This is a genomic window from Pseudomonas sp. MPB03 (genome assembly GCF_046605385.1).
Lineage (GTDB): Bacteria > Pseudomonadota > Gammaproteobacteria > Pseudomonadales > Pseudomonadaceae > Aquipseudomonas > Aquipseudomonas zanjanensis.
Genome location: NZ_CP176770.1, coordinates 1029752 through 1145094, shown reverse-complemented (window position 1 = coordinate 1145094; position 115343 = coordinate 1029752). Strand labels below are relative to the sequence as shown.

The window sequence follows — 115343 nt, the reverse complement described above, 5'->3', positions numbered from 1 at the left end:
CAACATTGCTGAAATTGATCAAGGGATGACGGAAAGCGTTTGGGTTTCGAAGCAGATCGGGCGACCTGTCATCAAGGCCTTCAACAATATTCTGGCCTATACCTTGGCGGAGTTGGGCAGCGCCCAAGGCACGCCAGGTCGCTTGGCCGCAGCAGTGGCCGGCGACGATGCCAAGGCTAAGGAAACGGTGATGTCCCTGGTCAACCAAGCGGGCTTTGATCCGGTCGACGGAGGTTCCCTGGAAGAGTCCTGGAGACAACAACCGTGTACGCCAGGCTATTGCTGTGACTACGACGCCGAGACTCTGCGCGACGCACTATTGGCCGCGTCCAAAGGGCAAGCCGCTGCGAAGCGAGAAGAGTTTCCTAAACACTTTGAGCGGCTCGGGCCCAACCCTAGCCATGCCGATATTGTCGCGATGAACCGCTCCTTCAACGCACTGGATTGACGCAGACTCAGGCTAATGCCTGTCAGTTAAGTGGATACCACGGGGCAAACACACAAACCGTGGCGAGGGAGTCCCCGCCGCGTCGCCGACGCTGCGCTGTCGCGCAGCAAACAAGTGCTCGGCTTAAGATTGGGTGCGCGCGGGGAAAGAGGCCGTAGCTATCACTGGTGTGTCCGCACCCGCGAGGGAGAGTGGCCGGCACGGTATCGGCGTGGAGTCGTTGTAGGCACAGCAAGCTGTGACCACGTATGAGAGAGTGAATCCGTTCGCCACCGTGTTCCCCGCGCGCCATTCAATCCTGCGAGGAATTGTCATGGCGCGCAAGAAGCAGCAGAAACGATTTGAAGTGATTCACCCTCATTGTGCCGGTATCGATATCGGCAGCCGCGAGCACTGGGTTGGCGTCAATCCCGATCAAAGCGACAAGCCTGTTCGCTGTTTTCCGGCCTTCACTGAGGATTTGGTGAGGCTGGCCGAATGGCTGGAATCGCTGAAAATCAAGGTCGTGGCGATGGAGGCCACTGGCGTTTACTGGATACCCCTGTTCGAGCTTCTCGATTCAAGGGGCTTTGAGGTGTACCTGGTCAACTCCCGTGCAACTCGTCAGATAAGCGGGCGTAAATCCGATGTTCTGGATTGCCAGTGGATCTGGCAACTCATGACCCATGGCTTACTCAGAGGTGCTTTCCGACCCGCTGATGATATTTGCTCGATGCGATCATTGGTTCGCCAGCGGGCCATGAAGGTTCGTGATCAAGCCAAGACCATCAACCGCATGCAAAAAGCCCTGACGCAGATGAATATTCAGTTAGCCAATGTCATCAGCAATATTGCTGGCGTGACAGGGATGAAAATCATCAAGGCCATCATCGATGGCGAGCGTGACCCTCAAGTCTTGGCCAACTTCCGAGACGGCCGTATCAAGGCCGATCACCAAACCATTGCCCGCAGCCTGCACGGTAACTGGCGAGTCGAGCATCTGCATGCTTTGGCTCAGGAGGTGGCTGCTCATGATTTCCTTGAGAAGCAGATTGCCGAATGTGATCAGGCCATCACTCAGGCACTTGATCGACTCCCAGTGCTGAACCATGAGCCCCCGCAACCCACCAAGCCACTGCGTAGCCCGCATCGCTCGGCAGATGAACAGGCCAGCTTGCACCAGGCACTTGTGAGAATCATGGGCGTGGACCTGACCGCGATTCCCACCATCGGAATCGAATCTGCCTTGGTTCTGGCGAGCGAAGTCGGACCTGATTTGTCGCGTTTTCCGACTGAGCAACATTTCAGTTCTTGGTTGGGGGTAGCGCCCTCAACCCGAATATCGGGGGGAAAACCCTTGCCCGGTCATGTCCCCAAGGTATTTAACCGGGCGGCACAAGCGTTGAAGCAGGCGGCCTCTAGCGCCCGCACCGATAAAAGTTTTATCGGTGCCAGTCACCGCGCCCGATTGGCTCGCATGGATACGGCCTGCGCCATTAAGGCTACGGCTCACCAGCTGGCCCGCCTGATCTACGCCATGCTGACCAAGGGACAGCCTTACGTGGCGCAGGATATGGACGAGTACGAGGCCAAAAGTCGTGATCGTCAGCTTAGAGCCTTACAGCGTAAGGCTACAAAGCTGGGTGTTCGATTGGTCGCGGCTTAAAAAGCTTTGGAGAACAAGGGGATGGATTTTGTTTGATGAGAGCTTGCTCCCGCTGGGCCGGTCCGACGCTTCGGGAGAAGCGGCTCCAAGATTTTGCGGTCGCTGCGCAACCGAGCGGGAGCAAGCTCCCTCGCCACAGTTCTCTCTCTAGCCATGACAATGCGTCGAATGGACGGCTGGCTCAAACTCGTTGATATCTGTAAACCAAATGTAGGGAAATGCAGCCGCAGAAAGGGCCAAAGCTCCTACATGAAGCTCGGAAAGCGGCGTCTTGTGGTGCTTGAGCGGAGCGGCCTATAGTTCCTCGTCGCCCCAATGGCGACTCGGGTTTGGCGACCCGGCAACGAGGTAGCTCCTTTCAACTGAATGAGGTCCTACCAATGAATCGATACATGCCCATCACCGGCATCGACTGCACCCCCGCTACCCTGCTGATCGACACCGAAGCCCCGCTTGATGTCCTCTTCGAAACCGCCGACTACCGCATCCGCACCGTGACCCAACTGCTGGAAAACATCGCGTTCCGCTCAGAGGTCAGTTCCGACACGCTGGTGCTTTCCGATTTTTGCAAAATGCTAACGATCGCGTTGCGCGACGGGTGTGATGTGATGGATGTGATTGGCAGACGATTGCGGGCGCAGGCGGCGGAGTAAGTGATGACGGGCGCCTATGGCCATAACGTAGCCCCCACCGTCGGGAGCGACTACATCTATCTACTCCGATGAGCTGTGGCGCAGTTCGTCAAGAACTGCGCCACAATCGCGCCAAAATCTTCTCAAACAGCGCCAACACACTCATGCCTTCGACCACCGACATATAACAGTATCCTGGCATCCAGGAGTGGGCGAGCCTCTCAGAGCTCTTGGCCTGGCACCCTGAAATTTTCCGGCGAACGGCGCAGCGCATCCTTGCAAACCTGGCCGAAAGCAGCCAAATCACTGCACAGGGAGAAGGCAGGGCACGGCGTTATTTCGCAATAGGACACCCGGCTGAGCCCCACACCCTGCCCTATTTTCAGCCTTTTGCCGACATCAATAAACGCTCCTCTCGACTGGCAGCGAATCTCCCCTTGCTCCGAGCCAACCTTTGTCCGCTGACCTTTCTGTATGTACCGGAGCAGGCCTACAGCCGAGCCACATTGGGTGTGTACGAAATGACCCGTGTAGAGCTGCTTCGCGACCTGTATATCTGGGCCCACGAACGCTCAACACAGGAATATCTGGCAATCAAGCAAGACCTTGCGGAACCGGACCTTTCACGCCTGGCATGGCGAGACCTCATCAAGAAGACCATTCGGGAAATCGTCACTCACCCAGAGCTTGACCCGTTGTTCTGTATTCAACACTCGGTAGCGGAATATGTTTCAGAAAGGGAGCAGCCGGAAGTGCAAGCACTGATCGTCGAAGAACTCCGTCGACTGCACGAAGGGGTGCTCGCACGCTATGGATTACGGCCGTCAGAGTTCAAGTCCTGGAAGTCGCTCCATGGCCACTGATGGGAGATCACTGAGGTGATATTTGCCCTCTGCGTCGTCGCGTTGAACGCCACCATCGGTGTACTCATCAAAGTGTTGATGAACACCTTCACGATAGACAAGCTGACGGCCCTTGGGCCAGTCACTTATCCAGCCACACGGCCATCCACCTCTTAAATAGATGGCAAATATCCCCTTTTTCAGATGGAGCATGAGTTTTGTACAAGAAATTTACAGGGATCGTTTTTCTGCTATTGAGCGGCTGCTCACTGCATCCGTATACCAAGGACGAGCTGCTGAACACTGGCGTAACCAGCCCCGAGTACTGCCTGACGCAAGAGCGGGCGGTGGTCGAAGAGCGGGTGCAAGGCTACCTGAACCACTGCTTTCACCCACAAGTGACCGAGCTCACGACGGGTGGGAGACTCGTCAATACCATCCAATTGAAAGTCGACAGCAATGCCGACAGAAGCGACATGGTGCTATGGGCACCAACGATCTACGGCAGCCAGTTCTATATGAACGTGATCGTCTCGGAAAAGAACCCCGCTTGCAAAACCACCATGACTGCCGTGGCCTCAGGCTGGGGATTTGGACGAAATTTTCCGAAGATCCTGGAAAGCGCGAATGGGGGAGACCCGTGGTGTCCGCTGTAACCACAAAAGAAGGGGATAGCAAAATAAAACTGCGCCATGGGCGAGCGATCAACAATCCGGCTTCTGTGGCGAGGGAGCTTGCTCCCGCTGGGCTGCGAAGCAACCCTCGCTATTCATCGCCAACCGACAGAGAGCAAACGCCCTTTCCACGATAAAACTATTGGACCGCCTGCCCGGCTGATCCAGAAGGCGTCGTTGTGACGGCCGGCTCTATAACTTTCGCCGAAAGACCTGTCTCGACATCACGAACTTCGTAATACCACCATTTCATCGACGAAATGCCATAAAGCCCATAGGTACGGCCACCGACCAAATCCACGGTCATTTCAATTGGACGTGAGTATCCAGTTCCAATAGCGTACTTAACGGAAAGTTTATGCTTTCCTGCGCCGAGTCGATACTCGGTTTGGCGGGCTAGCCAATATAGCGACGTATCGTCATCGATCTTGTCTATCGACAAATGCTTGTCGAACTGCCGAATTGTCGCAACCTCGGCCCAGGGTTTTCCTTCTGCGCTTTTATGTTCGTAATGAATGCATCCGGTCAGGGTGAAGCAGAATAAAGTCATCGCTACAAAGCGTAAAACAACGTCGTGTCGCATCAATGGCCCTCCAAGGCGCTTTTTTCATCTCGACTCAGCAAAACAATGGGAAAAGCGGACAGCTTATTTATAAACAGAGCAAAACCAACAAGCTAACCCCTCTGCGCTCACAAAATAAATCCACCCCTTTTCACCACACCTCTTTCACCAAGCAGTTCGTTCGCTTTCTGACCCACAGTAATTACAAGGAACCGTTTTAATGCAACAACACACTTATTTGCTCCAGCAAACCAACAGATATGAATCCCCGCTCACCGTCATCAAACTCACCTACTTTTTTAAACAGCAAACCTTGCTTTTCAGAGAGCAAATAATGAAAACTCAAATCTTCCTCTACATCCCCCGACCACCCCTTATCAAGAGCAATTTGAACATCAAAACCCTTAGGGAGCGCAGCCACATATGAACAACGCTCTGCCTCAAGTACACTGGCGACGGTTTCAATAGACAGTTTCGACAGGCGCAATGCACCAAAAAACTTGATTTTTCCTTCCGCCTCGACAATGTACTCTTGCGAATGACTGCCGCCTACAACCTCATACCCCCTAGACTTCAATGCTCCCCACAACTTCCGATGGCGCACAATCCGAGTATCTGGCTGCCAAGCCGAACTACCCATAAAAAACCACAGATCGTAATCAGGAAACTTTTTTTCAATCAACCCATATAAATAATTCAATACTAAGGATACGGAATCGCTTGACGCCCCCGCAGTCAAAAAGCTTGCCACCGAGAGCAACCCGCCTTCCCGCTTCCTCGCACAGCGAGTGTTAAACACCTCATTACTTACTAACAAGTCAGGTGCAATCGTAACTTTAATATCAGCAGTCATAATGATTCCCGATTTCATCATTAAAGTGGGAGCCGCGAGTCGGGGATTTCCAACACTAAAAGGAAAGGGGATAGATCTATTTATAAACCGAGCAAAATCAATAAGCCCGCTCCCTCTGCGCCTCACAAAATAGATCTGCGCCCTTTTTTCACGAAGGATGGAGATCTATTTGCAAATTAAACCACTACAACATCACCAGAATCCAAATAAATTGAATAGGCCTCATACCCACCTTCGCTATCAGCCTCAACGACGATCGTGTCGCCAGAATGGAATGTTATCTCCAACCCCGCGCCTTCAGTCCCTTTAACCGACACGACGTCTTGCAGTAAAAAGTCCAATAAAGGCGCACTCGTATACGAGTCAGAAAACTCTCGCCGCCCTAAGGTGCCGCCGACCTTATACGTCAACCCTCCCTCTATACAGAAAGAGACTTTATAAGGAGATACACCAGGGGCCGCTTGCGGACGTGCAAAGTCCAACTTGGTGATTGCCACCCCAAAACTTACCATTTCCAAGTAGCATTCGGTCAATAGAAAAAAATCAAAATCATCTGGCAATGCGTACATACGCCACCTAGAAACATAGGACAGTTTTATTTACGAACCAAGCAAGACCAATAAGCCTGCCCCGCTATATTGTTACAAACCAAATCCGCCCTCTTATAGAGTTGTCAGGTGGACGTCAGTCTAGAAGGGAATGACCCGCCTCACTCATGCCCCTCCATCTTCGTAGGCCTCAAACTCCCAAAAGCCCAATCTTGATACTTTTTTTGAAACCTCGTTCCAGTTCGCACCTGAACAACTCAGCAAAAATTTCTCAATAGCGAGAACGATTTTTTGATAATTGTACTCACGAACGACAAGGTGATGCACTCCTATAAGAACCTCATCTACTCCAAGATTTTTTTCAATCCACTTCGGAGTGCAAACCTCAATATCAAATGATTCCTCACCATCCCCACCTGCTGGGCCAATCATCGCTTGAAGGAGGAAACCAAAACAATCCGCAGGAAAGGGGACAGATCTATTTATAAACCAAGAAAAGCAATGAGCCCGACCCTCTGCGCCTCACAAAATAAACCTGCCTCCCTTTTTTCTTCTTTCGCTACTTTTCGCCACATACAAACCAGTCAAAAAGCAGCTCCTTAGACTTGTAGTCTTGGGCAGAATCAACCAACAAAATCGACTCCTCATACTTCTCAAGATCACTTCCAACCCAAGACTCGCCATCTCGCAAAAAATGAAATTTTACAACCGATCCAAATTCATCACTTGAGATTATCGATTGAAAAACCCCGCCATACCTCCTGCGCGCCCACTCCCCGAACACCGAACGAACGAAAAGGATCGCATTAAAGAGATAATCTGATTCCGCAAAGTCATCTATATGAATTGAATTTACAAAACACTCCCATCCAGTGCGGTCCAAAAAATCAGACTCGGCCGCATTGGTGCTTTTACTAGCTAGAGCAGAGAGAAGAAAGCACCCACCATTTTCAATAATGCCCGCTGCAGCAATATCAGCCAAAGAAGAAGGAAGTTGGCGTTCAACCCGATCAACTCCCTCCAGTTCCTTTTTCATTTTCCCATTCATCTTAATCATGACTCCCCCCCAAATATTTTGACATACCTTTTTCGATAGCTTGCGAAAATCTTGAGCTTTTCAAAAGTTGGTTTACTGATTTTGGCGCATCGGGAAATGACTTGGCTTGAGGATCATAAAGATATTTATTCCCTTTATTATCCTGATAGTGGAGCTGGCCTGGACGCTGGCCAGGATTAGGGTTCTCTACATCCAAACGCTCTTTGCCATCACCCTTCCAGATTGTCTTACTTGCAGTTTGAACACCTTGGGCGCCCAGCATCCCATTTTTGTTATCGTTTCCTACAACCCCAACCTTAACCCCGGTTGTACCACCCTTACCCCCAGCCGTCGACGAGAACAGCCCCCGATCCGGACTCAATCCATCCGCCGCAAGCTCCGTCAGTAACGCAGCACCATCGCCTTTATCGGTACGCGTCTTCTCGATGATGCCGGTATTGATGGCCCGCTCGTTACTTCGAGTAATTTCCCAAAGCGCTGCCGAACGATCGAGCCCGGCGCTCCTGCCGTCATGCAGCATCTCCTCATTGGCTGGAATCTCATCCGCCAGCTGTCATGTTACTTACAACAACCTGTTGGGTTGTTCCGTCAATACTGTCCGAACTCTTTGCTCCGAGCTGTATCGAGGTTGGTGTAATAGTCCCTGAGGGATAGGCAATCCGCTAGGGTGGCATTCAAATCCTTCCCTTTTGAGTCGATTTTCAATTCTATTCAGCCCCTTTCACCCCACTTCTAACAATTAATCTTCAACACTGAATTTAATCTGAGCACCATCTGGCAGGTCTCTGATTTGACTAGCTATATCAGCTCTAAGCTTCATCCCTTCCACAGCATCAGCCAAATACAAATTATCCAGCACGAACTCACCGCCAAGCACAAAAGGCACTTTTGGCAACAGACGCTTCCCCGCAGGAATTTGACCATTCTGCTTTTGCCATTGATTCGCCAGCGGATGCCCTGTAAGCACATCAAAATCCACGAGAATACTTTTTGCCCAGCTTTCAACATCGTCAGCCAAGTACTCTAGCGAACCTGTTTCCGGGTCAAAAATATAGATTTTGCCATCTTTAAAACAGAACTGCCCACCAAAAACATCCTCAGCAAAAAAAAGACATCCATCGGCCATACCTTTGTAGCCGCTGCGCCACAGAGCATCCGAATTCCAGTCATAAACTCCTATTTCTTGCTGATTAGAGTGTGTTGGAAATACGTGCAAAGCGCTTTCGAAAGCATAAAAACCGTTACGCCTGCGCAGCATTCCAAAAAACTGATCAGCTAATGTACCTAGCAACCCATGCGATAGATCTAATATTTTTGGTTCATGCTCGCTCAAAGATGAACTTGCGTTCGATAGTAAGGTATCCAAGCTAGTCATATTTTAATCCACCACATCTATTCGAATCTTCGTTCCGTTTGGCAGCTCTCTGCATTGAGCACCAATACAAGCGCCAGCCCCACGATTATCGCTAGGGTTGATATGTTTCACTGAAGAGCCTTGACCACCTTCTTGAAACATTGCAGGCGGATATTCATCACGATCAAGGCCTGGTTTGGTTTCAACACCCCGCAAAGAGTCACGTCTACGTGATGCTGCATTCGCGCGATCTATGGTCAGACTACCAGGCTTACCCGCCTCAATAGCATCCTCGATGTGTTGCGCTGACTCAGGAAAGCGGCTTTTACTGACTGTCACAGTCTTTTCAGCATCGCTCCCAGCGGCACCGACACCTTTTGTTCCATCCTTTCCTACAACCCCAACCTTAACCCCGGTTGTACCACCCTTACCCCCAGCCGTCGACGAGAACAGCCCCCGGTCCTGACTCAATCCATCCGCCGCAAGCTCCGTCAGAAAGGCAGCCCCATCGCCTTTATCGGTACGCGTCTTCTCGATGATGCCGGTATTGATGGCCCGCTCGTTACTTCGAGTAATTTCCCAAAGCGCTGCCGAACGATCGAGCCCGGCGCTCCTGCCGTCATGCAGCATCTTCTCATTGGCTGGAATCTCATCCACCAACTGCTTCGTCACCTGCAAACAGCTAGCCGGGTTATTCCGGCAGTACTGTCCGAACTCTTTGTTCCGAGTCGTATCAAGGTTGTTGTAATAGTCCCTGACGGATTGGCAATCCGCCGGGGAGGCGCACGTATTGAGCTTCTGTTCTCTTTCGACCAGTTCGGCATGGAACAGATAGTTGAATTCCGTCGCTTTCTTGGCGATCGTCGAACCTGTATTCAGGTCGCCATCGACCGCAGCCGCTGCCAGAAGCCCCGTCAGTTGCGACAGCATTAGCTGCAGATCTTTGTTTTCACCCGCCACCTTGGCCATGCCAGGAATCAGCGCTTCATTCAAACCGGCGGCAACCGCACCGGTCTTGAAGTCGCTGCCCGTCAGCTCAGCCAGCAGGCCACCCATGATCGCGTGGGCAACAATTTTCTGTGGGCCGCCATCGGGGAACTTGATGGTATCGCCCACCCAGTTGAAGCCGGTCGCCATCGCCACATTGCCGGCCTCTCCCAGCAGGGCAGCATTGAAGTTGCTGCCAAAGCTGCCACCACCGATCGCGGTGGAGATACTGCTGGAGATCACTGCTTGCCCGGTTGTGCGGATTGCAGTGTCAGTCGCGGTGTTCCAACGGAAGATATCCTTGGAGGAGTTACTCGCGCTCGATGCCGAACCTGCCGACCCCGCCGAGCCCGTCGACGGCTCGACGCCTTGAGTGGTCGTGCTGGAGCTGTCGGTACTACTAAACCATTCTTGGTCCGCGTATGCGGATGCATAGGCGGTAAAACCGGCAATCGCCGCACTCTTCAAACTATCGGCGCTGACTGTTTCCTTCAGCGCAAGTCCCAGGTTGCCTTTGTTCTCAATGGTGCTTGTAACCGCCGTGGTGCTCAGGCTGGTGGCGACCGCGAGATTGGTGCCCGACAGTCCGAAACCTGCCGGCCCCATGATGAACGACATCAAAATCGCGATGGCGATCTTGGCCCCGGCTCCCAGACCGGAGTTGTCATACTTGAAGCTGTCGTGGATTTCCTTCACCTGGCGCCAGTCAATGTCGCCACGCGCCTGGGCCTCTTTCATCCAGGCCAGTTCCGGTTCAGCCTTCACCATTGCATCGATGGTTTGGCTGACGCTCTGCTGATCCACTTGTTTGACATCGATGCGTAGCCCATCGACGGCCTTGATCACCAACTTTCCTTGGGCAACCAGAGCACTCTGGCGCAAGGTTTCGTCGGTTCGCCCCTCGCCTTTCATCTTGTACCAGGCCAGGTCGCTTTTACTCTTGGTATGGCTCTCGTCGTTAAAAAAAGGGGACAGATCTATTTATAAACCGAGCAAAACCAACAAATCTGCCCTCTGCGTTTCATAAAATAAACCTGCCCCCTTTTTGCTGAGTTAGTTCTCATCAACTGCAGTGTCTTAAAAAATTATTCATATTAGCCGATTCCCCAGCCTGCCCATTTAGGTATCGGATAATCCCATTTTGATTAACCACGTTGAATACATGGCCTGGCTGACCTGGACCATAGGAACCAACACAACCCCGCGCGCGCCGTCCCCGCCGCCGATCATGTGTTGGGTGATAGAGAAAATGGGGGCAGATTAATTATAATGGGGCAAAGGCAATAGGCTTGCCTCTCTACACGCCACACAATAAATCTGTCACCTTTTCGAAAAACAGCTCAACTCCCATTTTTCTCAATCCCTGCCAACTAGCCAACTACTGTTAACGCAGTAATTATCTGATCCGGCCTATCATCCAGATCACAGCAATAACCTGCCACCTCCAACCCTCCATATTCTTTGCTTGTACAAAACCACTCTTCTGCGCTATCGAACTCAAGATTTGCGTACGGCAATAGCTCTCTCACAAAGCTTCCTAACCCAATACCTTCTGGCAACTTACCTTGATATGAGTTTATCGGCTTACCACCGTCAGCAAGGCTCTCATACATCCACGCTTTAACAGCATAAATCTTCCAGTTGCGAGCAAGCACATGAAGAGCCCTTGTCTCAACACCTGGATGATCTGAGCTATCATAATACAGACGCCAATTAGTCAACTCCAAATCAACAATATGAAACCCATACCCACCATCCCCCATCGAATCAAAATAATTTTCCATCCTTAGAACTGGGGATCCTACAAACCTATACGCACCCTCCATATTTTCTAAAGCATATTCATCAAGAACCCTTTCAAAATCTTTGATATGAACTCCTAACGGAATCCCCGCAAGCGAATAAGACGGTCTGATTGGAGCCGTCCACGAGATGCTAAAATCGCTCATTTCGGTTCCCATAAAACCAACAAATCTGCCCTCTGCGCTTCATAAAACAAACCTGCCCCCTTTTTTGTCTTAAGGCTAGTTCACCGAAATCAAATCAAGCCCTTCACTACGTATTATCTCAACTGGAATTTCGTCATAAACAAAAAGCTCATCTCCTAAATTCAATACGGATAGACAAGAGTCGCCATCAAACGAAAGAGCAACGCCTATTACCGCCTCGGCCACTGAAGACTGCACCAGCGAAGCTGAAAGCAATTTTTTCTCCACAACATTAAGAAAATAGGGCTCGCCAGAGACACAAAAGACGTCTTGCCTGCCGTACTCACCTAAGTCGCAACCGACAATTGGACCGAGAGAAAACAATAGCGATGAGCCGTCACCACCACCATAGAACTTCCCGGCCTCAGAACCATAGAATTGAAAGCTGACTTCTTGAGGAAAAGGGTCCCTTCTAGAAGCAAAAACATGAAAAATAGCATTTACTGACAATAGTTTCTTCCCAAGCACAGCCAGCAACCAAGCGGTCATAAGATCAGGGCGCCTCATTACCTTACATCTCCTTTTAATGCGCTTAGCACAGAGGGATTCTGAATTGCTCCGTCCTTCAGGATAGTCACAAACTCTCCATTAGGCTTAGTAACAACCACATCATTACCTTTTATTCTAAAAAATACATCACCACGTGCGCCATTCGCTCCCTGTCCGGCGAAAGTCCCAGGAATCACCTTCTCAGGATGATTCCCAATGTCATTAATCCGATCAAGCACAACTTTGCGATCTGCAGGATTGGCTGCATCACCGCCATAATCTTTAACATGCTTACCCAGTTTCTTACCTATTTGGTTGGAATCCACCTTAAAGATGGCACCCGCACCTACACCACTCACCGGTACAGATGTGTTACCGGGTTTAGGTAGTAAACCAGAAACGTTCCCTTTTGCACCCGTTCCGTCCACTACCGAAACGGACTTAGGCTCTTTCGCTCCTCTGCCTTTCGAAAGCACACCTGTCAACACCGATGCCATGAACTGACCGCCGCCGATCAGGTACTTGTCCGTTTCGAATTTTGAATCGAGCTTTGTACCTTCAATCTCGTTGGCGATTTTTTCCCCTACGGCTTGACTGAATTGCTCGGTTTTCTCAAGCAGCGCTTTGCCCGGCTCGGTTTCAGAGGCTGCGTTGATGACAGCCAGTTGCACGAGCCCTTTGGGGCCTTGTGCCATGGCAATGACTACCGAGATCGCTTGCTGCTCATCTTGATGCGCGGCGGCGTACTCATTGATCCCCGAAAATGTCCGTAAGGTATCTTGGGCAAGGCTCAGCCTCTCGACATCGTCTTCAGTAACATAAGAGGCATCTAGCTCCAAAGCCGGTGGGCGCCCAGTGTCAGACGAGGTCACCTGGACTTCCTTGCTGATAGCCTCGACCTGCTTCACATCCACACCTGCGAGCCGACCTACCTCAGCCAGCACCCGCTCTTGAAACTCTGGATCCCCCATGGTCTTCATGGCCTGGGCACGCGTGAGGCCGCCGATGATCAGCGCCTCCATGGTCTCTTCGGCAAAATCGACGCCTACCATCGCCGAGGCATTTGCATCCATTTCTCGCCCCAACCCCGCCTCGATCTTGTTGACCGCCGCGTTGAAGTCGTAACCGGCTTGCTGGAAGTTCTGCTTGGCCGTTTCGTCGTAATTGCGAAGCTGTTTGGTCCACTCCTTGGCGGTCTCATACGGATTGAGGGCCGCCGTCACGGAGGACTTGGTCACGTACAAGTCTGTACGGTGCTCATCGTCCCGGGTGATTTCGTAGGCCTTGTCGACATCGCGGTTCAAGCCTTTCGCCGAGTCGGCTCCGGTCCCGGCGTCATTGCGAACCACAACGTCGCCAGCACCCACGGTGGCCCGTACGATCTGCTGGCGGTCCTTCTCGTAGTTCCAGCCTTCAACACTCCAACCGTTCTTGTCCTTTTCGCCTTTGCCGACCTGGCTACTGTCCTGGGTTCCGCCGCCGCCCTTGGAGTAGCTGCCACCGACGTTCAGGTAATAGCCATGCTCCTTGTCCTTGCCAGCGATGTCGCGGAAGCCCAGCGTGCCAGTGTCGAGTTTTAGCTTGCCGGTGTCCGAGGCGATCAAGGCGCCGTCCAGCTGAGTATGGTTTTCGGTACGAATGTCGACCTTGTCTTGCCCGGTGATACGGGTCTGTTGCCCGACCCATTCTGTCGAGCCGGTGGTCTGGCCATAACCGACCGAGCCACTCACGCCCGCACCCGGCCCCACGGTCACCGTCACACTGAGGTCGAACTCTTTGCCTTCGACCTTGCCCGTATCAGGCACCGACGAAACATTAAGGTCGCGGCCTACGCGACCGATGACTTCATTACCGCGCAGGTCTGCACCGGCAATATTCGTGTCCTTGCCGCTGGTGAAGCCCAAGCGATTGCCCGCATACAGATAGGCTTGTTGTTGACGCTGGGCCTCACGCTCCAGATTACCTCTGCCCAGGTTGACGCTGGCGTAGATGCCGACACCTTCAGAGCCGACGCTGAGGCCGACTTCCCCGCCGCCACTCTTGCGGATGTTGTCGCTGGCGCTGTCGTTCTGAGCGGCACGGATGTTCAGGTTGTTTGCAGCGCGCAGGTCGATGTCACGCTGAGCCTTGACCTGAGTACCTATCAGGTTCAGGTCATTGCTTGCACGCAGATTGACGTCTCGCCCCGCATCAAGGGATGTGACGGTCGAGGTTTGCTGTTCGCTGTCGCCGCTGGCAATGCCATTGCTACCGCCAACACCAATCTTGAAGCCGCCACTGGTACCACCGTGGATCCCGCCCCAACTTTGCCGTTCACGTGTTTCTTCGGCATAGCTGCCTTTGGCGGCATCAAGGGTGATATCGCGGCCTTTGATATTGATATCGCGCCCAGCGGTCAACTGGCTGCCACTCGCCCGGACATCATTGTTGGCAATCATATTCAGATCGTTGCCCGCGTCCAGCGTCGACGCACGGCGAGTCTGTTCAACGATCTGCTCGCTGGTACTCTGTTTGCTGTTACCGATCTTCGCGTCGAACGTGGGGCCTGAAGCGAATTGGGAAACGCTGTCCACAGCCCTCAGCGTGCTGGAAGCCTTACTGACATTGTCTTCACCCTGGCCGGCCCCTTTGACGGCATCGCGAGTGCGACCGTAGTTATGGTTCATGCTCAGGCTGGCGCCGTTTCGCTCGCTCTCGCGCTCATGCTCGATCAGCAGCCTTTCACGGGCTGCGTCGATCTTGATGTCCCGACCTGCCGTCAAGTCGATATCGTTGAACGCCTCAAGGTCCGAGCCTGTCTGGGCGATATCGCGCTTGGCGTTGACGACCAGGTTTTGACCGGCACTGATCTGGCTGGCGGCAGCGGTTTGCTGTTCAAGCCGGTTTTTCTCTTTGGTGCGATCCACGCCAGCGAAGAAATTGATGCCATTAGCATCCGAAGAAACACCGATCCCAGCCTGCTTGTTCTTTTCCCAATCCCGCTCGGAACGACTGTTTTGCGCGGCCAGAACATTCACATCACGCCCGGCATTCAGACTGACATTACGCCCAGCTTCAATCCCGCTGCCCACCAGGTTGATATCGCGCTCTGCCTGTAAAGTCGCATCGCGTTCCGCCGTCACCTGACTGCCCACGCTGGTGCTGCTCTGCGCGATCCGACCCGACTCTTTGGCCGAGGAGAACGACAGGAAGCCACCCGAGACCGAGAGCCCGGTTTTCTTCTTGTATTGCTCGCTATGGCTGTAAGCGGCGTCATTGGCCGCGACGAGGTTGATGTCACCGCTGTCCTTGACCAGGCCTGCACGCAGTTCCACGTCATTACCGGCAGTGGTTTCGCTAGCGCGCAAACGCAAGTCGTTGCCCGCGACCAGCACCACATCGTTGCCTGCTTCCAGCTCGCTGGCCACTTGGGAGGCCGTGGTTTTCAGCTCGCTTTTGCCGCTCTTGGACAAGCCGAGGAAACCCGATTTGGTTTTCTTGCTATAGGAGCCGTGTTCTTCGATACCCGAGAGCACCGCCACATCACCAGTGGCACCCACCACCAAATCATTGCCGGCGTTCAACTGGCTGCCGATCACCGTGACGTTGCGGCCGCCATCCAGCGTGACACCGCCACCGGCGGCCTGGCTGGTATTGACCGTCAGGTCTTGCCCCGCCTCAACCACCGACGCGACGTTGGTGCTGTCATAACTTTCCCGTTGTTCGCTTTTACTGCGGCCAAAGGAGCCTTTGCTTTTCTTCGAGTAGAACTCTGCGGTTTCGTCCGTTGCGGACAGCAGACTGATGTCGCGCGTGGCGTCGAGCGCAACGTTCTTGGCCCCTTTCAGTTGACTGGCGACGAGACTCAGGTCTTGCCCTGCCTTGGCGCTGAGGTCCCCACCCGACTGGATAACCGAAGACTGCTGACGCACCAGGTCGCTGCTGCTTTTGACTTTTTTGCTCTGGGACGAGCGATGGCTTTCGTTGGCGGCAGACGTGATCGCGATATCGCGCCCGGCAGTCAGCGCCAGGGTGCTCTGGGCGATGACGTTGCTGGCAACGACCCGCAGGTCCTGCCCGGCCGTCACCTTCATCTCCCGGCCCGCAGTAGCGCTGGAACCATTTTGGGTAATGGTTTGGTCCCGGTGCCTGCTCCCCATCGTGTTGCTGTCCACCTGCTCGGCGGAGGTGATGTTTACATCACGCACCGCCTGCAAGCCCATGTCATTGCCGCTCTTGAGCACGCCCCCCTTGTTGGCGATATCCCGTCCTGCACCCATCGTCAGGTCATGACTCGCCTCAATCCGCGCCGCGTTGTCAGCAAATTCGCGTTGCTCAGTCTTGTAGCCAGTGCTGCTGGCATGCCGGGTAATGGTTCGCTCATTGGTCAAATCACCAGCGACGGCAACAACACTGACATCCCGCCCAGCAATAACCCCACCCGCCCTGTTAGTCAGGTTATTACTCGCCAACGCATCCAGCCGACCACCCGCTTCCATCAACCCACTGTTGACCAGACTGTCGCCCGCCGTCGCCCTCAGGTTGCTGGACGCACGCAAGGTGCCCGCATTGTTCAGGTTCTTACCCGCAATCAGGCTGACGTCTGAACCCTGAATCAGCGCACCATTCGGCGCCAGACGATGGTTGGCCTGGGCCAGATAAAGCACCGGCACCAGCACCTGTTGATTATTCACCGTCCGGTTTTCCATCCAGACGATGTCATGGGTCAGGGCCGCAACCTGTTCGGCGGTCAGGCTGACGCCCAGGGACAGGTTGAGGCTGTCCTTGCTGGCGATGGCGTTGTTCATCAGGTACTTGAACATGCCGTCGTCGGAGTTCTGGCCGTCGAGGAAGCGTTGGCCGGTGCGGGCGATCACCGCCTGTTGGATCAGGCGTTGTTCGTAGAAGCCGTCGCCCAAACGCTTGGCGGCGGTGTCCGGGTCGTAGCCGAGGTTTGTCAGCAGGTAGTCCGAGCTCATGAACCGGCGCATGTCGGTCAGCGCCGGGTTGGTCTCGATCAGGTATTTTTGCGGGTTGGCCTGGAACGAACGGTCCGGCAGGCCACGCACTTGCGTCAGGCCCGTGCTCTGGGTCGGCGTGGTGGAGCCGTCGCCGCTCATGCGGAACAGGCCGTTTTGCCCGGTGGGCAAGTCAAAACCCGGCAAGGCCAGTGGATCAACTTGTTGCTGGGTCAGGTTCGGAGGTAGCTGCCGATTGACGCTGATGCGGGTCGAGAAGGCGTTGTCGGCCTGGGTGTCGGTGCGTGGGCCGGCGCCAACGTAGTTGTAGCCGCCACGCACGACGCCGCTGTTGAGGTCGCCCTGGGTAGGAATGTCGACGGCACCACCGGCCTGGATAATCGCGGCATAGGTTTGGCTGTCGGTGGTGGTTGTCTGAGTACGGAACTGCGTCAGCTCACGTTCGGTTCTGCCGATAAAATGGCTCATCGCCGCTTCAAGACCGCTCAGGTCATTGGCGTTGTAGCCTGGGCTCTGCAACCAGTATTTGTTGGTGAAGTCATTGGCCTCTGCGCGCCAGCTACCCGGGCGGCGCGTGCGTTGGGACCTGAAGGTGCGCGAGGTTTCAATCTCGCCGGTCTCGATGCCGATGTTGTTCAGGCTGACGAGGTTGGCGGTCAATGCACCGCCGACGCCGATGCTGCTGCTTCGGTTGGTCAGGGTGTCGCCCTGGATATTCAGGTTGCCGCCGGTGGTGATGCTGGAGGCGGCGCTGGCCGCGGTGACTTCGAACTTATCGCGCTGGACGATCTGCCAGACGTGGTTTTGCTTGGGGCCGTCGCAATCACCTGGTACGCAGGCCACTTCCCTGATCGAGGCGGTGTAGATGCCAGCATCGTTGGTGGCCAAGACCTCACGGACGTTGTCGATGGTGCTGGCCGCCAAGCGCATGTTGCCGTCGCTTTGCAGCGTGCCGGAGCTGTTGAGAATGCGGTTGGCACGGGTGCCGAGGCCGTCGCGATCGATGCTCAGATCACCCAGGCTGTAGATGTCGGCATAGCGGTTGGTCAGGTTGTTTACGCGCAGGCTGGTGTTGCCGCCGCTGAAGATCAATCCGTGCTCGTTGAGCAGGTCGCCGGTCGATACGCCAAGCGCTGCGGCACTGCCCAGCGTGCCGTAGTTGTTGAGCGTGGCGGCCGTGACGCTCAGGTCCGCCGCCGAGGTCAGCCGACCGTAGCTGTTGAGGACGCCATCGACTACGACGGTTGTGTTGCCACCGCCAGCGATACTGCCGTTTTGCTCCAGATTGATCAGTGCCGCCTTGAGGCCCAGGGTACCGAGACTGCTCAAGCGACCGTTGCCGGTATAGGCGCCGGTCAGTTGCAGGTCGATGGCTCCATCACTGCCGATCAGGCCGTCGACGCGCCAGTTGCTGCCTCGGCCCACCATACTATTGGTGCTGAGCAACTGGCCGGTGGCGGTCTGGGTCAACTGGTCGACATCCACGACCAGGTGCCCGGCCTGGATCGCCGTGTTGTTGGTCCAGCGATCAGCCGTCACCGTCAGGTTGCCGTAGGTCACCAGCTGACCGCCAGCCTGCCCCAGGTTGGCCTGGCTGATGCCGAACACGCCCAGGCCGGTGTGCAACAGCTTGCCGCCCACGTTCTGAACGCTGCCGGTGTTGAAGCCCACATCAATACTGGAGGTTTCCAGGGTGCCGTCGTTGTTATCGAACAGGCCACCGATCTTGAACACCGTGGTGCTGTTCTGGCCCAGGGTGCGCAGTTGGCCTTTCTGGTTGCTCAAACTGGCGGCCAGAATATCCAGGCTGTCCTGGCTTTCAATAATGCCGGCGTTGTTGTTCAGCGCACCCGAAAGGTCAAAGTCGATGCGACTGGCACTGACCTGCCCGCCGCCGCTGTTGTCCATTCCCCGGCCAGTGACCCAGACCTTGCCCGTGGCGTATATCCCACCGTTGCGATTGTTGATATCCGCAGCTGCGTTGGTGATCACGACATCCCCGGCTTGCGCAGCGATGCGACCGCCGTCGTTGAACAGCCCAGCCAAGGCTTGGATGCTGAGTCCTTGGGCCTGGATCGTGCCGCCCTGGCGGTTCACGTCGTAGCCGTTTTTCAGCACGCCGGTGGTGCGTGCTTCCAGCGCGGCCTTGACGCTGGACAGCACGCCGCCACGGTTGTCCAGGTTGGCCGCTTCGATGTTCAGGTCGGCGTCTTGAGCGATGATCGTGCCGCCCTGGTTATCAATATCGCCCGTCACAACCACGGTCACCGGGCCCTTGCCTTGCAGCGTGCCCTTGGCGTTGTCCAGGCGGGCGGCCTTGAGCTCGACGCCGGCACTGCGGCTGGCGATCAGGCCTTGATCAGCGTTGTTGACCTGGCCGGTCGCCGTGACCAGCAGCTTGCCATTGGCGGCCACGGTGCCTTTGTTGCGGTTGTCCAGGCTGGCGGTGCGCACGGTCACGCTGCCTTGGCTGGACAGTTCGCCGCCCTGGTTGTTGATCGCGCCCGCGTTGGTGATGTCGAGGTTCTTGCCGGCCATGACCAGGCCGGTCAGGTTGTCCAGGCTGCCGAGGACCAGGGTCGCGCTGTTCAGACTGGACAGTTCGCCTGCGCTGTTGTCCAGATAGCCCAGGTTGGCAGTCAAAATGCCTTGGCTATTGATCAGGCCGCCCTGTGCGTTCAGCACCTGACTGGCCTTCAGGTGCAGTTCGCTGTTGCCAAGGATTCGGCCTTTGTTGCGGTTATCCACAGTATCGGCTGTGACCGTGGTCTTGCGCTGCCCGCTGAGCGTACCGCCCTGGTTGTTCAGCGCTGCGGTGGTCGTGACATTCAGGTCGCGACTGGCAATGACGGTTTTGCCGCCATTGTTCAGCTGTTTTGCCGTGAGGGTGACATCGCCCGCCGTGTTGCGGCTGTTGTCTGGATTGACCCCGGCTTCGATGATCGCGTTGTTGCTCAGCGTACCGCCGCTGTCGAGATGAATGCTGTCGCGCGCCACCAGGTTTTTCTGGTTGCTCAGGTCGCCCTGGGTCTTCACGTCCAGACGGCTACCGGCGTACACCTGGCCACGGGTTTCCAGACTTTTGGCTTCGATGTCGATGGCTCCGGCGGCGACCGTCTGCGCCAAACTCAAATGCCCATTGGCATCGAGCTGAATATCCCCGCCACTGGCAACCATCTTGCCATCCAGCTTCACCCCGACACCCGCTTCGGTGCCCACCAACTTGATCGCCCCGGCATACATGCCGCCCAACGCAGAGGAGTCGATCGCCAGTTCGGGCTTGGCGCTGCCGTCATCGGCGCGGGCAGTGGCATTCAGGGTGTTGGCATTAACATCATTGCGCCCGGCCACGATGGTCAGGTTCTTCGCCTGTATCTCGGCGTTGATCTTGGCGCTGCGAGTAATGATTTCGAAGCGGTCAACGTTGTTCGCGTTCAGGCCCGCCCCTTCAATGGCGACGCTGCCCTGGTCCACCTGATAGCGACCCACCTGGCCGTTTTCGATGATCGGCTTGCCCGTGGTCAGGGTCGCCTTGGGCGTATTGATAAACCCGCAACCGTTACAGGTAATGCCATAGGGGTTGGCGACGATGACATGGGCCGACTGCCCCGCCACTTCGGTGTAGCCACGCAGCTGGCTCGGGTTGCCACCGTTGACTTCGTTGAGGATGACCTTCGCGGCCGAACCCTTGAGGTTCGGGTTGCCAAGGATAATCCCGCCCAGTTGCGTGGACTGGGCGGGATTGGTGGCGTTGTTGAGGATCACGCCGTTGCTGCCGACGTTGTAGTCCTTGAATTGGTTGTGGGACAGACCGCTGCCGTTGGGCTTGGCGATGTTGACCACCGGCACGCCGTTGCCGGCCTGGCCGAGACTGGTGCCCGGCGCGCTGACCACAATGCCGCCCGCCTGGGCCCACATCGGTTGCCAGAACATGACGTTGACCAGCAGGAACGCCAGGCCACGCTTGGGCATGCCCCAGAAGGTGTCGCGGGTTTTCAGGGCAGCAGAAGGCTGGCGGGCCAGGAAGGCGTATTGGCGGTCGTCCATGATCAGGTCTCGTTGCAGCAAAAATTAGATGGATACATCCAAGCGGAAATAGATCGGCGCTTCGCGCTCGGTCAGGGCATCCGGACGTTCCAGGGAATGGGCGAAGGTGACGCTGGCGTTCAGGTGTTCACCACGGGCGAACAACTCCAGCGAATTGCTCGACATGCGCCCGTGCTCGTCGCCGTTGTAGCGATTACCGCGAATCACGCCCTGGTCATAACCGAGGCTGGTGCCGTATTCAGCGAACACCGGGCGCATCCACTCCAACGTCACCGGGCGGCTCCAACGCAAGTCGTTGCGCCAGTAGCCGCCGCTGTCGCCGGACAATGTCTGGTCCTTGTAGCCACGAACCGACGACAGGCCGCCCAGGCTCATGCGCTGCGGGCTGAACAGCACGTCTTCGCTGCGCTGGCCGGTCATCAGGCTGCTGAAGCTGAAGGATTCGCCACCCAGCTCAAAAGGTTGCAGGTAGCTGAGGGTGGCGGTGTATTTGCGATAGCGTGCATCCGGCACGCCAGGACCCGGCTCGTGATCGCCCTGGGCATCGAGGGCGCCAATACCTTGTTGCAGGCCCAGGTCGAGGTTGACGAAGGCATTGCCAATCCGCCGTCCATGGTTGATGCCGAACTGCGCCTCGCTGATGCGATTGCTGCTCTCGGCGAGCTTGCTGTCTTCAATGAAGTTGTTGGTACGCAGGTACGAAAGGCCCGTGTTGAGGGAGGTCTTGCTCACCGCGTCGCGATGGACCACCCGCTCCAGGCGCACCTGATGGTTCTGGCTGTCGCCGCTCTGCTTGAAGTTGAAGCCGTTGGCCTGGCCCACGGCGCGGTACTCGCTCTGGCTGTAGGTGTAGCTCAGGTTCCACCAGCCAAACGGCAGGTTGTAATAGAGCATGCCGTTGCGCGAGGTTTTCTGGTGATCGCTGACGGCATCGTGGCCGCCGCGCAAGGCCAGTTGGTCAGCCAGGCCCAGGGGACTGTCCCAGTCCAGGGAGGCGCCCCATTGCTGCTCGCCGGTGCTTTTCTGCCCATCGTTATGCCGTGACAGGCCGGCGCGCCAAGGTTTTTGCGGGGTGTTATTGACCCGCACTTCGCTGCCGCCGATGTTCTGCCCCGGCGTCAGTTCCATTTGTGCACGGTTGGACGGCAAGCGGTTCAGTTGATCGACCATCTGCTCCATCTCACGCAGGTTGAGCAGTTCGCCGGTTTTGCCGGGAAACGCCATCGCCAACTCGCGCTCCGACAGCTTACTGTTCTCGGCACCTTTCAATCCTTCCAGGCGCCCCTCGACCACCAGCACTTGCAGGTGACCGCTTGACAGGTCCTGTTGCGGCAAGTAGGCGCGACTGGTGACCAGGCCTTTTTCCAGGTAATGATCGGTGATGACTTTGAGCAACTGGTTAAGCTGCGGCACGCCCAGGCACTGGTTGAGAAAGGGCTTGAGCAGGCGCTGGCGCTCGCTTTCGGACAGGGCGTCGGCGCCCTTGAGCTCTATGGTCTTGATCGGGAAACAACGGGTATCGACAGGTGCCGTGGGCTGGGCCGGCTTCGCCTCCTTGCCAGGCAGGTCCTTGAGTTCTTCAAGACGTCGGCGCTGCTCTTCGAGCAGCCGGTCCTGACGCTCACGGATCAGGTCCGTATCGCCGGGGGTTGGCGCGGCGACGGCAATGTTCATCGCTAGAAAACACAGCGACGCGACGACTAGCCTCGTCCCTAAGGCAAATACGGACATGTTCGATCCCTCGATACAGAAATGACAGCAGGCATGCACAGCCATGCGCGCACACCAGACCCTGCATATCGCCTTCGGTTCAAGAGAGCGGAAACTTTCTACGCAAAAAAGAGACGCGTCTCACAGACAGCGTCGACAATTACAGCGAAAAAAACGTTTGTAAGGCCCGTGCAGGTCGGCGCCTGCGGCTTCCCGATTGCGAATCAAGGCCGTTAACCCATTGCCAAGCAGGGGCGACTCCCGCCGGGGCCGATAAAGACTATCGCTATCGACCGCTAATACTGCGCCTATTAGCTATCTGGCAAAGGGGAACTAGCCTGAATTCAGGCTGGTGCAATCCGGCCCGTGAAACCTGACAAAGAGATACGAAACGCTCAGAAACGTATTGGGCTTGCCGTGGGCCATTGCACTGGCAACTAGCGCACGTAGCCGTGTCGCCACACACGATCAGTTGAGCGAACTGTGAGCCCTGCGCCCTGTGTCATTTATTTCGCCTGTCGCTATCCGAAGCCCGGCCGGGCTGGATAGCTGGATGAATACGACCAAAGGTAGCTTCCCATGGCAAACGAATCGAAATGCCCGTTCAATCACGCCGCTGGCGGTGGCACGACGAACCGCGACTGGTGGCCGAACCAACTGAATCTGAAGATCCTGCACCAGCATTCCTCGCTGTCCGCCCCCATGGGCGAGGATTTCAACTATGCCCAAGCGTTCAAGCGCCTGGACTTCCAGGCCTTGAAACAAGACCTCAATGCACTGATGACCGACTCCCAAGACTGGTGGCCGGCGGACTTCGGCCACTATGGGCCGCTGTTTGTCCGCATGGCCTGGCACAGTGCAGGCACCTACCGCACCGGTGACGGACGCGGTGGGGCGGGTTCCGGCCAGCAGCGGTTTGCGCCGCTCAACAGCTGGCCCGACAACGTCAGCCTCGACAAGGCACGCCGGCTGCTGTGGCCGATCAAGCAGAAGTATGGTCGCAATATTTCCTGGGCCGACCTGATCGTCCTCACCGGTAACGTCGCGCTGGAGTCCATGGGCTTCAAGACCTTCGGTTTTTCCGGTGGCCGCGCCGATGTCTGGGAGCCGGATGAAGACGTCTACTGGGGCTCCGAAAACAAATGGCTGGGGGGCGATGTTCGCTACGGCAAGCCCGACAAAGCCGCCATGCAGGATCCCGGCGAAGGCCAATTGGTCGCCGAGCCTGGCAACGAAGAAAGCCGCACTGACGACGGACGCAATCTGGAGAACCCGCTGGCCGCCGTGCAGATGGGGCTGATCTACGTCAACCCGGAGGGCCCCGAGGGCCAGCCGGACCCGGTCGCCGCCGGGCTGGACATTCGCGAAACCTTCGGCCGCATGGCGATGAACGACGAAGAAACCGTGGCACTGATTGCCGGCGGCCACGCCTTCGGCAAGACCCACGGCGCGGGACCTGCGGACAATGTCGGTGCCGAGCCCGAAGCCGCCGGCCTGGAGCTGCAAGGCCTGGGCTGGAAGAGCACCTTCGGCACCGGCAAGGGCGCCGACACCATCACCAGTGGCCTGGAAGTCACCTGGACCACCACGCCTACCCGCTGGAGCAACAACTACCTGGAGAACCTGTTCGGCTTCGAGTGGGAACTGACCAAGAGCCCGGCCGGCGCGCACCAATGGACGCCAAAAAACGGTGCGGGCGCGGGGATCATTCCCGATGCCCACGACCCGGCCAAACGGCGCAACCCAACGATGCTGACCACCGACCTGGCACTGCGCTTCGACCCGATCTACGAAAAAATCTCCCGGCGCTTCCTGGAAAACCCGGAGCAACTGTCCGACGCCTTTGCCCGCGCCTGGTTCAAGCTGATCCACCGCGACATGGGCCCGCTCTCACGCTACCTCGGCCCGGAACTGCCCAACGAAGAACTGCTGTGGCAAGACCCTATTCCAGCGGTCAACCATCCGCTGGTCGACGACAGCGACGTCGCCGCCCTGAAAGGCAAGCTGTTGGCCTCGGGTCTCACGGTTTCACAGCTGGTGTCTACGGCATGGGCCGCGGCTTCCAGCTTCCGCGGCTCCGACAAACGCGGCGGCGCCAATGGAGGCCGCCTACGCCTGGCCCCGCAGAAGGATTGGCCAGTCAACCAGCCTGAGCAACTGGCCCAGGTGCTGGCGATCCTCGACAAGGTCCGGAGCGCGTTCAACGCCGCGCAATCCGACGGCAAGAAAATCTCCCTGGCGGACCTGATCGTGCTGGCCGGCAGCGCCGGTATTGAACAGGCGGCGAAAAATGCCGGGCTCAGCGTGACGGTTCCGTTCGCACCGGGACGCATGGACGCGAGCCAAGAGCAGACGGACGTCGAATCGTTCGGTTTTCTCGAGCCCATCGCCGATGGTTTTCGCAACTACCTCAAGGGGCGGTACCGCGTGTCTGCCGAGGCGCTGCTGATCGACAAGGCACAACTGCTGACCCTCAGCGCCCCGCAGATGACGGCGCTGATCGGCGGTCTGCGGGTACTGGATACTAACGTCGGCCATACGGCGCACGGTGTCTTTACCCAACGGCCAGGGACGTTGAGCAATGACTTTTTCGTCAACCTGCTGGACATGGGGGTGGAATGGAAACCACTCTCTGACACTCAGGAAACCTTTGAGGCCCGCGACCGCGAGACCGGCCAGGTCAAATGGACCGGCACCCGTGTCGACCTGGTCTTCGGCTCCAACGCCCAGCTACGGGCCTTGGCCGAAGTCTATGCCAGCGCGGATGCGCAAGAGCTGTTCGTCAACGACTTCATCGCGGCGTGGGTCAAGGTGATGAACCTGGATCGGTTTGATCTCAGGTGAAAAGTGTCGGAGGACATGAGGTCGTGCAAGGCGCCGGCCCCATGAACTTTTCTTCACCCTACGCCCCCGCGTGATTCGGTAAAGTCCCCTCGCTCATTCAAGAAACTAAGGTTTTAGCCCGCGCTCCCAGCGGGCTTTTTTTTGCCTGGCGTTCAGGCTGACGAAGGGTGTTGCCCGACACCGGTTGTTCCAAGGCCGCTCGCCCATAAAACAGCAACGCCATCAGCCAACAGCTCAACCAGACAAAGATCCCCGCCCAGAAGGTGTGGGACATGTAGTGCCAGCCCTGTAGGACTCGCGTCGTGCCATAGACAAACCCCAAGGCCAGCGCCCCATACATCACGGCTTTGGAGTGACGCCAGCGGTAGCGCCGGGCGATGAAATACAGCGCCAACATCGTGAAGCCGCCGGATGCATGACCGCCGGGCCAGCAGCGGCCGTCGCCGGCGACCTTTAGCAGGTCAAAATTCTGGAACCATTCCCTGTGCTCGATCTTGCCGGCGTATTGGGTGGTTTCCACCGGGCAATACACGCTGGTGTGGCCCTTGAGGTAATGGATGACGCCGGTGCTGAGGGAAAAGGCGAAGACCACATAGAGAAAATCGCGACGGTGCCTGTGGGCAACACGCAGCGGTTTGGTCAACCTGGCCTTGTCCAGCACACGAAGCAATGCGGGGTGTTTCTCAGGCTTGAACAGCGGCCAGATAAACGACAGCAGTGCACCGACAATCGCCGCCTCGCCCGTCCAGTTCGGAATGACCCTCGCCCATTTGTGGGTGATTTGCTCGAACAGGCGCTCGTGCTGCAACGCAAAGACTCGGTGCAACGGGTCGTAGAAAAGATCGCTGATGGCGATGTCGATACGGGTCAGATCGAACAGCAGGAACACCACGGCGGCACAGGCCAGGGGAATTCCGAGGTTGAGCCCGTAGAAACGGGCGCGAGCAGACGTCAGCATGAGCGGTCCTGATCGAGGGGAAAGTTATTGGAATGTCACCGAGCGCCAATCGGAGGCTTCGATAAAACCGAGCAATCGTGGCGCTTGTGGCTGGGCGCTGGAAACGAACAACGAAGCCCCATAGCCGAACGAGGAAGTCGGGCGCTGGAGCGCGGTTTCCATCGCCTGCATGCATTCGCTGTGGGTGACCAGGATCAGGTTGCGCCCGGCCACCTTGTGGGCCAAGGCATTGCGCAGCAGATCGTGTCGGCAGTTGAACAGCCAATCGTCACCGGCACTCACCTTGTTGAACATGTACCCCGCCGTCTGTGCCGTGCGCACCCGTGGGCTGTTGTAGAGGTCGACATTGTCCAGGCCCAGTTGTTCGAACCGGGCACCGAGGCCCACCGCAACGGCACGGGCGCGGTCGGTGATGCCTTCGCGGTCATTCAGGCACGCAGCCTTGGCGTGGTCGCAGCGCTCGACATGGCGCACCAGCACAATCATCTCGCCCTTGGCCCAGCCCTCGGCCAAGGCCCGGGCGCCAGCGACGTTGCCATGGGCCAGGTCCGGCACCGCCGCCGGGCTGAGCAGCCAGAAGACCAGCGGGATGACCAGCAGCGCCGAAGCCAGCACGACCATCGTGTTTTGGTAACGGGCGAAGCGACTCGTATCGATCGAGCGCGCCAGGCCGAAAAAACTCAGTCTCAGTTCCACATCAAGCCGCCCCGACGGCATCCACCCTGTGATTCGATGGCGCGACAGTAGAGAGGCCGACGTAGGCAGGCAGTGAAAGCGATGTGAAAAAAAACTTCAGATCCGGAGGCCGTCGCCGATACAGCCCTGTTACATGTTCTTGCTGGCTCTTAACAACAACAATCTTCCAGCGTACCGACGATCAAGCAGCACAACGTTCCTGGAGGAATTGATGAACAGCTGGTTTGGCAACATTAGCGTCAACATGAAATTGGGCCTGGGCTTTGGCCTGGTGCTGGTACTGACCTGCCTGCTGGCCCTGACCAGCTGGACCAGCCTCGGCGGGCTGATCGATCGCAGTAACTGGATGAGCGACATCACCCAGCTCAACGCCGGCCTGACCAAGCTGCGCGTCGTTCGCCTGCAATACATGCTGGCCAACGGTGACGAGACCGTCGCACAAAATGTGCAGACCACCCTCGATGGTTTCGTGGCGCAACAGAACGCCTTGCTCAGCAGCTTCAAGAGCCCGGCAAACGTCAAGCTGCTCAAGGAGCAGAGCGCAGTCATCGGCGCCTATCAGGTGTCCCTGAATAAGATGCGCAGCGCCTACCGCACCGGCAACAGCGCCCGCGATGTCATGGGCACCAACGCAGAGGTCGCCCACAAGCTGATCGAGACCATCGACGCCGACGTGCGCCAGATGGCCCTCAGCGATGAGCGTTTCGCCCAGTTCCAGGCCATCACCGAGGCCAAGCAGGCCTTCATGCTGGCCCGCTATGAAGTACGCGGCTACACCGCCAACAGCAACGCCGACACTGAACGCAAGGCCGTCGCCCAACTGGACGCCGCCATCGCTTCGCTCAAGCCACTGAATGAACTTTTCTCCAGCACCCGCCAGGATGAACTGCGCCAGCTGGAAAACGCCCTGACCCAGTACCGCAGCGCTGTGCAGGCTTTCAAGCTGGCCACCGCCGACGTGGTGCAGGCACGCAAGGAAATGACCGACCAGGGTGCGACCATCGTGGCCCTGAGCGAACAGCTGTACCAGATCCAACTCGACCGCCGCGACGCCGAAAGCGCCGAGGCCCGCACCCTGCAATTGATCAGCACCCTCCTGGCGTTGCTGGTCGGCGTCATTGCCGCCGTGATCATTACGCGTCAGATCACCGGCCCACTGCGCGAAACCCTGGCCGTGGTTGAACGCATTGCCAGCGGCGACCTGTCGCAGAACGTTATCGTCACCCGCCGCGATGAATTGGGTGTGCTGCAACAAGGCATCGCCCGCATGGGCGTGACCCTGCGTGACCTGATCAGCGGCATCCGCGACGGCGTGACCCAGATCGCCAGCGCCGCCGAAGAACTGTCCGCCGTGACCGAGCAGACCAGCGCCGGGGTCAACAGCCAAAAAGTCGAGACCGACCAGGTCGCGACCGCCATGCACGAGATGACCGCTACCGTCCAGGAAGTGGCGCGCAACGCCGAGGAAGCCTCCCAAGCCGCGGCCGCCGCCGACGGTGAAGCCCGCGCCGGCGATCAGGTGGTCAGCGAAGCCATCGCCCAGATCGAGCGCCTGGCCAGCGAGGTGGTGCGCTCTACCGATGCGATGACCGTGTTGCAACAGGAAAGCGACAAAATCGGCGCGGTGATGGACGTGATCAAGGCCGTGGCCGAACAGACCAACCTGCTGGCGCTCAATGCCGCCATCGAAGCCGCCCGCGCCGGTGAAGCAGGCCGTGGCTTCGCGGTCGTCGCCGACGAAGTCCGTGGCCTGGCCCAGCGCACGCAGAAATCCACCGAGGAAATCGAAGGCCTGGTGGCCGGCCTGCAGAACGGCACCCAGCAAGTGGCTGCGGTGATGAACAACAGCCGCAACCTCACCGACAGCAGCGTGGCGCTGACCCGCAAGGCCGGTGTGTCACTGGAGAACATCACCCGCACGGTGTCGAACATCCAGTCGATGAACCAGCAGATCGCGGCCGCCGCCGAGCAGCAAAGCGCCGTGGCTGAAGAGATCAGCCGCAGCATCATCAACGTGCGCGACGTCTCCGAACAGACCGCCGCCGCCAGCGAAGAGACCGCTGCGTCCAGTGTGGAACTGGCGCGGTTGGGCAATCAGTTGCAGATGATGGTGAGCCACTTCCGCGTCTAATACCCGCCTCGATATCTGCATGCCCCACTGTGGGAGCGAGCTTGCTCGCGAAGGCGTCAGATCAGCCAGCATTGAAGTTGACTGAGCCACCGCCTTCGCGAGCAAGCCCGCTCCCACAGGGTTTGCCTCAGCGCACCCCACAAATCGCTCTTTCGTACAAATCTCCCGCCTCTCGTCCTACCGCCTTTCTTGGCCCACTCCTGTACGGTTTTCGCTTGGACAAGCACATTCCGTTCGCACAGGAGAGGCCCCCACATGGACGTAAGCAACAACTTACTGTTGCACAGGCTCGTTGGCTCCCACGACGGCGAGGACGCCACAAAAACCGCTTTGACAACCGCCCTGGAACAAATGGGCGTGACATCGGTGTTCGACATTGTGCGCATGAGCAAGGCGCAGTTCGCCCGGGAAATCGCCAGGTACTGCAATGCAAGTGCCGAGCAGGCCTACGACAACGCGCAGGGCCATGCCCGAAGGATCAGTCGCTTGTACTTGGAGCATCAACTCTCCTCCAGCAATACCCGCCGTGTTCGACGCAGTCTTGATTCAGACCCAACATCCGGGCCGATCAGCTATCAAGCGCTGTTCCAGGAAAACTGGGATCAATTCTGCAAAGACGGTGACATCGCCGCGATCGACTCGCCCGTGGCCTACCTGCGTGCGCTGTACCGGTTCGCCAGGCGGCTGGAAGACAGCTCCACGGATAGCCGCAAGATATCCCTGGCATCACGTCGACCGGATCTCGACACACTGATGCTCGATCCACAGAGTGCCTTGGTTCCCCGCCCGATGCTCAACATCGTCAACGACACGTTACGCAGCCATATCGAGGCCAGTCTCAAGGAGGGCACAACGGTCCATCAGGCCTTGGCCAGCGCACACTATCCCTTTTCACTGCCCTATGACCTTCATCATCAGCAATGCCTGCTTGGGTTGGGCTCAGGCAAACCAACCTTGGGCGAAGTGAATTACCGGATCAGTCTCAAGCTTCCGTTTTGCCAGGACGGCTCACCGTACGGATACGTTTCGCAACCACCCAGCGAGGCGCAGAAGCTGCTTTCAGGGCTCAGTCCGCTGCAGCAGAAAATCTTGCTCGCTTCGCAAACCGATTTCGAGGTCCTGAAAAAATCCTACGGCACTGAAGAAGTCGGGCGCCTGGGCGATCTCGAATTCTTCAAGGAACGCACCGGGCTTACGACGGAACAGGTCGAACAGCTACTGAGGCATGGCAGATATAGCCCTCGTGTATCGTCCAATAACCCACCCTCGACTCGTAACCGCCAGGACGCTACTTACATCAATGGCCCCTACGCGTCCCCGGCCCTCCAGCTTGAAACCCAAGCGACCCGACAAGGGTTCAGTCACAAGTCCTTCGAACGTTTCGACCGTTTGCAGCGAATGATCCGACTGCAGCGATGGACGGGCATTCCCTTTGCCGAACTGGATACCTTGCTCATCAATATCATGCATTCGGAAGGCAACACCGAAATGACACTCAGCGCCAATACCTTGCGGGCGCTTGGGGTCTATCAGTACATGACGCGGCGCCATGGCATCACACCAGACGAGTTTGCCTCGCTCATCAGCGAAATGCCGACTCGCGCCAGCGCAGAGCGTGTTTCGTTGTTTGACCAGGTATTCAATCGCACCCGTCTGCTCGAAAGCCCTGCGTGGGAAGGGCAGGCGACGGATCTCGAAATCACCGACCTGAAGACGCTCAGCTACCTCGGCGCGGGCCTGGGACTTGCCATCACTGAAGATGCGTTGTTGCTGCTTGTGAAACAGACTGAAAAATACCTGCCATTGAAACAGGATTTGCCGACGATCTCCTCGCTCTACCGTCAGGCCCGTATCGCGCGGATGTTCGGGCTGTCGCCTCTTGAGTGCACGGAACTGGCTCGGTTACTCGGTGGGGATAAGTTCTGTCGGGCGTTGGTGACGGGGGCACTGGACACTACGTCCCCCGACATTCTCGATGTACTGATGGCGATGGATTGGGCAGTGGACTGGCTCAAGCAAAACCATCTCGATGTGCTGGCGTGGTGTCGCCTGTTCGACACTTCCAGAGATGACTTACCGTTGAATCAAACTCTGGAAAACCGACTGGCCGCACTTCGAGAGCACGCCAAGCTCACCAGAGACGACCAACGCCTGGTAGAAACACTGCTGCACGATATCGCTGACTTGCCCGCCGAGTATTCCCCCTGTGTGATGAAAATGGCCGAGACGAATGCCAAGGAAATTGTCGAGGCCATCATCGCACCTGACGGCGAAGTCTCCCCGTTGCTGGCACGCGTGCTTCGCACCGCGCAAGCCTGCCAGAACTTACATCTGAGCAGCAGCACGCTACAGACATTGATGGACCACCCCACGTGGTTAGCCTCGAACAGTTCGGGAACGCTTAAGCCTCAAACGCTGTATTTACTCGAACGGTTCAGTCATTGCGCAAGACATCAGGCGCAGTCAGAAGAGAACCTGTTGCACTACTTCCAACTCACCAATCAAGACCTGTCGCAACATTCAGCAGAGACAGCCAACGAACTGTTGGCCCATCTGCTGGGCTGGAACGTTGAGCAAGTGAGTTGCCTGACAGCGCAACTGCCTTCAGGACGCGCCACCACGATGCAAGACGTAGATTGGGTCATGCGCTGCCAGGCGTGTTGCATCAGTACTGGCCTGTCGGCAAGCCTGCTGCTCAAGGCCGCCGCACTTAATGGCGACAGCCCGACCGAGGAGTGGAAAAACGTCGGTGAAGGGCTGATTGCTGCGTGCCATTGATGCGTACATTTTTATTCAAGGATTGAATATGACCGTTGCCATGAAAAAGCAGCTGGATGAAAGCCTGCGCGATGCGCAGTTGGCGTTCTACCTACACAAGATCGCGCCGGGCAAAAGCTTGCCAGGAACAGTGCGACTCCAGACTGCCCGAGACCTTTATGAATATTGGCTGCTGGACGTACTGGTCAGTCAGGATGTGCCCACCACGCCCGTGGCGTGCGCCATTGCCAGCCTTCAGCAATACATCAACCGCATCCTGATGAATATGGAGCCCGGTTACGACCGGGCAAGCATCACGCCCGAGCCTATGCAAACGTGGCGCAACGAGATGCATCAATACCCCATCTGGGCGGCCCATCAAAAGCTGCTTTATTTCCCGGCAAGTTATCTGGACCCCACTCTGAGGAACAACAAGAGCGACAACTTCCAGCAGCTGGAAAACGCCCTCAACCAGAACCGAATCCAGGCAGATGCGGTTCAGTCGGCGGTCATGGCCTACCTGACCCGATTCGAAGAAATCGCCAACCTGAATATTCTCAATGGCTACATCGACGGCGAAGACTTTGCCAACAGCACCTACTATTTCATCGCCAAGTCACGCACCGAAAATACCTATTTCTGGCGTTCGCTGAACATGGCGCAACGCCCGCTGAACGGTCCGCCACCACAGAGCCCTGCCATCGCCCACAAAGTGGATCAGCCGGATCCGTATGCCTGGTCGGATTGGGAAAAAGCCGATGTGCCGATTCCCGAAAGTGCGGTTGAACACTCGATCCGTCCTGTCTGGTTCAACAACCGTCTGTTCGTTGTCTGGGCCGAATGCATCCATCAGGACTCGTCGGCCTCCACAGCCCCATCGAGCGACGACGCCGTGAAGACGAAGACAAGTCATCCACTGCTGCGCTTGAGCTATTGCTTCAAAAAACAAGATGGCATTTGGAGTACCCCGCGAGTTGGCCTGCAGGGTTATTGCGAGGAAAAAATGCTGTGTGGCAGGGACCTTGATGCCATTAAATCATCCATCGGTACTGTAGCTGAGCAACACAATAAAGGCGCCCACGGTGCATTGTTTCTCACTCTGTACGCAGCAGGGCCCAAAACCGACGCCCCCCATAAAGCCGACAACGAATTTGCCTTCAATAGAACGATTTGTATCGACAGTAATCTCGCCACTACTAGCCCAACCTTCACCGAGAAAGAGCACATAGGGGCGGTCAACCAACGCATTCAAACAAGAATACTTTCAGAAATCGAAATCGCTAAAGCGTCTCTCCCAACGGACATGACCGCTCTCATGTCGAATTTCGAAAGCCAACAACAATGGATAAGCATCAAACCGGAAAAAAACCGGTCCGCCCAAGCGGTGACGCTACGCATGACCTCAAGCAGCGTCCTCAACGGAGCGGGTTTAGATACACCCCCTGAAACAATCAAATTGAGACTTGCAACCCGGCCCAATCGATCCCCGAGACTTCAACTTCACTTAGTACTTCCTGCCCGCAGCCTGCCAGACGCAGACTACGTGGTGCTTGAGCCGGGTTCAGAACTCACCATCAGCAGCTACACCCCGCTATCGCACCCGTACAAGCTATCGATCGACGGCTTGGCTGATGTGCTCAGAGACGCTGAACGTTCGCTCGGTATCACCCTGGGCGCAAATTCAGATCTTCGGGGAAAAGTTGTTTCTACAGCGGCAGTACGGCATCTGATTAAAGAAAGTAGACGCGGGAATGACAGCTCAATTTCCGGAACGGTAAAAAACGTAACGATGCAAGCCAACGGCACAGATCTCAACTTTGGTCAGGCAACCGTCAATCTTGATGAACCACTTTACCTTCAATATGTAATTTTCCGTCAGCCAACCACCTTGGCAACTCAACCGCCGTCATATAAAGACCTGACGGTGGTAGCGGAGTCCAAGCCCGCGTCTAAGCTGGTGGAGTCCTTCGAGTTCGCTTGGCACAGCAAGGATCTCAGCGGTGACGGCGATACTTTTTTTTGTGGGGTGGCCTTTGTCTACCCCAATGAACCGGAAACGAAGCGCTATTCCGCCCTTAAAGGCATCAAGCTGAACCGCATCCTTACGCGCCTCCAGGCCCCAGGCATTACCCCCTCATCGGCAGCCGGACTGGGCACCACCCAATTTATCGATTTCACCCATAGCGACGTCAAAACCAGCGATGCCGGAGGCCTACTCCGCCAGCCGATCAGGTTGAACACCACGTTCGCCGCAGAACTGATCCGTCGTACAGAGAACGGCCTGGATGAGTTGTTCGACTGGACGACACAACATTTGCCAGAACCGACCCTACCCGACGGCGTCAACAACGGGATGGACTTCCACGGCCCTTACGGCCGCTACTTCACCGAACTGTTCCTCTACTTGCCATGGCTGGTCGCCCATCGTTTGAACGCCGAACAGCGCTATGACGAGGCCGAACGCTGGCTGCGCCGCGTCTTCGATCCAAGTCGCGGCAAAGAAGACTGCTGGAGGGCCGTTCCGTTAATCGATAGCAGCACGCCTTCGTATGCCGACCAGGCGCCCCACGACCCTCATCAGATCGCGCTCAGTCATCCAGCTCACTTTCGCAAGGCGCTCTACTTCCTGTACCTCGACATCCTGATCAATCGAGGCGACGCCGCGTACCGCGAACTGACCCCTGACGGCCTCAGTGAGGCAAAGCTTTGGTACGTGCGGGTGCTGGATCTGTTGGGACCACGCCCGACCGTTCAACTCATCGATGATTGGGCGAGCATCAGCCTGCAAACGCTGAGCGAAGCGACCAATAAGAACTTGCGCGAATATGAACGATCGGAGCCCCACTCCCAGGCCTTATCGCCAGTCCGCGAGGGCACTTCGCACGCGTCATTGCCAGCCATCGATAGCCCGTATTTACGCCTACCGTTCCACCCGCAGTTGCTCCAGTGCTGGGACATTGCAGAAAGCCGTCTGTACAACCTGCGACACAACCTCGATATGGCCGGCAAGCCGCTGCATCTGCCGATATTTGCAGCGCCGCTGGACCCTCGCGTATTGCTCAGCCCCGCTGTCTTGAATACTTCGGACAATACGATTGAACGGGTGCCGCCCACAGCTATCCCGCACTATCGGTTCTCGGTCATGCACAGCCAGGCCTTGGGCGCGGTGGAAAGCCTCAGCCAATTTGGCGCCGTGCTGCTGTCGCTGATCGAGCGCAAGGAACAGGCACAGTTGCAAGAACTACAGCAGCAGCAAGCCTGGAACCTGGCGAAAATCTCCGTCGACCTGCAGCGCCAGTTCCTGAGCATCGACCGCCAACAACACCAGGCCTTGCTGGCCAGCAAGGCAATTGTCCAAGGTAGAATCGACCACTACAAAGGTTTGCTGGAAAGAGACATCAGCCAAAACGAGACACATGCCACCCAGTTCTACGTGGCCAGCGGCGGGCTTGAGATCGCGGCGGCGTCTTGTCAGGTCGCTGCGGGGGGACTGATGCTGGTTCCGAACATTGCAGGTTTCTGCTTTGGCGGCAGCCGTTGGGAAGGCCCGATGATCGCTGCCGGCGCAGCAGCCCACTCCGGCGCGCTTATGTCTCGTATGGCCGCAGAGCAGCTGGACCGTATGGAATCGTTCAATCGCCGCCGGGATGAATGGGTGCAGGGACACGATCAGGCACAACTCGAACTTGCCCAGGTGGATGCTCAACTGGCGCACTTCAACGAGCAGCAAACCGCCACGCGCCTGCAACTACGCCTGACTGAAACCGCCCTGAGCCAAACCAAGACCCATTATGACTTTCTCAGCAAACGCTTCACAACGACACAACTGTACCAATGGCTGAACAGCCGGTTTGCGCTGTTTTACCGCCAGGCCTACGACACGGCACTGGGCCTGTGCCTGGCCGCAGAAGCTTGCTGGCGATACGAAATCGCCGATTTCGACACGCAATTCATTCAGCCCGGCACTTGGAATACCACCTATCGAGGACTTGGCGCAGGCGAGCAATTGAAACTCAGCCTGTTGAACATGCAGGCCGAATATCTGCGCCGTAACCAGCGAGAGCTGGAGATCCGCAAGACGATTTCACTGCGCCAATTGAAAGACCAGACCAAGACTTCAACGATCAACAAGCCATGGCTGGACATGCATGCCGAACTGAAGAAAGGCCAATGCGAATTCGAGCTGTCCCAAGAACTGTTCGAGAGTGATTACAAAGATCAGAAGCACTACTTGCGGCGGATCAAAACCATCAGTGTTTCCTTGCCGACCGTTGTGGGTCCTTACGAAAACATCCGCGCCATACTGACCCAGACCTCTAGCAAAGTGTTCATGTCGCCTGATGCCAATGCACAAGCCATGGAGGGCCGGCGCGCCAACCAACAGATCGCCCTTTCCACCGGCGTCGACGACAACGGCCTGTTCACTTTGAACTTCAACGATGAACGCTACCTGCCGTTTGAATACACCGGCGCGGTCTCCCAATGGCAACTGACGTTCCCGAACCCCGAAGCGCAAAAAGACCTGCTCGACTCGCTCACCGACGTCATCGTGCATGTGAGCTACACGGCCAGGGTCGGCGGAGGTGTGCCATGAATGAACAAACCGCACTGCCGATCACCGCGCCGTCACTGCCCAAGGGGGGCGGCGCCATCCACAGTATCGGCAAAGGGTGGGGCGAAATAGGCGCCCACGGCACGGCTTCCTATGAGGTTGGATTGCCGATTTCTCCCGGGCGTGGCTTTGCTCCGTCCTTGACCCTGAATTACAGCAGTTCGGCCGGCAACGGTGTGTTCGGCACGGGCTGGGGATTGTCGTTGCCCAGCGTGGCGCGACGCACCAGCAAGGGCGTGCCGGCCTATAACGACGATGACGAGATCGTCGGCCCCGGCGGTGTGGTCTGGTTGCCCGAACATGGCATCAGTCCAACTCGAATCAATCGCTACAACGACCTGGACCTGGGCACGACCTACACAGTGACGCGTCACCTGCCAAGAATAGAAAGCAGCTTCGACCGGATTGAACATTGGTCGTCGGATGGGGATACACCGGGTTTCTGGCTCGTGCACGGGGCCGATGGCAGTCTGCATGTCTACGGAAAAAATCCCGAGTCGCGACGAACAGATCCAAAAGACGCAAGCCGAGTAGGTGAGTGGCTGTTGGAGGAAAGCCTGAATGCGCATGGCGAGCACATTCAATATGTGTACGCGGGAAATGGCGGAGCCCAACGCTATTTGAGCCATGTGCGCTACGGCAATGTGAAGGCCGACACCAGCCTTTACGCTTGGAAAACAGATCCGCCCACACAGGACCAATGGCACTTCGAGTTGGTGTTCGACTATGGGGAGCGAAGTACCGGGTATGAGGAGAAGCCGCCCTACGCAGGCCTGCAATCGCAAATACGTAGCGATGCGTTTTCCACCTTTGCCTACGGTTTCGAACTACGTACCGATCGCCTATGTCGCCAGGTATTGATGTTTCATCGCTTCCCCGAGTTGAGCGCCGATCCTGTTCTCGTACGGCGTGTGCTGCTTGAGTACCGCGAGACCTCCCTGGGATATAACCTCCTGAGTGCAGCGCACGACCAAGCGTTCGGCGACGGAGCAGTGCCTCAAAGTCGTCCTCCCATGGAATTTCGCTACAGCGAGTTCAACGGCCTGACCGATGTTGGCGCCTGGAAACGTTTTGAGGGCGTGCTCGACGGCAAACAGGGTTTTCAACTGGTGGATTTGTACGGTGAAGGGTTGCCCGGCGTGCTCCATCGACGCGACGCAGGCTGGTATTACCGTGAACCCATGCGCGCTAAAGCCAAGACTGATGAAGTGGCTTACGGTCAGTGGCAAGAGCTGCCCAAGACGCCTGTCACCGACACAGCGAAAACGCTGCGCCAAACATTGAGTGACCTCACAGGCGATGGTCGCCTGGACTGGATCATTGCCCAACCGGGGCTCAGCGGTTTCTTTTCGCTCGGAGCGGATCGCAAGTGGTCGAACTTCGCGACCTTCCAGGCATTTCCTAGCGAACTCTTCAGTCCGAAAGGGAATCTGGCCGACCTGATGGGTGAAGGGCTCAGCGACCTTGCCCTGATAGGCCCACGCAGCGTTCGCTTGTATGCCAACCAGCGCGAGGATGGTTTCGCCGCGGCGCGGGAGGTTTCTCGCGACGACGATGACGATGCCCTGCCGGTATTCGACGGGTCGCCTTGCGAGCTGGTGGCGTTCAGTGATCTGCTCGGCAGTGGCCAGCAACACTTGGTGCGCATTCGCCACGACGAAGTGAAGTGTTGGCCGAACCTGGGCCACGGGCGATTCGGCAAAGGCATCGTGTTGGATTTTCCGGGCCTCGCCTACCCCACCTTCGATGCCTCGCGCATCCGTCTCGCGGACCTGGATGGTTCCGGTGCCGCCGACCTGATCTATCTGCAAGCGGATCGAATGCTGATCTTCATGAACCGCGGTGGCAATGGCTTCGCTCCCGCAGTTGAGCTGCCCTGGCCGGCCGGTCTGCGCTACGACAATTTATGCCAGGTAAGCGTCGTCGACCTGCAAGGGCTGGGTTGCTCCAGCTTGGTGTTGAGCATGCCGCATCTGCCCCCTGCGCAACATTGGCACTACGATTTTGTCGACGAAAAACCCTATCTGTTGACCGTCACTTACAACAACATGGGCGCCGCCAACCGCATCACTTATCGCAGCTCGGCCCAGGAATGGCTGGACGAGAAAGCCTCGAGGGTCATAGCCAAAGAGTCCCTGGCCTGCCATGTACCGATGCCCCTGCACCTGGTATCGCGCCTGGTCCAGAGGGACGAGATCACCGGTAATCGCCTGACCCAGCGGTTTACCTATCGCCAAGGTTATTACGATGGCGTCGAACGGGAGTTCCGTGGCTTCGGCTTGCTGATCCAAACCGACAATGAAACCAATCCCAACGATGCCGATTCGCCAGGTTTCACAGAGCCTTGCTTGAAAAAAAGCTGGTTTCATACCGGCCAGGCAATGGACATGGACCGACGCGACTATCACGGTGCCGATTCGCAAGCCAAGGCGTTGGGTAAAGCCTTACTGTGCCGATACGACGAAAATAATAGTGAGGACGAACGGGTTGTTGCGACAGACGAAGCGACCAGACTTGAAATCTGCCGCGCCCTGAGCGGTCATTTACTGCGCAGCGAGACATACGCTGGGGGCAAAAACGAGACGCTGTATTCGGTCCAGGAAAACCGTTATCGGGTCCGTCTGCTGCAGGCACCCCAAGGCCCGCGGCGCTATGCTTCCCTGTTGCCACTGCTGCTGGAATCCATCAGCTATCAATACGAAGGCCAGAGCGACGACCCGCAGTGTCAGCACCTGATCAACCTGCAGCATGATCCATACGGTGCAGTCATTCACAGTGTGAACGTCCACTACGCCCGACGCAAAACGGCTGCCGACACCCCACCGTTCAGCGACCCAGACCCGCAACAATGGTGGCGGGATGCTCATGATCCGGCGCAACAGTTTTACTACCTGACACAAACTCGCGCCGAATTCATCAACCTGCAAACGCCTCAGGAATGGCGCCTGTGCTTACCTTATCGCCAGCGGATCAACGCGCTGGAACTGCCCAAGGCGACTGAAGCCGAAGGGCTGGCACCGGAGGATATTTCTTTTGAGAAGATTTCCGAACTCGTCGCAAGGCCAAGCTGGACGACCCAGGCCGTTCTCACCAGCCTGTCCGTAACACGCTACAAGGAGGCTTCGGCAAACAAAACCTTGCCTGACGGCAAAGCCAGCTTCGAAGCCCTGGTCGACCATTTGGAAACCGCCGAGCTGGACGAAAACGCTCTGCAAGCCTTCGACCTGTTACCGGAAGGATCTCGTCCTGAGGGAGCGCTGCTGAAAAAAATCGGCTATGAACCCATGACCGATTTCCTTCCCGCCAGCACCTCATCCAAGACGCTCTGGTCAGTCAAAAGTGGCTTCACGACCTACGCCGGTTTGGAAGGCTTCTACAAAACCAAGACCGTGCAGCCGAGCAACAGCCACGGCGTGACCCAGATCAGCTACGACCCATACACTTGCTTTGTAACCGGGTTCGAACTGCCCGATGGCTGCACCACCAAGGCGCGATACGATTACCGTACCTCCCTGCCCCAGCGCGTCGAAGACTCCAACGGTAACGTACAGGAAGCCCTTGCCGATGCCTTCGGCCAGGTACTGGCCAGCACCTTTTACGGCGACGAGAACAACAACGCTGTTGGCTTCAGACCGGTCGCAGCGTTCAAGCAATCGTCCAGGAGCGCGGCAGAAGCGATCACGCAAAGCCAGGACGCTTTGCAGGACGCCGCCACCGCCATCTATTACGTACCATTCAGTTGGATGGGAAAGGTATCGGCGTCAGCCCTGAACGACACCGACTGGCTAGCGCGCTGTGTGAGCAACGGTGATGTACTGCCGACCGGGCATATTCGCGCCTCGGCTCGCGCCCGGCTGTCGAAACTCGAGGTAATTTCTGCCGACGATAGAAAACTGAAACGCGAAATTCGTACCTCGAAACGCGAGCCGATACACGTCGCCACACTGGTCGCCGATCGTTACCCCAATGACGACCAGAAACAAATCCGCATCGCCATGACGTGCTTCGATGGCTTTGGTCGCCTGCTGCAAAGTAAGCAGCGGGTCGAATCAGGCATCGCTTACGTCGTGGATGCCAAGGGCGAACTGACACTCAACGAGGACGGCAAACCGCTGGAACAGATCACCGCAACGCGCTGGCTCGTCAGCGAACGGGTGGAATACAACAGCAAGGGCTTGGCGATCCGGATCTACCGTCCCTGTTTTGCTGACCAGCATCGCTACATCAATGATAAATCCTTTCGGCAGTTCGGCCATTGCGACCAGCAGTTCTACGATGCATTGGGTCGCCCTACCCATACCCGTCTCGCCAGACAGAATGGACTTTCCTGGATGCGCCGGCAGACCCGTCATCCGTGGTACACCGTGGACGAGGACGAAAACGACACGCTGGAAGAAGTAATGACAGCAGGGGGTGAGGCATGAGCGCACGACTTCATCGCAAGACTCCCGCCATCAACGTCGTCGATGGTCGCGGCCTGCCGGTGCGCCAGGTGGCTTATTGTCGAGGCAAGGAAGACGAAACACCTCAGATGCGCTCCAGCCGACAAGAGTACGACGTCGCCGGGCGGCTGGTTGCCCAGCGCGACCCTCGGCTTGCCAACGCAACTGACGCCAATCTTGCGACCGTCTACAGCCTGTCCGGCAAACCATTGCGAGTAAACAGCGTCGACGCCGGATGGCGCCTGAACCTGCCCGGCGACGCCGGACAGATTTTGCGCAGTTGGGATCAGCGAGGAAACCACTGGCAATCGACTTACGACAACCAACTGAGACTGATCACAGTCGAGGAGCAAGCTGCGGGAAAAGAGCTGCGTAACGTAGAGTGCTTGAGCTATGGCGACAGCTCGCAGGAGTCGGCGGCGCTCAATCAATGCGGCGCGCTCATTCGCCACGACGACAGCGCGGGCACGTTGATCGTCGACGAATATGCGTTATGCGGTAAACCGCTTGGCCAGACAAGGCACATGCTGATCGAGGCTGCACAACCTGACTGGCCAACCGACTTGAAAGACCGTGATGGTCTTCTTGAAAAGAGCGAAGGCTACAAAACGAGTTGGTCCTACGACGCACTGGGGCAAGTTATCCAGCAGACCGATGCCGCCCGACACGAACAGCACTACACCTTCGATGTCGCGGGCCAACTCAAATCCGCGAGCCTGAAAATAAAAGGCACCGAGGCCAAAAAAACGATTGTCGAAGACCTCGTCTACAACGCATTCGGCCAAGTCGAATCGCAAACCGCCGGCAACGGCGTGACGAGTCGCGCGATATTCGATCCAGCCAATGGGCGACTGACGTCGCTCAGCGCATCGGCGCCTGGCAAAACCTTGCAAGACCTCCGCTACACCTACGACGCCGTGGGGAACGTGTTGCAAATTACCGACAACGTCCAACCGGAGCGTTTCAACAGCAACCAACGGGTAAAACCCGTCAGCACCTTCACCTACGACAGCCTCTACCAGTTGACCAGCGCCACGGGGCGTGAGGCCGCCGGACTGACTCACCCTCCCGCCCTTCCTACCGCCGGTACGATTCCATTCGACCCCACGCAACTGTTCAACTTTGCCGAGCGATACACGTACGACGATGGCGGCAACCTGACCGAACTGCGTCATGTTCGCGAGGGGAATAACTACACCCGCACATTGAACGTGGCCACCGCCAGCAATCGCCTCATGTCTTGGAGCCAGGGCGAAGACGCAACCCAAACAACGATGGACTTCGATGACAACGGCAACCTGCAGGCCCTATGTCCGGGCCAGGCACTGGCGTGGAATAGTCGCAACCAACTCGACAGTGTGGTGCTGGTCAAGCGCGAAAACGGTGTCGACGACACCGAGCACTATGCCTACGACAGCAGTGGCCAACGCGCGCGCAAGATCAAGACAACCCATGCCGCTGCAATGATCCACACTGAGGAAGTCCGCTACTTGCCGGGCCTCGAAATCCGCACCCGTCATAACGAACGCCTGGAGGTCATCACCCTGCAAGCCGGACGCTGCAACGTGCGTTACCTGCATTGGACCGAAGGCCGACCGTCCAGGATCGCGGCCAATCAACTGCGCTATAGCCTTGATGACCACCTGGGCTCCAGCTCACTGGAACTCGACGACAAGGCCGACCTGATCAGCCAGGAAAGTTACCTGCCCTATGGAGGAACCGCTTGGGTGGCATCCCGCTCCGCCGTGGAGGCCGATTACCGGACCATTCGTTACTCCGGCAAGGAACGCGATGCCAGCGGGTTGTATTACTACGGGCATCGGTACTACGCGCCGTGGTTGCAACGCTGGGTCAGTCCCGACCCGGCGGGGGCGGTTGATGGGTTGAACTTGTATTGCATGGTGGGAAACAACCCGGTGAGGTTTGTCGATCCATCTGGGTTGATGAGGGCGGAGGAGCTTCGAGAGTTCGAAAGATGGGGACGAAGCAGGTCGCAGGAAATTATGAACTCCGCAATAGGTAACTTCTCCGATCCACTGATGCCGGATAACTACGATAAGTCGTCCGATCAGAAACTTAATACCGGGCTACTGAGTAAAGAGTTTCTCGCTCACTCCTATGGCTATGTAGAGGCTACAGAGGTTGGGTTCAGCGATTACTTCAACCTTCCCAAGCCTAAAGGCGGTATGACGAACTACAGAGGCGTGGACCGGTCCTACGATGGCCGTGCCAAGACCCCTACCCCCTCCAACTATTATTTGAATTACGGTACCTACCGGATCAGCAACATCCCTGACTATCTGAGCGACTTGTCCGAGCGATATGTTTCGGCCCGAAACAACCTGTTCCATTCCACTACCATAGAGGCAGATGTCCTGAGGGACGCTCCGACGCTAAGCAGGACGACCGAACAGGTCCATGAATTGCAACAACCGACCCGAGACTGGATCGCAAAACATATTGAGAAGATGGATGGGATAATGCCGACTCGTGCCGGTGGCCCTGGAACTCATGCGGAAGTCCGGCTGGCCAATGCAGTGGTAGCGCTCTATCCGGACAGAGCGGAAAGAATGCTGTCCAACACGACAATATTCACGGACACACTATTTCGGGGAAACACGCCCCAGTCTTTCCCCGCCTGCATCAACTGCAGCGGCATTCTTCCGACGCCGATCACCATACCCACCGGACGTACCCCCATCGATTATGCGGGATACCACTCTACCGTTCAGCGAATACAAAACGCATCAGGGTCACGACCTGAACGAGGGAACTCGCGCTATCAACCTAGAGGAGGAGGATCACGGCCTCGTCCCGGAGGGAGTAGAAGCGGCAGAAGGTGATGCTGTTCAGATACTAATGGCGCTGGTAAACACCAACCGATTCCCGAACGGATCACTGATCGCCATGTCCTGGCTGCCCCAGGGCATGGCCTGGATTTGTGGGTGGGCGTAGCGGTATTGCTTGGCAAGCAATTGCTGCTGGAAGGCTTCCAGCTCATCGGTTTCGATCCGCAGCGCCGAGCCCGGCGTGCAATCGCCATGGTGCTCGGACAGGTGCAGCACGCAGTCCCCGCGGGAGACTTGGAGGTAGAGGGGAAAGTTGTCACCGAAGCGGTGTTGCCAGTCAACGGTAAAGCCCAGGAAGTCGACATAGAACGCCAACGCCTTGGCTTCATCGAAGATCCGCAGGATCGGGGTGGTTTTACCGAAGCTCATGGGTTGCTCCCTGGCTGAAAAGACCCAGTGTAGATGGGTTGACTCCAATGCTTCGGCTTTAAACCCGGCTTCTTTAGTGTCGCAATGCCATTATTGTGACGCCAATTAACACCCCATTAGCCATTTACACGCCATTCGATGGACCAAAGCCTCGACGCAGATCGCCTTCGCGTGCCAGGAAGCGCCCCTCCCGGCGCCCATTCGCCTGGCCGTCGCGATAGCTCAGGACACCGTTGACCCACACACCGTCAATGCCTTCGGCTGCCCGCTGAGGTTCATTGAAATCGGCGACGTCCCGAATGGTGTGGGGATTGAACAACACCAGGTCCGCCCAATGGCCTTCACGGATTTCACCCCGGTGCTTGAGGCCGAAACGTGCTGCGGAAAGGCCAGTCATCTTGTGCACGGCGGTGTGCAACGGAAAAAGCCCGACGTCACGACTGAAATGTCCCAGGACCCGTGGAAAAGCGCCCCACAAACGCGGATGGGGAAACGGGTCTTCGGGCAAACCGTCAGAGCCGACCATGGACAACGGGTGGGCGAGGATCCGTCGTACGTCGCCTTCATCCATGCCGTAGTACACCGCGCCTGCCGGTTGCAGGCGCCGCGCCGCCTCCAACAGCGACACCTCCCAATCGCGGGCGATGTCGATAAGGTCGCGTCCGCCCACCGACGGGTGAGGTGTCGACCAGGTGATGGTGATGCGATGGGCATCGGTCACTTGCTTGAGGTCCAAGGTCGAGGAGCTGGCCGCGTAGGGGTAGCAGTCGCAACCGACCGGATGGGTTTTCGCCGCGTTTTCCAATGCCGCGAGCACCTGCGGGCTTCGTCCCCAATTACCGGCGCCGGCGCATTTGAGGTGGGAAATGATCACCGGACTCTGCGCATGACGGCCAATCTGGAACGCCTCGTCCATGGCCTCGAGCACCGGTTCGAATTCGCTGCGCAGGTGGGTGGTGTAGACGGCGCCGAATGCGCTCAATTCTTCGGTCAGTTGCATGACCTCGTCAGTGGACGCTGCAAAGGCGTTGGCGTAGGCGAGGCCGGTGGACAACCCCAAGGCACCGGCCTCCAGACTTTCGCGCAATTGCCGACGCATGGCGGTGATTTCTCCTACCGAGGCCGTGCGCAACAAATCGTCCATATGATTACTGCGCAACGCCGTGTGCCCGACCAACGCAGCCACGTTGACCGCTGGCGTCGCCGCTTTCACCGCTGCGCGATAATCGGCAAAGCGTGGGTAGGCGAACGCCTGGGCCGTGCCAAGCAGGTTCATTGGGTCTGGCGGATCGCCCCGCAGGCTCACCGGCGCGGCGCTGATGCCGCAGTTGCCGACGATCACCGTGGTCACGCCCTGGCTGAGCTTGGGCAGCATCTGCGGTTGGCGAATGACCACCGTGTCGTCGTGGGTGTGCACATCGATGAAGCCTGGCGCCAGCACGCGGCCGGCGGCGTCGATGTCTTCCACGGCCTGGGCATCGCGCAGCTCGCCGATGCGTTGGATGCGACCGCCGTGGATCGCTACGTCGGAGTGGTAGCCGGGCGTGTCGCTGCCGTCGATGACCAGCGCATTGCGGATAAGCGTGTCGTACAGCATGTCAGTCTCCCAGCGGCAAATGATCGTCGCCGCCGCGGTAATCGTCCAGGGCGAGCTTGACTCGCCGCAGGCGCTCTTGATTGTCTTCGGGATGGGCCAACGCCAGCTCGGTGGCGAGCACGTCGATGGCCAGCAGCATGCCGTAGCGCGCCGCCGTGGGTTTGTAGATAAAGGAAGTCTCGGCGCTTTGCAGGGGCAGCACGCAATCGGCCACTTGGGCCAGTGGCGAGTCGGCGCGGGTGATGGCCAGGATCGCCGCACCGTAGCTGCGGGCCAGTTCAACCGCACTCAACAGCTCCGGCGTGATACCGGTCAGTGAGCAGGCGATGACCAGATGCTGGTCGCTCAGCGAGGTGGCGGTGATGCGCATCATCACCGGGTCGCGGCAGGCGGCAATCGGGTAGCCAAAGCGCACCAGCCGCACTTGCAACTCCTCGCCGCACAGCGCCGACCAGCCACCCAGGCCGAACGCATGGATCATCCGTGCCTTGCCGATCATCCTCACGGCATCGCCGAATCGCGACTCTTCGAACCCTGACAGATGTTGGCGCAGTGTCGCTGCGATATCGCCGACGATCTGTCCATAAAACGCCGACTGCTCCGGCGCACCGGCCGGGTCGAGGAAACGGCTGCCGACGCCGCTGGCCTGGGCCAGTTGCAGGCGTAGGTCTCGCAGGTCGCGGCAACCGACGGTACGGGCGAAGCGCGACAGGGTGGCGCTGCTGACTTCCGCCCGTTGGGCCAGTTCATCGAGGCTGGCGGAGGCTGCGAAGCCTACGTCTTCGAGCATCAGCCGGGCGATTCTTCCTTCGCCGGCGCTGAAGGAATCCTGACGGGCACGGATCTGGTAGAGGATGTCCATGACGACTCCTTGCAGTGGCGGTCAAAGCACGCGCGCAAGCCCGAGGGTCAGGGCGAACGCGACCAGGGATATCAGTGTTTCAAGCACCGTCCAGGTCTTGAAGGTCTGCGTGACGGTCATATTGAAGTATTCCTTGATCAGCCAGAAGCCGCCGTCGTTGACGTGGGAAAAGATAACCGACCCGGCGCCGGTCGCCAGCACCAGCAGCTCGGGATGGGGATAACCCAGGCCAATCGCCACCGGCGCGACGATGCCCGAGGCCGTGGTCATCGCCACCGTGGCCGAACCCGTGGCAACCCGCATCAGCGCGGCGAACAGCCAGCCCATGACCAGCGGTGACAACTGGAATTCCTCGGCCAGGCCGACGATCTGCTGCGTGACCCCGGCGTCCACCAGGATCCGGTTCAAACCACCACCGGCGCCCACCAGCAAAGTGATGCTGGCAGTCGGCGCCAGGCATTCGTTGGTGAACTTGAGGATCGATTCGCGGTTGAATCCCTGGGCCAGGCCGAGGGTCCAGAAACTGAGGATGGTCGCCAGCAGCAGAGCGATCACCGAGTTGCCGATGAACAGCAGGAACTGGTTGAAACCGCTGCCCGGCGTGGAGATGAGGTTGGCCCAGCCGCCGATCAGCATCAGGATCACCGGCAGCAGGATGGTCCCCAGGGTCACGCCGAAACCCGGCAGGTTGGCTCGCGGTTCACGGTCGAGAAATTGTCGCTCCAGCGGGTTCTCGGCCGGTAGCTGGATGCGCGGCACGATGAACTTGGCGTACAGCGGGCCGGCGATGATCGCAGTGGGAATGCCGATCAGGATCGCGTACAACAAGGTCTGCCCCACCGAGGCCTGGAACGCCTGCACCGCCAGCATCGCCGCCGGATGCGGCGGCACCAGCGCATGGACCACCGAAAGCCCGGCGACCATCGGCAGCCCCACCATCAGGATCGACACGCCCACACGCCGGGCGATAGTGAACGCGATGGGCACCAGCAGCACAAAACCGACCTCGAAGAACAACGGCAACCCCACGAGGAAGGCAATGCACACCATCGCCCAGTGGGCGTTGCGCTCGCCGAAACGTTCGATCAGCGTCTGCGCCATACGCTCGGCCCCGCCGGACTCGGCCATCATCTTGCCGAGCATCGTGCCCAGGGCCACCACCAGCGCAATGTGCCCCAGCGTCTTGCCGACACCCGCCTCGTACGCCCCCACCACACCCGACGGCGGCATCCCGGCCAGCAACGCCAGGCCAATGGAGACCAGGGTAATCACGATGAACGGATTGAGCCGGTAGCGCGCGATCAGGACGATCAGCGCGATGATAGCGATGGTCGCATAGACCAATAGCCAATAACCGAAAGCAGGTGCCATGCGTTACTCCTCGAATGGGGTCACGTCGATGTGTTGTGAAACTCTTAAATCATTTCGACGAAGAATCTTCAAACCCGTTGAAAGTAATTTTCGCGCAGAGGTAAAACTTGTCGCTGACGGACAACGCGACACGGCGTTGATGAAAATTCAGCGCAAGATTTTCATCGCTTTTGTGGCGAGGGAGCTTGCTCCCGCTGGGCTGCGAAGCGGCCCCAAATTCACCAGCACAATCGACCAACGGCTGGCCGCCCCGCACTCAATTCCGTACCATCCGCACCTGTTTTTGCACCACTCCCCGGCAGCCGACGGTCCACCGGCGCCCAGTCAGGTAAATCATGAAACCAGCACGTCTTCGCGCCGACGCCCTCGCCGGCCTCACCACCTCTTTCGCCTTGCTCCCCGAGTGCATCGCCTTCGCCCTGGTGGCCCACCTCAACCCGCTGATGGGGCTGTACGGTGCGTTCATCCTCTGTACGCTGACCGCCTTGTTCGGCGGTCGCCCCGGGATGGTCTCAGGCGCCGCGGGGTCGATGGCCGTGGTGATCGTCGCGCTGGTGGTGCAGCACGGGGTGCAGTACCTGCTGGCGACCGTGCTGCTGGGCGGATTGATCATGATGGCGTTCGGGCTGTTGCGGCTGGGCAAGCTGGTGCGCATGGTGCCGCACCCGGTGATGCTTGGTTTCGTCAATGGCTTGGCCATTGTGATTGCGCTGGCGCAACTGGAGCATTTCAAGAAGGACGGCGTCTGGCTGAGCGGCACCCCGCTCTACCTGATGGCCGGGCTGGTGGCGCTGACCATGGCCATCGTCTACCTGTTGCCGCGCCTGACCCGCAGCGTACCGCCGGCCTTGGTGGCGATCCTCGGCGTTGGCCTGGCGGTTTATCTGCTCGGTCTGCCGACCCGGACCCTGGGTGACATGGCCCACATTGCCGGCGGCTTGCCGACGCTTGCCCTGCCGGACATTCCCTGGAACCTGGAAACCCTGCAAATCGTCGCGCCCTATGCGGTGATCATGGCGATGGTCGGCTTGCTGGAAACCCTGCTGACCCTGAACCTGACCGATGAAATCACCGAGAGCCGTGGGTATCCGGACCGTGAGTGCGTGGCATTGGGCGCGGCCAACATGGCCTCTGGATTGCTGGGCGGCATGGGCGGTTGCGCGATGATCGGCCAGACGATGATCAACCTCAGCTCCGGCGGGCGCGGGCGGTTATCGGGCGTGGTGGCCGGGGTGATGGTGTTGCTGTTCGTGTTGTTCCTGTCGCCGTTGATCGAGCGCATTCCGCTGGCGGCACTGGTGGGCGTGATGTTCGTGGTGGCGCAGCAGACGTTCGCCTGGGCCTCGTTGCGGGTGGTCAACAAAGTGCCGGCCAACGATGTGCTGGTCATCATCGCAGTGACGGTCATCACGGTGTTCACCGACCTGGCAGTGGCCGTGCTCTGCGGGATTATCATCGCGGCGCTCAACTTCGCCTGGCAACAAGCCCGGGAGCTGTATGCCGACACCCATGAGGAAGCCGATGGCAGCAAGCTGTATCGCCTGCACGGCACGCTGTTTTTCGCCTCGTCGACGCCGTTTCTCAACCAGTTCGACCCGGCCAACGACCCGGCCCTGGTGACCCTCGATTGCCGTCACTTGCGCTTCGTCGACTACTCGGCCGTCGCCGCGCTCAAGACCTTGCGTGAGCGCTACAGCAAAGCGGGCAAGCACCTGCGCGTGTATCACCTGTCCGAGCGCTGCAAACAAATGCTCAAGCGCGCGGGCGTGCAACACGACTGAAGCAACACCCACAGGGGGTTATAGGACTGATGAAGATAGAGTGGTCACTGGCGATCAAATGTGGGAGCGGGCTTGCTCGCGAATGCGGTGTGTCAGTCTGCGCCAATGTTGCCTGACACACCGCTTTCGCGAGCAAGCCCGCTCCCACAGGTCCTATGTTTTACTGACGGATCACACCATTTCTTCAAGAATCCATTCCACCACCGACGTCCGCTTCGGTGCCCACCCCAGCAGCTCACGGACATTGTTGCCGCGCACACTCATTGCCCAAATCACTCTTGCCTTGACGCTTCGAATCACCCCTTGAACTCCCGCGAGGCGTAGTCGGCGAGCTTGCCCTGGATGAAGTCCAGGAAACACTGGATCCGCAGGGCCAGTTGCGAATTGCGGTAGTACACCGCGTTGATCGGCTGGCGGTAGCCGCTGTTGGCATCGGCCAGCAGCACCATCAGCCGGCCGGCCTGAATGTCGTCGCGGGTCATGAAGTCTGACAGGCAGGCAACGCCCTGCCCTTGCAGCGCCAAGTGACGCACGGTCTCGCCGCTGGACGCGCTGATGGCCGGCTGGATCGCCCAGCGATCACCGTGCGGGTGACGCAGCGGCCACTGGTTGAGGCCTTCGTTCTGGGCAAACCCCAGCAGCGCATGCTCCGACAGTTCGGCGACGCTTGTGGGAGTGCCGTGCTGCTTCAAATAGGCCGGGCTGGCGAGGATGTGCAACGGGCTGCAGCCCAGGGAGCGGGCGTGGAGCGTCGAGTCGATAAGGGTGCCGATGCGGATGGCGATGTCAGTGCTTTGCTCCAACAGGTCGATGATCAGGTCGTTGCTGTTGAGTTCGAGTTGGATGTCCGGGTAAAGCCGGCGGAATTCTTCGATGTGCGGCACGATGGCGTGCAGCATGAACGGCGAGGCCGCGTTGATCCGCAAGCGTCCTGAAGGATTTTTCTGGCGAGACGACAGGCGCTCTTCCAGCTCATCCATCTGGTCGAGGATGCCTTTGGCCTGTTCGAAGAAATACTTGCCCTCTTCGGTCAGGTCCATGCGCCGCGTGGTGCGGTTGATCAGCGTGGTATCGAGCTTGGCCTCCAGCCGCGACAACGTGCGGCTGACTGCCGACGGCGTCTGCCCGACTTGCTCGGCGGCGGCGGTGATGGATCCGCATTCGATCACGCAGACGAAAATCTGCAACTCGTCGGATCTGGCTTTCACAGACAGCCTCTCGTGGAATGCACATCCAGTGTGAAGGATGCTTTTGTGGCGAGGGAGCTTGCTCCTGCTCGGCCGGGCTGGCGCTCCAGCGCGCAGCGGCCGCTTTTTGGGGGGCTGCTACGCAGCCCAGCGGGAGCAAGCTCCCTCGCCACAGAAGCCCGCTCGCCTTGGGTGCAGGATTGCGTTCGGGTAAGTCCCGATAGTAGCTGGATTACCGCGAAAGGCCGAACACCTCGCGCAAATGCCGCTCATACCGCGCCACATCTTCTTCGATGTTCGGGCGCTTCATCACATCCACGCACAGGAAGGTCGGCAGGCCGGTCATGCCGAGGAATTGATTGGCCTTGTGGAACGGGAAGTACACCGCGTCCACACCCTTGGCTTCGAAGAAATCGCTCGGGTCGTCGAAGGCTTGCTGCGGGGCGTTCCAGGTCAGGGACAACATGTACTGCTTGCCTTGGATCAGGCCGCCACTGCCGTATTTCTGCGAGGCATCGGAACGGGTCCGACCGTCACTGGCGTAGAGGCTGCCGTGGCCTTCGGTGAAGACTTCGTCGATGTACTTCTTCACGGTCCACGGCGCGCCCATCCACCAACCTGGCATCTGGTAAATGATCACGTCGGCCCAGAGGAACTTGGCGACTTCCTCCTGGAGGTCGTAGCCGCCATCGATGAAAGTGGTTTTCACATCAAACCCGCCACGGTCCAGCACGCTGAGCGCCGTCTCGTGGAGGGTGGCGTTGTAGCGACCGTCGGAATGGGCGAATTGTTTGCCGCCGTTGAGCAACAGGACTTTTTTCATGGGGAGCCTCATCGGGTTCCACAGCGTGGGCCGTTGGCTGGCCGCCGCATGGAAAGATTGAAATTGATGGCGGCAGAGTACCGACGAGCTTCGCGCGGAATAAGCACCGCAACGACAAAAGTGATTTGACCTATACGCAAGAATGGATAACCGATTGTTGCCGTAAGCTTCGGCACCTCTTTTAATTCAGGAGCCCTCTCCATGAGCGAACTGCACGGTTTCATCCTGCACGCCAAGACCCGTCCGGAAAAAGCCGAGGCCTTCGAGGCGCTGTTCCGCGCCTACGTCGAACCAAGCCGTGCCGAGCCTGGCTGCATCGAATATCACATGCTGCGGGACCAACAGGATCCAACGCTGTTTATCTTCTATGAGATCTGGGCATCCCAGGCACACCTGGAGGTGCATTCGAACCTGCCGCACATGAAGCAATTTTCCGAACAACGCATGGATTATCTGGAGCGCGACTTCGACATCCGCCGCGTCGACATGCTCAGCCCGTCCTCGGCTAGCCGCTGACCAGCAGATGGCCGCCGAGCGCACCGAGGCCGATGAAAAATACCCGTTTGAACAACACGGCGCTGATCCGCTGGCGCAGCCATTGCCCCAGCCACATCCCCAGCAGCGCCGGGGCCAGCGCCAACAACGAAGCACTCAATTCGCCCCCGCCCAGCGCGCCGCGCCACAACAGGCCGGCGGCCAGGGCCAGGGTCGAAACGGTGAATGACAGGCCCAGGGCCTGCACCAGTTCATCCTTGCTCAAGCCCAGCGCTTGCAGATAAGGCACTGCCGGAATGACGAACACACCGGTAGCGGAAGTGACGAGGCCGGTCAGCAACCCGCAGAGCGGAGCGATCCACGGCTCGGCATCGGGACCGACCCGCAGCGTCGGCAGCAACAGGCCACTCAGCGCATACAGCAACAACGCCCCGCCCAAGGCCCGCACCACCCAGGCCCCGCCTGTCATGCCGATCCACAGCGTACCGAGCCCGGTGCCAATAAAAATCGCGAGTAACAGCGGCCACAAGCGCCGGATCAAGTTTTGCAGATGGCCGCCGAACGCCAGTTGCCAAAGATTGGTCAGGGTCGCCGGGATGATCAGCAGCGCCGCAGCCTGCGCCGGAGCCATAGCCAGACCGAGCAAACCCATGGAGATGGTCGGCAGGCCGAGGCCGATCACGCCCTTGATGGTACCGGCCAGCAGGAAGGTGCCGATGACCAGTAAGGAAAGGGCCAGGCCGAGATTCTGATAGAAAGCGATGAGTGTGTTCATGGGGCTATCGTGCGCCCCGGGGCTTGGCTTGAAAATCTGCCATATACTGAGGGTGCCTCTCTTTCAGCAAGAGGCTGGAAATTTTTGTGGATGCTACTGGCGCCATCGCGAGCAAGCTCGCTCCCACAGGGGATTGCATTTCAAACTGTGGGAGCGAGCTTGCTCGCGATGACGATAAACCAAGCACCACAGCCCTTGAGACAGGATTCCCGCCCATGCACTTCGACCTCACCGACCTGCGCCTCTACCTGAACATCCTCGACACCGGCAACATCACCGCCGGTGCGGCTTGCAGCCATTTGTCCCTGGCTGCGGCCAGTGCGCGAGTGCGGGCCATGGAAGGGTCCCTGGGCATCGACCTGCTTGAACGCGGACGACGTGGCGTAACCCCAACGCCGGCTGGCAGGGCCCTGGCCGAGCACGCCCGGCTCCTGCTGCAACAGGCCGAACGCCTGCAACAGGACCTGGCCGAATACGCCAAGGGCGTCAAAGGCCGGGTGCGGCTGCTGTGCAACACCAGCGCCATGACCGAATACCTGCCCGAACTGCTGGCGGGCTTTCTCAAGACCCATCCCAACCTCGACATCGACTTGCAGGAGTTGCCCAGCTCACGGATCACCCATGCGCTGCGCGAGGGCGCGGCGGACTTGGGGATCGTTTCCGACGCGGTGGACACCGATGGCCTTCAGGCCTGGCCGTTTCGCGACGATCCGCTGGTATTGATCCTACCGAACGGACATCCCCTGGCTGACGGTCGAACCGTGCGTTTCAGCGAAACCCTCAGCCACGACTATGTCGGCCTGAACGCCGCCAGTGCCCTGGCGATCCACCTGGAAGAACAGGCCCTGCACATCGGCTCGCGCATGCAAATCCGCATTCGCGCCGAGGGTTTCGACGGGATGATTCGCATGGTGACCCATGGCGCAGGCATTGCCATCGTGCCGAAGGCGGCCGTCGATCGGCGACCGACCGAGCTGTCGTATCAATGCGTCCCACTGCACGAGGCCTGGACCCACCGGGCGCTGCTGCTGTGCGCCCGCAACTTCGAAGGTTTGCCCACCTACGCCAAGGCCCTGGCTCGGCATCTGGCCGATTGATGCGCGTTTCTGGATAGCCCGGTGTCGACTACAGACATCTACCCACCCCTGCCGCGCGTTAGGGTGCCTGTCCTCTTCCGCCCTTTCGGAGCTCACATGACCGCCCCCATCACCGTCCTGCGCGACACCCATCCGCTGCCCGTACTCGATGCCTGCAAATGGGAAAAACTCGAAGGCGACCCGCACACCGTCAACCTCAACGCCTACACCAGCGAAGACGGCAGCAAGATCATGGGCACCTGGATCTGCACACCGGGCAAATGGTATGTGGAATACATGAAGTGGGAGTACTGCCATTTCCAGGAAGGCTACTGCATCATCACCCCAGAGGGCCTGGAGCCGATCCATCTGCGCGCCGGTGATATTTTCGTCATCGAACCCGGCATGAAAGGCACCTGGGAAGTGGTCGAGACCGTGCGTAAATATTTCGTCTTCGCCTGAAACAAAAAACCGAGAGACCACCCGACGTGGTCTCTCGGAAAACAACCGTGAAAGCTTCACCGCTTCAGCACTGCCCTTTGGCGAGGGAGCTTGCTCCCGCTCGGTTGCGCAGCAACCGCCAACAAACAGGGCTGCTACGCAGCCCAGCGGGAGCAAGCTCCCTCGCCACAAAAGCCTCTCGATATCACAGGTTTACTGCGGCTTGCGATAGCTGTTCACAATCGCCGAAAAGTCCTTGCCGCCCTCGCCCCGCTGGCTCATCGCCTGGTACAACTGTTGCGCCACAGCCCCCAGCACCACCGGCTGATGGGCCTGCCGCGCGGCTTCGGTCGCCAGGCCCAGGTCCTTGAGCATCAGGTCGGCGCCAAAGCCACCCGTATAGCCACGGGACGCCGGGGCCGTTTCGATCACGCCCGGCCACGGGTTGTAGGTATCCGAACTCCAGCAGCGGCCCGTTGAGCTATTGATGATGCCGGCCAGCACTTGGGTGTCGATCCCCAAGGCATCGCCCAGGGCCATGGCTTCGCTGACGCCCACCATGGAAATTCCCAGCAGCAGGTTGTTGCAGATCTTGGCGATCTGCCCGGTACCGACTTCACCACAATGCACAATGTTACGACCCATTTGCGCCAGCACCGGTTGCAAGGTGGCAAACAACTCAGCCGTGGCGCCGACCATGAAGGTCAACGTGCCCGCCGCCGCGCCGCCAGTGCCGCCCGAGACCGGCGCATCGGCCATCGCCACGCCTTGTTTCGCCGCGGCAGCCGCTACGTCACGGGCGGTTTGCGGATCGATGGTGCTGCAATCCACTGCCGGCGTGCCAGCGGCGATACCGGCCAGCACACCGTCTTCACCCAGCCAGACACTGCGCACATGGGCGGCGGCCGGCAGCATGGTGATGACCATTGCCGCGCCCTGGGCTGCGTCGCGCGGCGAGGCGCTGATGGTACCGCCCAATGCTGCCAGTTCGGCCAGTACCGTCTGGTTCAGGTCGAACAGGTTCAGCGAATGGCCGGCCTTGAGCAGGTTGCGCGCCATCGGGGCGCCCATGTTGCCCAGGCCGATAAATGCGATGTTCATGTCCGGCTCCTTAACGCAAATTGATGGTGGTGTTCACACCGTCATTGACGCTGTCGTCATCGAACCAGCGCGCGGTCACGGTCTTGGTCTGAGTGTAGAACTGCACCACTTGTTTGCCGTACGGGCCGAGGTCGCCGAGTTTCGAACCGCGGGAACCAGTGAAGCTGAAGAACGGCACCGGCACCGGAATCGGGATGTTGATGCCCACCTGACCGACGTCGATTTCGCTCTGGAATTTGCGCGCCGCCGCACCGCTCTGGGTGAACAGGCCCGTGCCGTTGCCGAATGGGTTGGCGTTGACCAGGGCAATCGCCTGGTCGAGGGTGTCGACTTCCAACACCACCAGCACCGGCCCGAAGATTTCTTCGGTGTAGATGCGCATGTCGGTGGTCACGCCGGAAAACAGGGTCGGGCCGACAAAGTTGCCTTGCTCGAAGCCCGGCACGCTGATGCCTCGGCCATCGAGTTCCAGCTTCGCGCCTTGCTTCACGCCATTCTCGATCAACTCGAGGATCCGCGCCTTGGCCCGCTTGGAAATCACCGGGCCGACATCCGTGCCCGGCTCGCTGCCGGCGTTGACCTTGAGCTTCTGCGCCAAGGCCTTGAGTTCCGGCAACCACTGCTTGGCCGCGCCCACCATCACCACCACGGAGGTGGCCATGCAGCGCTGGCCCGCCGCGCCGAAACCGGCACCGACCAGGGCGTTGAGGGTTTGTTCACGATTGGCATCAGGCAACACCACCGCGTGGTTCTTGGCGCCCATCATCGATTGCACGCGCTTGCCATGGCGACCCGCCAGGTCATAGACATGGGTGCCGACCGCAGTCGAACCGACAAAGGAAACGGCCTTGATGTCCTTGTGGGTGCAGAGTGCATCCACCACGTCCTTGCCGCCGTGCACCACATTGAGCACACCCGCCGGTACGCCGGCCTCGATGGCCAGCTCAACCAGCAGCATGGTCGACAGCGGATCCTGTTCCGACGGCTTGAGCACGAACGTGTTGCCGCAGGCGATGGCCATCGGGAACATCCACAGCGGAATCATCGCCGGGAAGTTGAACGGCGTAATACCCGCGCACACGCCGATCGGCTGGCGCAGCGTGTAGGTGTCCACGCCACCGGCGACGTTCTCGGCGAACTCGCCCATTTGCAGGGTACCGATGGAGCAAGCGTGCTCGACCACTTCCAGGCCACGGAAAATATCACCCTCGGCGTCAGCGATGGTCTTGCCCTGCTCGGCGCTGAGCACCGCGGCGATGCGCTTGGAATGCTCGCGGATCAATGCCTGGAGCTTGAGCATGATGCGCATCCGCGCGCCGATGGGCGTCAATTTCCAGGTCTGGAACGCACGCTGGGCAGCGGCAATGGCGGCATCGACTTCCGCGGCCGTGGCGAACGGAACCTTCGCCAACACCTGCTGGGTGGCCGGGTTGACGATGTCGTGCCATTCGCTGGATTGGGATTCGACCCACTCGCCATCGATCAGCAGTCTGACGGTTTGCAGGGTGGTATCGCTGGGCGTAAGGGAAACGTTCATGCTGGCCTCCGGGATTGTTCTTATGAGAGAGCGCTGGTTCAGCAAAGACCAAGGTGCGCGAGCACGGTTGGTGATGAGACGGTTTTTGGAGTATAGATGTGCAAACTTCTAATAAGAATGCACATAAAAGCCGGTCCATCATGCAAAAAAACATCACCTCCCTGGGGTCGCTGAATTGGGACGACCTCAAGTTTTTCCTCGAAGTGGCCCGCACCCGCAAGGCCAGCACGGCCGCCAAGCGCCTGGCCGTCGACTACACCACGGTGTCGCGACGCATCAGCTCGCTGGAAGCCTCGTTGGGCACGCTGCTGTTCGAGAAATCCCGGACCAACGGGTTTGTCCTGACGGCCGAAGGCCAGCGCTTGCTGGGTTATGCCGAATCGATCGAAAGCACTTTGCACATGGCCTGCGAGCAGGTCTCGGGCTCTGGCGTCGCGTTGTCCGGCCACGTGCGCATGGGCTGCACCGAAGGCTTCGGCAGCTTCTTCATCACCCCGCAGTTGAGCCACTTCGTCGACGCCTACCCAGCCATCTCGGTGGACATCCTGCCGCTGCCACACTTCATCAGCCTGTCCAAGCGCGAGGCCGACATCGTCATCGCCCTCGAACGCCCCGAACACGGCCCGTATGTGTGCTGCAAACTGTGCGACTACCGACTGCAGCTCTACGCCACCCAGCCTTACCTGGACAATCACCCACCGATCCAGCGCCCGGCCGACCTGACCAGGCACTCATTCATCAGCTACGTGGATGACCTGGCGTTCAGTTCCGAGTTGCTCTACCTGGCCAACGTCCTGCCCGGCGCCAATGCCCACCTGCGCAGCACCAGTGTGATCGCGCAATTCGTGGCAGCGCAGCAAGGCCGTTCGCTGGCAATCCTGCCCTGCTTCCTCGCCGCCCAGGATCCACGGCTGTTGCCGGTGCTGCCGGAGGAAATCAACGTCACCCGGCAGTTCTGGATGTACTGCCGGGAGGATTTGAGGAAGTTGAAGCGGATTACGCTGTTGTGGGATTACATCCGCGAGGTGACTGAACAGAACCGGCCATTGCTGATGGGTGAGCGTCGGGAGATGGTATTCGCCGACTAGTCGGCGATGACCACGATGGCGACGCGGCGGTTTTCGGTGCGGCCCTCGACCGTATCGTTGGACGCGACCGGCTTGCTGCTACCGAGCCCGCGCAACTGAACGTTCTCTTCGCGCATGCCAACGCTGGCCAGCACCTTGCTCACGCTCGCGGCCCGACGCTTCGACAGTTGTTCGTTGTAGGCCTGGGAGCCCGATGCGTCGGTATGACCATCGACGCGTACCCGCTCGATGCCCACCCCCAGCAGCGCCTTGCCAATGCGCTCGACGATTTCGGTACTGGCCGGGTTGAGGTTTTCCACATCGCTGCCAAACAGCACCTTGCCCGACAAACCGAAGGCCCAGCCATCGTCAGTCAGTTCGAAACCTTGTTGCTTGAGTACGGCAATTTGCGCCGGGGTCAGGCCTTTCGGCGGTGCCGTCTGGCAACCGCTCAGGGCCACGACGGCAAGCAGGAAAAGCGCCGCGAACCAGCGCAGGGAAATTTGAAGGGATGAACGCACGAGTCAGCTCCTGGTTTGAAGATCAGCGACGGAGTGATCCGACCCCGCCGTATGTTGACCGCCTCGGGCGAGGCGTTTGGCTTGATACATGGCTGCATCGGCGGCGTGTAGCAGGGTGCCCGGTGTGGCACCGTGATCGGGAAAAACGGCAATGCCGATACTGAGGGAGGTCAACACGGAGGCGTTGCCGGGCAATTGAATCGGCATTTCCATACTGGCGATGATCTTTTCAGCAATCAGCTCAGCGTCCTCGGCCTTGTGCAAAGGCGCCAGCAGCACGGCGAATTCGTCGCCCCCCAAGCGCGCGACCAAGTCATCCTCGCGCAACTGCGCCCGGACCCGGGTCGCCACGGCCATCAGCACCGCGTCGCCGGCGGCGTGGCCGAAATTGTCATTGATGCCCTTGAACCGATCACTGTCCAGGTACAGCACGGCCACTTGTTCATTGAGCTTGCTGGCATTGCGCAAGGCGCGAATCAATCGACCTTCGAAAAATGCCCGGTTCGGCAAGCCGGTCAAGCTGTCGTGGCTGGCCTGGTGGGCCAAGGTTTCGTTTTCGCTTTGCAAGTGGGTCTGCCAGGATTCCAGTTCATCGAGCAGCGCGTTGAAGTCATTGGCCAGATTATCCAGTTCGGCGATGGCGGCCGGCGGCACGCGTCGGTCCAAGGCTCGTTCACTGCGGGCCGCGTGGGCCACCTCGGCCAGGCTGCGCAGCGGCCCGGTGATCGCCCGCAACTGCCGCCGCGCCAGGTAAAGCGCCACCCAGGCACTCACCGCGGTGCACAGGATGATCCCCGCCAAACCGCTGAGCAAAAAGCGCAACAGGCTACCGCCATGCCCCGCCAACACGATGCGACCAATGTTCTGCCCTTGGTGAACGATCGGCAGGCTGATGGGCTTTTCCAGGAATGCCTTGGCAATGTGCACTTCCAGTTCCGACAACAGGCCGGTTTGCGGTCGTTGCCAGCGCGCCAACAGACGGCCGTGTTCATTGAATACCTCGGCATCGGCGACCTCCTCGGTGGAGGCGATCAAGGCCAGTGCCTCGGTGGCCGCGGCCGAATCATCGAAGACCACGGCGGCCTCCACGGTGTAGTTGATCGAACGGGCGATCAAGTGCAGGTTGTGATCCGCATAGACTCGCAGCGCCAACAGCCCGAGCAAGGTCAGGGACACACTGGCCATGGTAATGGCCACCAATGCGACGATCAGATGACCGCGACCGATGACCGAGCCCAGGGTGGGACGGACCCTTGGTTTGCTCTGCTTCATGGGGTTGCGGACCTGCGGCGGGAAAGCTGCAGCACACTCGGATGGATGCGCACGCCACTACGTGCCACGGAATCGAGGTTGACCTCGAAAGACACTTGTTCATCACCTACCCGCAGGCAGAACAGGCTACCCACGGTGCACTGGTCGCCGCCCTCACTGATGCTCAACACGGGCTTGCCGATCAAGGACGCAAACAGACGGGTGTGCTCATCGTTGGTCAGCCTGCCGACGTAGACCGCGTTGCACTCAGTGGCGATATTGGGATGATCGGCCAACAACCGCTGCACTATTACCGGCCGCCCCGTGGCCTGGGTGGTGCCCTTGACCAGATCGTCGGTGTATTGGGTCGGCCCGACGATGCAAAGTTGCAGTTGGGTGGGCTCCACCGGCCAGCGGGCATAACTGAGAATGCCCAAGACCACTTGTGTCACCGCTTCGGCCCGCTGCTCGGCCTGGGTCGTGGAGGCCTGCTCCTGGGCAACCGCGACAGGCAGCAGCAAACACAAAAGGCCGGCAAGCAGAACATGCCCCCAGCCCTTGCTGCGCACTGCCTCCCCTACAGGCACTTCCATGGAAAATCTCTTGATCCAGACGATAAGTGCCGGAACGATAGCACAGTGCCAAAAAGCCAGCGAGACAGCGTGTTACGCAGGCTTGAAAGCGAAACAGGCCAGGTTGCCAGAAGGACATGAATCCTTGAAAGCCAATGATTCAGTCAGCCTGCTCCAACGCCAGCATCAAACCGCTCAAGCGCTTGACCTTGCGCCCGACCGCCTCTTCGAAGACCCCCGCCCGCGGTTCGATCAGGCTGAACCATTGCTTGCCCCGGGTAATGGCGGTGTACACCAATTCCTTGGTCAAGACCGGGTTGAGCGCATCCGGAAGGATCAACGCGGTATGGGTGAATTCCGAGCCCTGGGATTTGTGCACCGTCATGGCATACACGGTCTCTACGTCGTTCAGGCGGCTGGGCAGGACGAAACGCACGCCGCCCTGGCCGTCATTGCGCGGGAAAGCGACCCGCAGGACCTGTTTGCCGGCATCCGGCCCGTCACGCTCGGGAAGATTGAGGGCAATGCCAATATCACCGTTCATCAACCCCAGCCCATAGTCGTTACGGGTCATCAGTACCGGACGGCCTTCGTACCACTGGTGATCGCTATCGATAAGGCGGGCCTTGAGCAATGCGGCGGTGATTCGCTGGTTCAATCCTTCGACGCCCCACGGGCCTTTGCGCACCGCGCAAAGCAATTGGAATTCGTCGAAGGCCGCCAAGACCTCACGGGCCCAATCGGCCCAGCAACGATCTTCCAATGGCTGAGAAATGGCCGGACGGCGCTGCCGCAGCAGGCTCAGGTAATGCCGATAACCCTTGGGCCCTTCTGGCTTGCCGTCGAGTAACAGTTTTTCCAGCTTCGTGTCGTGTTCACCTGCCAATTTCAAGGAAAACAAATCGACGTACTGTCCGTTATCCAATAATTGGCGGGCTTTTTCCGGCTGTTGCTGGTTGACCGAACGAGCGAGCTGACCGATCCCACTGCCTTCTCCGAAGCGCCGGGAATGCCTGAGCATGACTACTTGCTGCGCCAGGGGATGAGTGCCATTGAGGTCTTGCTGCAGGTCGCTGGCCGCCAGGTTTTCCCCACTGACCGACTCCAGCCAGGCACGGGTCTGGGGGCTGTACCAGCCGTCCTCGGCATCTCGACACAAATCCCCCAGCACCGCACCGGCTTCCACCGAGGCCAACTGGTCCTTGTCCCCCAACAACACCAACCGTGCATGGGCCGGCAGTGCGTCCAGCAGATTGGCCATCATCTCCAGGTCGATCATCGACGCTTCATCGACCACCAGCACATCCAGCGGCAAGCGATTGCCTGCATGGTGACGAAAATGCCGAGTGCCGGGACGACTGCCCAGCAATCGATGGACCGTCGTGACGTCGCAGGGGATGCACCCGCGCACAGCCTCATCCAGGGTCCGGACCTGCTGGCTGATGGACTCGGTCAGGCGCGCCGCCGCCTTGCCCGTGGGCGCAGCCAGGCGAATCCGCAGCGGCTTCCCGGCCTCGACGGCCGGAGCTTGCAACAGGGCCAGCAGACGCACAACGGTGGTGGTCTTGCCGGTGCCCGGGCCGCCGGTCACGATGCTGAAGGCCCCACGGGTCGCTAGCGCGCAGGCCAGTTTCTGCCAATCGATCGGACCGCTGGCATTGGCCGGCCCGAACAGCCCGTCCAAACGCTCGCGCAGGTCACCGGGCGCCGCTTCCTGCTCGACCAATCGTTGGCGCAACGCCTCGTCGATCCGCCGTTCATACCCCCAGTAGCGACGCAGATAAAGACGCTTGCCAGACAGTACCAATGGACGTTGCTGCGCCTCTTCGCTCTCGTCCACAGCCAAGGCCACCAGCCGACTGGACGCCAGGGCCTTGCACCAATGGGCGCCGTCGAGCGTCTGCAATATTTGCGAGGGCAGCAGCATCGCGCCTGTCTGCGGATCACCCTCGGGGGGCAGCGACAGGGCAAAGTCCGGTTCCTTGAGGGTCTCGAATATATCCAGGCAAACGTGCCCATGACCCAGTTGATGGCTGGTCAGCGCAGCGGCGAGCAGGACCAATGGATCATCGTCGGGCGCCAGTTCATGGAGGAACGCCACGAAGGCCTTGTCCAGGGCACGCAGCCAGCCGCGCTCGACCCAGCGCGTCAGCAACAACAGCAGGTCCTGCGCACGGCTCAAAGGCGCCAGGTCAACCAGGCTTTCATCGTCGGACGCCTTGGGCAGCAGGTCGGCAAAGGAACGACTCATAGCAATTCTCCCTGTACCCACGCCGGCTCAGCCTTGGGTTCGGGCGCCCCTTGGAACAGCCGATCCAGTTGCTCGATCAAGGCCCGTGGCGGCTTGGTGAAATACACGCCCTGGCTGGTCGAGCGGGTCCCACGAAGGAACAGGTACAGCGCGCCGCCGACGTGCCGGTCGTAGTCATAATCGGGAAGCCGAGCCTTGAGCTGGCGATGCAGGGCCAACAGGTACAGCACGTATTGCAGGTCGTAGCGATGGTCCAGGATCGACTGTTCCATGGCCTGTACGGTGTAGGCCATGTCATCGACACCCAGCCAGTTGGACTTGTAATCGGCCACGTAGTACCGGCCGTCGTGCTCGAACGTCAAATCGATGAAGCCCTTGAACATGCCGTTGAGCAGCACCGGCTCCGCCGCAACGCGGGCGACACCGCCATGGGTGAACCGGCAAACCAGTTGATCGAGCTTTTGCACATCGACCTTGTGGCTGGCGAACCAGAACTCCATCTCGACCTGGAACCGGGTCAGTTGTTCGAGCACCACCGGCGCTTGGTCGCTGCCGACGGGCATGGGCATTTTGATCAAGTGCTGCAGCCAGTCGCTCAGCGTGGTGATCCAGCCTTTCCAACCTCGGCGATTGCAGCGTCGGGCAATGGCATCCTCGATATCTGCCGGCGCGGATGAAAACCCTTCCCCGGCAGCCCACTCCAGCAGGCCATGGAGAAAAGTGCCGGGACCGGGGCCGCGGGGAAAGCGGTGGATGTCGCCACCGACGGCGATCGTCTCCCTGGGCGCGTCCGGGTCAAGACGCTCATCGTCGAACAGTTTCTGGGCCTGTGGATTCTCCGGCGCGGTATCGCTGCCTTCGCTCAGGCTTTCGCCGATGCGCAAGGCGCTGTAGGAGGCGATCCACCAATTTTCGCTGGCTTTTCGCAAGGGCACCAAGGGCTCGAGCAACACGGCGTCGTTGCGTGGCGGCCGATAGTGCTCGTCAGTAGCTTCGGGCATGGGCTGGCAGTTCACCGCGACGCTGCCGTGTTGCAGGTCTTCCAGCCAACGCCTCAGCTCCACCGTATCGGTCAACGGCGCACCTCCGCCCAACAGATAACCCAGCGCGGACACATGCAGGATCGAGCTGTTGTTATTGCCCCGTTTGAGGTCCGCGACACCCAGCCAGCAGGCATGTTGTGCGCGGGTCAGTGCCACGTAGAGCAGCCGCAGATCCTCGGCCAGTCGCTCATCATCGGCCTTGGCGATCAATTCGGCGGTGGGCTTGAGACTGATCTGCGCCTTGTTGGCCTCGTCGTGGTAATGCAACGGCAATCGACTGCCATCCACCGGTTTCGTCGAACAGATGAAGGGCAGGAAAACCAACGGATATTCAAGCCCCTTGGACTTGTGGATCGTGACCACCTTGACCAACTGCTCATCGCTTTCCAGACGCAGGATCTGCTCTTCTCCCGCCTGTCCGGATAAGGCCAGGTGCTCGGACAAATGCCGGATCAAGGCTTGTTCGCCATCCAGCTCGCCGGCGGCCTGCTGCAACAGTTCGCACAGGTGCAGCAAGTTGGTCAGCACCCGCTCGCCATCGCTGCGCGTCATCAGGGCCTGGGGCAATTCGAAATCATGCAGCAGACGCCGCAACATCGGCAGCACGCCCTGGCTGCGCCAGACCGTGCGATAACCGCGAAACTGCATGACCCGGGCTTCCCAGGCCAGCTCATCCTGATTGAGACGCTCCAGCTCCGTCAGCGGCAGGTTCAACGTGATGCTGGCCAGCGCTGCCCGTAGCGGTCGCTCCACATCCGGCTCGGCGCAGGCCTTGAGCCAGGTCAGCAAATCCCGCGCCTCTTGCGAAGCAAAGACCGAATCCTTGTCGGATAGATAGACACTGCGCACGCCCCGCGTGGACAACTCGTCGCGCACGGCCTGCGCCTCTTTACCGTCGCGCACCAGGATAGCGATATCCGCCGGGCGCAACCCGCGCAGCGTTTCGCCATCGACGGTGAAGCCGTCGCGCCCCGACTGCCCACCGTTGAGCAATGCCGTGATCTCACTGGCGCAGGCGGCTGCCATGGATTGCCGATACACCGCACCGGAGAGCGGCTGGTCCGACGACAGGTGCCAGATGTTCAGCGCCGCAACGGCGTGCCCTGCCACCTGTAGGGACTCCTTGCGGCCCTGGGACTCAACGGACAGGAACGGCACCGGGTTATCACCCGAAGGCTCACGGAACAGAAAGGCCCCACGCCCCTTCGGGCGGGACTCGGCCTTCTGGAAAATATGGTTAACCGCCCCCACCATGGCATGACTGGAACGGAAGTTCGTGCCCAGCGTATGCAACCTGCCGGCCGTGGCCTCGCGAGCGCGCAGGTAGGTGTAGATGTCGGCACCGCGAAAGGCGTAGATCGCTTGCTTCGGATCGCCGATCAGGAAAAGTCCGGTCCCGGGGTCGTTGTCTTCAATACGGTAGATGCTTTCGAAGATCCGGTACTGAACCGGGTCGGTGTCCTGGAATTCATCGATCAGCGCCACCGGAAACTGCTCGCGGATCAGGCTCGCCAGGCGCTCGCCCCCGTCGGCCTGCAACGCCGCGTCGAGACGCAGCAGCATGTCGTCGAAGCCCATTTCGGCGCGGCGACGTTTCTCCGCTTCGAAACGCGTCCCGACCCATTGCGCGGCATGCTGCAGCACGGCGGCATCAGGGGTGGGCAACGCATCCAGGTTGGCCTTGAGACCGGCCATGGCCTCCAGCCCGGGATGGTTGGGCACTTCGCCTTTCCAGGCTTCGGCCATGCCCTCGGGCGTCAGGCGTGTGAACCCGGTGCCGATATCCAGCAGCTCGTGGCTTTCGTCATCGACCCAGGCGGTGATTTTCTGAAACCACGGTTCGAAGTAACGCGCCTGCATCTTGCGTCCATCAACAGACTTGCTGGCGACGCCTTGCTGGCAGATCTCCAACAGTTCCACGGCCCATTGCCGCCACGGCGCCTTGAGATCGAGCAAGGCGGCACTGCGCTCCTGCAACGAAGCGGCGATTAGCTCGGCAGGCTCAAGCCCGTCAGCGTCGCCAGGCTCGCTGGAAAACAACCCCCTCACCCGTGGCAACAGCGCCGCTGGACCTCCCCAATGGGTACGCACCCAGTTCAACGCCTCGCCTTGCATCGAATAGCAGAACAGCCGCCAGTAATCGCGCAATACCTCGCCCAGCAATTCGCTGTGGTCGGTTTCCAGGGTCTGGGTGAACAGGCTGCCGCTGTCGAAGGCATGCTCACGCAACATGCGCTGGCACCAGCTATGGATGGTCGAGACGGCCGCTTCGTCCATCCACTGCGCGGCGATGTCCAGCCGATTCGCACAACCCGGCCATTGCTCGGCACTGAATTCATCGCGCAATGCGCCGATCAGTGAATCCGGAGCTGGAATCTCATCGCGAAAGAAACGTGCGGCTTCGGCCAGACGGGTGCGAATTCGCTCACGCAACTCCTTGGTGGCGGCGTCCGTAAAGGTCACGACCAGGATTTGCGGCGGAAGCAACTCGCGGCCAAAACCGGACGCCGAACCGCCGTGCCCTAGCACCAGGCGCAGGTACAGCGCCGAAATGGTGAAGGTCTTGCCGGTACCGGCGCTGGCCTCGATCAGTTGGCTACCCCGCAGCGGGAAAGCCAGGGCCAATGGTGCCTGCTGACTCATGAACGGGCCTCCTCGCTGACCAATGAACGCCACGGGGCTTCGAGCAATGGTCGGTAAAGCGCATCGCACCAGTCGGGGAATGTTTCGTCAGCCATCAAGGCCGCGAAATCAGGAAACTGTCGAGCCAAGGCCGGGTTTTCCCGCCGCTCGCCCTCGAACGTCTGTCCGTCGCCCTCATAGGCTTTGCGCGCCGCAGCTTCGGCCTTGAGCGGATCACTCTGGCCGAGCCAGGCGAACGCCGTCTTCACCGCGATCGGTAGCGGCTGGCGCATACCGGCCTGCCAGGCCTGCAATAGGTCGCCAAGCATTTTTTTTGCGGCGGGCTCTTCAAAAGGTGGCAACAGCAAGCTGTCATCACTGGCCACCAGCGCCGTGGTCAACGACAAGCCGTTAGCGCAGGCCACGAGATGATTGACCCAGGGCCGTATCAGGCGATGCCACTTGCGGGTCTTGGTGGAGCCGATGCTGTTGGGTATGGCGGTGATGGCGAGAACCGCACCGTCGGAGCGTTGGTGTAGGCCACTGAGCCACCCTTCGACACTCACTCCTTGCAGTTGCAGGCTGACCGGCACAGCACTGGTCAGCGGTGTGGGCCACAACGCCAGAAGCTGTTGGTAGCGCTGGAGCAGATCCGGCAAGGGTTCGATCAATTCGCGCTGCATGCACTCACCGAACCCGGCCATCGGCAACAGCCCGCTGTTCTGGAGCCTCTGGGCATGGGCGGCCAAGGCCAGGTCCGCCTGGTCCAGGCGTACCAGGGCGGCCTCGAGCAGGCTGTCGCTCAGGGTGTAGCGTTGCAGTGCGTCGAGCACGAAAGGTTCGTCATCGGCCAGAGGTGCTTCGATGGCGTCGAAGAACACTTTCAGCCGCTGGCTGAAGAAATGGCGGACGGGGTTGCGCAGGAAGTCCTGCAACTGACCAAGGCCCAAGGGCTCCTCCTGGACGTAGGGTTCCAGCACCTGAGTTTTGTCAGTGTCATCGGAGATGTCGTGGAGCATTCGCCATTCGCTCGCGTAACTGAACAGCTCGTCTCCTTGATGGAAATAACGCGCGCTGAACGGTTGCAGCGGATGCTCCTGAGTCAGGGCATCGAGGAGGGACTTGCTGTCATCGGCCAACCGCCAGCCACTGGCGAGATGATCGCGCAGTTGGCCGATCAACACCGATGCCGGCCGCTCGCTGTTATCGCGGATACTGCGTCCCACCCAACTGATATAGAGCTTTTCCCGGGCCGACAGCAGCGCTTCCAACAACAGGTAACGGTCGTCCTCACGGCGAGAACGATCGCCCGGGCGATAGTCGCCGCCCATCAGATCGAAATCCAAAGGCGGTTGGGCTCTTGGGTAATCACCATCATTCATCCCCAGCAGGCACACCAACTTGAAGGGGATCGCACGCATTGGCATCAAGGTGCAGAAATTGACGGCTCCGGCCAGGAAGCGTTGGGACAGTCGCCCCTGATCCAGCCCGGCCAACCACGCTTCACGCACCACCGTCAGCGGCAGTTCATCGTGCAGCCCTACCGACTCACAGGTTTCCAGCCAGGTTTCACGCAAGTCCTCGAGTTGGGCCAGCAGATAGTCGTCATGCTCGTTACTCGCCTGGAAGAACAACCGCATCAGATCGTGCAGACGCGAACCCCATTGCTGCGGCGATGCTGGCTGGGTGAGTTCCTGGTGGGCGACTTCCAAGGCATCCAGCAAAGCAACCAGCGGACCGATCAGCGCCGCGTCCAGGCCACCGATCTCGTCATAGGGTTCGATGCCGTCATAGGCCTGCGAGCTGCCGACGGCGTACCCCAGCAACATGCGCCGCAAGCCGAAATGCCAGCTGTTCTGCTCAAGCTCCGCGGGCAAGCCCAACCCGGCGCGGTGTTCGGCACTCATTCCCCAGCGAATCCCCGCCCCTTCGATCCAACGATGCAATGTCGGCAGGTCGGCCTCATCGATACCAAACCGTTCGCGCAACGCCGGGACATCCAGCAGATCGAGGATTTCGCTGACCGGGAAACGACTGTCCGGCAGCTTGAGCAAATGCTCGACGGCGATCAGCAGTGGATCACGTCCGCGCTGGCCCTGGTCGGTCAGTGTGAATGGAATGAAACGCGGGTCGCTCCTGTCGAGCTGGCCGAACACCGCGCGAATGTGTGGCGCATAACTGTCGATGTCCGGGACCATGACGATGATATCCCGTGGGCGCAATGTCGGATCCGCACTGAAATGGGCCAGCAACTGGTCATGGAGAATTTCCACTTCACGCTGGGCGCCGTGGGCCACATGAAAACGGATCGAGCCGTCTCGTTCCGTGTCGACGACGGGCCAGTGTTCCCGGGTTTCATTCAGGGGACGGAGTTCCAGGATGTCATCCTGCAACTGGCTGAGAAGGGTCGTCGGGGTCCCATCAGTGAACAGGTCGATGCGCCCGTCGCGAAATACAGCGCGATAGCTGTTGGGGTCATCGTAGCTGTCGAGCAGGTTGATATAGTCGCGCCCCTGCTTGCCCCAGGCGGCCAATAACGGATGGGCATGTTGATGCAGGATTTGTGGATCGAGGACGGCGGGCATGCCGGTCTTGCGTGCCTGGCGCTTGTATTGATGACGTAGCAAGTCCTTGTCGGCAACGATGTCCGCCCAATGGTGGCGACACGGGTTATGCACGCAGAGTAGAACCTGGCTGAACCGGGAAAGACCGGCGAGCGCCTCGAGGACTTGGGCAGGCAACGAGGAAATACCGAACACGATGACTCGCGCGGGCAAGCCTTTCGGAGCTGCTTCCAGATTGTTGATACGTTCGATGTAGCGCTGGTGGACGCCTGCGCGGCTTTGCGCCATGCCTTGTTCCCCCACATCCAGCAACAAGGCTCGCCACAGTTCCGCTTGCCAGCAATTCGCCGGCGCGAGCGGCTTGATTTCACCTCGGACATTTCGGGTCTGGTGTCGACCCTCAGCCCAGTCCTCGAGCCAGTCGGCCCGGTACACCTGGTACTGGTCGAACAGATCGGCAAGGCGCTCGGACAGTTGATAGCGCTTGCGCAAGTCGGTGTCGTGGGTAAGGAATCGTCGTAGAGGTTCGAAATGCGGCTGCTCGATAAGCTGCGGCAACAGGCGCATCAGGCGCCAGGTTAGCGGAGCCTTGTCCAACAGCGACTTGGCCGGAATCTCATCACGCCCTAGGACCATTCGATAGAGCTGCCACATGAAGCTGCCTGGCAGTTGCACATCAATAGCCGCCGCGATACCGCAGCCGCCGGAATCATCATCTTCCGGGTCTTCAGCCAGTGCGAGCTTGAGCCATTGGGCAATACCATTGCTCTGTACCAGCGCGATTTCATTTTCAAGGGGAGCCAGCGGATAGCGCCGCATCAGGCTGATCACCAGGCTGCGCAATTCATCAAGGCGATTCCCGTGAACCACCATGAAAGCAGGGCTGAGGGACGTTGCGTCCGGCATGAAAGGCATCCTTGAAAATGCAAAAGCTAGGGCAGAACCTTAGCACTGTCGGGGGACTGTGACAGCCGGGAGCAGTCCGAGCTTGTCGTAAGAACTTTCCTGCGGGCAAAACAAAACCCCTACCTGCATCAGCAGATAGGGGTTTCGGAATTTAATCTTGACGATGACCTACTCTCACATGGGGAAACCCCACACTACCATCGGCGATGCATCGTTTCACTGCTGAGTTCGGGATGGGATCAGGTGGTTCCAATGCTCTATGGTCGTCAAGAAATTCGGGTACCGAATCGTGGCCTGGTGGCCTCGCTTCAGCAAATTGGGTATGTGACAGCTTTCGGTGTTTTGTGAGATTCGAACTTTCGGTTCGTTTCGTCTTCACACACCGCAATCTGGTGCTCTTTCGAGTCAGCAAATTGCTTGGGTGTTATATGGTCAAGCCTCACGGGCAATTAGTACAGGTTAGCTCAACGCCTCACAGCGCTTACACACCCTGCCTATCAACGTCGTAGTCTTCGACGGCCCTTCAGGGGACTCAAGGTCCCAGTGAGATCTCATCTTGAGGCAAGTTTCCCGCTTAGATGCTTTCAGCGGTTATCTTTCCCGAACATAGCTACCCGGCAATGCCACTGGCGTGACAACCGGAACACCAGAGGTTCGTCCACTCCGGTCCTCTCGTACTAGGAGCAGCCCCTCTCAAATCTCAAACGTCCACGGCAGATAGGGACCGAACTGTCTCACGACGTTCTAAACCCAGCTCGCGTACCACTTTAAATGGCGAACAGCCATACCCTTGGGACCGGCTTCAGCCCCAGGATGTGATGAGCCGACATCGAGGTGCCAAACACCGCCGTCGATATGAACTCTTGGGCGGTATCAGCCTGTTATCCCCGGAGTACCTTTTATCCGTTGAGCGATGGCCCTTCCATACAGAACCACCGGATCACTAAGACCTACTTTCGTACCTGCTCGACGTGTCTGTCTCGCAGTCAAGCGCGCTTTTGCCTTTATACTCTACGACCGATTTCCGACCGGTCTGAGCGCACCTTCGTACTCCTCCGTTACTCTTTAGGAGGAGACCGCCCCAGTCAAACTACCCACCATACACTGTCCTCGATCCGGATAACGGACCTGAGTTAGAACCTCAAAGTTGCCAGGGTGGTATTTCAAGGATGGCTCCACGCAGACTGGCGTCCACGCTTCAAAGCCTCCCACCTATCCTACACAAGCAAATTCAAAGTCCAGTGCAAAGCTATAGTAAAGGTTCACGGGGTCTTTCCGTCTAGCCGCGGATACACTGCATCTTCACAGCGATTTCAATTTCACTGAGTCTCGGGTGGAGACAGCGCCGCCATCGTTACGCCATTCGTGCAGGTCGGAACTTACCCGACAAGGAATTTCGCTACCTTAGGACCGTTATAGTTACGGCCGCCGTTTACCGGGGCTTCGATCAAGAGCTTCGCGTTAGCTAACCCCATCAATTAACCTTCCGGCACCGGGCAGGCGTCACACCCTATACGTCCACTTTCGTGTTTGCAGAGTGCTGTGTTTTTAATAAACAGTCGCAGCGGCCTGGTATCTTCGACCGGCGTGGGCTTACGCAGCAAGTGCTTCACCCTCACCGGCGCACCTTCTCCCGAAGTTACGGTGCCATTTTGCCTAGTTCCTTCACCCGAGTTCTCTCAAGCGCCTTGGTATTCTCTACCCAACCACCTGTGTCGGTTTGGGGTACGGTTCCTGGTTACCTGAAGCTTAGAAGCTTTTCTTGGAAGCATGGCATCAACCACTTCGTCACCCAAAGGGTAACTCGTCATCAGCTCTCGGCCTTAGAATCCCGGATTTACCTAAGATTCCAGCCTACCACCTTAAACTTGGACAACCAACGCCAAGCTGGCCTAGCCTTCTCCGTCCCTCCATCGCAATAACCAGAAGTACAGGAATATTAACCTGTTTTCCATCGACTACGCTTTTCAGCCTCGCCTTAGGGACCGACTAACCCTGCGTCGATTAACGTTGCGCAGGAAACCTTGGTCTTTCGGCGTGGGTGTTTTTCACACCCATTGTCGTTACTCATGTCAGCATTCGCACTTCTGATACCTCCAGCAAGCTTCTCAACTCACCTTCACAGGCTTACAGAACGCTCCTCTACCGCATCACTTACGTGATACCCGTAGCTTCGGTGTATGGTTTGAGCCCCGTTACATCTTCCGCGCAGGCCGACTCGACTAGTGAGCTATTACGCTTTCTTTAAAGGGTGGCTGCTTCTAAGCCAACCTCCTAGCTGTCTAAGCCTTCCCACATCGTTTCCCACTTAACCATAACTTTGGGACCTTAGCTGACGGTCTGGGTTGTTTCCCTTTTCACGACGGACGTTAGCACCCGCCGTGTGTCTCCCATGCTCGGCACTTGTAGGTATTCGGAGTTTGCATCGGTTTGGTAAGTCGGGATGACCCCCTAGCCGAAACAGTGCTCTACCCCCTACAGTGATACATGAGGCGCTACCTAAATAGCTTTCGAGGAGAACCAGCTATCTCCGAGCTTGATTAGCCTTTCACTCCGATCCACAGGTCATCCGCTAACTTTTCAACGGTAGTCGGTTCGGTCCTCCAGTTAGTGTTACCCAACCTTCAACCTGCCCATGGATAGATCGCCCGGTTTCGGGTCTATTCCCAGCGACTAGACGCCCTATTAAGACTCGCTTTCGCTACGCCTCCCCTATTCGGTTAAGCTCGCCACTGAAAATAAGTCGCTGACCCATTATACAAAAGGTACGCAGTCACCCAACAAAGTGGGCTCCCACTGCTTGTACGCATACGGTTTCAGGATCTATTTCACTCCCCTCTCCGGGGTTCTTTTCGCCTTTCCCTCACGGTACTAGTTCACTATCGGTCAGTCAGTAGTATTTAGCCTTGGAGGATGGTCCCCCCATATTCAGACAAAGTTTCTCGTGCTCCGTCCTACTCGATTTCACTTCTAAGATCCTTTCGCGTACAGGGCTATCACCCACTATGGCCGCACTTTCCAGAGCGTTCCGCTAAAATCAAAGAAGCTTAAGGGCTAGTCCCCGTTCGCTCGCCACTACTAAGGGAATCTCGGTTGATTTCTTTTCCTCAGGGTACTTAGATGTTTCAGTTCCCCTGGTTCGCCTCTTGCACCTATGTATTCAGTACAAGATAACCATCTTATGATGGCTGGGTTCCCCCATTCAGACATCTCCGGATCAAAGTCTGTTTGCCGACTCCCCGAAGCTTTTCGCAGGCTACCACGTCTTTCATCGCCTCTGACTGCCAAGGCATCCACCGTATGCGCTTCTTCACTTGACCATATAACCCCAAGCAATCTGGTTATACTGTGAAGACGACATTCGCCGAAAATTCGAATTTCTCAACTAAGAGAACTCACAAATTTTACCTTAGCCTGATCCGTTACCAGTGAAAGTAACGTTCAGTCTATCTTTCTATCACATACCCAAATTTTTAAAGAACGAACTAGTCAAAGACTAGAAATCAACATTCACCATCGAACCGATGGAATGCTCATTTCTAAGCTTTATACAATCGAAGCAGTAGTGGTGGAGCCAAGCGGGATCGAACCGCTGACCTCCTGCGTGCAAGGCAGGCGCTCTCCCAGCTGAGCTATGGCCCCGTATTTCTACAGGCGTTTCCCACACAAAATTGGTGGGTCTGGGCAGATTCGAACTGCCGACCTCACCCTTATCAGGGGTGCGCTCTAACCAACTGAGCTACAGACCCAATTTCGGGCTGCTTCTTTCGTCTTCTTCAATGAATCAAGCAATTCGTGTGGGAGCTCATGAAGCAGCTGCGGTCGTCGATTAAGGAGGTGATCCAGCCGCAGGTTCCCCTACGGCTACCTTGTTACGACTTCACCCCAGTCATGAATCACACCGTGGTAACCGTCCTCCCGAAGGTTAGACTAGCTACTTCTGGTGCAACCCACTCCCATGGTGTGACGGGCGGTGTGTACAAGGCCCGGGAACGTATTCACCGCGACATTCTGATTCGCGATTACTAGCGATTCCGACTTCACGCAGTCGAGTTGCAGACTGCGATCCGGACTACGATCGGTTTTGTGGGATTAGCTCCACCTCGCGGCTTGGCAACCCTCTGTACCGACCATTGTAGCACGTGTGTAGCCCAGGCCGTAAGGGCCATGATGACTTGACGTCATCCCCACCTTCCTCCGGTTTGTCACCGGCAGTCTCCTTAGAGTGCCCACCATTACGTGCTGGTAACTAAGGACAAGGGTTGCGCTCGTTACGGGACTTAACCCAACATCTCACGACACGAGCTGACGACAGCCATGCAGCACCTGTCTCAATGTTCCCGAAGGCACCAATCCATCTCTGGAAAGTTCATTGGATGTCAAGGCCTGGTAAGGTTCTTCGCGTTGCTTCGAATTAAACCACATGCTCCACCGCTTGTGCGGGCCCCCGTCAATTCATTTGAGTTTTAACCTTGCGGCCGTACTCCCCAGGCGGTCAACTTAATGCGTTAGCTGCGCCACTAAGAGCTCAAGGCTCCCAACGGCTAGTTGACATCGTTTACGGCGTGGACTACCAGGGTATCTAATCCTGTTTGCTCCCCACGCTTTCGCACCTCAGTGTCAGTATCAGTCCAGGTGGTCGCCTTCGCCACTGGTGTTCCTTCCTATATCTACGCATTTCACCGCTACACAGGAAATTCCACCACCCTCTACCATACTCTAGCTCGACAGTTTTGAATGCAGTTCCCAGGTTGAGCCCGGGGCTTTCACATCCAACTTAACGAACCACCTACGCGCGCTTTACGCCCAGTAATTCCGATTAACGCTTGCACCCTCTGTATTACCGCGGCTGCTGGCACAGAGTTAGCCGGTGCTTATTCTGTCGGTAACGTCAAAACACTAACGTATTAGGTTAATGCCCTTCCTCCCAACTTAAAGTGCTTTACAATCCGAAGACCTTCTTCACACACGCGGCATGGCTGGATCAGGCTTTCGCCCATTGTCCAATATTCCCCACTGCTGCCTCCCGTAGGAGTCTGGACCGTGTCTCAGTTCCAGTGTGACTGATCATCCTCTCAGACCAGTTACGGATCGTCGCCTTGGTGAGCCATTACCCCACCAACTAGCTAATCCGACCTAGGCTCATCTGATAGCGCAAGGCCCGAAGGTCCCCTGCTTTCTCCCGTAGGACGTATGCGGTATTAGCGTCCGTTTCCGAGCGTTATCCCCCACTACCAGGCAGATTCCTAGGCATTACTCACCCGTCCGCCGCTCTCAAGAGGTGCAAGCACCTCTCTACCGCTCGACTTGCATGTGTTAGGCCTGCCGCCAGCGTTCAATCTGAGCCATGATCAAACTCTTCAGTTCAAACATCTTTGGGTTTTGAGAAAACCCTAAACTTGGCTCAGCAATCGTTGGTTACATCTTTGATTTCTCGCGGAGTAACTTGTGATGCTGATAATCTGTTGACTAGCAGTCTGACTCCACAAGCACCCACACGAATTGCTTGATTCAGTTGTTAAAGAGCGGTTGGCTGAGTCTTTCGTCTCAACCGAGGCGCGCATTCTACAGCGCCCCGTGTATCTGTCAAGCGGTTATTTTAAGAAGTTTTCAAAGTTTCGCTTCGGAAACATCAACAACTTCAACCACTTGCGCTTCCGATCTCTCGTTAGCGGGAGGCGAATTCTACAGCGTTACTCGCTGCTGTCAACACCTCTTTTTCACCGCTTTCGACCGAGAAGATCGAACCGCCGATAGAGCCAAACATCACCGCTCTACCTGCTCCTTCCGGGCCTCGATGAACTGAAGCCCAACACCTTCGAGACCTACTTAACTCATTGAATCTCAAGGAGTTTTCCGTTTCGACTGCGCCGGAAGTGGGGCGAATTATAGACTTCCAGAATCTGCCGTCAACACCTATTTAACAATTCTGTCATATCAGCCAAAAAAGCCCCGTAAACACAGAGGCCGGCGCCCAAGGGCGCCGGCCTCTTCACTTCCAATTACAAGCTGGGGAAAGCGAATTGTGAAGCCTCATGGCTGGCACGCTGCGGCCAACGCTGGGTAATGGCCTTGCGACGGGTATAGAAACGCACGCCGTCCGGGCCATAGGCATGCAGGTCGCCGAATAGCGAACGCTTCCAACCACCAAAGCTGTGATAAGCCACTGGCACCGGCAATGGAACGTTGACGCCCACCATGCCGACTTCGATCTCATCGCAGAACAACCGCGCCGCTTCGCCATCGCGGGTGAAGATGCAGGTGCCGTTGCCATACTCGTGATCATTGATCAGTTGCATCGCCTCTTCCAGGCTATTGACCCGGACGATGCACAGCACCGGTCCAAAGATCTCTTCCTTATAGATACGCATCTCGGGGGTCACGCGATCGAACAGGCAACCGCCGAGGAAGAAACCTTCTTCATGCCCGGCCACACTCAAGCCGCGACCATCAACCACCAGTGAAGCGCCTGCTGTCACACCCTCTTCTATATAGCCACTGACCTTGTCCCGATGCTGACCGGTCACCAGCGGCCCCATGTCCAACCCGCAAGACGTACCGGCGCCAATCTTAAGCGCCTTGATTTGCGGCACCAATTTGGACACCAGCGCATCCGCCACTTGGTCGCCGACACACACCGCCACCGAAATTGCCATGCAACGCTCACCGCATGAACCGTATGCCGCGCCCATCAGCGCGCTGACGGCATTGTCCAGGTCGGCATCCGGCATCAGCACCGCATGGTTCTTCGCCCCGCCCAGCGCCTGGACACGTTTGCCACGTCGAGTGCCCTCGGCATAGATGTACTCGGCAATCGGCGTCGAACCGACAAAACTCAGCGCCTTGACTTCCGGCGCTTCGATCAGTGCATCCACCGCAGCCTTGTCGCCATGGACGACGCTCAGTACACCCTTGGGCAAACCCGCTTCCAACAACAACTGGGCGATCAGCAGCGTCGAACTCGGATCACGCTCGGACGGCTTGAGAATGAAGCAGTTGCCGCAGACGATCGCCAGCGGATACATCCACAGCGGCACCATCGCCGGGAAGTTGAACGGGGTGATGCCCGCCACCACGCCTAAAGGTTGAAAGTCTGACCAAGCGTCGATGTTCGGTCCTACGTTACGGCTGTATTCGCCCTTCAGGATCTCCGGCGCTGCACAGGCAAACTCGACGTTTTCGATGCCGCGCTTGAGCTCACCGGCCGCGTCTTCCAAGGTCTTGCCGTGTTCCTCGCTGATCAACTGGGCGATACGCGCCTCGTTCTGCTCCAGCAATTGCTTGAAACGAAACATCACTTGGGCGCGCTTGGCCGCCGGTGTATTGCGCCAGGCCGGAAAAGCCGCCTTGGCGGCATCGATGGCCTGCTGGATAGTCGCGCGATCAGCCAATGGCACCTTATGAATGGCCTGGCCAGTAGACGGGTTGAACACATCGGCGGTGCGAGCGCTGTCGCTCAGCAGTTCGCCATTGATCAAATGCGGGATGAGGCTCATGGGGACTCCAGAATTATCCACAGGCGCCCATGGCCGGGCGCCCGTTGTTAAAGAATGCGTCAGTCGAGTTTGTTCAGCACTTCACCGACTGCATCGAACAGGCGATCCAGGTCCTGTGGCTTGCTGTTGAACGTTGGCCCGAACTGCAGAGTGTCGCCGCCGAACCGCACATAGAACCCGGCTTTCCACAACGCCATGCCGGCTTCGAACGGACGCACGATGGCATCGCCATCGCGCCCGGCGATCTGGATCGCGCCGGCCAGGCCATAGTTGCGGATGTCGATGACGTTCTTCGCGCCCTTCAGGCCGTGCAAGGCATTCTCGAAATGCGGGGCGATTTCGGCCACGCTCTGCACCAGGTTTTCCTTCTGCAGCAGGTCCAGCGCCGCCAGGCCCGCCGCGCAGGCCACCGGGTGTGCCGAGTAGGTGTAGCCATGGGGGAATTCCACTGCGTACTCGGGCGTTGGCTGGTTCATGAAGGTCTGGTAGATCTCGGAGCTGGCAATCACCGCGCCCATGGGGATCGCGCCATTGGTGACTTGCTTGGCGATGCACATCAGGTCCGGGGTCACGCCAAAGCTGTCGGCACCAAACATCGAACCGGTGCGGCCGAAACCGGTGATCACTTCGTCGAACACCAGCAGAATGCTGTGCTGGTCGCAGATTTCCCGCAGGCGCTTGAGATACCCCTCAGGCGGCACCAGTACGCCGGCCGATCCTGCCATCGGCTCGACAAACACCGCAGCGATATTGGACGCATCGTGCAGTTCGATCAGCTTCAACAGCTCATCCGCCAAGGCGATGCCACCCTCTTTCGGCATGCCACGGGAATAGGCGTTGCTGGCCAGCAAGGTGTGGGGCAAGTGATCGACGTCCATCATGGCCTGGCCGAACAGCTTGCGGTTGCCGCTGACACCGCCGAGGCTGGTGCCGGCGATGTTCACACCGTGATAACCACGGGCACGGCCAATCATCTTGGTCTTGGTCGCCTGGCCCTTGAGACGCCAGTAGGCGCGGACCATCTTCACTGCGGTATCGGCGCACTCGGAACCGGAATCGGTAAAGAACACATGATTGAGGTTGCCTGGGGTCAGGCTGGTGATCTTTTCCGCCAGTTGGAATGACAGCGGATGACCGTACTGGAACCCCGGCGAATAATCGAGAGTACCCAGTTGCTTGGCGACCGCTTCCTGGATTTCCTTGCGGGTGTGCCCGGCGCCACATGTCCACAGGCCCGACAGCGAGTCGTATACCTTGCGCCCCTTGTCATCCACCAACCAGCTGCCTTCGGCAGCGACGATCAGGCGCGGATCGCGCTGGAAATTGCGATTGGCGGTGTAAGGCATCCAGTGGGCATCCAGCTTGAGCTGGCTAGCCAGGGAACCGGCAGCGTGTTCGGGCATGTTCATCGACAAAACCTCGCAGGTCATAAGCGACAGGGGATCGAAAGGCGTTCTTGCAGCTAAGTTGCCACGACGATAAAGTCAATGAAATCCAACTTTTGCAACCTTCAGTCGGCGGATCACTAAACTATGAGCGCTCGTCGTCCCGATCCCCTGGCCCAGGTCAGCGACTTTGATATTCGCCTGCTGCGCATTTTTCGCAGCGTCGTGGAGTGCGGTGGATTCTCCGCCGCGGAAACCGTACTGGGAATCGGCCGCTCAGCCATCAGCCAGCAGATGAGCGACCTTGAACAGCGCCTCGGCCTGCGTCTGTGCCAACGTGGGCGCGCGGGGTTTTCCCTGACCGAAGAAGGGCGCGAGGTCTATCAATCGGCGTTGCAGTTATTGAGCGCACTGGAAAGCTTTCGCACCGAGGTAAACGGGCTGCACCAGCATCTGCGCGGTGAGTTGACCATCGGCCTCACCGACAACCTGGTCACCCTGCCCCACATGCGCATCACCCACGCCCTGGCGCAATTGAAAGAGCGCGGGCCTGACGTGCAGATCCAGATTCGCATGATCGCCCCCAACGAAGTCGAGCAAGGCGTGCTCGACGGTCGCTTGCATGTCGGCGTGGTTCCCCAGGCCAGTGCCCTGTCCGGGCTGGAATATCAACCGCTCTACAGTGAACGTTCGCTGCTGTACTGCGCGGTCGGGCATCCACTGTTTTATGTCGATGACCAACAACTTGAAGACGCACGCCTCAACAGCCAGGACGCCATCGCCCCGACGTTCCGCCTGCCGGCCGAGATCCAGGCCCATTACCAGGCGCTTAATTGCACCGCGAGTGCATCGGACCGCGAAGGCATGGCGTTCCTGATTCTTACCGGGCGCTATATCGGCTACCTGCCCGATCACTACGCCAACCTCTGGGTCCAGCAGGGTCGGTTGCGGGCCCTTAAGCCTGCGGCACGGTTCTATGACTTGAGCCTGGCGTCGGTCACGCGCAAAGGGCGCCGGCCTCATCTGGTGCTGGAGAGTTTTCTCGAGAGCCTGGCGGCCACCCGCTGACCTTTTTACACCCTGTGGGAGCGAGCTTGCTCGCGATGGCGGTGTATCAGTCACACCTAATGCTGAATGACCCTCCGCTATCGCGAGCAAGCTCGCTCCCACAGGTGTTTAGCCGGCTTTTAGTGTGATGGCACTTGTCGGATCGATGCCGGTGCGCTATCAACGCATTTGCTTGCCCACAGACCCAGCCCGGAAACGCCCATGACCTTTGAAGTCCCTGCCCACGGTGGCAAGCCCACCAGCCGCATTCGTCAAAAGAACGAAGAGACGATTCTCAAGGCCGCCGAAGATGAATTCGCTCGCCACGGGTTCAAAGGCACCAGCATGAATGCCATCGCCCTCAAGGCCGGGCTGCCCAAGGCGAACCTGCATTATTACTTCACCAATAAACTCGGCCTGTACGTGGCGGTGCTGAGCAACATCATCGAATTGTGGGACAGCACCTTCAACACCCTCACCGCCGAGGATGATCCGGCCGAAGCCTTGACCCGCTACATCCGTGCCAAAATGGAGTTCTCTCGTCGCCAGCCCCAGGCCTCGCGACTGTTCGCCATGGAAGTGATCAGCGGGGGCGAATGCCTGACCGAATATTTCAACCAGGATTACCGTGCCTGGTTCAATGGCCGGGCCGCCGTGTTCCAGGCCTGGATCGACGCCGGCAAGATGGACCCGATCGACCCGGTGCATCTCATCTTCCTGTTGTGGGGCAGCACCCAGCATTACGCCGATTTCGCCACCCAGATCTGTCGCGTGACCGGTCGCAGCAAGTTGACCAAACAAGACATGATCGACGCAGGCGACAACCTGATCCGCATCATTCTCAAGGGCTGCGGCCTGACACCCACTTTTTAAGATCGCCATGCCCTTTACCCTTGCCGGTTTTTGCGAGCACCGCGAAGAAATTCGCAAAAGCCGCTTCATTACCTTCGCCGCGCCCATCACCAGCCCCGCCGATGCCCAGGCTTTTATCGAGCAGCACAGCGACCTGGATGCCACCCACAATTGCTGGGCCTGGAAACTCGGCGACCAGTACCGCAGCAACGACGATGGCGAGCCGGGTGGCACCGCCGGGCGGCCAATCCTGGCCGCGATCGAAGCCCAGGCCTGCGATCAGGTCGTGGTGCTGGTGATTCGCTGGTATGGCGGGATTCAACTGGGCACCGGCGGGCTGGCCCGAGCCTACGGTGGCGGCGCGAACAAATGCCTGCAAAACGCTGAGAAAATCGAATTGATCAGCCGCGTGCCGCTGCACTGTAGTTGCGGGTTCGCCGAACTGCCCCTGGTGAAACTGCGCGTCGCCGAGTGCGGCGGGCTGGTGAATGAAGAACGCTTCACCGCCAATGGCGTGGACCTGCAATTGGCCGTAGGCGAAGCCCACATCGAAACCTTGCAAACGCAACTGGCCGACCTGAGCCGTGGACGGATCCTGTTAGAGCGTTGAGTTCGCAGGCTGCAATCTTTCAGGGCATCGCGCAATCGTTCAACTTGCCCACATCCACTGTGCACCCGACTGTGGATAACCTGAGCACATCCCTCTGTAACCCTTCTGTCATGCGGGTTTCAGCGGGTTGCTCATTTTTCAGCCAAAGTCCTTCCCAAGGGCCAAATCCATCCACAAAACAACCGCTTGCAGCGGTTTATCACCTTTAGAAGAAAGCCCCGTAGTGCTTATGCCCGAGTTTCCGGCTTGCACACAATAACTGTGGAGCAACCTGTGGATAACCCGTTCATGGCTCCTTCCGCCCCGTGAAGGACATAGCTCACAGCCGCTTGTTCAATTTTTGACCACCCATTTCAGGGCAAACCGCTGCCTGGGCCAGACCCGTGCGCGCCAAGGTAGTGCAGAATTTCCCCACTACAGATGCTCAGGCCCGACGCGGAAGGCCTCAGTAACGGGACTCAAGACAATTTCCTGACCTGATGGCCAGGAAATTGCTTTATCCACAGGCATTCCTGTCCATCGGCCCGAGCCTGTCATGTCCAACCCCGACTCCATCGCGCGCCTGCAATTGCGCAAGATCAGCAAACGCTACCCCGGTTGCCTGGCCAACGACGCCATCGACCTGAGCATCCAGCCCGGCGAGATCCACGCCTTGCTGGGGGAAAACGGTGCGGGCAAAAGCACCCTGATGAAGATTATCTACGGCGTCACCGCTGCCGATTCCGGTGAGGTGATCTGGCAGGGCCAGCGCGTCAACCTGCGTAACCCGGCCCAGGCCCGCAGCCTGGGCATCGGCATGGTGTTCCAGCATTTCTCGCTGTTCGAAACCCTCACCGTTGCGCAGAACATTGCCCTGGCGATGGGCGCGGCAGCCGGTACGCCAGCGCAACTGGAGCCCCGGATCCGCGAGGTTTCCCGGCGCTACGGCATGGCCCTGGAACCACAGCGGCTGGTCCACAGCCTGTCGATTGGCGAGCGCCAGCGGGTAGAGATCATTCGCTGCCTGATGCAAGACATTCGGTTGTTGATTCTCGATGAACCGACCTCGGTACTCACGCCCGCAGAAGCCGAAGAACTGTTCGTGACCTTGCGCCGCCTGGCGAGCGAGGGCTGCAGCATTTTGTTTATCAGCCACAAGCTCGGGGAGGTGCGCGCGTTGTGCCACAGCGCCACGGTGCTGCGCGGCGGACGCGTCTCAGGGCATTGCACCCCGGCGCATTGCTCGGACCGAGAGTTGGCGCAACTGATGGTTGGCGAGGCCGCAGGACTGATGACGGATTACCCCAAGGTCAGCGCAGACAAAGCCTTCCTGCACATCAACAAGCTGTCCTGGCACAACCCCGACCCGTTCGGCTGCTCGTTACGGGACATTGACCTTGAGGTTTGCAGCGGCGAAATCGTCGGCATCGCCGGGGTGGCGGGCAATGGCCAGGACGAATGGCTGGCATTGCTCAGTGGGGAAACGCCGCTTCCCCGCCAGCAAGGCGAAACGATTCGATTCGGCGACCAGCCCGTAGCGCACCTGCGCCCCGACGCTCGTCGCCAGCTCGGCCTGGCATTCGTCCCCGCTGAACGCCTGGGCCATGGCGCCGTGCCGCAATTGAGCCTGGCGGATAACGCCCTGCTCAGCGCCTTCCAGCAGGGCCTGGTCAGCCATGGGCTGGTTCGACGCAGCAAGGTCGAACACCTGGCCGAGGAGATCATCCGTCGTTTTGGCGTGAAGACGCCCGACACCAAAACCCCTGCGCGCAGCCTTTCGGGGGGCAACTTGCAAAAATTCATCCTGGGCCGGGAAATCCTGCAACAGCCAAAGCTGCTGGTGGCCGCGCATCCGACCTGGGGCGTGGACGTCGGCGCGGCGGCGACCATCCATCGTGCCCTGATCACCCTGCGCGACGCGGGCGCGGCGATCCTGGTGATCTCCGAAGACCTCGATGAACTGTTCCAGATCAGCGACCGTCTCGGTGCCTTGTGCGGCGGGCGCCTGTCGGCCTTGCGTCCTACCGTCGAGACCCGCCTCAGCGACGTCGGCGCCTGGATGGCCGGCCAGTTCGACGCCCCTCAATCCCCTGCCCCCGCGCCGGTTTAACGGAGTTCCACATGCTGCTTTCTCTCGAACCCCGCGGCCAGCAATCGCGCCTGATGCTCTGGTGCTCGCCGCTCTTGGCCGCCGTGTTGACCCTGGGCAGCGGCTCGCTGCTGTTTATCGCCCTTGGGCATGACCCGTTGCAAACGTTGTACACCCTGTTGATCGCCCCGATCAGCGACCTGTACGGTATGTCCGAATGGCTGGTCAAGACCTTGCCGATCCTGCTCTGCGCCCTCGGCCTGGCAGTGGCCTATCAGGCGCGGATCTGGAACATCGGCGCCGAAGGCCAATTGCTGCTGGGCGCCCTGGCCGGCAGTGCCGTGGCGGTGAACATCATCGACGTGCAAAGTCGCTGGGCATTGGTGTTGATCCTGCTGGCCGGCACCCTGGCCGGGGCGGCTTGGGCCGCGCTCACGGCGTGGCTGCGCACGCGCTTCAACGCCAACGAGATCTTGACCAGCATCATGCTCAACTACATCGCCCTGAACCTGCTGCTCTTTTGCGTCCACGGGCCGTTGAAAGACCCGGCGGGGTTCAACTTCCCCGAGTCGGCGATGTTCGGCGAGGCCAGTCGCCTGCCGTTGCTGCTGGAGGATGGCCGCGTCCATGCCGGGCTGTATTTCGCCCTGCTGGCGCTGGTAGCGGTGTGGGTCTTGCTGCAGAAAAGCTTTGTTGGTTTTCAGATCAAGGTGCTGGGCCTCGATGCCCGCGCCGCTGGTTTTGCCGGCTTTCGCCAGAAGCCGCTGGTGTGGCTGGCGCTGCTGATCAGCGGTGCGCTGGCCGGGCTCGCCGGCGTCTGCGAAGTCGCCGGGCCGATCGGCCAACTGGTGCCGCAGGTGTCGCCGGGCTATGGCTATGCGGCGATTACCGTGGCGTTCCTCGGGCGCCTCAATCCCATCGGCATTCTGTTTGCCAGCCTGTTGATGGCCCTGCTGTACATCGGCGGTGAGAGTGCGCAGATGTCGCTGAACCTGCCCCAGGCAATCACCCAGTTGTTCCAGGGGATGATGCTGTTTTTCCTGTTGGCCTGCGACGTGCTGATTCTCTACCGGCCACGCCTTAACCTGCGCTGGACCCGGCGCGCCCGAACTACCCCGGTACAGGCAGGAGCCTTGTGATGGATATCGACCTGTTGAGCAATATTTTCTATGCCATGGTTCGCTGCGGCACACCGCTGCTGCTGGTGGCCCTGGGTGAGTTGGTTTGCGAAAAAAGCGGCGTCCTGAACCTGGGCCAGGAAGGCATGATGCTGTTCGGCGCGGTGATTGGTTTTATCGTCGCGTTCAACAGCGGCCACCTCTGGCTCGGCGTGCTGTTGGCAATGGCTGCGGGAATGCTGTTGTCGGCATTGTTCGCGCTGGTGGCGCTGGTGTTCAACGCCAATCAGGTCGCCACCGGACTGGCACTGACGATTTTCGGCGTGGGCCTGTCGAGCTTTGTCGGGGCGGCCTGGGTCGGCAAGCCGTTGGCCGGCTTCGAGCCGTTGGCCATTCCCTACCTGAGTGACATCCCCTTGATCGGGCGGATGCTGTTCGCCCAGGACCTGCTGGTGTACCTCTCCTTTGCGCTGTTTGCGCTGGTGGCGTGGGTGATCGTGAAAAGCCGCGCCGGACTGATCATCCAGGCCGTCGGCGAGAACCCCGATGCCGCCAGTGCCATGGGCCTGCCGGTGTTGCGGGTGCGGACCCTGGCGGTGCTGTTTGGCGGCGCCATGGCCGGGTTGGCCGGCGCCTATCTGTCACTGGCCTACACGCCGATGTGGGCCGAGAACATGAGCGCCGGGCGCGGCTGGATCGCCCTGGCGCTGGTGGTGTTCGCCAGTTGGCGGGTGTGGCGCCTGCTGCTGGGCGCCTACCTGTTCGGTCTCGCCAGCATCCTGCACCTGGTAGCCCAGGGATTGGGGTTGGCGATTCCGTCGAGCCTGCTGGCGATGCTGCCCTATGCCGCGACCATTTTGGTGCTGGTGCTGCTGTCCCGGGATGCCGTGCGCACGCGGCTGTACGCGCCGGTGTCCCTGGGGCAGCCTTGGCAGGCGGGGCATTGAGACAGACCGCGGCGGGCCTATCGCGAGCAAGCTCGCTCCCACACTTGACCAGGGTGAACACTGAATTCAGGTTTGACTCAGCTCCCCCTGTGGGAGCGAGCTTGCTCGCGATGAGGCCCGAACAGGCAACACCTGAACCAAACCCCACACCACTTCGAAAAACAGGAAAACCCACAACACCGCACTGGCTCCATGAAGCAGCGCATACAGCATCCAGGCCGAGAACAGAAACCGCCCCACCGCGTCATAACGCCCGTACAGTAGCTGCGGATCCCGAATCCGCAACACCGACCACACGCAGACAATCGAGCCCATCAGATTCACCATCAGCACATGCGCCGGCGCAAACGGTGGCAGGTCCCCAGGCAGGTCAAAGAGCTGAGTCATGCTCACCAATACGCCATGCACCGCCGCAAAGCTCCACGGCGTGGCCAGCGCGGCCGACACGATCAGGTCGTACCAGGCGCTGCCAAGCACCACCCGGCGATATTGCATCGAACTCCACATACACGTTGCTCCAGATAATCGAGGAGCAAAGAGGCTAAAGCCTGGGGTATGCTCCAAGGTCAAGTCCTCTGGAGCTTCGCAATGCGTATCGGTGAATTAGCCCAAGCCTGCGCTGTCAGTCGAGACACGCTGCGTTTTTACGAGCAACGTGGCCTGATCGCAGCATCGCGCAGCGCCAATGGCTATCGCGACTACCCCGCCGACATCGTCCAACTGGTGCTCTATATCAAGACCGCCCAGCGCCTGGGCTTTACCCTGGGCGAGATCGGCGCGAGCGTCGCCGCCCTGTGGAACGCCCCCGACCCGGACTGCGCCGTGACGCAATTGCTGCAAGACAAGCTGAACCTGATCGAAACCCGCATGACCGAACTCGACGCGTTGCGTCAAGAGCTGAAACAACGGCTCGGGCAACGTTGTCCATTAAACCCGTGACCTTTTTCTTTCAAGGATGCCCCTCATGACTTCGGCAAGAAACGCATTGATCATCGGCGCCTCCCGGGGCCTGGGCCTCGGCCTGGTGAAGACGCTGCTCAGCGATGGCTGGAACGTGACCGCCACCGTGCGCAACCCGCAGAACGCCGAGGCTTTGAAGGCGCTGGGCCCGGTGCGGATCGAAAAACTCGACATGGACGACCAGCAAGCCGTCATCGCCTTGAGCCAGCAGCTCAAGGGCGAGACCTTCGACCTGTTGTTCGTCAACGCCGGGGTCAAGGGCCCAGATAACCAGAGCCCGGGCGGCGCGACGCTGGCCGAAGTCGGCCAGCTGTTCTTCACCAACGCCGTGGCGCCGATCAACCTGGCCCAACGCTTCGTCGGCCAGATCCGCGAGGGCAGCGGCGTGCTGGCCTTCATGAGTTCAGTGCTGGGCAGCGTGACCATGCCCGACGCGCCGGAACTGGCGCTGTACAAGGCCAGCAAGGCAGCGCTCAACTCCATGACCAACAGCTTCGTCAGCCAACTGGGCGAACAGTCATTGACGGTATTGTCGCTGCACCCGGGCTGGGTGAAAACCGACATGGGCGGCGAAGGCGCGGACCTCGATGTCGAGACCAGCACCCGTGGGCTGATCGACCAAGTGAATGCCTTCGCCGGCAAGGGTGGGCATCACTTCGTCAATTACAAAGGCGAAACAATCCCCTGGTAACCACCCGATACCCTGTGGAACCCCCTAACCCTGTGGGAGCGAGCTTGCTCGCGATGGCGCCAGATCAGTCGACATTGATGCTGAATGTCAGGCCGCTATCGCGAGCAAGCTCGCTCCCACCAAGCCCTCTCCTACATTGAAACCTGGGTCAGGCACTGGAAATGTGTCCGGCAACCTGAGTAAACTCCGCACCTTGCCCTATCCAATGGGCGACCCTGGATCAGCAGACAGGGCATCACTGAGCTGGCTAACCTGAACCCACTTTCAGAGGAGCCGGCCACCATGCCTGCGACCCGTACCTGGTTAAAAAATCCCCTCGCCATTTTCACGGCTAACGACCTCGATGCCCGTGGCGGTCTCGTCCTGCAGGACGGTGTGATCGTCGAACTGCTGAGCGTCGGCCAACAACCCGCCCAGCCCTGCGACCACGTCTTTGACGCGCGCGAGCATGTGATCCTGCCGGGCTTGATCAACACCCATCATCACTTCTACCAGACCCTGACCCGCGCCTGGGCGCCGGTGGTGAACCAGCCGTTGTTCCCCTGGCTGAAAACCCTCTACCCGGTGTGGGCGCGGCTGACCCCGGAAAAACTCGCCCTGGCGAGCAAAGTGGCCTTGGCCGAGTTGCTGCTGTCGGGCTGCACCACGGCGGCCGACCATCATTACCTGTTTCCCCAGGGCCTGGAAAATGCCATCGACGTGCAAGTGCAAAGTGTCCGTGAGCTGGGCATGCGCGCGATGCTGACCCGTGGTTCCATGAGCCTGGGCGAGGCCGACGGTGGGCTGCCACCGCAACAGACCGTGCAGCAGGGCGAGGTGATTCTTGACGACAGTCAGCGCTTGATCGCCGAATACCACGAGCGCGGCGACGGCGCGCAGATCCAGATTGCCCTGGCGCCCTGCTCACCTTTTTCGGTCACGCCACAGATCATGCGTGCCAGTGCCGAGTTGGCGGAGAAGCTCGACGTACGCTTGCACACGCACCTGGCCGAAACCCTCGACGAAGAAGCGTTCTGCCTGCAACGCTTCGGCCTGCGCACCGTGGATTACCTGGACAGCGTCGGCTGGCTCGGCCCACGCACTTGGCTGGCCCATGGCATTCACTTCAACCCGGACGAAATCGCCCGACTCGGTGCCGCCGGCACCGGTATCTGCCATTGCCCCAGTTCGAACATGCGCCTGGCCTCGGGTATTTGCCCGACACTGGAGCTGACCGCCGCCGGCGCTCCCGTGGGCCTGGGTGTCGACGGCTCGGCATCCAACGATGCCTCGAACATGATCCTCGAAACCCGCCAGGCGCTGTACATCCAGCGCCTGCGCTACGGCGCGCAAGCGATCACGCCGGAGCGCGTACTGGGCTGGGCGACCCGGGGCTCGGCGCAACTGCTCGGGCGCAGCGATATCGGCGAATTGGCCGTGGGCAAACAGGCCGACCTGGCGCTGTTCAAGCTCGATGAGCTGCGCTTCTCCGGCAGCCATGACCCGGTCTCGGCCCTGCTGCTGTGCGGCGCGGACCGGGCGGACCGGGTGATGATCGGGGGGCAATGGCGGGTGATCGACGGGCAAGTCGAGGGGTTGGACTTGAAGGGCTTGATTGCCGATCACAGCCAGGCGGCGCGGGAATTGATCGCCGACGCCTGACCCCAACCCAAATCCCCTGTGGGAGCGAGCTTGCTTGCGATAGCGGCCTGACATTCAACTTCAATGCTGTTTGTCTGGCGCCATCGCGAGCAAGCTCGCTCCCACAAGGGGGATGGTGCTGGGCTCAGAGGCCCAGCAGGGACAACATGATAAACGTCGCGAACAACACAAAATGCGTCATGCCTTCGATGGCATTGGTTTCACCATCGTTGAGGTTGATCGCGCAGACGATCAGGGTGATAAAAATCATCACCGTCTGCACCGGGGTCATCGCCATCTGGAAAGGCTGGCCGGTGTAGAGGGCCATGGCTTCCATCACCGGCACGGTGAGGATCACGGTGGACAACGAAGCCCCCAGCGCGATGTTCACCACCGCCTGCATACGATTGGCGAGGGCCGCGCGCAGGGCGGTGAGGATTTCCGGCGCGGCGGAGATCGCCGCCACCAGGATCGCCGTGACCACCGGCGGAGCCCCCGAACCTTCCAGCCCCAGGTCGATGGCCTTGGACATCACTTCAGCCAACGCACCGATCACCACCACGCCAAACACCAGCGCACTGATGGAGATCGTCAGGCTGATGGGTTCCGGTTCGTTTTCCACCGGTTCTTTCTTGCGGCGCTTTTCCGGGTAGCTGTAGCTGAAGAAGTAACTGTGGGGCCCGACCTGCATGCGCAGGAACAGCGTGTACAACACGATCATCGCGCCGATGGTGAAGGCAGAATAGGTTTTCCAACTATCCCGGGGGATGAACTCCGGCACCACCATCGACACGCCCATGGCCGTGAGAATCATCACGCTGTAGGTGCGCGCCGAATCGTCGTTGTAGACCTGCTCGCCATGCTTGATCCCGCCCATCAACGCCGCGAGCCCGAGGATGCCATTGATGTCGAGCATCACCGCCGAGTAGATCGTGTCCCGCACCAGCGTCGACGAGGCTTCGTTGTTCATCATGATCGCCAGGATCACCACTTCCACCAGCACCGCCGACAAGGTGAGGATCATGGTGCCGTAAGGATCACCGACCTTTTCCGCCAGCAGCTCGGCGTGATGGGCCACGCGCATGGAGGCCGCGACGATGAAACCGATCAGGACCAGGCCGCCGATCAACGCCACCAACTGCCCGCTGCCCAGCAGCCAGTGCTCCAGCGGATAGGCGACACATACGGCGGCCAGCGCCAGCAACAGCAGTTTTTCTTGCTTGATCAAAGTGAGCATCGCGGGCCTGTCACTGTGAACGGGTCATGAGTTACTGACTGTGGGGGGACGCGAACGTTTCGTCCGATTGTGACGCACCAGGGGGTGGCGAGTGGCTGGCAGGTGCACCTTTATTGTTCTCAAGGGCCTCATCGCGAGCAAGCTCGCTCCCACAGGTTATGCGGATGTAGAACCTGTGGCGAGGGAGCTTGCTCCCGCTCGGTTGCGAAGCAACCGTAAAAAACAGGGCCGCTGCGCAGCCCAGCGGGAGCAAGCTCCCTCGCCACAAGAAGGTCGTGTCGATTAGTTGTCCTGTTGGTCAGCATTTTGCATTGCTGCTGCACAGCCAACCTCACAACAAAATGGAGTTCGAGTTCATGCACAAACGCCCCTTGAAGAAATTGCTTTGCGCCGTCGTCGCGGCCGTCGGCCTGGGCGCCGGCCTGAATGCCAGTGCCGCCGACCCGCTGAAGGTCGGCTTCGTCTACATCGGCCCCATCGGCGACCACGGCTGGACCTATCAGCATGAACAAGGGCGCAAGGAACTGGCGGCGAAGTTCGGCGAGCAGATCACCACCCACTACGTGGAAAACGTACCGGAGGGGGCCGACGCCGAGCGGGTGATCCGTAACATGGCCAAGGACAAGTACGACCTGATCTTCACCACGTCCTTCGGCTACATGAACCCGACGCTGAAGGTCGCCAAGCAGTTTCCCAAGGTCATCTTCGAACACGCCACCGGCTACAAGCAGGACAAGAACCTCGGCACCTACCTGGCTCGCACCTATGAGGGTCGCTACGTCGGCGGCTTCCTCGCGGCCAAGATGACCAAGACCAAGAAGATCGGCTACGTCGCCTCGTTCCCGATCCCGGAAGTCATCCGCGACATCAACGCCATCCAACTGGCCCTGAACAAATACAACCCCGGCACCGAAATCAAAGTGGTGTGGGTCAATTCCTGGTTCGACCCGGGCAAGGAAGCCGACGCCGCCAACGCGCTGATCGACCAGGGCGTCGACGTCGTATTCCAGCACACCGACAGCCCGGCGCCGATCCAGGCCGCCGAACGCCGCGGCGTCTATGCGGTGGGCTACGCTTCGGACATGGCCCATTTCGGGCCCAAGGCGGTGCTGACCTCCATCGTCAATGACTGGGGCCCGCATTACATCCAGGCGACCCAGAGCGTGCTTGACCACAACTGGAAATCCCAGGACTACTGGGGTGGCCTGAAGGAAGGCACGGTGAAACTGCCGATCAGCGACCTGGTGCCGGCAGCGGTCAAGGGCGAAGCCGAGCAGATCATCGCCGACATCGAGAGCGGTGCTTTCCACCCATTCACCGGCCCGATCAAGGACCAGGCCGGCGTCGAGAAAATCCCCGCGGGCGTAAGCGCCACCAACGCGGAACTGGCGTCGATGAATTATTACGTCGAAGGGATGAAGGCTGAGATTCCCAAGTAACTGCCAAGCCCAACCCAATACCCATTGTGGGAGCGAGCTTGCTCGCGATTGCGGACTGACATCCATATCTGTATTGGCTGACATACCGCTATCGCGAGCAAGCTCGCTCCCACAGAGGCCCTTATTTCAAATCTGGAAAGCCGCATGAACAGCCTGCCCATCATCGACATCGGCCCGCTCTACGGCAATGAGCCCGACGCCTGGCAAGGCGTCGCCGAGCAGATCGACCGCGCCTGCCGTCAGTGGGGCTTCTTCTACATCAAGGGCCACCCCATCAGCCCGGCGCGCATCGCCGAGGTGCTGGGCAATGCCCAACGCTTCTTCGCCCTGCCCGTCGAAGAAAAACTCAAGATCGACATCACTCAGACCCGCCACCATCGTGGCTATGGCGCCGTCGCCACGGAACAACTGGACCCGACCAAGCCCAGCGACCTGAAGGAAACCTTCGACATGGGCCTGCATCTGCCGGCCGATCACCCCGAGGTGCTGGTGGAAAAACCGTTGCGCGGCCCCAACCGCCACCCAGACCTGAGCGGCTGGCAAGCCTTGATGGAGCAGCATTACCGTGACATGCAAGCGCTTGCGCAAACCCTGCTGCGGGCCATGACCCTGGCCCTGGGCATCGAACGGGACTTTTTCGACACGCGCTTCAACGAACCGGCGAGCGTGCTGCGCCTGATCCATTACCCGCCCCGCGACACCGCCAGTTGCGCCGAACAGCAAGGTGCTGGCGCCCATACCGACTACGGTTGCATCACCCTGCTCTACCAGGACGCCGCCGGTGGCCTGCAAGTGCGCAACGTCAATGGCCAGTGGATCGACGCGCCGCCCATCGATGGCACCTTCGTGGTCAACCTCGGCGACATGATGGCGCGCTGGAGCAACGACCGTTACCTGTCCACGCCGCATCGGGTGATCAGCCCGCTGGGAGTGGACCGCTATTCGATGCCATTCTTTGCCGAGCCGCACCCCGACACGCTGATCCAGTGCCTGCCCGGTTGCCAGGATGACACCCACCCACCCAAGTACCCAACGACGACCTGCGCCGAATTCCTGCTGTCGCGCTTCGCCGACACCTATGCTTACCGGCGGGAGCCCCAGGCCGTGTAGTGGATCAGCCGGTCAGGTTTTACCCGACAGGGCGGCCAGCCCCCTGTAGAATGGCCGCCATCGATTCGCTGATGAGAAAAAGACCATGTACGACTGGCTCAACGCCCTGCCGAAGGCTGAACTGCACCTGCACCTGGAAGGCTCGCTGGAGCCCGAGCTGCTGTTCGCCCTGGCCGAACGCAACAAGATCGCCCTGCCGTGGAACGACGTCGATACCCTGCGCAAGGCCTATGCCTTCAACAACCTGCAGGAATTTCTCGACCTCTATTACCAGGGCGCCGATGTGCTGCGCACCTCCCAGGATTTCTACGACCTGACCTGGGCCTACCTGTTGCGGTGCAAGGCGCAGAATGTGATCCACACCGAACCGTTCTTCGACCCGCAGACCCACACCGACCGTGGCGTCCCATTCGAAGTGGTGCTCAACGGCATCGCCGCCGCCCTCAAGGACGGTGAGCAACAACTGGGCATCACCAGCGGCCTGATCCTGAGCTTCCTGCGTCACCTGAGCGAAGAACAAGCCGAGAAAACCCTCGACCAGGCGCTGCCGTTCCGCGACGCCTTCGTGGCCGTGGGCCTGGACAGTTCGGAGATGGGCCATCCACCGAGCAAGTTCCAGCGCGTATTCGACCGCGCACGCAACGAGGGTTTCCTGACCGTTGCCCACGCCGGCGAAGAAGGCCCGCCCGAGTACATTTGGCAAGCCCTGGACCTGCTGAAGATCCAGCGCATCGACCATGGTGTGCGGGCCATCGAAGATGAGCGGCTGATGCAGCGGATCATCGACGAACAGATTCCATTGACCGTGTGCCCGCTGTCAAACACCAAGCTGTGCGTGTTCGACGACATGTCGCAACACAACATCCTCGACATGCTCGAGCGCGGCGTGAAGGTGACGGTGAACTCCGATGACCCGGCGTACTTCGACGGCTACGTCACCGAAAACTTCCACGCCCTGCACACCCACCTGGGCATGACCCAGGACCAGGCCAAGCGCCTGGCGCAGAACAGCCTGGATGCGCGACTGGTAAAACCCTAACCCCAACGATCAACCCCGGTGGGAGTCAGCTTGCTCGCGAAGACGGCGGTACATTCAACATCGATGTTGACTGACACTCCGCCTTCGCGAGCAAGCTCGCTCCCACAGTTTTTTGATCGCCTGCAAGTTCACGGTTGGACGCAGATCCAATTGTGGGAGCGAGCTTGCTCGCGATGGCGGTCAATCAGGCGACATCGATATTGAATGCCGAACCGCTATCGCGAGCAAGCTCGCTCCCACAGGGGATTGTGTTTAGTCAGTGGCGTTCGCTTCGCTCAGCTCTTCCAGCGTCTTGCCCCGGGTTTCCATCCCGAACAACCAGACCACCCCCGCCGCCACGGCGAAGCACAGCGCGCCCAGGGCGAATACGCCGCCCTGGCCGGTGATGGGAAACACCAGGCCGGTCACCAAGGGGCCGAGCAGCGAACCGATACGCCCCACCGCCGAAGCAAAACCCGAGCCCGTGGCCCTGGCCGAAGTCGGGTACAACTCCGGCGTGTAGGTGTAGAGCACCGCCCACATGCCGAACAGGAAAAACTGCATCAGCAGCCCGGTGCCGATCAGCAGCCCGACGTTGCCGCCAAACACCGCGCTCTGCCCATACAGAAACGCCATCACCCCGCCGCCCAGCAACGTGATGATGCACACCGGCTTGCGTCCCCAATGCTCCACCAGCCAGGCCGCCATCAGGAAGCCGGGAATCCCGCCCAGGGAAATCAGCACGGTGTAATACACCGACTGGGTCACGGCGAACCCCGACTGCTGCAACAGTGCGCTGAGCCAGGACGTCAGGCCATAAAAACCGAGCAAGGCAAAGAACCAGACGCTCCAGATCATCATCGTGCGCTGGCGATACAGCGGCGACCAGATCTGCGCCAGGGCCGAAAAGAAATTGCCCGGCACACTCTCCACCCTTGGCAGGCGGATCGGCTCCGGCAGATCGCGACGTCCCAGCGAGGTCCGGACCTTGTCTTCGATCCGCTTGAGCACTGCGTCCGCTTCGTCACCCCGACCGGCCTGTTCCAGCCAGCGCGGCGACTCGGGAATGAAAAAGCGAATCGCCAGGACAAACACTGCCGGCACCGCCAGCACCAGGAAGATGTCGCGCCAGCCGATCACCGGCAGCAGGAAATACGACAGCACCCCCGCCGCCACGAAGCCCAGGGGCCAAAAGCCGTCCATCAAGGCGATGTAGCGCCCTCGACGCTTGGCCGGGATCAACTCCGACAGCATCGACTGGGCAATCGGAAACTCCATGCCCATGCCGATACCCAGCAGGACGCGAAACAGTGTCAAGGTCTCGACATCCTGGGCGGTGGAGCACAGGTAACTGGCAATGCCCCACAACACGATGCTCCACTGGAACACCGGCTTGCGCCCGAACCGGTCGGCCAGCATGCCCGACAGCGACGCCCCCAGCACCATGCCGAAGAAGCTGGAGCTGGCGAGCAAACCGGCCTGGGCGGTGCTCAGGCCGAACTCGGTTTTGATCGAGCCCAGCAGGAACGTCATCATCGCCAGGTCCATCGAGTCGAAGAAAAACGCCAGGGCGATGATGATGAAAATCACCCGGTGATACCCACTGATGGGTAACCGCTCCAGGCGTTCCGCCGCGCTGTAACCGTGAGTGTCCATGCTGCCTCCCCAATCCGAAAATTCCCCGGACCGAGTGTGCGCGAACCTTGCGAGAGGCTATTGCTGAATACGACCTGTCGACAGCCCTGAACGACGCGCCAGGCAGTTCCCTAGAACGCCATCTCCACGGCATCCTGCCGGGCGAACCGATGGATTTCCTGCTGGCCGAGCGTCGTCACCTGCAAGGCCCGCGAATCGTTGGGCAAGGCCAGCCAACCTGACTGCATGAACAGTTGCAGCAACGCCGCCCCCAGCGCGCCACCCAGGTGCGGACGACGCTCGCTCCAGTCCGGGCAGGGGCACGCGATACGGGCATTGCGATAAGCCAGGGCCTGGACGAATAAGCCCCGCTCGGCCAGTTGATTGGCACCCTTGTGCGTGACGATCACCCGCTGTTCGAACTGCTCGATCCATCCGGCGTCCAGCAGGCGCTGGTAGAGGTCGGCCGCCAGGGTTCCCCCCAGGTGGTCGTCGCACAGCCTGGCCCGCATCAACGAAGCAGGGGCCGACGGGGTCTTGGTCGGCATGACCCGGCGCTTGAAGACCTCCGGAATCTGCCGTGGCGTACTGACCAGGGTCGCGCTGGCCAGCGCTTCGACGGCGGCGCCGATTTCAGGCGCGGCCAGGCGGAAAAACCGCTTGCGACCCCGAGCTTCGACTTTCAACAGACCTCCCGCGGACAAGCGCCCCAGGTGCGCATTGGCCGAGGACGGCGACAATCCGGCGAGCAACGCCAGCTCCTCGGCCTGGCGGGCCGTGCCGTCCATCAAGGCCCACATCATTGCGCTGCGCTTGGGGTCAGCCAGCAGCGTGGCGATCTGGCTGATGCAAGGTGCATGTTCCATGTATTCACTCCCTGTTGAATCATTCGTCTACTGCTCTGGCGCAGGCGGTCGCTAGTATAAGCGCGGTGACCGCGCTTTCCTGTCCTCCGGAAACCTTTGGAGGCGATTGTTCATGAGGGAAAAGTCTCTATTTGCGTGCGACTAATGGCCCGCCCCCGCCGGGAGTGGAAATCGAGCCGTCAACTCACCGCAGCGGTCCCGGAGCATGTCCCGCAAAAGGTTGATGGGTTTGCTCAATTGCGCCCGGTGGGCACACAGCAGATTGAGGGGCGCACGCTCGCATTGCAGGTGCGGCAAGAGGATTTTCAAGCGCCCGGCCAGTACGTCGGTGGACACATCCAGCCACGATTTGTAGGCGATCCCGGCCCCCGCCACCGCCCAGCGGCGCACCACATCGGCGTCATCACTGAAGCGATCGCCGCTGACGGTGAGGCTCACCTCCCGTTTGCCGTCATGAAAAACCCATCGGTCATGGACCCGGCTGCCCAGCATGTACAACAGGCAGTTGTGCTGGGCCAGTTGCTCCAACTGATAAGGTTCACCCTGGCGCGCCAGATAGTCTGGCGACGCACACAGCACTCGACGGTTATCCGGGGCGACGGGCAAGGCCACCAGGCTTGAATCTTCCGGCTCGCCATAACGCAGGGCGATGTCCACCGGCTGCTTGAACAGGTCGGCCATGCGATCGCCCAGCAGCAGCCGCACCGTCAGCCCGGGATGCTCGCGCTGGAACCCATCCAGCCAGGGCAACAGCAGGTTGCGCCCCAGGTCCGAGGGCGCGGACAACTGCAATACCCCGCTGACTTGGTCCTGGCCGCTGGTCAATAAGCGCCGGCCTTCGTCGAGACTGCTCAACGCGGCACGGGCGTATTCGAGAAACCCCTCGCCTTCAGCCGTCAGGCGCAGGCTGCGGGTGGAACGGGCCAACAGCCGCGCACCGAGGTGCTGCTCGATCCGTTTCAACGCGGCACTGGCCACCGCCGCCGACAGGTCCATGACCCTGGCTGCCGCCGAGAGACTGCCCAGGTCCGCCGCCCGGACAAACAATTGCAAGTCATCGAAGCGAAGCATGACGACTCCATTATCAAAATATTATTGAAAGAGCCTGTTGTTTTAGCCGGTTTTATCTCGGTGATAAATAGCTAAACATGGCCTTCATCGAAACTCACCTCACGGAGCCGCTTCATGAAAGCCATCGCCTACTACCATTCGTTGCCCATCACCGACCCGCAATCGCTCCAGGACATCGAGCTGCCGGAACCGGTCGCAGGTCCCCGGGACCTGCTGGTGGAGGTCAAGGCCATTTCGGTCAATCCGGTGGACACCAAGGTCCGCCAGAACGTCCAGCCCGAAAGTGGCGCCGCCAAGGTGCTGGGCTGGGACGTGGCCGGCGTGGTCAAGGCAGTCGGCAGCGAGGTCACGCTGTTCAAGGCCGGGGACATGGTGTTCTACGCCGGTTCCATCGCCCGGGCCGGTGGCAACAGCGAGCGGCATGTGGTGGATGAACGCATCGTCGGCCACATGCCCAAGACCCTTGGTTTCGCCGACGCCGCGGCGCTGCCGCTGACGGCCATCACCGCTTGGGAATTGTTGTTCGAGCGCCTGCGCATCCAGGAAGGCCAGGATGACCAGGGCCAGAGCCTGTTGATCGTCGGCGCGGCGGGAGGCGTGGGTTCGATCCTGACGCAACTGGCCCACCAACTCACCGGGTTGAAGGTGATTGGCACCGCGTCCCGTGCGCAAACCCAGGAATGGGTACGCAGCCTCGGTGCCGACCTGGTGATCGACCACAGCCGCCCCTTGAGCGAAGTGTTGAAAGAAGCGGGCCAGCCCCAGGTGACTCACGTCGCCAGCCTGACCCAGACCGACCAGCATCTGGACCAACTGGTCGAAGCCCTCGCGCCCCAGGGCAAGTTGGCGCTGATCGACGACCCCAAGGCGCTGGACGTGACCAAGCTCAAGCGCAAGAGCCTGTCGCTGCATTGGGAATTCATGTACACCCGCTCGCTGTTCGAAACGGCCGATATGCTTGAACAGCACAAGCTGCTCAACCGCGTGGCCGCCCTGATCGACGCCGGCACGCTGAAGAGCACGGTGGGCGAGCATTTCGGCACCATCAACGCCGAAAACCTGCGCCGGGCCCATGCCTTGCTGGAAAGCGGCCAGGCCAAGGGCAAGATTGTGCTCGAGGGCTTCTGACCGAACACGGCGGTCGCCCCGCTAACAATCCCGTGGCGAGGGAGCTTGCTCCCGCTGGGTTGCGAAGCAGCCCCAATGTGGGCGCTGCGCACCCAAGCGGGAGCAAGCTCCCTCGCCACAGTGACTGCATCATTAGCCGGCGACTAACCGTCAGTCTGAGAGTTGATCCTTGTCACAAATGCGAGCACATTCGGGTCTACACTCGAGGCCTTTGCAACGCAATCTTTTCGTGAGGAGGTCAGCAATGAAGATCCTGATAAAAGAAGTGGCAAAATCCCAATGGCAAGTGCGTCTTGACCAGCACGTCGTCACCTTCCGTACCGAGACCGAAGCCCAGGCTTTTGCCACGACCTTGCAGGCGCGGATCCACGCGCCCCATCGTTTCCCCGAACAACAGCAGCGCGCAGCCGGCTGAGTCAGCCTTCGCGACTGGCCTGGACCAGTGCTCGGGCGTTTTGCAGGCGACGAGTCAGCATCGCTGCGCTCACCACCAACAGCCCGCAAAGGCTAATGACCAGCGCCATTGGCACCGCGGTGCCGTCATGCAGCGCCGCCACCAACGCGGCTGCCCCGGCGGCCACGGAAAACTGCAGGCATCCCAGCATCGCCGAGGCACTGCCGGCCCGGGCGCCCTGCCCGTTCATGGCGCAGGCCGAGGCATTGGGAAGGATGCAACCCAGGCTGGCGATGCAGATAAACAGTGGGACCAGCAGCGGCCACAACTGCGCCGGCTGCAATGAACTGACCGCCAGCAGGCTCAGCCCCGCCCCCAGGTAGACCCATACCGCGCGGTTCAACAGGAACGCCGGGCCGCGCTTGGACAGCAACCGGGCGTTGACCTGGGCAACCAGGATGAAGCCCGCCGCGTTGGTGCCGAACAGCCAACCGAAATGTTCGGCCGGTACACCGTAGAGCTTGATGAAGACGAAAGGCGAACCGGCGATGTAGGCAAACATCCCAGCGATAGCGATGCCCCCCGTCAGTGCATGGCCGAGGTAGACGGCGTCGGTCAATAACCGGCCGTACTGGCGCAACGCCCCCGACAACGGTTGCCGAGGTACATCGTCCGGCAGGCTTTCCGGCAGCCACAAGGCCACCGCCGTCGACGCCAATGCGCTGAACACGGTCAGGGCAATGAAGATCGACTGCCAGCCATGCAGGTTCACCAGCAACCCACCCAGCATCGGCGCGAGAATCGGCGCCAGGCCCATCACCAGCATCAATTGCGAAAACACCTTCGCCGAGCCCACCGCGTCGCATTTGTCACTGACCACCGCTCGGGAAATCACCATCCCGGCGCAGCCGCCCAAGGCCTGGACGAAGCGAGCGCCAATCAGCCATTCGAGGTTCGGCGCATAGGCGCAGGCCAGGGACGCCAGGGTGAACAAGCCGACGCCCATCAGCAACGGAATGCGCCGTCCGAAGCGGTCCGCCACCGGTCCATAGGCCAGTTGCCCGATGGACAAGCCGAGGAAATAGGCCGCCAGGGTCAGCTGGATGTGTTTTTCGTCAGTACCGAAGGCCGTGGCCATCGCCGGAAAGGCGGGCAGGTAGAAATCGATCGCCAAGGGACCGAAAGCGCTCAAGGCGCCAAGAATCAGAATCGTACGGAGGTTCATCGGGCGTCCAGCTCAGGCGTCGTTCGACAGCCCGACAGTCTAGCCGTGCCGGGCGCACTTGAACATTCCGATAGGTCGCTAACGATTAAAAAAACTCAAGCCACACTGATCCCATATCCCTCTTCCTTGATGGCCGCGACCACGGCATCGGCCGGCAACGAACTCTGGACCTGGACGGTCTTGGCGCCCAGGTCGACGCGCACGTCAGCCGCCGGATCCTTGGCCTGGACCGCCTGGGTGATGGCCTTGACGCAGTGACCGCAGGACATGCCCTCGACATTAAAAATTTGCATGGGATGACTCCTTGGGATTGAGGTTGCCGACAGTCTCAAGCTTGCCACGATGGAAAGGTCAAGTTCTGACAAAAACTGCCGGGCTGGCAATCGGCATCGCCCTCAGCCAAGCTGCACACATCAAGGATTTCACACCGGAGGTTCAGCCATGCGCTGGTCAGCGTTCAGCCTGTTTTGCATGCTCGGTCTTTCAGCGGTGGCCTCCCAGGCCTCGGCCGCCGGCGAAGACTATGGCGTGTTGATCATTTCCCGCGAGCGCCTGGAGGTGTCGACCAATTGCGAGATCGGCATCTACATCCAGGATCAACTCTCGGCCCGGCTGTTCCAGGAGCAAAGCACCTCGTTCAACCTGCCGCCGGGTCAATTCTCCTTGCGCCTGAAATTGCTGCCCGGACAAGCGCCGGGGTGCAACCCGGGCATGCTCGCGCCAGGGTCTCAGAACATCACCCTCAAGGCCGGTGACATCTTGAAGTTCCGCATCGCCATGAGCCAGGAAGGCATGTACCTCAAGCAGGCTGGGCTCGGTTACTGAAACACCCATCTTGGGGTTGCCAGCCCCTGTGGGAGCGAGCTTGCTCGCGATGGCGGCCTGACAGCCAATATTGCTGTCGACTGACCTACCGCTATCGCGAGCAAGCTCGCTCCCACACAAGCTCAGCATCAGCTTTTGGATTGGCGCTTGACCTTGCCAGCATGGCAAGGTTGATCCTGTAGTCATTCACTACAGGGAGCCTGCCCCATGCCCGAATCCACCACGTTCGATCTACCCATTGCCGGGATGACCTGTGCCAGTTGCGCCGGGCGGGTCGAGCGAGCCTTGAGCAAAGTCGCCGGTACCCGTGCTGTCAGCGTCAACCTGGCGACGGAACTGGCCCGAGTCCAGGGCCCCGAAGGCAGCCTGCCGGCCTTGAAGCAGGCCGTCGAACAGGCCGGCTATAGCGTTCCCGTGCAGACCCTGGAGTTGTACATCGAAGGGATGACCTGCGCCTCCTGTGTCGGTCGGGTCGAACGCGCCCTGGGCAAGGTCGATGGCGTGAACAACGTCAACGTCAATCTGGCCAACGAGCGGGCTCACCTCGAACTGCTCGGCCACGTGGATGCACAAACCCTGATCGATGCGGTCAAGCGTGCTGGCTACGACGCCACGGTCTGGCAGGCCGAGCAGGCCGCCGATACCCAGGGCAACCGCCTGAATCGTGAACGCCTGACGCTGGTGCTGGCGATCCTGCTGTCCGTGCCGTTGGTGCTGCCCATGTTGCTGCAGCCGTTCGGCGTGCATTGGATGCTTCCGGCCTGGGTGCAGTTCGCCCTGGCGACGCCGGTGCAATTCATCTTCGGCGCGCGGTTCTACGTCGCCGCCTTCAAGGCCGTGCGGGCCGGTGCCGGGAACATGGACCTGCTGGTGGCCCTGGGTACCAGCGCCGGCTATGGCTTGAGCGTGTATGAATGGGCGATCGCCCGTCCCGGCAGCATGCCGCACCTGTATTTCGAGGCCTCGGCGGTGGTGATTGCCCTGGTGCTGCTCGGCAAATACCTGGAAAGCCGCGCCAAGCGCCAGACCGCCAGCGCCATCCGCGCCCTCGAAGCCTTGCGCCCGGAGCGGGCGATCCAGGTGATCGATGGCCAGGAGCGGGACGTTGCTATCAGCGCCCTGCGCTTGAATGACCGGGTGCTGGTCAAGCCCGGCGAACGCTTCCCGGTGGACGGTGAAGTGCTGGAAGGCCAGAGCCATGCCGACGAAGCGCTGATCAGCGGCGAAAGCCTGCCGGTGCCCAAGCAGCCCGGCGACAAAGTCACTGGTGGCGCTATCAATGGCGAAGGCCGGTTGCTGATCCGCACGCAAGCCTTGGGCGCCGAAACCGTTCTGGCGCGCATCATCCGCCTGGTGGAAGACGCCCAGGCCACCAAGGCGCCGATTCAGAAACTGGTGGATAAAGTCAGCCAGGTCTTCGTGCCGGTGGTGCTGGTGCTGGCCCTGGCGACATTGATCGGCTGGTGGCTGTACGGAGCCCCACTGGAAACCGCACTGATCAACGCCGTTGCGGTGCTGGTAATCGCCTGCCCCTGCGCCTTGGGCCTGGCGACCCCCACGGCGATCATGGCTGGCACCGGTGTGGCTGCGCGCCACGGGATTCTGATCAAGGACGCCGAGGCCTTGGAGCGCGCCCATGAAGTCACGACCGTGGTGTTCGACAAGACCGGCACCCTGACCTCCGGCACGCCCCGCATCGCCCACCTGACCGCCCTCGACGGCGACGAGGACGCGCTGCTGAAAATGGCCGGGGCGCTGCAACGCGGCAGCGAACATCCGCTGGCCAAAGCGGTACTGGATGCCTGCGCCGAGCGCGACCTGCACGTGCCGGATGTCAGCGACAGCCAGTCCCTGGCCGGACGCGGCATTGCCGGTAGCCTCGACGGGCGCCGCCTGGCCTTGGGCAATCGTCGCCTGCTTGAAGAACGGGGCCTGAACCCCGGTTCGCTGGCCGAATCCGCACAGGTTTGGGAAACCGAAGGGCGCACGTTGTCCTGGCTGATCGAACAAGGCGCAGTGCCGCGGGTGCTAGGCCTGTTTGCCTTCGGTGACACCCTCAAGCCTGGTGCCCTGGCAGCCGTACAGGCCTTGGATGAACAGCATATCGCCAGCCACCTGCTCACCGGCGACAACCAAGGCAGCGCCCGAGTAGTGGCCCAGGCGCTGGAGATTTCCAATGTCCACGCCGAGGTACTGCCGGCGGATAAATCCGCCATCGTCCAACAATTGAAGCGCCATTCGGTGGTGGCGATGGTGGGCGACGGCATCAACGACGCACCGGCCCTGGCCGCCGCCGACATTGGCATTGCCATGGGCGGCGGCACCGATGTGGCGATGCATGCCGCGGGTATCACCCTCATGCGCGGCGATCCGCGCCTGGTGCCGGCGGCGCTGGACATCAGCCGCAAGACCTACGCCAAGATCCGCCAGAACCTGTTCTGGGCGTTTATCTATAACCTGATCGGCATCCCCCTGGCGGCGTTCGGTTTTCTCAACCCGGTGCTGGCCGGCGCGGCCATGGCGCTGTCGAGCGTCAGCGTGGTGAGCAATGCGTTACTGTTGAAGTTCTGGACACCCAAGCCATTGGAGGACAAGCGATGAACATCGGCCAAGCGGCCCGACAGAGCGGCCTGAGCGCGAAGATGATCCGTTATTACGAATCCATCGGCCTGCTCAAGGCTGCACATCGTACCGACAGCGGTTACCGAATCTACGGCACCGATGACCTGCACACCCTGGCGTTCATCAAGCGCTCCCGCGACTTGGGATTTTCCCTGGAAGAGGTCGGCAAACTGCTGACCCTCTGGCAAGACCGCCAACGCGCCAGCGCCGACGTCAAGGCCCTGGCCCGGCAACACATCGATGAGCTGAACCAGAAAATCCGCGAGCTGGCCGAACTGCGCGACACCCTGCAAGACCTGGTCGAACATTGCCACGGCGACCACCGCCCGGATTGTCCGATCCTCAAGGAACTGGCGTCGGGGTGCTGTAAGAATTGATGCCAACCGCCAATCCCCTGTGGGAGCGAGCCTGCTCGCGAAGACGGCGGCACATTCAACATCCATGCAAGCTGATCCATCGCTTTCGCGAGCAGGCTCGCTCCCACAGGGGGCTTGGTGGGGGACATCAGATTCGAGCTCCAACACAAAACCTCTGTGGGAGCGAGCTTGCTCGCGAAGACGGCGGCACATTCAACATCCATGCAAGCTGAACCACCGCTATCGCGAGCAAGCTCGCTCCCACAGGGTTCTGTGCCACAGAGGATTGGCGGTGGGGGCCGCTTTTGGTGCCCACAAAAAACCCGGCCATTGGCCGGGTTTTTGTTCAACCGATCATTGCATCCATGGCGGCGGTGGTTCTTCGGTCTTTCCGGGTGGTGCATCGTCGGCGGCGCGGACCGCCTGGCGGCGTTCTTCGTCCAGGCGTGCAGCCTCGATTTCACGCATGATCCCGCCGACATCCGCCAGTTCTTCCGGCTCGTCGAACTCGCCGGTCAGCACGCTGGCCGGGTGCAGGGTGCCGGCTTCGTACAGTGCCCACATTTCCTTCGCGTACTTGGTGCGCTTGAGCTCCGGGGCGAACCGGCCGAAGTAGGACGCCATATTGCCCACGTCCCGCTCCAACATGCTGAAGGCATGGTTGTTACCCGCGGCATCCACGGCTTGTGGCAGGTCGATGATCACCGGCCCCGTTGGCGTGAGCAGGACGTTGAACTCCGACAGGTCACCATGCACCAGACCGGTACACAGCATCAACACGATTTGGGAAATCAGATAGGCGTGATATTCACGGGCCTGGTCAGGCTCCAGCACCACATCGTTCAGACGCGGTGCCGCATCGCCATACTCGTCGGCCACCAGTTCCATCAGCAGCACGCCTTCGAGGAAGTCGTACGGCTTGGGCACACGCACACCAGCGCTCGCCAGGCGAAACAGGGCCGCCACTTCGGCGTTCTGCCAGGCGTCCTCGGTTTCCTTGCGCCCGAACTTCGAGCCCTTGGCCATGGCCCGGGCCTGACGGCTGTTGCGCACCTTGCGGCCTTCCTGATATTCGGCCGCCTGACGAAAACTTCGCTTGTTCGCCTCCTTGTAGACCTTCGCGCAACGTAGCTCGTTGCCGCAGCGCACCACATAAACAGCTGCTTCTTTACCACTCATGAGTGGGCGCAGCACCTCGTCGACCAGACCGTCCTCGATCAGGGGTTCAATGCGTTTTGGAGTCTTCATCAGCTTTTATTGTGGGTCCTTTATTACCAAACACGCGAATGACAGTCGTTATACGGCAATCCTTGCTCCACGGGGAGGGGTTGCCGACCTATGAACCGGTGATGCACACACTGTGCCGGATTATCGACCGCGCCAAATCATAGCCGAGACCGGACCTGGCGTTGGCAACTGAATGCCCAGGTATTTGCGACAAGAGCTGACAGCCATGCCTACAGCCGCCGTAGGCCAGTGTGGCGACTCAATGCTTGAACAACTCCCCCGGGGTAAACCCGAACATCCCCTTGAACGCGGCAATGAACGCGGACGTTGAATCATACCCACAGGACAACGCGGCGCTGGTAACGCTGTCGCCTTTCTCCAACGAGCCCAGGGACGACAACAAACGCATGCGCTGACGCCAGGCCCGAAAGCTCAGGCCGGTCTCGCGCTGGAACAGGCGCATCAGGGTTTTTTCCGACGTGCCCAGACGCTCGGACCAAACATGCAAGGTGACGTTCTGTTCGGGCTGTTCGATCAATTCGTTGCACAGCGCCAGCAAGCGGGCATGTCGCGGCAGCGGCAGGGAAAATCCCACCTCCGGCAGCGTCGCCAACTGATCCAGCAGCACCTGCACCAGCCGTTCTTCCTGGGTATCACCCTGGGGATAATCGACCGGCAGCTGACAGAACACCTTGATCAGTTCACGGGCCAGCGGCGTGACCTCCAGCACCCGACAGCGCTCATCGGCCCAGGGGCAAGCGTGGCGATGGACGTACAGGCTGCGCATTTCCGCCCGGGTGGAGGTCACCACCTGGTGCTCCAGGTCCGCCGGAATCCAGATGCCCCGTTGTGGCGGGGCAAAAAAACTGCCGGCGGCGGTGTGTACGCCAAGAACCCCGCTAATGGCGTAGGAAAATTGCACCCAATCATGACGATGGGCTTGGGTCCAGGAACCGGCACTCAGGCTTTCGACACGGGCGTACAGCGGCCTCGGCAATTGCGCTAGGTCGGGGATATGGCGTTCCAGTTGCTGATGTCCGTTAGTCGGCATTGATTGGCCTTATGTCGCAAGACGACTGATGGTGACGACGTTAGGCTAAGTCGACTTTTCTTACAACTTGCGGTGCCCTATGCATATTTTCAGACACCTCAAACGCCTGATAACCGACTGGTTCCTGTGCGGCATGTTGCTCGCCACGCTGTTGGCGTATTTCTTCCCGACCTTTGGCGCCACGGGCGGTGCCATGCATGCCGAATGGGTGGTCAACATCGGCATCTTCGTGGTGTTCTTCCTGCACGGGGTCAACCTGTCCGGCGAGCAGATCCGCCACGGCCTGAAGAACATCCGGCTGCATGCGATGGTGCAGGGTTTCACCTTTGGCGTGTTCCCATTGATCTGGCTACTCAGCAACTGGTTGCTGGGCAGCCATGTGCCGGCGCTGCTGATGCTGGGGTTCTTCTACCTCTGCGCCCTGCCCTCGACGATCTCTTCCTCGGTGGCCCTGACCGGCAGTGCGAAAGGTAACGTGCCAGCGGCGATTCTCAACGCGAGCCTGTCCAGCGTACTGGGAATTTTCCTGACACCGTTGCTGGTCAGTTTCGTCGTCGGCAGTGGCGCCGGGGGCATCGACCTGGGGTCAACCTTGCTCGACCTGTGCCTGATGTTGCTGCTGCCGCTGGTGCTGGGGCAGTTCCTGCGGCGTTGGCTGGCCGGCTTTTTCGGACGATACAAACGCTACACCAGCATCATCGACAAGTTGGTCATCCTGCTGCTGGTCTATGCGGCGTTCTGCAACTCGATGGTGTCCGGCATCTGGCGCCAGCAAGGCAACGGCGTGTTGCTTAGCGCACTGGTGGGCAGTGCCGTGCTGCTGGCAATCATCCTGTGGGCGACCACCCGTACCGCCCGCGCCCTGAAATTCAGCAGCGCCGATGAAGTCGCCGCGGTGTTTTGCGCCAGCAAGAAATCCCTCGCCGCCGGGGTGCCGATGGCGGCGTTGATTTTCGGCAACCATCCGGGCCTGGGGCTGATTCTGCTGCCGATCATGATCTATCACCCGCTCCAGTTGATCGTCTGCTCGATCCTGGCCGAGCGCTACGCCAGCCAGCACAAGGCGCTGACATCTGGCCAGGACGGCGCCCTCGTCAACGTTCGATGATCGCCGTCACGCCCTGGCCGGCGGCGGCACAGATGGAGATCAACCCTCGACCTCGCCCAGCGGCGTCCAGCAACTTGGCGAGGTTGGCAACAATGCGCCCGCCCGTGGCGGCAAACGGATGCCCGGCGGCCAGGGAACTGCCCTTCACGTTCAGCCGGCTGCGGTCGATGGACCCCAGCGGCGCGTCGAGGCCCAGGCGGGTGTTGCAGTAGTCCGGGTCTTCCCAGGCTTTGAGCGTGCACAGCACTTGGGCGGCGAACGCTTCGTGGATTTCGTAGTAATCGAAGTCTTGCAAGGTCAGGCCGTTGCGCGCCAACAATCGCGGCACGGCGTAGACCGGGGCCATCAGCAGCCCTTCGGCACCGTTGACGAAATCCACCGCCGCCGTTTCACCGTCACGCAGGTACGCCAGGATCGGCAGGCCCCGGGCCTTGGCCCATTCTTCGCTGCCCAGCAGCACCAACGAGGCACCGTCGGTCAGTGGCGTGGAGTTGCCGGCGGTCATCGTGCCCTTGGCGCTTTTTTCAAAGGCCGGCTTGAGGGACGCGAGCTTTTCCAGGGTCAGGTCCGGGCGCAGGTTATTGTCCCGGGTCAGGCCGAGAAACGGCGTCATCAAGTCGTTCTGCCAACCTTCGGCGTAGGACGCGGCCATTTTCTGATGGCTCTCCAGGGCCAACTGGTCTTGCGCCTCCCGAGGGATCTGCCAGGTCTGGGCCATCAATTCACAGTGCTCGCCCATGCTCAGGCCAGTGCGCGGTTCGTTGATGCGCGGCAGATCCGGCATCAGGTGTTGGGGGCGCAATTGCAGGAAAGTCTTGATTTTCTCGGCGGTGGTCTTGGCGCGATTGGCTTGCAGCAGGATCCTGCGCAACCCCTCGTTGACGGCGATCGGCGCGTCCGATGTGGTGTCGACGCCGCCGGCAATGCCGCTGTCGATCTGGCCCAGGGCGATCTTGTTGGCCACCAGCAGCACCGTCTCCAGCCCCGTACCGCAGGCCTGCTGCACGTCATAGGCCGGCGTCATCGGTGACAACCGCGAACCGAGCACGCACTCGCGGGTCAGGTTCATATCCCGGGAGTGCTTGAGCACCGCACCGGCCGCCACTTCGCCGATGTGCAAGCCATGCAGGTTGTAGCGTTCGATCAGCCCCTCGAGGGCAGCCGTCAACATCGCCTTGTTGCTGGCGGTGGCATAGAGCCCGTTGGAGCGGGCGAAGGGAATGCGGTTACCGCCGATGATCGCGACGCGACGTAGTTGTGTCATGAAAGAACTCCCTGTGTAGGTCTGAATGCACTCGCTGAAACAACCGAACGTCTGTGGGAGCGAGCTTGCTCGCGATGAACGATGACGCGCTATCCCTGAAAAATTGCGGCGCCTGCATCGCGAGCAAGCTCGCTCCCACAGGTATCCGGAGCCCTGAACAAGACGCTCCGGCACAAGCTTAGGCTTTATCTCACCGATCGAACGACTGATTGCCAATCATGGTCCACACTTGGAACCTCATCAGCCGGAGTGTGTTCCATGTCTGACCGTTATATCGACTTCGCCAATTCGCCCATCGGCCGGCGCATGGTCGGGTCCCTCGGCCTGCCCTCGCCGGTACGCCTGGAACGCTGGCAGGCTGGGCGGCTGCGGCCGATCGAAGGCGCGCTGCTGCTGGGCGGTGGGCCGTTGACCGAACAGATCGGCACCTTTGCCAAGCGCCTGACCGACAGCATTTTCATCTACGGCGGCGAACCGACCCTGGCCACGGAATGGATCCCCGGCCACGGCCCGAAAATCAAGGCGGTGGTGTACGACGCCAGCCATTTGGTCCAGGCCGACCAGCTCAAGCAGCTGCGGGAATTTTTCCAGCCGCTGATGAAAAACCTCGACCACAGCGCCCATGTCGTCATCCTCGGGCGCGCGCCGGAAAGTCTTGGCGACCCGTTCGCCGCCAGTGCCCAGCGGGCGTTGGAGGGTTTCAGCCGGTCCCTGGCCAAAGAGCTGCGCCACGGCGGGACGCTGCAATTGCTGTACGTCGGCGACGGTGCCGAAACCCAGTTGGAAGGTGCGCTGCGGTTTTTCCTGTCGCCCAAAAGCGCCTTCATTTCCGGGCAGGTCATTCGTCTTAACGCCTGCGACAACCAAGTCCAGGACTGGACCCGGCCGCTCACGGGGCTCAAGGCGCTGGTCACTGGCGCAGCCCGCGGGATCGGCGCCGCCATCGCCGAAACCCTGGCCCGCGATGGCGCCGACGTGGTCCTGCTGGACGTCCCCCAGGCCAAGACCGATCTCGACGCCCTGGCGGCACGCTTGAGCGGGCGCAGCGTCACGCTGGATATCTGCGCTGAAGAGGCTGCCCCACAGTTGATCGAGCACTTGCCCGACGGCGTCGACATCGTGGTGCACAACGCCGGCATCACCCGGGACAAAACCCTCGCCAACATGACCCCGGAATTCTGGGACGCCGTGCTGGCCGTCAACCTCAACGCGCCGCAAGTGCTGACCAAGGCCCTGCTGGACAGCGGCACCCTGCGGGACAATGGCCGGGTGGTTCTGCTGGCGTCCATCAGCGGCATTGCCGGCAACCGGGGGCAGACCAATTATGCGGCGAGCAAGGCCGGGCTGATCGGACTGGCCCAGGCGTGGGCACCGCTGTTGCAAACACGCGGTATCAGCATCAACGCCGTGGCGCCGGGTTTCATTGAAACCCGCATGACCGCCGAGGTCCCCTTCGCCTTGCGCGAGGCCGGGCGGCGCATGAGTTCCCTGGGCCAGGGCGGTTTGCCCCAGGACGTCGCCGAAGCCGTGGCCTGGCTCGCGCAACCGGGCACCGGCGCCGTGACCGGGCAGGCCTTGCGGGTGTGCGGTCAAAGCCTATTGGGAGCGTGACCATGACGATCCAATGGCATGACGTCAGCAGCCCGCCATCCATGTCCGGGCTTTATTCGAAAGCGGCGACACGGCGCAAAGTCACCGGAACAACCTTGCCCGAGGAAGGGTTGCGCCAAGTGCTCCAGGTCGACCCGCAACGGCTGGCGGCTTATCGCAAGGTTTGCGGTTTCGTCGATAACGGACTGCTGCCGCCGACCTATCCCCACGTCTTGGCGTTCGCCCTGCAAATGCAATTGCTCACAGGGCGGGACTTTCCCTTTCCGTTGTTGGGGCTGATCCACTTGAGCAACCGCATTCGTGTATTGCGGCCCATGGGCGGGGTCGGCCAGGTGCGGACCAGCGTCCATGTCGAGAACCTGCAAGCCCACGCCAAGGGCGCAGTCTTCGACCTGATGACCCGCCTCGATGATCAATTGGGGCCGCTGTGGGAGGCCCGGAGCCAGATGCTGTGCAAAGGCGTCCAGCTTGACGGCGCACTCGTGGACGACTCGCCCGAGGCCAGCTTGCCCTTGATTGAAGTCGCGCGTTGGGCCGCACCGGCTGACATCGGTCGGCAGTACGCCAAGGTCTCCGGCGACTACAACCCGATCCACCTGAGTGGTATTAGCGCTCGGCTGTTCGGCTTCCCCACCGCCATCGCCCATGGTCTGTGGAACAAGGCCAGGACCCTGGCGGCGCTGGATGACCACCTGGCCGAGGCCAACATCGAGATTGACGTGACCTTCAAAAAACCAGTGCGCCTGCCCAGCGAAGTGACCCTGCTGGCCAGCGCGGCGGGCTCCAGTGGGCAGCTGCAACTGGTGGGCGCCGGGGCGCTGGAGCATATGGTGGGAGCGTGGCGGCCGGTGGCCTGAGCACCATGAGGGTCTCCACACCCATCCACTGTGGGAGCGAGCCTGCTCGCGATAGCGGTGGGTCAGCTTGCACCCAAGTTGGATGTGCCGCCGTCATCGCGAGCAGGCTCGCTCCCACAGTTATTCCGGGGTGTTCACAGAGCGGGTGTCCGCCATAAAATCCTTGTGGGAGCGAGCTTGCTCGCGATAGCGGTGGGTCAGCTTGCATCCATCTTGAATCACCCCACTCAGCGCGGCGGGTAGTTGGACAGGATCCGCCCGACCGTCTCTCGCACCGCCGTGTTGCGGTCGGTCGGGTTGGGGGAGTTGCTGAGCAATTGCTCATCACTGCCACGCCACACCAGCTTGCCGTCCTTGCCATCGAGCAGGTCGATCTGCACGGTGGCGACCTTGTAGCTGATGTTGCGGGTTTCGTTGTACATCGGCCCGCCCCAATACCCGTTCCAAGGGCCGCCCCAACCGCCGCCATAGTTGGTCGTGACCTGCTGCTGGCGGTCCTCGACAATCAAATAGGCCTGGACCAGCACATCGCCGCGCCCACCTGCCGCGGCCGGGCGCAGGCCGCGCTGGTCGAGTTGATCGGCCACCGCCTGGCGGATCCGCTGTTCGGTCAGGTCGCTCTTGATACGGGGGTCATCGGGACGATATTGCAGCGCCGGGTCTTTCCAGCTCCAACTGCGATACGCCGCGAAATCACGGCTGGTGTCGAAGTCATGATTGACCTGGTTAGAAGCGCAGGCCCCCAGCAGCAAGGTGAAGGCCAGTAGAGCAAGACGGCGAAACATGGTTTTTCTCCGTTGCGTAATCAACTTGGCGGATACGCCGACAGGGCTTTTTCCACCGCTTCACGAATGGCGTCGGTGCGTTCGGTCTGGCTGCCCCGCTGGCCAGTCTCGGCGCTGGCGCTCCACACCGGCTGACCGGTGCGGGCATCGAACAGGTCCACCCGAACCACCACGACTTGTTCCTGATACGTGCGCACCATTGGCATCGGACGGTACACGCCATAACCAGGACCGTAGCGGTCGTAACGGTTGTAGCCACCGTAGTACCCCGCATCATAGTCGTCCCGAACCTGACGCACGCGGGTTTCCAGGCGCAGGTCGGCGCTGACGAACAGGTCGGCGGGGCGGTTGTCATGCAGTGGCCGCAGGCCTCGCTGGTCGAGGGCATTGCTCACCGCTTCGGCCACTTGGGCCGAATCCGCCCAGGCAGTGCCCGGTGGCAAACGCCCGTCACGCCAGGCCCAACTGCGATAGCGCCCGTAATCACGGGGCGGCGCCGGATAGGCGCTACGGTCCAATACCGTGGCGGCCTCGGGCGGCGCCGGCGGCAGCGGGTTGGAAGTGGCGACATAGGGGTTGCTGCCCTGGCAGGCCACCAGCCCCAGGCACAGCACCAACAACCCTGAACGACCTTTCATTTCGCGCTCCGATTGCACGTTCAGATCAGAGAGGACGACAAACCCAGTGCAGATAACGCCCCAACCCGGCAAACGCCGGATGACGACGGTGGGCCAGTTCCATTTCCAGCAACTGCGCTAGCTCCACCCGCCCCTGGAATTCTACGGGCATGTAGTCATGGAAAACCCGCACGCCACTCTGGCTTTCGACCTGCCACAGGCCTTCAAGTTGCGCCGCCAATTCGCGCGGATCAAGGGGTTGTTGTGGTGTCAGGCTCTGTTTTTCGCCGGCCATGTCGTTTTTGCGCAACTTGCGAAAATGCCCCTTGAGCAGGTTGCGATAGACCAACGCGTCGCGGTTGTAGAACGCCAGGGACAACCAACCGCCCGGGACCGTGAGTTGGTGCAACACCGGCAGGATCGCGTGGGGCTCGGCCAGCCACTCCAGCACCGCGTGACACAGCACCAGGTCGTAAGGCTCGGTCAACTGGCCGAGCAGGTCCTGCCACGGTGCCTGGATAAACGTGGCCTGCTGGCCGGCCTCGGCAAAGCGTTGGCGGGCACCTTCGAGCATGGGTTCGGCCGGCTCGGCCAGGGTCACCTGGTGGCCGCACTCGGCCAGCCACAACGACATGTGGCCCAGGCCGGCGCCGATGTCCAGCACGCGCAACGGGCGTTGCGGCAAGGTTTCCAGCAGGTCGGCCTGAAGCACTGCCAGGCGGATCGCGCCCTTGGCCCCGCCGTAGATTTTCTCCGCGAAACGCGTGGCGAGCTGATCGAAATGACGGTCGCTCATTGGCCGAACCGCCGCTCGCTGTCCGCCAGCTTGCTGCGCACCACGGCGTCCATGTCCAGGCCCAGCTCGCTGCACAGCAGCAACAGGTACAACACGATGTCACCGACTTCCTGCCCGGCGTGGGCCAGTTTGTCCGCCGGCAACTGGCGGGACTGGTCCTCGGTCAGCCACTGGAAAATCTCCACCAGCTCGGCCATTTCCACGCTGGCGGCCATGGCGAGGTTTTTCGGGCTGTGAAATTGCCGCCAATCGTTACGGTCGCGAATGGCATGCAGGCGTTCGGTCAGTTCAACAAGGTTCATCGGGTTCTCCTGAATGCGCATAGCTTCAGGGGGATGACTGGGGAAGGCAAGAGTCCTCGGTACGAAGCGGCGGTTTGCCCCATAATCGAACCAACTCGGCCGCCACAGTTCCTACAATCAGGAGCCAACGGCTCAACGCAGATTCCCTCCCATCAGGATGCACATATGCAGGCAGAAAGCTTTTTCGAATGGCTCGGCCAAGCGCTCGGTTCGGTGATCCGGTTCATCGTCGACCTGCTCAGCGGCCTCTTCAACACCCTGGCCAACGCCGGCGGTAACTTCGTCGACGGGCTGTCACGCACCCTGGGCATGGACACTTCGATCATCAGCATCATCGCCCTGATCCTCGGGCTGATGCTGCTGTACTCGGCCATTCGCGCATTTATGCGGGCCTCGATCGTCATGGGCATCATCTGGCTGGTGCTGGGGTTGTGGTTGTTGAGCTGGATCATTCACTAAAGCCTCCAGCGTCCCCTCGCCTGATACACCCTGTGGCGAGGGAGCTTGCTCCCGCTGGGGCGCGCAGCGGCCCTGTTTTTGGGGACTGCTGCACAGTCCAGCGGGAGCAAGCTCCCTCGCCACAATGAATCCAAGTTCCGCAGGGAACGAGCAGGCAAGAACCCGCTACAATCGCGCTCCATCAAGGAGCCCGCATGCCCAACCTGATCACCGACTGGCGCGACCGCCTCACCCATCGCCGGGTCTGGGCGTTGGCTGCGCCGATGATTCTCTCGAACATTTCCGTGCCGCTGGTGGCGCTGGTGGACAGCACGGTCATCGGCCACTTGCCCCATGCCCATCAGTTGGGCGCGGTGGCGGTCGGGGCGAGTTTGTATACGGTGCTGGCGTGGGCCATGGGTTTCTTGCGCATGGGCACCACCGGGTTCGCCGCCCAGGCCGCCGGGCGTGGCGACGGCGCGGCGTTGCGGCAAGTGTTGCTACAAGGCCTGCTGTTGGCGATGGGGTTGGCAGTGCTGCTCGGTGCCGTCGGCGTGCCGTTGAGCAACGTGGCCTTGCATTTCATGCAGCCGTCCGCTGAGCTCAACCAGTTGACCCGCGACTTCTTCCACACCCGGCTCTTCGGCTTGCCGGCGGCGCTGGCCAGCTATGCGCTGGTGGGCTGGTTCCTTGGCGCCCAGAATGCCCGGGCGCCGTTGGCGATCCTGCTGGTGACCAACCTGGTCAACATCGCCCTGAACCTGTGGTTCGTGATCGGCCTGGACTGGGGCGTGACCGGCTCGGCCCGGGCCTCGGTGATTGCCGAGTGGACCGGTGCGCTGGTTGGCCTGGCCCTGGCTCGCAAGACCCTGCGGGCCTGGCCCGGACAAATCGCCTGGGCAGCCCTGGGCGTGTGGCAGAACTGGCGTCCGCTGCTGGCGGTGAACCGGGACATTTTCATTCGCAGCCTGGCCCTGCAAGCGGTGTTTTTCCTGATCACGGTGCAAGGCGCGCGCCTGGGGGACGCGACCGTGGCGGCCAATGCCCTGTTGCTCAACGGCCTGCTGCTGACCGCCCATGCCCTGGACGGCCTCGCCCACGCCGTGGAGGCGCTGTGCGGCCATGCCATTGGCGCTCGCGACCGCCTCGCCCTTCGTCGCTCACTGGTGGTGGCCGGCGGTTGGTCGCTGATTGCCAGCCTCGGCTTTGCCCTGCTGTTCCTGCTCGCCGGCCACGTGTTCATCGACATGCAGACCGACATCCCCGAGGTGC

The 115343-nt window shown here is 59.8% G+C and carries 83 protein-coding genes, 2 tRNA genes, 3 rRNA genes and 1 pseudogene (2 of these 89 running past the window's edge); 39 read left to right on the top strand and 50 right to left on the bottom strand.

Translation table 11 applies throughout. The features are described from left to right. The 5 genes from ACLH0I_RS04800 to ACLH0I_RS04780 form a co-directional block, all read left to right on the top strand. Window positions 1–448: the 3' portion of an NADPH-dependent F420 reductase gene (locus ACLH0I_RS04800; RefSeq protein WP_411386454.1), read on the top strand. 299 nt of this gene lie to the left of the window's left edge; only the last 448 of its 747 coding nucleotides appear in the window; the start codon falls outside the window, past its left edge; it ends in the stop codon at window positions 446–448. Window positions 449–761: 313 nt separating this feature from the next. Next, window positions 762–2093: an IS110 family transposase gene (locus ACLH0I_RS04795; RefSeq protein ID WP_411384783.1), complete on the top strand. Its 1332-nt coding sequence runs from the start codon at window positions 762–764 to the stop codon at window positions 2091–2093. Window positions 2094–2473: 380 nt separating this feature from the next. Continuing rightward, entirely contained in the window at window positions 2474–2746 is a 273-nt protein-coding gene (locus tag ACLH0I_RS04790; protein ID WP_207963380.1) for a hypothetical protein, read from the top strand. Between the two features lie 209 nt (window positions 2747–2955). Further along, window positions 2956–3588 (top strand): hypothetical protein, encoded by a 633-nt coding sequence (locus ACLH0I_RS04785; protein WP_411386453.1) that lies wholly within the window; start codon window positions 2956–2958, stop codon window positions 3586–3588. 197 nt (window positions 3589–3785) lie between these two features. Beyond that, entirely contained in the window at window positions 3786–4223 is a 438-nt protein-coding gene (locus tag ACLH0I_RS04780) for a hypothetical protein (protein ID WP_250965876.1), read from the top strand. Window positions 4224–4380: 157 nt separating this feature from the next. Here the strand turns inward: ACLH0I_RS04780 and ACLH0I_RS04775 are convergent, their stop codons facing one another. The 12 genes from ACLH0I_RS04775 to ACLH0I_RS04720 all read right to left on the bottom strand — a co-directional run bounded on the left by ACLH0I_RS04775 (window position 4381) and on the right by ACLH0I_RS04720 (window position 22815). Then, the gene (locus ACLH0I_RS04775; protein WP_250965875.1) at window positions 4381–4824 is read right to left on the bottom strand and encodes a hypothetical protein; all 444 of its coding nucleotides are present in this window, start codon (window positions 4822–4824) and stop codon (window positions 4381–4383) included. 196 nt (window positions 4825–5020) lie between these two features. Then, window positions 5021–5656 (bottom strand): hypothetical protein, encoded by a 636-nt coding sequence (locus tag ACLH0I_RS04770; RefSeq protein WP_411386452.1) that lies wholly within the window; start codon window positions 5654–5656, stop codon window positions 5021–5023. A 176-nt stretch (window positions 5657–5832) separates the two neighbouring features. Further along, the gene (locus ACLH0I_RS04765; protein WP_411386451.1) at window positions 5833–6225 is read right to left on the bottom strand and encodes a hypothetical protein; all 393 of its coding nucleotides are present in this window, start codon (window positions 6223–6225) and stop codon (window positions 5833–5835) included. Between the two features lie 144 nt (window positions 6226–6369). Beyond that, window positions 6370–6690 (bottom strand): immunity 8 family protein, encoded by a 321-nt coding sequence (locus ACLH0I_RS04760; RefSeq protein WP_353050742.1) that lies wholly within the window; start codon window positions 6688–6690, stop codon window positions 6370–6372. Between the two features lie 73 nt (window positions 6691–6763). Further along, complete coding sequence (locus ACLH0I_RS04755) at window positions 6764–7240, bottom strand: hypothetical protein (RefSeq protein WP_146002243.1); 477 nt, start codon at window positions 7238–7240, stop codon at window positions 6764–6766. Window positions 7241–7253: 13 nt separating this feature from the next. After that, window positions 7254–7781 (bottom strand): hypothetical protein, encoded by a 528-nt coding sequence (locus ACLH0I_RS04750; RefSeq protein WP_411386450.1) that lies wholly within the window; start codon window positions 7779–7781, stop codon window positions 7254–7256. 219 nt (window positions 7782–8000) lie between these two features. Next, a complete protein-coding gene (locus ACLH0I_RS04745) occupies window positions 8001–8636 on the bottom strand; it encodes an SMI1/KNR4 family protein (protein WP_411386449.1) in 636 nt (211 codons plus the stop codon). A gap of 3 nt (window positions 8637–8639) precedes the next feature. Then, window positions 8640–10448 carry a DUF637 domain-containing protein gene (locus ACLH0I_RS04740; protein ID WP_411386448.1) on the bottom strand — a complete coding sequence of 603 codons (1809 nt, stop codon included), beginning with the start codon at window positions 10446–10448 and terminating at the stop codon, window positions 8640–8642. A 524-nt stretch (window positions 10449–10972) separates the two neighbouring features. Then, on the bottom strand, window positions 10973–11551 hold the full coding sequence (locus ACLH0I_RS04735) for a hypothetical protein (protein WP_411386447.1): 579 nt from the start codon (window positions 11549–11551) through the stop codon (window positions 10973–10975). A gap of 75 nt (window positions 11552–11626) precedes the next feature. After that, the gene (locus ACLH0I_RS04730) at window positions 11627–12079 is read right to left on the bottom strand and encodes a hypothetical protein (RefSeq protein ID WP_411386446.1); all 453 of its coding nucleotides are present in this window, start codon (window positions 12077–12079) and stop codon (window positions 11627–11629) included. Window positions 12080–12096: 17 nt separating this feature from the next. Beyond that, window positions 12097–21084 (bottom strand): hemagglutinin repeat-containing protein, encoded by an 8988-nt coding sequence (locus ACLH0I_RS04725; protein ID WP_411386445.1) that lies wholly within the window; start codon window positions 21082–21084, stop codon window positions 12097–12099. A gap of 24 nt (window positions 21085–21108) precedes the next feature. After that, the gene (locus ACLH0I_RS04720) at window positions 21109–22815 is read right to left on the bottom strand and encodes a ShlB/FhaC/HecB family hemolysin secretion/activation protein (RefSeq protein ID WP_411386444.1); all 1707 of its coding nucleotides are present in this window, start codon (window positions 22813–22815) and stop codon (window positions 21109–21111) included. 558 nt (window positions 22816–23373) lie between these two features. Here ACLH0I_RS04720 and katG point away from each other — a divergent pair. Further along, the gene (gene katG / locus ACLH0I_RS04715) at window positions 23374–25638 is read left to right on the top strand and encodes a catalase/peroxidase HPI (protein ID WP_411386443.1); all 2265 of its coding nucleotides are present in this window, start codon (window positions 23374–23376) and stop codon (window positions 25636–25638) included. Between the two features lie 97 nt (window positions 25639–25735). Here katG and ACLH0I_RS04710 read toward each other — a convergent pair whose 3' ends face one another. Further along, on the bottom strand, window positions 25736–26596 hold the full coding sequence (locus ACLH0I_RS04710; protein WP_411386442.1) for a phosphatase PAP2 family protein: 861 nt from the start codon (window positions 26594–26596) through the stop codon (window positions 25736–25738). A gap of 24 nt (window positions 26597–26620) precedes the next feature. Continuing rightward, window positions 26621–27313, bottom strand: a complete 693-nt coding sequence (locus ACLH0I_RS04705) for a histidine phosphatase family protein (RefSeq protein ID WP_411386441.1) — start codon at window positions 27311–27313, stop codon at window positions 26621–26623. 112 nt (window positions 27314–27425) lie between these two features. Here ACLH0I_RS04705 and ACLH0I_RS04700 point away from each other — a divergent pair. The 6 genes and pseudogenes from ACLH0I_RS04700 to ACLH0I_RS04675 all read left to right on the top strand — a co-directional run. After that, window positions 27426–28517, top strand: a pseudogene (locus ACLH0I_RS04700) (methyl-accepting chemotaxis protein); the annotation flags it as partial. A 42-nt stretch (window positions 28518–28559) separates the two neighbouring features. After that, the gene (locus ACLH0I_RS04695; protein WP_411387460.1) at window positions 28560–29423 is read left to right on the top strand and encodes a methyl-accepting chemotaxis protein; all 864 of its coding nucleotides are present in this window, start codon (window positions 28560–28562) and stop codon (window positions 29421–29423) included. 255 nt (window positions 29424–29678) lie between these two features. Continuing rightward, window positions 29679–32201: a Tc toxin subunit A gene (locus tag ACLH0I_RS04690; RefSeq protein ID WP_411386440.1), complete on the top strand. Its 2523-nt coding sequence runs from the start codon at window positions 29679–29681 to the stop codon at window positions 32199–32201. Between the two features lie 28 nt (window positions 32202–32229). After that, the gene (locus tag ACLH0I_RS04685; protein WP_411386439.1) at window positions 32230–36774 is read left to right on the top strand and encodes a neuraminidase-like domain-containing protein; all 4545 of its coding nucleotides are present in this window, start codon (window positions 32230–32232) and stop codon (window positions 36772–36774) included. Then, window positions 36771–41216, top strand: coding sequence for a SpvB/TcaC N-terminal domain-containing protein (locus ACLH0I_RS04680; protein ID WP_411386438.1), 4446 nt, complete (start codon window positions 36771–36773; stop codon window positions 41214–41216). The genes ACLH0I_RS04685 and ACLH0I_RS04680 overlap by 4 nt, the downstream gene beginning before the upstream one ends. Beyond that, a complete protein-coding gene (locus ACLH0I_RS04675) occupies window positions 41213–44077 on the top strand; it encodes an RHS repeat-associated core domain-containing protein (RefSeq protein WP_411386437.1) in 2865 nt (954 codons plus the stop codon). The genes ACLH0I_RS04680 and ACLH0I_RS04675 overlap by 4 nt, the downstream gene beginning before the upstream one ends. Before the next feature lie 6 nt (window positions 44078–44083). Here ACLH0I_RS04675 and ACLH0I_RS04670 read toward each other — a convergent pair whose 3' ends face one another. From ACLH0I_RS04670 to ACLH0I_RS04655, 4 genes are all read right to left on the bottom strand, one after another. Then, entirely contained in the window at window positions 44084–44452 is a 369-nt protein-coding gene (locus ACLH0I_RS04670; protein ID WP_250963940.1) for a glyoxalase superfamily protein, read from the bottom strand. Between the two features lie 124 nt (window positions 44453–44576). Further along, window positions 44577–46049 (bottom strand): N-acyl-D-amino-acid deacylase family protein, encoded by a 1473-nt coding sequence (locus tag ACLH0I_RS04665; RefSeq protein ID WP_411386436.1) that lies wholly within the window; start codon window positions 46047–46049, stop codon window positions 44577–44579. A 1-nt stretch (window position 46050) separates the two neighbouring features. Then, window positions 46051–46911: a MurR/RpiR family transcriptional regulator gene (locus ACLH0I_RS04660; protein ID WP_411386435.1), complete on the bottom strand. Its 861-nt coding sequence runs from the start codon at window positions 46909–46911 to the stop codon at window positions 46051–46053. Between the two features lie 21 nt (window positions 46912–46932). Next, complete coding sequence (locus ACLH0I_RS04655; protein WP_411386434.1) at window positions 46933–48282, bottom strand: gluconate:H+ symporter; 1350 nt, start codon at window positions 48280–48282, stop codon at window positions 46933–46935. Between the two features lie 335 nt (window positions 48283–48617). On the opposite strand from ACLH0I_RS04655, the gene ACLH0I_RS04650 reads away from it, so the two are divergent. After that, the gene (locus ACLH0I_RS04650) at window positions 48618–50063 is read left to right on the top strand and encodes a SulP family inorganic anion transporter (RefSeq protein ID WP_250963944.1); all 1446 of its coding nucleotides are present in this window, start codon (window positions 48618–48620) and stop codon (window positions 50061–50063) included. Between the two features lie 296 nt (window positions 50064–50359). Here ACLH0I_RS04650 and ACLH0I_RS04645 read toward each other — a convergent pair whose 3' ends face one another. Both ACLH0I_RS04645 and ACLH0I_RS04640 read right to left on the bottom strand, forming a co-directional pair. Next, the gene (locus ACLH0I_RS04645; RefSeq protein WP_411386433.1) at window positions 50360–51271 is read right to left on the bottom strand and encodes a LysR substrate-binding domain-containing protein; all 912 of its coding nucleotides are present in this window, start codon (window positions 51269–51271) and stop codon (window positions 50360–50362) included. Window positions 51272–51482: 211 nt separating this feature from the next. After that, window positions 51483–52073 (bottom strand): NAD(P)H-dependent oxidoreductase, encoded by a 591-nt coding sequence (locus ACLH0I_RS04640; protein WP_250963946.1) that lies wholly within the window; start codon window positions 52071–52073, stop codon window positions 51483–51485. A gap of 201 nt (window positions 52074–52274) precedes the next feature. Here ACLH0I_RS04640 and ACLH0I_RS04635 point away from each other — a divergent pair, with 201 nt between their 5' ends. Further along, window positions 52275–52589, top strand: coding sequence for a putative quinol monooxygenase (locus ACLH0I_RS04635; RefSeq protein WP_207963412.1), 315 nt, complete (start codon window positions 52275–52277; stop codon window positions 52587–52589). Here ACLH0I_RS04635 and ACLH0I_RS04630 read toward each other — a convergent pair. Beyond that, the gene (locus ACLH0I_RS04630; protein WP_411386432.1) at window positions 52579–53343 is read right to left on the bottom strand and encodes a sulfite exporter TauE/SafE family protein; all 765 of its coding nucleotides are present in this window, start codon (window positions 53341–53343) and stop codon (window positions 52579–52581) included. The two genes, ACLH0I_RS04635 and ACLH0I_RS04630, sit on opposite strands and share 11 nt — an antisense overlap. Before the next feature lie 215 nt (window positions 53344–53558). Between ACLH0I_RS04630 and ACLH0I_RS04625 the strand changes: the two genes are divergently transcribed. Then, complete coding sequence (locus ACLH0I_RS04625) at window positions 53559–54440, top strand: LysR substrate-binding domain-containing protein (RefSeq protein WP_411386431.1); 882 nt, start codon at window positions 53559–53561, stop codon at window positions 54438–54440. A gap of 96 nt (window positions 54441–54536) precedes the next feature. Further along, window positions 54537–54881, top strand: a complete 345-nt coding sequence (locus ACLH0I_RS04620; protein ID WP_411386430.1) for a cupin domain-containing protein — start codon at window positions 54537–54539, stop codon at window positions 54879–54881. Between the two features lie 192 nt (window positions 54882–55073). On the opposite strand, the gene mmsB is transcribed toward ACLH0I_RS04620, so the two are convergent. Then, window positions 55074–55961, bottom strand: a complete 888-nt coding sequence (gene mmsB, locus ACLH0I_RS04615; protein ID WP_250963949.1) for a 3-hydroxyisobutyrate dehydrogenase — start codon at window positions 55959–55961, stop codon at window positions 55074–55076. A gap of 10 nt (window positions 55962–55971) precedes the next feature. Continuing rightward, window positions 55972–57498, bottom strand: coding sequence for a CoA-acylating methylmalonate-semialdehyde dehydrogenase (locus tag ACLH0I_RS04610; protein WP_411386429.1), 1527 nt, complete (start codon window positions 57496–57498; stop codon window positions 55972–55974). Between the two features lie 140 nt (window positions 57499–57638). On the opposite strand from ACLH0I_RS04610, the gene ACLH0I_RS04605 reads away from it, so the two are divergent. Next, the gene (locus tag ACLH0I_RS04605) at window positions 57639–58586 is read left to right on the top strand and encodes a LysR family transcriptional regulator (protein WP_411386428.1); all 948 of its coding nucleotides are present in this window, start codon (window positions 57639–57641) and stop codon (window positions 58584–58586) included. Here the strand turns inward: ACLH0I_RS04605 and ACLH0I_RS04600 are convergent. The 13 genes from ACLH0I_RS04600 to ACLH0I_RS04540 form a co-directional block, all read right to left on the bottom strand. Continuing rightward, complete coding sequence (locus tag ACLH0I_RS04600) at window positions 58583–59086, bottom strand: OmpA family protein (protein ID WP_411386427.1); 504 nt, start codon at window positions 59084–59086, stop codon at window positions 58583–58585. The two genes, ACLH0I_RS04605 and ACLH0I_RS04600, sit on opposite strands and share 4 nt — an antisense overlap. Window positions 59087–59089: 3 nt before the next feature. Then, a complete protein-coding gene (locus ACLH0I_RS04595; RefSeq protein ID WP_411386426.1) occupies window positions 59090–60358 on the bottom strand; it encodes a diguanylate cyclase domain-containing protein in 1269 nt (422 codons plus the stop codon). Beyond that, window positions 60355–60930, bottom strand: a complete 576-nt coding sequence (locus ACLH0I_RS04590; RefSeq protein WP_250963954.1) for a YfiR family protein — start codon at window positions 60928–60930, stop codon at window positions 60355–60357. Before ACLH0I_RS04590 ends, ACLH0I_RS04595 begins: the two co-directional genes overlap by 4 nt. A gap of 139 nt (window positions 60931–61069) precedes the next feature. Next, the gene (recD, locus tag ACLH0I_RS04585) at window positions 61070–63160 is read right to left on the bottom strand and encodes an exodeoxyribonuclease V subunit alpha (RefSeq protein WP_411386425.1); all 2091 of its coding nucleotides are present in this window, start codon (window positions 63158–63160) and stop codon (window positions 61070–61072) included. Further along, window positions 63157–66846: an exodeoxyribonuclease V subunit beta gene (gene recB / locus ACLH0I_RS04580; RefSeq protein WP_411386424.1), complete on the bottom strand. Its 3690-nt coding sequence runs from the start codon at window positions 66844–66846 to the stop codon at window positions 63157–63159. Before recB ends, recD begins: the two co-directional genes overlap by 4 nt. Continuing rightward, window positions 66843–70295 (bottom strand): exodeoxyribonuclease V subunit gamma, encoded by a 3453-nt coding sequence (gene recC / locus ACLH0I_RS04575; protein WP_411386423.1) that lies wholly within the window; start codon window positions 70293–70295, stop codon window positions 66843–66845. The genes recB and recC overlap by 4 nt, the downstream gene beginning before the upstream one ends. 155 nt (window positions 70296–70450) lie before the next feature. Next, window positions 70451–70566, bottom strand: a 5S ribosomal RNA gene (gene rrf / locus ACLH0I_RS04570). A gap of 157 nt (window positions 70567–70723) precedes the next feature. Continuing rightward, a 23S ribosomal RNA gene (locus ACLH0I_RS04565) occupies window positions 70724–73615 on the bottom strand. Between the two features lie 246 nt (window positions 73616–73861). Next, window positions 73862–73937: transfer RNA gene (locus ACLH0I_RS04560), tRNA-Ala, on the bottom strand. A 30-nt stretch (window positions 73938–73967) separates the two neighbouring features. Then, window positions 73968–74044, bottom strand: a tRNA-Ile gene (locus tag ACLH0I_RS04555). Between the two features lie 81 nt (window positions 74045–74125). After that, window positions 74126–75662: ribosomal RNA gene (locus tag ACLH0I_RS04550) — 16S ribosomal RNA — on the bottom strand. The 16S, 23S and 5S rRNA genes sit together here with 2 tRNA genes alongside, the layout of an rRNA operon. A 635-nt stretch (window positions 75663–76297) precedes the next feature. Continuing rightward, on the bottom strand, window positions 76298–77791 hold the full coding sequence (locus tag ACLH0I_RS04545) for a CoA-acylating methylmalonate-semialdehyde dehydrogenase (protein ID WP_053181691.1): 1494 nt from the start codon (window positions 77789–77791) through the stop codon (window positions 76298–76300). A gap of 59 nt (window positions 77792–77850) precedes the next feature. Continuing rightward, window positions 77851–79200, bottom strand: coding sequence for an aspartate aminotransferase family protein (locus tag ACLH0I_RS04540; RefSeq protein WP_060739305.1), 1350 nt, complete (start codon window positions 79198–79200; stop codon window positions 77851–77853). 123 nt (window positions 79201–79323) lie between these two features. Between ACLH0I_RS04540 and ACLH0I_RS04535 the strand changes: the two genes are divergently transcribed. From ACLH0I_RS04535 to ACLH0I_RS04510, 6 genes are all read left to right on the top strand, one after another. Beyond that, window positions 79324–80244, top strand: a complete 921-nt coding sequence (locus ACLH0I_RS04535; RefSeq protein ID WP_072410356.1) for a LysR family transcriptional regulator — start codon at window positions 79324–79326, stop codon at window positions 80242–80244. A 201-nt stretch (window positions 80245–80445) separates the two neighbouring features. Further along, window positions 80446–81096, top strand: a complete 651-nt coding sequence (locus ACLH0I_RS04530) for a TetR/AcrR family transcriptional regulator (protein ID WP_411386422.1) — start codon at window positions 80446–80448, stop codon at window positions 81094–81096. Between the two features lie 7 nt (window positions 81097–81103). Further along, entirely contained in the window at window positions 81104–81685 is a 582-nt protein-coding gene (locus ACLH0I_RS04525; protein WP_186707968.1) for an IMPACT family protein, read from the top strand. Window positions 81686–82220: 535 nt separating this feature from the next. Beyond that, window positions 82221–83774, top strand: a complete 1554-nt coding sequence (locus ACLH0I_RS04520; protein ID WP_250964934.1) for an ABC transporter ATP-binding protein — start codon at window positions 82221–82223, stop codon at window positions 83772–83774. 11 nt (window positions 83775–83785) lie between these two features. After that, window positions 83786–84892, top strand: a complete 1107-nt coding sequence (locus ACLH0I_RS04515) for an ABC transporter permease (RefSeq protein WP_411386421.1) — start codon at window positions 83786–83788, stop codon at window positions 84890–84892. After that, the gene (locus tag ACLH0I_RS04510) at window positions 84892–85818 is read left to right on the top strand and encodes an ABC transporter permease (protein ID WP_411386420.1); all 927 of its coding nucleotides are present in this window, start codon (window positions 84892–84894) and stop codon (window positions 85816–85818) included. The genes ACLH0I_RS04515 and ACLH0I_RS04510 overlap by 1 nt, the downstream gene beginning before the upstream one ends. Window positions 85819–85884: 66 nt before the next feature. Here ACLH0I_RS04510 and ACLH0I_RS04505 read toward each other — a convergent pair whose 3' ends face one another. After that, entirely contained in the window at window positions 85885–86325 is a 441-nt protein-coding gene (locus ACLH0I_RS04505; RefSeq protein WP_411386419.1) for a hypothetical protein, read from the bottom strand. An 81-nt stretch (window positions 86326–86406) separates the two neighbouring features. Here ACLH0I_RS04505 and ACLH0I_RS04500 point away from each other — a divergent pair, with 81 nt between their 5' ends. The 3 genes from ACLH0I_RS04500 (at window position 86407) to ACLH0I_RS04490 (ending at window position 89110) form a co-directional block, all read left to right on the top strand. Then, a complete protein-coding gene (locus ACLH0I_RS04500; RefSeq protein WP_186707958.1) occupies window positions 86407–86757 on the top strand; it encodes a MerR family transcriptional regulator in 351 nt (116 codons plus the stop codon). A gap of 25 nt (window positions 86758–86782) precedes the next feature. Further along, entirely contained in the window at window positions 86783–87469 is a 687-nt protein-coding gene (locus ACLH0I_RS04495) for an SDR family oxidoreductase (RefSeq protein WP_411386418.1), read from the top strand. Window positions 87470–87751: 282 nt separating this feature from the next. Then, on the top strand, window positions 87752–89110 hold the full coding sequence (locus ACLH0I_RS04490) for an 8-oxoguanine deaminase (RefSeq protein ID WP_411386417.1): 1359 nt from the start codon (window positions 87752–87754) through the stop codon (window positions 89108–89110). A 124-nt stretch (window positions 89111–89234) separates the two neighbouring features. On the opposite strand, the gene ACLH0I_RS04485 is transcribed toward ACLH0I_RS04490, so the two are convergent. Then, window positions 89235–90326, bottom strand: coding sequence for a calcium:proton antiporter (locus tag ACLH0I_RS04485; RefSeq protein ID WP_411386416.1), 1092 nt, complete (start codon window positions 90324–90326; stop codon window positions 89235–89237). A gap of 356 nt (window positions 90327–90682) precedes the next feature. Here ACLH0I_RS04485 and ACLH0I_RS04480 point away from each other — a divergent pair, with 356 nt between their 5' ends. The 3 genes from ACLH0I_RS04480 (at window position 90683) to ACLH0I_RS04470 (ending at window position 93914) form a co-directional block, all read left to right on the top strand. Continuing rightward, window positions 90683–91765: a BMP family ABC transporter substrate-binding protein gene (locus tag ACLH0I_RS04480; protein ID WP_411386415.1), complete on the top strand. Its 1083-nt coding sequence runs from the start codon at window positions 90683–90685 to the stop codon at window positions 91763–91765. A 144-nt stretch (window positions 91766–91909) separates the two neighbouring features. Then, the gene (locus tag ACLH0I_RS04475; RefSeq protein ID WP_411386414.1) at window positions 91910–92875 is read left to right on the top strand and encodes a 2-oxoglutarate and iron-dependent oxygenase domain-containing protein; all 966 of its coding nucleotides are present in this window, start codon (window positions 91910–91912) and stop codon (window positions 92873–92875) included. Window positions 92876–92960: 85 nt separating this feature from the next. After that, the gene (locus ACLH0I_RS04470) at window positions 92961–93914 is read left to right on the top strand and encodes an adenosine deaminase (protein WP_411386413.1); all 954 of its coding nucleotides are present in this window, start codon (window positions 92961–92963) and stop codon (window positions 93912–93914) included. 252 nt (window positions 93915–94166) lie between these two features. Here ACLH0I_RS04470 and ACLH0I_RS04465 read toward each other — a convergent pair whose 3' ends face one another. From ACLH0I_RS04465 to ACLH0I_RS04455, 3 genes are all read right to left on the bottom strand, one after another. Further along, window positions 94167–95549 (bottom strand): MFS transporter, encoded by a 1383-nt coding sequence (locus ACLH0I_RS04465; RefSeq protein WP_411386412.1) that lies wholly within the window; start codon window positions 95547–95549, stop codon window positions 94167–94169. A gap of 110 nt (window positions 95550–95659) precedes the next feature. Next, window positions 95660–96394 carry an ArsR/SmtB family transcription factor gene (locus ACLH0I_RS04460; protein ID WP_250964923.1) on the bottom strand — a complete coding sequence of 245 codons (735 nt, stop codon included), beginning with the start codon at window positions 96392–96394 and terminating at the stop codon, window positions 95660–95662. Window positions 96395–96535: 141 nt separating this feature from the next. Beyond that, on the bottom strand, window positions 96536–97465 hold the full coding sequence (locus ACLH0I_RS04455; RefSeq protein WP_250964922.1) for a LysR family transcriptional regulator: 930 nt from the start codon (window positions 97463–97465) through the stop codon (window positions 96536–96538). A 114-nt stretch (window positions 97466–97579) separates the two neighbouring features. On the opposite strand from ACLH0I_RS04455, the gene ACLH0I_RS04450 reads away from it, so the two are divergent. Both ACLH0I_RS04450 and ACLH0I_RS04445 read left to right on the top strand, forming a co-directional pair. Beyond that, on the top strand, window positions 97580–98593 hold the full coding sequence (locus tag ACLH0I_RS04450) for a zinc-binding alcohol dehydrogenase family protein (protein ID WP_411386411.1): 1014 nt from the start codon (window positions 97580–97582) through the stop codon (window positions 98591–98593). 244 nt (window positions 98594–98837) lie between these two features. Next, window positions 98838–99008, top strand: coding sequence for a hypothetical protein (locus ACLH0I_RS04445; protein WP_250964920.1), 171 nt, complete (start codon window positions 98838–98840; stop codon window positions 99006–99008). A gap of 1 nt (window position 99009) precedes the next feature. Here the strand turns inward: ACLH0I_RS04445 and ACLH0I_RS04440 are convergent, their stop codons facing one another. Both ACLH0I_RS04440 and ACLH0I_RS04435 read right to left on the bottom strand, forming a co-directional pair. Next, a complete protein-coding gene (locus tag ACLH0I_RS04440) occupies window positions 99010–100212 on the bottom strand; it encodes a multidrug effflux MFS transporter (RefSeq protein ID WP_411386410.1) in 1203 nt (400 codons plus the stop codon). A gap of 95 nt (window positions 100213–100307) precedes the next feature. Beyond that, window positions 100308–100505 (bottom strand): heavy-metal-associated domain-containing protein, encoded by a 198-nt coding sequence (locus ACLH0I_RS04435; RefSeq protein WP_411386409.1) that lies wholly within the window; start codon window positions 100503–100505, stop codon window positions 100308–100310. A 148-nt stretch (window positions 100506–100653) separates the two neighbouring features. Here ACLH0I_RS04435 and ACLH0I_RS04430 point away from each other — a divergent pair, with 148 nt between their 5' ends. The 3 genes from ACLH0I_RS04430 (at window position 100654) to cueR (ending at window position 104036) form a co-directional block, all read left to right on the top strand. Continuing rightward, window positions 100654–101037: a hypothetical protein gene (locus ACLH0I_RS04430; protein ID WP_411386408.1), complete on the top strand. Its 384-nt coding sequence runs from the start codon at window positions 100654–100656 to the stop codon at window positions 101035–101037. Between the two features lie 207 nt (window positions 101038–101244). Beyond that, window positions 101245–103638 carry a heavy metal translocating P-type ATPase gene (locus tag ACLH0I_RS04425; RefSeq protein WP_411386407.1) on the top strand — a complete coding sequence of 798 codons (2394 nt, stop codon included), beginning with the start codon at window positions 101245–101247 and terminating at the stop codon, window positions 103636–103638. Continuing rightward, the gene (cueR, locus tag ACLH0I_RS04420) at window positions 103635–104036 is read left to right on the top strand and encodes a Cu(I)-responsive transcriptional regulator (protein WP_109752292.1); all 402 of its coding nucleotides are present in this window, start codon (window positions 103635–103637) and stop codon (window positions 104034–104036) included. The genes ACLH0I_RS04425 and cueR overlap by 4 nt, the downstream gene beginning before the upstream one ends. 333 nt (window positions 104037–104369) lie before the next feature. On the opposite strand, the gene ACLH0I_RS04415 is transcribed toward cueR, so the two are convergent. Then, window positions 104370–105263, bottom strand: coding sequence for a PA4780 family RIO1-like protein kinase (locus tag ACLH0I_RS04415; protein ID WP_014336406.1), 894 nt, complete (start codon window positions 105261–105263; stop codon window positions 104370–104372). 238 nt (window positions 105264–105501) lie between these two features. Then, a complete protein-coding gene (locus ACLH0I_RS04410; protein ID WP_411386406.1) occupies window positions 105502–106293 on the bottom strand; it encodes an AraC family transcriptional regulator in 792 nt (263 codons plus the stop codon). 79 nt (window positions 106294–106372) lie between these two features. Here ACLH0I_RS04410 and ACLH0I_RS04405 point away from each other — a divergent pair, with 79 nt between their 5' ends. Next, entirely contained in the window at window positions 106373–107401 is a 1029-nt protein-coding gene (locus tag ACLH0I_RS04405; protein ID WP_411386405.1) for a bile acid:sodium symporter family protein, read from the top strand. Here ACLH0I_RS04405 and ACLH0I_RS04400 read toward each other — a convergent pair. Further along, entirely contained in the window at window positions 107388–108665 is a 1278-nt protein-coding gene (locus ACLH0I_RS04400; RefSeq protein ID WP_411386404.1) for an acetyl-CoA C-acetyltransferase, read from the bottom strand. The genes ACLH0I_RS04405 and ACLH0I_RS04400 overlap by 14 nt on opposite strands. A gap of 258 nt (window positions 108666–108923) precedes the next feature. Here ACLH0I_RS04400 and ACLH0I_RS04395 point away from each other — a divergent pair, with 258 nt between their 5' ends. Together ACLH0I_RS04395 and ACLH0I_RS04390 are read left to right on the top strand one after the other, a co-directional pair. Then, complete coding sequence (locus tag ACLH0I_RS04395) at window positions 108924–110276, top strand: 3-oxoacyl-ACP reductase (RefSeq protein WP_411386403.1); 1353 nt, start codon at window positions 108924–108926, stop codon at window positions 110274–110276. A 2-nt stretch (window positions 110277–110278) separates the two neighbouring features. After that, window positions 110279–111133, top strand: a complete 855-nt coding sequence (locus ACLH0I_RS04390) for a MaoC family dehydratase (protein ID WP_411386402.1) — start codon at window positions 110279–110281, stop codon at window positions 111131–111133. Between the two features lie 227 nt (window positions 111134–111360). On the opposite strand, the gene ACLH0I_RS04385 is transcribed toward ACLH0I_RS04390, so the two are convergent. From ACLH0I_RS04385 to ACLH0I_RS04370, 4 genes are read right to left on the bottom strand one after another with little or no spacing between them, the layout of a single operon-like run. Next, window positions 111361–111918 carry a DUF4136 domain-containing protein gene (locus ACLH0I_RS04385; RefSeq protein WP_186707916.1) on the bottom strand — a complete coding sequence of 186 codons (558 nt, stop codon included), beginning with the start codon at window positions 111916–111918 and terminating at the stop codon, window positions 111361–111363. A gap of 20 nt (window positions 111919–111938) precedes the next feature. Further along, window positions 111939–112556: a DUF4136 domain-containing protein gene (locus tag ACLH0I_RS04380; protein WP_250964119.1), complete on the bottom strand. Its 618-nt coding sequence runs from the start codon at window positions 112554–112556 to the stop codon at window positions 111939–111941. Between the two features lie 25 nt (window positions 112557–112581). Next, window positions 112582–113331: a methyltransferase gene (locus tag ACLH0I_RS04375; RefSeq protein ID WP_411386401.1), complete on the bottom strand. Its 750-nt coding sequence runs from the start codon at window positions 113329–113331 to the stop codon at window positions 112582–112584. Beyond that, window positions 113328–113633, bottom strand: coding sequence for a MazG-like family protein (locus tag ACLH0I_RS04370; RefSeq protein WP_003186192.1), 306 nt, complete (start codon window positions 113631–113633; stop codon window positions 113328–113330). Before ACLH0I_RS04370 ends, ACLH0I_RS04375 begins: the two co-directional genes overlap by 4 nt. Window positions 113634–113798: 165 nt before the next feature. Here ACLH0I_RS04370 and ACLH0I_RS04365 point away from each other — a divergent pair, with 165 nt between their 5' ends. After that, window positions 113799–114092 (top strand): hypothetical protein, encoded by a 294-nt coding sequence (locus ACLH0I_RS04365; RefSeq protein WP_018607618.1) that lies wholly within the window; start codon window positions 113799–113801, stop codon window positions 114090–114092. Window positions 114093–114286: 194 nt separating this feature from the next. Then, window positions 114287–115343, top strand: partial view of an MATE family efflux transporter gene (locus tag ACLH0I_RS04360; RefSeq protein ID WP_411386400.1) — the 5' portion only. 293 nt of this gene lie beyond the right edge of the window; the window shows 1057 of its 1350 coding nt (coding positions 1–1057); the start codon lies at window positions 114287–114289; its stop codon lies beyond the right edge, outside the window.

Bases quoted from the DNA above. Each gene is read 5' to 3' on its own strand.
- ACLH0I_RS04795 (WP_411384783.1), top strand. From the start codon at position 762: ATGGCGCGCAAGAAGCAGCAGAAACGATTTGAAGTGATTCACCCTCAT.
- ACLH0I_RS04790 (WP_207963380.1), top strand. From the start codon at position 2,474: ATGAATCGATACATGCCCATCACCGGCATCGACTGCACCCCCGCTACC.
- ACLH0I_RS04775 (WP_250965875.1), bottom strand. From the start codon at position 4,824: ATGCGACACGACGTTGTTTTACGCTTTGTAGCGATGACTTTATTCTGC.
- ACLH0I_RS04770 (WP_411386452.1), bottom strand. From the start codon at position 5,656: ATGACTGCTGATATTAAAGTTACGATTGCACCTGACTTGTTAGTAAGT.
- ACLH0I_RS04765 (WP_411386451.1), bottom strand. From the start codon at position 6,225: ATGTACGCATTGCCAGATGATTTTGATTTTTTTCTATTGACCGAATGC.
- ACLH0I_RS04755 (WP_146002243.1), bottom strand. From the start codon at position 7,240: ATGAAAAAGGAACTGGAGGGAGTTGATCGGGTTGAACGCCAACTTCCT.
- ACLH0I_RS04750 (WP_411386450.1), bottom strand. From the start codon at position 7,781: ATGCTGCATGACGGCAGGAGCGCCGGGCTCGATCGTTCGGCAGCGCTT.
- ACLH0I_RS04745 (WP_411386449.1), bottom strand. From the start codon at position 8,636: ATGACTAGCTTGGATACCTTACTATCGAACGCAAGTTCATCTTTGAGC.
- ACLH0I_RS04735 (WP_411386447.1), bottom strand. From the start codon at position 11,551: ATGAGCGATTTTAGCATCTCGTGGACGGCTCCAATCAGACCGTCTTAT.
- ACLH0I_RS04730 (WP_411386446.1), bottom strand. From the start codon at position 12,079: ATGACCGCTTGGTTGCTGGCTGTGCTTGGGAAGAAACTATTGTCAGTA.
- ACLH0I_RS04725 (WP_411386445.1), bottom strand. From the start codon at position 21,084: ATGGACGACCGCCAATACGCCTTCCTGGCCCGCCAGCCTTCTGCTGCC.
- ACLH0I_RS04720 (WP_411386444.1), bottom strand. From the start codon at position 22,815: ATGTCCGTATTTGCCTTAGGGACGAGGCTAGTCGTCGCGTCGCTGTGT.
- katG (WP_411386443.1), top strand. From the start codon at position 23,374: ATGGCAAACGAATCGAAATGCCCGTTCAATCACGCCGCTGGCGGTGGC.
- ACLH0I_RS04710 (WP_411386442.1), bottom strand. From the start codon at position 26,596: ATGCTGACGTCTGCTCGCGCCCGTTTCTACGGGCTCAACCTCGGAATT.
- ACLH0I_RS04705 (WP_411386441.1), bottom strand. From the start codon at position 27,313: ATGCCGTCGGGGCGGCTTGATGTGGAACTGAGACTGAGTTTTTTCGGC.
- ACLH0I_RS04695 (WP_411387460.1), top strand. From the start codon at position 28,560: ATGGGCGTGACCCTGCGTGACCTGATCAGCGGCATCCGCGACGGCGTG.
- ACLH0I_RS04690 (WP_411386440.1), top strand. From the start codon at position 29,679: ATGGACGTAAGCAACAACTTACTGTTGCACAGGCTCGTTGGCTCCCAC.
- ACLH0I_RS04685 (WP_411386439.1), top strand. From the start codon at position 32,230: ATGACCGTTGCCATGAAAAAGCAGCTGGATGAAAGCCTGCGCGATGCG.
- ACLH0I_RS04680 (WP_411386438.1), top strand. From the start codon at position 36,771: ATGAATGAACAAACCGCACTGCCGATCACCGCGCCGTCACTGCCCAAG.
- ACLH0I_RS04675 (WP_411386437.1), top strand. From the start codon at position 41,213: ATGAGCGCACGACTTCATCGCAAGACTCCCGCCATCAACGTCGTCGAT.
- ACLH0I_RS04670 (WP_250963940.1), bottom strand. From the start codon at position 44,452: ATGAGCTTCGGTAAAACCACCCCGATCCTGCGGATCTTCGATGAAGCC.
- ACLH0I_RS04665 (WP_411386436.1), bottom strand. From the start codon at position 46,049: ATGCTGTACGACACGCTTATCCGCAATGCGCTGGTCATCGACGGCAGC.
- ACLH0I_RS04660 (WP_411386435.1), bottom strand. From the start codon at position 46,911: ATGGACATCCTCTACCAGATCCGTGCCCGTCAGGATTCCTTCAGCGCC.
- ACLH0I_RS04655 (WP_411386434.1), bottom strand. From the start codon at position 48,282: ATGGCACCTGCTTTCGGTTATTGGCTATTGGTCTATGCGACCATCGCT.
- ACLH0I_RS04650 (WP_250963944.1), top strand. From the start codon at position 48,618: ATGAAACCAGCACGTCTTCGCGCCGACGCCCTCGCCGGCCTCACCACC.
- ACLH0I_RS04640 (WP_250963946.1), bottom strand. From the start codon at position 52,073: ATGAAAAAAGTCCTGTTGCTCAACGGCGGCAAACAATTCGCCCATTCC.
- ACLH0I_RS04635 (WP_207963412.1), top strand. From the start codon at position 52,275: ATGAGCGAACTGCACGGTTTCATCCTGCACGCCAAGACCCGTCCGGAA.
- ACLH0I_RS04630 (WP_411386432.1), bottom strand. From the start codon at position 53,343: ATGAACACACTCATCGCTTTCTATCAGAATCTCGGCCTGGCCCTTTCC.
- ACLH0I_RS04625 (WP_411386431.1), top strand. From the start codon at position 53,559: ATGCACTTCGACCTCACCGACCTGCGCCTCTACCTGAACATCCTCGAC.
- ACLH0I_RS04620 (WP_411386430.1), top strand. From the start codon at position 54,537: ATGACCGCCCCCATCACCGTCCTGCGCGACACCCATCCGCTGCCCGTA.
- mmsB (WP_250963949.1), bottom strand. From the start codon at position 55,961: ATGAACATCGCATTTATCGGCCTGGGCAACATGGGCGCCCCGATGGCG.
- ACLH0I_RS04610 (WP_411386429.1), bottom strand. From the start codon at position 57,498: ATGAACGTTTCCCTTACGCCCAGCGATACCACCCTGCAAACCGTCAGA.
- ACLH0I_RS04605 (WP_411386428.1), top strand. From the start codon at position 57,639: ATGCAAAAAAACATCACCTCCCTGGGGTCGCTGAATTGGGACGACCTC.
- ACLH0I_RS04595 (WP_411386426.1), bottom strand. From the start codon at position 60,358: ATGAAGCAGAGCAAACCAAGGGTCCGTCCCACCCTGGGCTCGGTCATC.
- ACLH0I_RS04590 (WP_250963954.1), bottom strand. From the start codon at position 60,930: ATGGAAGTGCCTGTAGGGGAGGCAGTGCGCAGCAAGGGCTGGGGGCAT.
- recD (WP_411386425.1), bottom strand. From the start codon at position 63,160: ATGAGTCGTTCCTTTGCCGACCTGCTGCCCAAGGCGTCCGACGATGAA.
- recB (WP_411386424.1), bottom strand. From the start codon at position 66,846: ATGAGTCAGCAGGCACCATTGGCCCTGGCTTTCCCGCTGCGGGGTAGC.
- recC (WP_411386423.1), bottom strand. From the start codon at position 70,295: ATGCCGGACGCAACGTCCCTCAGCCCTGCTTTCATGGTGGTTCACGGG.
- ACLH0I_RS04545 (WP_053181691.1), bottom strand. From the start codon at position 77,791: ATGAGCCTCATCCCGCATTTGATCAATGGCGAACTGCTGAGCGACAGC.
- ACLH0I_RS04540 (WP_060739305.1), bottom strand. From the start codon at position 79,200: ATGAACATGCCCGAACACGCTGCCGGTTCCCTGGCTAGCCAGCTCAAG.
- ACLH0I_RS04535 (WP_072410356.1), top strand. From the start codon at position 79,324: ATGAGCGCTCGTCGTCCCGATCCCCTGGCCCAGGTCAGCGACTTTGAT.
- ACLH0I_RS04530 (WP_411386422.1), top strand. From the start codon at position 80,446: ATGACCTTTGAAGTCCCTGCCCACGGTGGCAAGCCCACCAGCCGCATT.
- ACLH0I_RS04525 (WP_186707968.1), top strand. From the start codon at position 81,104: ATGCCCTTTACCCTTGCCGGTTTTTGCGAGCACCGCGAAGAAATTCGC.
- ACLH0I_RS04520 (WP_250964934.1), top strand. From the start codon at position 82,221: ATGTCCAACCCCGACTCCATCGCGCGCCTGCAATTGCGCAAGATCAGC.
- ACLH0I_RS04515 (WP_411386421.1), top strand. From the start codon at position 83,786: ATGCTGCTTTCTCTCGAACCCCGCGGCCAGCAATCGCGCCTGATGCTC.
- ACLH0I_RS04510 (WP_411386420.1), top strand. From the start codon at position 84,892: ATGGATATCGACCTGTTGAGCAATATTTTCTATGCCATGGTTCGCTGC.
- ACLH0I_RS04505 (WP_411386419.1), bottom strand. From the start codon at position 86,325: ATGTGGAGTTCGATGCAATATCGCCGGGTGGTGCTTGGCAGCGCCTGG.
- ACLH0I_RS04500 (WP_186707958.1), top strand. From the start codon at position 86,407: ATGCGTATCGGTGAATTAGCCCAAGCCTGCGCTGTCAGTCGAGACACG.
- ACLH0I_RS04495 (WP_411386418.1), top strand. From the start codon at position 86,783: ATGACTTCGGCAAGAAACGCATTGATCATCGGCGCCTCCCGGGGCCTG.
- ACLH0I_RS04490 (WP_411386417.1), top strand. From the start codon at position 87,752: ATGCCTGCGACCCGTACCTGGTTAAAAAATCCCCTCGCCATTTTCACG.
- ACLH0I_RS04485 (WP_411386416.1), bottom strand. From the start codon at position 90,326: ATGCTCACTTTGATCAAGCAAGAAAAACTGCTGTTGCTGGCGCTGGCC.
- ACLH0I_RS04480 (WP_411386415.1), top strand. From the start codon at position 90,683: ATGCACAAACGCCCCTTGAAGAAATTGCTTTGCGCCGTCGTCGCGGCC.
- ACLH0I_RS04475 (WP_411386414.1), top strand. From the start codon at position 91,910: ATGAACAGCCTGCCCATCATCGACATCGGCCCGCTCTACGGCAATGAG.
- ACLH0I_RS04470 (WP_411386413.1), top strand. From the start codon at position 92,961: ATGTACGACTGGCTCAACGCCCTGCCGAAGGCTGAACTGCACCTGCAC.
- ACLH0I_RS04465 (WP_411386412.1), bottom strand. From the start codon at position 95,549: ATGGACACTCACGGTTACAGCGCGGCGGAACGCCTGGAGCGGTTACCC.
- ACLH0I_RS04460 (WP_250964923.1), bottom strand. From the start codon at position 96,394: ATGGAACATGCACCTTGCATCAGCCAGATCGCCACGCTGCTGGCTGAC.
- ACLH0I_RS04455 (WP_250964922.1), bottom strand. From the start codon at position 97,465: ATGCTTCGCTTCGATGACTTGCAATTGTTTGTCCGGGCGGCGGACCTG.
- ACLH0I_RS04450 (WP_411386411.1), top strand. From the start codon at position 97,580: ATGAAAGCCATCGCCTACTACCATTCGTTGCCCATCACCGACCCGCAA.
- ACLH0I_RS04445 (WP_250964920.1), top strand. From the start codon at position 98,838: ATGAAGATCCTGATAAAAGAAGTGGCAAAATCCCAATGGCAAGTGCGT.
- ACLH0I_RS04440 (WP_411386410.1), bottom strand. From the start codon at position 100,212: ATGAACCTCCGTACGATTCTGATTCTTGGCGCCTTGAGCGCTTTCGGT.
- ACLH0I_RS04435 (WP_411386409.1), bottom strand. From the start codon at position 100,505: ATGCAAATTTTTAATGTCGAGGGCATGTCCTGCGGTCACTGCGTCAAG.
- ACLH0I_RS04430 (WP_411386408.1), top strand. From the start codon at position 100,654: ATGCGCTGGTCAGCGTTCAGCCTGTTTTGCATGCTCGGTCTTTCAGCG.
- ACLH0I_RS04425 (WP_411386407.1), top strand. From the start codon at position 101,245: ATGCCCGAATCCACCACGTTCGATCTACCCATTGCCGGGATGACCTGT.
- cueR (WP_109752292.1), top strand. From the start codon at position 103,635: ATGAACATCGGCCAAGCGGCCCGACAGAGCGGCCTGAGCGCGAAGATG.
- ACLH0I_RS04415 (WP_014336406.1), bottom strand. From the start codon at position 105,263: ATGAAGACTCCAAAACGCATTGAACCCCTGATCGAGGACGGTCTGGTC.
- ACLH0I_RS04410 (WP_411386406.1), bottom strand. From the start codon at position 106,293: ATGCCGACTAACGGACATCAGCAACTGGAACGCCATATCCCCGACCTA.
- ACLH0I_RS04405 (WP_411386405.1), top strand. From the start codon at position 106,373: ATGCATATTTTCAGACACCTCAAACGCCTGATAACCGACTGGTTCCTG.
- ACLH0I_RS04400 (WP_411386404.1), bottom strand. From the start codon at position 108,665: ATGACACAACTACGTCGCGTCGCGATCATCGGCGGTAACCGCATTCCC.
- ACLH0I_RS04395 (WP_411386403.1), top strand. From the start codon at position 108,924: ATGTCTGACCGTTATATCGACTTCGCCAATTCGCCCATCGGCCGGCGC.
- ACLH0I_RS04390 (WP_411386402.1), top strand. From the start codon at position 110,279: ATGACGATCCAATGGCATGACGTCAGCAGCCCGCCATCCATGTCCGGG.
- ACLH0I_RS04385 (WP_186707916.1), bottom strand. From the start codon at position 111,918: ATGTTTCGCCGTCTTGCTCTACTGGCCTTCACCTTGCTGCTGGGGGCC.
- ACLH0I_RS04380 (WP_250964119.1), bottom strand. From the start codon at position 112,556: ATGAAAGGTCGTTCAGGGTTGTTGGTGCTGTGCCTGGGGCTGGTGGCC.
- ACLH0I_RS04375 (WP_411386401.1), bottom strand. From the start codon at position 113,331: ATGAGCGACCGTCATTTCGATCAGCTCGCCACGCGTTTCGCGGAGAAA.
- ACLH0I_RS04370 (WP_003186192.1), bottom strand. From the start codon at position 113,633: ATGAACCTTGTTGAACTGACCGAACGCCTGCATGCCATTCGCGACCGT.
- ACLH0I_RS04365 (WP_018607618.1), top strand. From the start codon at position 113,799: ATGCAGGCAGAAAGCTTTTTCGAATGGCTCGGCCAAGCGCTCGGTTCG.